General features: G+C 70.3%; 103 protein-coding genes, 1 pseudogene and 1 riboswitch (1 of these 105 running past the window's edge). Of the genes and pseudogenes, 56 read left to right on the forward strand and 48 right to left on the reverse strand.

Annotated elements, in window-relative coordinates; genetic code table 11:
- On the reverse strand, positions 1-791 hold a 791-nt coding region (locus AB4078_RS11210; protein WP_441977206.1), incomplete at its 3' end, for a DUF222 domain-containing protein.
- Between the two features lie 171 nt (positions 792-962).
- Between AB4078_RS11210 and AB4078_RS11215 the strand changes: the two genes are divergently transcribed.
- Positions 963-1,910, forward strand: a complete 948-nt coding sequence (locus tag AB4078_RS11215) for a pseudouridine synthase (RefSeq protein ID WP_441977207.1) — start codon at positions 963-965, stop codon at positions 1,908-1,910.
- A 51-nt stretch (positions 1,911-1,961) separates the two neighbouring features.
- On the opposite strand, the gene AB4078_RS11220 is transcribed toward AB4078_RS11215, so the two are convergent.
- From AB4078_RS11220 to AB4078_RS11240, 5 genes are all read right to left on the reverse strand, one after another.
- Complete coding sequence (locus AB4078_RS11220; protein WP_441977208.1) at positions 1,962-2,717, reverse strand: amino acid ABC transporter ATP-binding protein; 756 nt, start codon at positions 2,715-2,717, stop codon at positions 1,962-1,964.
- The gene (locus AB4078_RS11225; protein WP_441977209.1) at positions 2,714-3,523 is read right to left on the reverse strand and encodes an amino acid ABC transporter permease; all 810 of its coding nucleotides are present in this window, start codon (positions 3,521-3,523) and stop codon (positions 2,714-2,716) included. The genes AB4078_RS11220 and AB4078_RS11225 overlap by 4 nt, the downstream gene beginning before the upstream one ends.
- 42 nt (positions 3,524-3,565) lie before the next feature.
- Positions 3,566-4,393, reverse strand: coding sequence for an ABC transporter substrate-binding protein (locus AB4078_RS11230; protein WP_441977210.1), 828 nt, complete (start codon positions 4,391-4,393; stop codon positions 3,566-3,568).
- A 134-nt stretch (positions 4,394-4,527) separates the two neighbouring features.
- On the reverse strand, positions 4,528-6,363 hold the full coding sequence (locus tag AB4078_RS11235) for a Na+/H+ antiporter (protein WP_441977211.1): 1,836 nt from the start codon (positions 6,361-6,363) through the stop codon (positions 4,528-4,530).
- Between the two features lie 117 nt (positions 6,364-6,480).
- Complete coding sequence (locus AB4078_RS11240) at positions 6,481-8,298, reverse strand: ABC-F family ATP-binding cassette domain-containing protein (RefSeq protein WP_441977212.1); 1,818 nt, start codon at positions 8,296-8,298, stop codon at positions 6,481-6,483.
- A gap of 46 nt (positions 8,299-8,344) precedes the next feature.
- Between AB4078_RS11240 and zapE the strand changes: the two genes are divergently transcribed.
- Positions 8,345-9,343 (forward strand): cell division protein ZapE, encoded by a 999-nt coding sequence (gene zapE / locus AB4078_RS11245; RefSeq protein WP_441977213.1) that lies wholly within the window; start codon positions 8,345-8,347, stop codon positions 9,341-9,343.
- A 39-nt stretch (positions 9,344-9,382) separates the two neighbouring features.
- On the opposite strand, the gene AB4078_RS11250 is transcribed toward zapE, so the two are convergent.
- On the reverse strand, positions 9,383-10,150 hold the full coding sequence (locus AB4078_RS11250) for a biotin--[acetyl-CoA-carboxylase] ligase (RefSeq protein ID WP_441977214.1): 768 nt from the start codon (positions 10,148-10,150) through the stop codon (positions 9,383-9,385).
- 127 nt (positions 10,151-10,277) lie between these two features.
- On the opposite strand from AB4078_RS11250, the gene AB4078_RS11255 reads away from it, so the two are divergent.
- Together AB4078_RS11255 and AB4078_RS11260 are read left to right on the forward strand one after the other, a co-directional pair.
- Complete coding sequence (locus AB4078_RS11255) at positions 10,278-11,876, forward strand: acyl-CoA carboxylase subunit beta (RefSeq protein WP_440733310.1); 1,599 nt, start codon at positions 10,278-10,280, stop codon at positions 11,874-11,876.
- Positions 11,873-12,097 (forward strand): acyl-CoA carboxylase subunit epsilon, encoded by a 225-nt coding sequence (locus AB4078_RS11260; RefSeq protein WP_233310488.1) that lies wholly within the window; start codon positions 11,873-11,875, stop codon positions 12,095-12,097. The genes AB4078_RS11255 and AB4078_RS11260 overlap by 4 nt, the downstream gene beginning before the upstream one ends.
- Positions 12,098-12,372: 275 nt before the next feature.
- Here AB4078_RS11260 and AB4078_RS11265 read toward each other — a convergent pair whose 3' ends face one another.
- From AB4078_RS11265 to AB4078_RS11280, 4 genes are all read right to left on the reverse strand, one after another.
- Positions 12,373-13,380: a hypothetical protein gene (locus AB4078_RS11265; protein WP_441977215.1), complete on the reverse strand. Its 1,008-nt coding sequence runs from the start codon at positions 13,378-13,380 to the stop codon at positions 12,373-12,375.
- Positions 13,377-14,603 (reverse strand): sensor histidine kinase, encoded by a 1,227-nt coding sequence (locus tag AB4078_RS11270; RefSeq protein ID WP_440733313.1) that lies wholly within the window; start codon positions 14,601-14,603, stop codon positions 13,377-13,379. The genes AB4078_RS11265 and AB4078_RS11270 overlap by 4 nt, the downstream gene beginning before the upstream one ends.
- A gap of 65 nt (positions 14,604-14,668) precedes the next feature.
- Positions 14,669-15,334 (reverse strand): response regulator, encoded by a 666-nt coding sequence (locus AB4078_RS11275; protein ID WP_440733314.1) that lies wholly within the window; start codon positions 15,332-15,334, stop codon positions 14,669-14,671.
- Between the two features lie 72 nt (positions 15,335-15,406).
- Complete coding sequence (locus AB4078_RS11280) at positions 15,407-16,693, reverse strand: class I SAM-dependent RNA methyltransferase (RefSeq protein ID WP_441977216.1); 1,287 nt, start codon at positions 16,691-16,693, stop codon at positions 15,407-15,409.
- Between the two features lie 73 nt (positions 16,694-16,766).
- On the opposite strand from AB4078_RS11280, the gene AB4078_RS11285 reads away from it, so the two are divergent.
- Positions 16,767-17,426, forward strand: coding sequence for a Maf family protein (locus tag AB4078_RS11285; protein ID WP_441977217.1), 660 nt, complete (start codon positions 16,767-16,769; stop codon positions 17,424-17,426).
- Between the two features lie 151 nt (positions 17,427-17,577).
- Positions 17,578-19,347 carry an acetyl/propionyl/methylcrotonyl-CoA carboxylase subunit alpha gene (locus AB4078_RS11290; protein WP_440733317.1) on the forward strand — a complete coding sequence of 590 codons (1,770 nt, stop codon included), beginning with the start codon at positions 17,578-17,580 and terminating at the stop codon, positions 19,345-19,347.
- Positions 19,348-19,410: 63 nt separating this feature from the next.
- Here the strand turns inward: AB4078_RS11290 and AB4078_RS11295 are convergent, their stop codons facing one another.
- On the reverse strand, positions 19,411-20,850 hold the full coding sequence (locus tag AB4078_RS11295; protein ID WP_441977218.1) for an NAD(P)H-quinone dehydrogenase: 1,440 nt from the start codon (positions 20,848-20,850) through the stop codon (positions 19,411-19,413).
- A gap of 182 nt (positions 20,851-21,032) precedes the next feature.
- On the opposite strand from AB4078_RS11295, the gene AB4078_RS11300 reads away from it, so the two are divergent.
- The gene (locus AB4078_RS11300) at positions 21,033-21,863 is read left to right on the forward strand and encodes a purine-nucleoside phosphorylase (protein ID WP_441977219.1); all 831 of its coding nucleotides are present in this window, start codon (positions 21,033-21,035) and stop codon (positions 21,861-21,863) included.
- Complete coding sequence (locus AB4078_RS11305; protein WP_440733320.1) at positions 21,860-23,551, forward strand: phospho-sugar mutase; 1,692 nt, start codon at positions 21,860-21,862, stop codon at positions 23,549-23,551. The genes AB4078_RS11300 and AB4078_RS11305 overlap by 4 nt, the downstream gene beginning before the upstream one ends.
- 38 nt (positions 23,552-23,589) lie before the next feature.
- On the opposite strand, the gene AB4078_RS11310 is transcribed toward AB4078_RS11305, so the two are convergent.
- Complete coding sequence (locus AB4078_RS11310) at positions 23,590-25,518, reverse strand: BglG family transcription antiterminator (protein WP_441977220.1); 1,929 nt, start codon at positions 25,516-25,518, stop codon at positions 23,590-23,592.
- 161 nt (positions 25,519-25,679) lie between these two features.
- Between AB4078_RS11310 and AB4078_RS11315 the strand changes: the two genes are divergently transcribed.
- The 9 genes from AB4078_RS11315 to AB4078_RS11355 all read left to right on the forward strand — a co-directional run bounded on the left by AB4078_RS11315 (position 25,680) and on the right by AB4078_RS11355 (position 34,239).
- Positions 25,680-25,985, forward strand: a complete 306-nt coding sequence (locus tag AB4078_RS11315; protein ID WP_440733321.1) for a PTS sugar transporter subunit IIB — start codon at positions 25,680-25,682, stop codon at positions 25,983-25,985.
- Positions 25,982-26,263: an HPr family phosphocarrier protein gene (locus tag AB4078_RS11320; protein WP_441977221.1), complete on the forward strand. Its 282-nt coding sequence runs from the start codon at positions 25,982-25,984 to the stop codon at positions 26,261-26,263. Before AB4078_RS11315 ends, AB4078_RS11320 begins: the two co-directional genes overlap by 4 nt.
- Entirely contained in the window at positions 26,263-27,912 is a 1,650-nt protein-coding gene (gene ptsP / locus AB4078_RS11325; protein WP_441977222.1) for a phosphoenolpyruvate--protein phosphotransferase, read from the forward strand. Before AB4078_RS11320 ends, ptsP begins: the two co-directional genes overlap by 1 nt.
- A 44-nt stretch (positions 27,913-27,956) precedes the next feature.
- Complete coding sequence (locus tag AB4078_RS11330; RefSeq protein WP_440733324.1) at positions 27,957-29,552, forward strand: PTS mannitol transporter subunit IICB; 1,596 nt, start codon at positions 27,957-27,959, stop codon at positions 29,550-29,552.
- A 36-nt stretch (positions 29,553-29,588) separates the two neighbouring features.
- On the forward strand, positions 29,589-30,020 hold the full coding sequence (locus AB4078_RS11335; protein ID WP_441977223.1) for a PTS sugar transporter subunit IIA: 432 nt from the start codon (positions 29,589-29,591) through the stop codon (positions 30,018-30,020).
- On the forward strand, positions 30,020-31,168 hold the full coding sequence (locus tag AB4078_RS11340; protein WP_441977224.1) for a mannitol-1-phosphate 5-dehydrogenase: 1,149 nt from the start codon (positions 30,020-30,022) through the stop codon (positions 31,166-31,168). Before AB4078_RS11335 ends, AB4078_RS11340 begins: the two co-directional genes overlap by 1 nt.
- A gap of 52 nt (positions 31,169-31,220) precedes the next feature.
- Complete coding sequence (locus AB4078_RS11345) at positions 31,221-31,808, forward strand: GNAT family N-acetyltransferase (RefSeq protein WP_441977225.1); 588 nt, start codon at positions 31,221-31,223, stop codon at positions 31,806-31,808.
- A 33-nt stretch (positions 31,809-31,841) separates the two neighbouring features.
- Positions 31,842-33,185 carry a flavin-containing monooxygenase gene (locus tag AB4078_RS11350; protein ID WP_441977226.1) on the forward strand — a complete coding sequence of 448 codons (1,344 nt, stop codon included), beginning with the start codon at positions 31,842-31,844 and terminating at the stop codon, positions 33,183-33,185.
- A 100-nt stretch (positions 33,186-33,285) separates the two neighbouring features.
- Entirely contained in the window at positions 33,286-34,239 is a 954-nt protein-coding gene (locus AB4078_RS11355; RefSeq protein ID WP_441977227.1) for an NAD-dependent epimerase/dehydratase family protein, read from the forward strand.
- 21 nt (positions 34,240-34,260) lie between these two features.
- Here the strand turns inward: AB4078_RS11355 and AB4078_RS11360 are convergent, their stop codons facing one another.
- From AB4078_RS11360 to AB4078_RS11425, 14 genes are all read right to left on the reverse strand, one after another.
- Entirely contained in the window at positions 34,261-35,928 is a 1,668-nt protein-coding gene (locus tag AB4078_RS11360) for a serine hydrolase (protein WP_441977228.1), read from the reverse strand.
- A gap of 112 nt (positions 35,929-36,040) precedes the next feature.
- Complete coding sequence (locus AB4078_RS11365; RefSeq protein WP_441977229.1) at positions 36,041-36,478, reverse strand: VOC family protein; 438 nt, start codon at positions 36,476-36,478, stop codon at positions 36,041-36,043.
- A 39-nt stretch (positions 36,479-36,517) separates the two neighbouring features.
- On the reverse strand, positions 36,518-36,838 hold the full coding sequence (locus tag AB4078_RS11370) for a DMT family transporter (protein ID WP_440733332.1): 321 nt from the start codon (positions 36,836-36,838) through the stop codon (positions 36,518-36,520).
- Positions 36,835-37,248: a DMT family transporter gene (locus AB4078_RS11375; protein WP_440733333.1), complete on the reverse strand. Its 414-nt coding sequence runs from the start codon at positions 37,246-37,248 to the stop codon at positions 36,835-36,837. Before AB4078_RS11375 ends, AB4078_RS11370 begins: the two co-directional genes overlap by 4 nt.
- Positions 37,235-38,113 (reverse strand): carbohydrate kinase family protein, encoded by an 879-nt coding sequence (locus AB4078_RS11380; protein WP_441977230.1) that lies wholly within the window; start codon positions 38,111-38,113, stop codon positions 37,235-37,237. The genes AB4078_RS11375 and AB4078_RS11380 overlap by 14 nt, the downstream gene beginning before the upstream one ends.
- Entirely contained in the window at positions 38,106-39,221 is a 1,116-nt protein-coding gene (locus AB4078_RS11385; protein ID WP_440733335.1) for an adenosine deaminase, read from the reverse strand. The genes AB4078_RS11380 and AB4078_RS11385 overlap by 8 nt, the downstream gene beginning before the upstream one ends.
- 98 nt (positions 39,222-39,319) lie before the next feature.
- Complete coding sequence (locus tag AB4078_RS11390; protein ID WP_440733336.1) at positions 39,320-40,615, reverse strand: thymidine phosphorylase; 1,296 nt, start codon at positions 40,613-40,615, stop codon at positions 39,320-39,322.
- The gene (locus tag AB4078_RS11395; protein ID WP_440733337.1) at positions 40,612-41,007 is read right to left on the reverse strand and encodes a cytidine deaminase; all 396 of its coding nucleotides are present in this window, start codon (positions 41,005-41,007) and stop codon (positions 40,612-40,614) included. Before AB4078_RS11395 ends, AB4078_RS11390 begins: the two co-directional genes overlap by 4 nt.
- A gap of 11 nt (positions 41,008-41,018) precedes the next feature.
- Complete coding sequence (locus tag AB4078_RS11400; RefSeq protein WP_440733338.1) at positions 41,019-42,305, reverse strand: ABC transporter permease; 1,287 nt, start codon at positions 42,303-42,305, stop codon at positions 41,019-41,021.
- On the reverse strand, positions 42,302-43,660 hold the full coding sequence (locus AB4078_RS11405) for an ABC transporter permease (protein WP_441977231.1): 1,359 nt from the start codon (positions 43,658-43,660) through the stop codon (positions 42,302-42,304). The genes AB4078_RS11400 and AB4078_RS11405 overlap by 4 nt, the downstream gene beginning before the upstream one ends.
- Positions 43,657-45,171 (reverse strand): ABC transporter ATP-binding protein, encoded by a 1,515-nt coding sequence (locus tag AB4078_RS11410; RefSeq protein ID WP_441977232.1) that lies wholly within the window; start codon positions 45,169-45,171, stop codon positions 43,657-43,659. The genes AB4078_RS11405 and AB4078_RS11410 overlap by 4 nt, the downstream gene beginning before the upstream one ends.
- A gap of 113 nt (positions 45,172-45,284) precedes the next feature.
- Complete coding sequence (locus AB4078_RS11415) at positions 45,285-46,397, reverse strand: BMP family lipoprotein (protein WP_440733341.1); 1,113 nt, start codon at positions 46,395-46,397, stop codon at positions 45,285-45,287.
- Between the two features lie 211 nt (positions 46,398-46,608).
- Positions 46,609-47,724: a mannose-1-phosphate guanylyltransferase gene (locus AB4078_RS11420; RefSeq protein WP_441977233.1), complete on the reverse strand. Its 1,116-nt coding sequence runs from the start codon at positions 47,722-47,724 to the stop codon at positions 46,609-46,611.
- A 36-nt stretch (positions 47,725-47,760) separates the two neighbouring features.
- Complete coding sequence (locus tag AB4078_RS11425; RefSeq protein WP_441977234.1) at positions 47,761-48,576, reverse strand: aldo/keto reductase; 816 nt, start codon at positions 48,574-48,576, stop codon at positions 47,761-47,763.
- A gap of 181 nt (positions 48,577-48,757) precedes the next feature.
- Here AB4078_RS11425 and sdhC point away from each other — a divergent pair, with 181 nt between their 5' ends.
- From sdhC to trpS, 7 genes are all read left to right on the forward strand, one after another.
- A complete protein-coding gene (sdhC, locus tag AB4078_RS11430) occupies positions 48,758-49,192 on the forward strand; it encodes a succinate dehydrogenase, cytochrome b556 subunit (RefSeq protein WP_440733344.1) in 435 nt (144 codons plus the stop codon).
- Entirely contained in the window at positions 49,192-49,647 is a 456-nt protein-coding gene (locus AB4078_RS11435; RefSeq protein WP_440733345.1) for a succinate dehydrogenase hydrophobic membrane anchor subunit, read from the forward strand. The genes sdhC and AB4078_RS11435 overlap by 1 nt, the downstream gene beginning before the upstream one ends.
- 69 nt (positions 49,648-49,716) lie before the next feature.
- A complete protein-coding gene (gene sdhA / locus AB4078_RS11440) occupies positions 49,717-51,543 on the forward strand; it encodes a succinate dehydrogenase flavoprotein subunit (RefSeq protein ID WP_440733346.1) in 1,827 nt (608 codons plus the stop codon).
- Positions 51,543-52,313: a succinate dehydrogenase iron-sulfur subunit gene (locus tag AB4078_RS11445; RefSeq protein WP_440733347.1), complete on the forward strand. Its 771-nt coding sequence runs from the start codon at positions 51,543-51,545 to the stop codon at positions 52,311-52,313. Before sdhA ends, AB4078_RS11445 begins: the two co-directional genes overlap by 1 nt.
- 222 nt (positions 52,314-52,535) lie before the next feature.
- On the forward strand, positions 52,536-53,753 hold the full coding sequence (locus AB4078_RS11450) for a YihY/virulence factor BrkB family protein (protein ID WP_441977235.1): 1,218 nt from the start codon (positions 52,536-52,538) through the stop codon (positions 53,751-53,753).
- A gap of 10 nt (positions 53,754-53,763) precedes the next feature.
- Entirely contained in the window at positions 53,764-54,657 is an 894-nt protein-coding gene (locus tag AB4078_RS11455; RefSeq protein WP_441977236.1) for an exodeoxyribonuclease III, read from the forward strand.
- 85 nt (positions 54,658-54,742) lie between these two features.
- A complete protein-coding gene (gene trpS / locus AB4078_RS11460; RefSeq protein ID WP_441977237.1) occupies positions 54,743-55,747 on the forward strand; it encodes a tryptophan--tRNA ligase in 1,005 nt (334 codons plus the stop codon).
- A 216-nt stretch (positions 55,748-55,963) separates the two neighbouring features.
- On the opposite strand, the pseudogene AB4078_RS11465 reads toward trpS, so the two are convergent.
- Positions 55,964-56,293 (reverse strand): annotated as a pseudogene (locus AB4078_RS11465) (hypothetical protein); the annotation flags it as partial.
- 633 nt (positions 56,294-56,926) lie between these two features.
- Here AB4078_RS11465 and AB4078_RS11470 point away from each other — a divergent pair.
- The 13 genes from AB4078_RS11470 (at position 56,927) to AB4078_RS11530 (ending at position 71,003) form a co-directional block, all read left to right on the forward strand.
- Complete coding sequence (locus tag AB4078_RS11470) at positions 56,927-57,496, forward strand: GNAT family N-acetyltransferase (protein ID WP_441977238.1); 570 nt, start codon at positions 56,927-56,929, stop codon at positions 57,494-57,496.
- Positions 57,497-57,574: 78 nt separating this feature from the next.
- The gene (locus AB4078_RS11475) at positions 57,575-58,450 is read left to right on the forward strand and encodes an Fpg/Nei family DNA glycosylase (protein ID WP_441977239.1); all 876 of its coding nucleotides are present in this window, start codon (positions 57,575-57,577) and stop codon (positions 58,448-58,450) included.
- Between the two features lie 81 nt (positions 58,451-58,531).
- Positions 58,532-58,681, forward strand: a riboswitch (FMN riboswitch).
- Between the two features lie 53 nt (positions 58,682-58,734).
- Positions 58,735-59,844: a bifunctional diaminohydroxyphosphoribosylaminopyrimidine deaminase/5-amino-6-(5-phosphoribosylamino)uracil reductase RibD gene (ribD, locus tag AB4078_RS11480; protein WP_441977240.1), complete on the forward strand. Its 1,110-nt coding sequence runs from the start codon at positions 58,735-58,737 to the stop codon at positions 59,842-59,844.
- A complete protein-coding gene (locus AB4078_RS11485) occupies positions 59,844-60,524 on the forward strand; it encodes a riboflavin synthase (RefSeq protein ID WP_441977241.1) in 681 nt (226 codons plus the stop codon). The genes ribD and AB4078_RS11485 overlap by 1 nt, the downstream gene beginning before the upstream one ends.
- A complete protein-coding gene (gene ribA / locus AB4078_RS11490) occupies positions 60,521-61,810 on the forward strand; it encodes a GTP cyclohydrolase II (protein WP_440733356.1) in 1,290 nt (429 codons plus the stop codon). The genes AB4078_RS11485 and ribA overlap by 4 nt, the downstream gene beginning before the upstream one ends.
- A complete protein-coding gene (gene ribH / locus AB4078_RS11495) occupies positions 61,807-62,280 on the forward strand; it encodes a 6,7-dimethyl-8-ribityllumazine synthase (RefSeq protein WP_440733357.1) in 474 nt (157 codons plus the stop codon). Before ribA ends, ribH begins: the two co-directional genes overlap by 4 nt.
- A 113-nt stretch (positions 62,281-62,393) precedes the next feature.
- On the forward strand, positions 62,394-62,750 hold the full coding sequence (locus AB4078_RS11500; RefSeq protein ID WP_441977242.1) for a Fe-S protein: 357 nt from the start codon (positions 62,394-62,396) through the stop codon (positions 62,748-62,750).
- 161 nt (positions 62,751-62,911) lie between these two features.
- Entirely contained in the window at positions 62,912-63,949 is a 1,038-nt protein-coding gene (locus tag AB4078_RS11505) for a hypothetical protein (RefSeq protein ID WP_441977243.1), read from the forward strand.
- Between the two features lie 26 nt (positions 63,950-63,975).
- Positions 63,976-64,587 carry an RNA polymerase sigma factor gene (locus tag AB4078_RS11510; protein ID WP_441977244.1) on the forward strand — a complete coding sequence of 204 codons (612 nt, stop codon included), beginning with the start codon at positions 63,976-63,978 and terminating at the stop codon, positions 64,585-64,587.
- Positions 64,574-65,626, forward strand: a complete 1,053-nt coding sequence (locus tag AB4078_RS11515) for a hypothetical protein (protein ID WP_441977245.1) — start codon at positions 64,574-64,576, stop codon at positions 65,624-65,626. Before AB4078_RS11510 ends, AB4078_RS11515 begins: the two co-directional genes overlap by 14 nt.
- Positions 65,627-65,808: 182 nt before the next feature.
- Positions 65,809-67,266, forward strand: a complete 1,458-nt coding sequence (locus tag AB4078_RS11520) for an MFS transporter (RefSeq protein ID WP_440733359.1) — start codon at positions 65,809-65,811, stop codon at positions 67,264-67,266.
- A 179-nt stretch (positions 67,267-67,445) separates the two neighbouring features.
- Positions 67,446-68,978, forward strand: coding sequence for an APC family permease (locus AB4078_RS11525; RefSeq protein ID WP_441977246.1), 1,533 nt, complete (start codon positions 67,446-67,448; stop codon positions 68,976-68,978).
- Positions 68,979-69,059: 81 nt separating this feature from the next.
- Entirely contained in the window at positions 69,060-71,003 is a 1,944-nt protein-coding gene (locus AB4078_RS11530; RefSeq protein WP_441977247.1) for a primary-amine oxidase, read from the forward strand.
- A 24-nt stretch (positions 71,004-71,027) separates the two neighbouring features.
- On the opposite strand, the gene AB4078_RS11535 is transcribed toward AB4078_RS11530, so the two are convergent.
- The gene (locus AB4078_RS11535) at positions 71,028-71,945 is read right to left on the reverse strand and encodes a LysR substrate-binding domain-containing protein (protein WP_441977248.1); all 918 of its coding nucleotides are present in this window, start codon (positions 71,943-71,945) and stop codon (positions 71,028-71,030) included.
- Between the two features lie 129 nt (positions 71,946-72,074).
- On the opposite strand from AB4078_RS11535, the gene AB4078_RS11540 reads away from it, so the two are divergent.
- The 7 genes from AB4078_RS11540 to AB4078_RS11570 all read left to right on the forward strand — a co-directional run bounded on the left by AB4078_RS11540 (position 72,075) and on the right by AB4078_RS11570 (position 77,940).
- The gene (locus AB4078_RS11540) at positions 72,075-73,391 is read left to right on the forward strand and encodes a flavin-containing monooxygenase (protein ID WP_441977249.1); all 1,317 of its coding nucleotides are present in this window, start codon (positions 72,075-72,077) and stop codon (positions 73,389-73,391) included.
- Complete coding sequence (locus tag AB4078_RS11545) at positions 73,391-73,864, forward strand: RidA family protein (RefSeq protein WP_441977250.1); 474 nt, start codon at positions 73,391-73,393, stop codon at positions 73,862-73,864. Before AB4078_RS11540 ends, AB4078_RS11545 begins: the two co-directional genes overlap by 1 nt.
- Positions 73,861-74,532, forward strand: a complete 672-nt coding sequence (locus AB4078_RS11550; protein WP_441977251.1) for a DUF1028 domain-containing protein — start codon at positions 73,861-73,863, stop codon at positions 74,530-74,532. The genes AB4078_RS11545 and AB4078_RS11550 overlap by 4 nt, the downstream gene beginning before the upstream one ends.
- Complete coding sequence (locus AB4078_RS11555) at positions 74,525-75,727, forward strand: M20 family metallopeptidase (RefSeq protein WP_441977252.1); 1,203 nt, start codon at positions 74,525-74,527, stop codon at positions 75,725-75,727. Before AB4078_RS11550 ends, AB4078_RS11555 begins: the two co-directional genes overlap by 8 nt.
- Positions 75,724-77,205 (forward strand): aldehyde dehydrogenase family protein, encoded by a 1,482-nt coding sequence (locus AB4078_RS11560; protein WP_441977253.1) that lies wholly within the window; start codon positions 75,724-75,726, stop codon positions 77,203-77,205. Before AB4078_RS11555 ends, AB4078_RS11560 begins: the two co-directional genes overlap by 4 nt.
- Positions 77,206-77,216: 11 nt before the next feature.
- Positions 77,217-77,651 (forward strand): hypothetical protein, encoded by a 435-nt coding sequence (locus tag AB4078_RS11565; RefSeq protein WP_441977254.1) that lies wholly within the window; start codon positions 77,217-77,219, stop codon positions 77,649-77,651.
- Between the two features lie 88 nt (positions 77,652-77,739).
- Complete coding sequence (locus AB4078_RS11570; RefSeq protein ID WP_441977255.1) at positions 77,740-77,940, forward strand: AsnC family protein; 201 nt, start codon at positions 77,740-77,742, stop codon at positions 77,938-77,940.
- A gap of 15 nt (positions 77,941-77,955) precedes the next feature.
- Here the strand turns inward: AB4078_RS11570 and AB4078_RS11575 are convergent, their stop codons facing one another.
- From AB4078_RS11575 to AB4078_RS11585, 3 genes are all read right to left on the reverse strand, one after another.
- Entirely contained in the window at positions 77,956-78,990 is a 1,035-nt protein-coding gene (locus AB4078_RS11575) for a S66 family peptidase (RefSeq protein WP_441977256.1), read from the reverse strand.
- Between the two features lie 9 nt (positions 78,991-78,999).
- A complete protein-coding gene (locus tag AB4078_RS11580; protein WP_441977257.1) occupies positions 79,000-79,968 on the reverse strand; it encodes a hypothetical protein in 969 nt (322 codons plus the stop codon).
- Between the two features lie 191 nt (positions 79,969-80,159).
- Complete coding sequence (locus AB4078_RS11585; protein ID WP_441977258.1) at positions 80,160-82,028, reverse strand: phosphoenolpyruvate carboxykinase (GTP); 1,869 nt, start codon at positions 82,026-82,028, stop codon at positions 80,160-80,162.
- 110 nt (positions 82,029-82,138) lie between these two features.
- On the opposite strand from AB4078_RS11585, the gene AB4078_RS11590 reads away from it, so the two are divergent.
- Positions 82,139-83,578: a helix-turn-helix domain-containing protein gene (locus AB4078_RS11590; RefSeq protein WP_440733383.1), complete on the forward strand. Its 1,440-nt coding sequence runs from the start codon at positions 82,139-82,141 to the stop codon at positions 83,576-83,578.
- Positions 83,579-83,663: 85 nt separating this feature from the next.
- Positions 83,664-84,329, forward strand: a complete 666-nt coding sequence (locus AB4078_RS11595) for an SDR family oxidoreductase (protein WP_441977259.1) — start codon at positions 83,664-83,666, stop codon at positions 84,327-84,329.
- A 30-nt stretch (positions 84,330-84,359) separates the two neighbouring features.
- Here the strand turns inward: AB4078_RS11595 and AB4078_RS11600 are convergent, their stop codons facing one another.
- Positions 84,360-85,430, reverse strand: a complete 1,071-nt coding sequence (locus AB4078_RS11600; RefSeq protein WP_441977260.1) for a winged helix DNA-binding domain-containing protein — start codon at positions 85,428-85,430, stop codon at positions 84,360-84,362.
- Positions 85,431-85,608: 178 nt separating this feature from the next.
- On the opposite strand from AB4078_RS11600, the gene AB4078_RS11605 reads away from it, so the two are divergent.
- Genes AB4078_RS11605 through AB4078_RS11615 form a run of 3 tightly spaced genes read left to right on the forward strand, consistent with a single transcriptional unit; the run spans position 85,609 to position 88,466 of the window.
- Complete coding sequence (locus tag AB4078_RS11605; protein ID WP_441977261.1) at positions 85,609-87,021, forward strand: ferredoxin reductase family protein; 1,413 nt, start codon at positions 85,609-85,611, stop codon at positions 87,019-87,021.
- A gap of 33 nt (positions 87,022-87,054) precedes the next feature.
- Positions 87,055-87,594, forward strand: a complete 540-nt coding sequence (locus AB4078_RS11610) for an FMN-binding protein (RefSeq protein WP_441977262.1) — start codon at positions 87,055-87,057, stop codon at positions 87,592-87,594.
- The gene (locus AB4078_RS11615; protein ID WP_441977263.1) at positions 87,591-88,466 is read left to right on the forward strand and encodes an FAD:protein FMN transferase; all 876 of its coding nucleotides are present in this window, start codon (positions 87,591-87,593) and stop codon (positions 88,464-88,466) included. The genes AB4078_RS11610 and AB4078_RS11615 overlap by 4 nt, the downstream gene beginning before the upstream one ends.
- Here AB4078_RS11615 and AB4078_RS11620 read toward each other — a convergent pair.
- From AB4078_RS11620 to AB4078_RS11630, 3 genes are all read right to left on the reverse strand, one after another.
- Complete coding sequence (locus tag AB4078_RS11620) at positions 88,459-89,469, reverse strand: sensor histidine kinase (RefSeq protein WP_441977264.1); 1,011 nt, start codon at positions 89,467-89,469, stop codon at positions 88,459-88,461. The genes AB4078_RS11615 and AB4078_RS11620 overlap by 8 nt on opposite strands.
- A gap of 31 nt (positions 89,470-89,500) precedes the next feature.
- A complete protein-coding gene (locus AB4078_RS11625) occupies positions 89,501-90,169 on the reverse strand; it encodes a response regulator transcription factor (protein WP_441977265.1) in 669 nt (222 codons plus the stop codon).
- A gap of 141 nt (positions 90,170-90,310) precedes the next feature.
- Entirely contained in the window at positions 90,311-91,762 is a 1,452-nt protein-coding gene (locus AB4078_RS11630) for a glyceraldehyde-3-phosphate dehydrogenase (RefSeq protein WP_441977266.1), read from the reverse strand.
- A 270-nt stretch (positions 91,763-92,032) separates the two neighbouring features.
- Here AB4078_RS11630 and AB4078_RS11635 point away from each other — a divergent pair, with 270 nt between their 5' ends.
- A complete protein-coding gene (locus AB4078_RS11635; protein WP_441977267.1) occupies positions 92,033-93,358 on the forward strand; it encodes an amidohydrolase in 1,326 nt (441 codons plus the stop codon).
- Positions 93,359-93,540: 182 nt separating this feature from the next.
- On the opposite strand, the gene AB4078_RS11640 is transcribed toward AB4078_RS11635, so the two are convergent.
- The 9 genes from AB4078_RS11640 to AB4078_RS11680 form a co-directional block, all read right to left on the reverse strand.
- Positions 93,541-94,524 (reverse strand): methyltransferase family protein, encoded by a 984-nt coding sequence (locus tag AB4078_RS11640; protein ID WP_441977268.1) that lies wholly within the window; start codon positions 94,522-94,524, stop codon positions 93,541-93,543.
- 81 nt (positions 94,525-94,605) lie between these two features.
- The gene (locus AB4078_RS11645; protein WP_441977269.1) at positions 94,606-95,331 is read right to left on the reverse strand and encodes an alpha/beta fold hydrolase; all 726 of its coding nucleotides are present in this window, start codon (positions 95,329-95,331) and stop codon (positions 94,606-94,608) included.
- Between the two features lie 46 nt (positions 95,332-95,377).
- The gene (locus AB4078_RS11650) at positions 95,378-95,965 is read right to left on the reverse strand and encodes a TetR/AcrR family transcriptional regulator (RefSeq protein WP_440733394.1); all 588 of its coding nucleotides are present in this window, start codon (positions 95,963-95,965) and stop codon (positions 95,378-95,380) included.
- Positions 95,966-96,033: 68 nt separating this feature from the next.
- On the reverse strand, positions 96,034-96,867 hold the full coding sequence (locus AB4078_RS11655; RefSeq protein ID WP_441977270.1) for an ATP-binding cassette domain-containing protein: 834 nt from the start codon (positions 96,865-96,867) through the stop codon (positions 96,034-96,036).
- Positions 96,864-98,726 (reverse strand): dipeptide/oligopeptide/nickel ABC transporter permease/ATP-binding protein, encoded by a 1,863-nt coding sequence (locus AB4078_RS11660; RefSeq protein WP_441977271.1) that lies wholly within the window; start codon positions 98,724-98,726, stop codon positions 96,864-96,866. Before AB4078_RS11660 ends, AB4078_RS11655 begins: the two co-directional genes overlap by 4 nt.
- Positions 98,723-99,664, reverse strand: coding sequence for an ABC transporter permease (locus AB4078_RS11665; protein ID WP_441977272.1), 942 nt, complete (start codon positions 99,662-99,664; stop codon positions 98,723-98,725). Before AB4078_RS11665 ends, AB4078_RS11660 begins: the two co-directional genes overlap by 4 nt.
- A 66-nt stretch (positions 99,665-99,730) precedes the next feature.
- A complete protein-coding gene (locus AB4078_RS11670; RefSeq protein WP_441977273.1) occupies positions 99,731-101,269 on the reverse strand; it encodes an ABC transporter substrate-binding protein in 1,539 nt (512 codons plus the stop codon).
- A 237-nt stretch (positions 101,270-101,506) separates the two neighbouring features.
- Positions 101,507-103,834: an arylsulfatase gene (locus tag AB4078_RS11675; RefSeq protein WP_441977274.1), complete on the reverse strand. Its 2,328-nt coding sequence runs from the start codon at positions 103,832-103,834 to the stop codon at positions 101,507-101,509.
- A 65-nt stretch (positions 103,835-103,899) separates the two neighbouring features.
- Complete coding sequence (locus tag AB4078_RS11680; protein ID WP_441977275.1) at positions 103,900-104,856, reverse strand: aldo/keto reductase; 957 nt, start codon at positions 104,854-104,856, stop codon at positions 103,900-103,902.
- A gap of 134 nt (positions 104,857-104,990) precedes the next feature.
- Between AB4078_RS11680 and AB4078_RS11685 the strand changes: the two genes are divergently transcribed.
- From AB4078_RS11685 to AB4078_RS11710, 6 genes are read left to right on the forward strand one after another with little or no spacing between them, the layout of a single operon-like run.
- The gene (locus tag AB4078_RS11685) at positions 104,991-105,710 is read left to right on the forward strand and encodes an SDR family NAD(P)-dependent oxidoreductase (RefSeq protein WP_441977276.1); all 720 of its coding nucleotides are present in this window, start codon (positions 104,991-104,993) and stop codon (positions 105,708-105,710) included.
- 48 nt (positions 105,711-105,758) lie between these two features.
- Complete coding sequence (locus tag AB4078_RS11690) at positions 105,759-106,859, forward strand: zinc-binding dehydrogenase (RefSeq protein ID WP_441977277.1); 1,101 nt, start codon at positions 105,759-105,761, stop codon at positions 106,857-106,859.
- A gap of 8 nt (positions 106,860-106,867) precedes the next feature.
- Entirely contained in the window at positions 106,868-107,827 is a 960-nt protein-coding gene (locus AB4078_RS11695; RefSeq protein ID WP_441977278.1) for an aldo/keto reductase, read from the forward strand.
- Between the two features lie 31 nt (positions 107,828-107,858).
- Positions 107,859-108,851 (forward strand): alpha/beta hydrolase, encoded by a 993-nt coding sequence (locus AB4078_RS11700; RefSeq protein WP_441977279.1) that lies wholly within the window; start codon positions 107,859-107,861, stop codon positions 108,849-108,851.
- A complete protein-coding gene (locus tag AB4078_RS11705) occupies positions 108,848-109,864 on the forward strand; it encodes an alpha/beta hydrolase (RefSeq protein ID WP_441977280.1) in 1,017 nt (338 codons plus the stop codon). Before AB4078_RS11700 ends, AB4078_RS11705 begins: the two co-directional genes overlap by 4 nt.
- Entirely contained in the window at positions 109,861-111,072 is a 1,212-nt protein-coding gene (locus AB4078_RS11710; protein WP_441977281.1) for a multidrug effflux MFS transporter, read from the forward strand. The genes AB4078_RS11705 and AB4078_RS11710 overlap by 4 nt, the downstream gene beginning before the upstream one ends.
- A gap of 129 nt (positions 111,073-111,201) precedes the next feature.
- On the opposite strand, the gene murQ is transcribed toward AB4078_RS11710, so the two are convergent.
- The 3 genes from murQ to AB4078_RS11725 all read right to left on the reverse strand — a co-directional run.
- Positions 111,202-112,182 carry an N-acetylmuramic acid 6-phosphate etherase gene (gene murQ, locus AB4078_RS11715; RefSeq protein WP_441977282.1) on the reverse strand — a complete coding sequence of 327 codons (981 nt, stop codon included), beginning with the start codon at positions 112,180-112,182 and terminating at the stop codon, positions 111,202-111,204.
- The gene (locus AB4078_RS11720; protein WP_441977283.1) at positions 112,172-113,065 is read right to left on the reverse strand and encodes an N-acetylglucosamine kinase; all 894 of its coding nucleotides are present in this window, start codon (positions 113,063-113,065) and stop codon (positions 112,172-112,174) included. Before AB4078_RS11720 ends, murQ begins: the two co-directional genes overlap by 11 nt.
- A gap of 64 nt (positions 113,066-113,129) precedes the next feature.
- Positions 113,130-113,246 carry the end of a hypothetical protein gene (locus AB4078_RS11725; RefSeq protein WP_441977284.1) on the reverse strand. The gene runs 570 nt beyond the window's last position, so the window shows 117 of its 687 coding nt (coding positions 571-687); the start codon falls outside the window, past its right edge; its stop codon occupies positions 113,130-113,132.

Genomic DNA, 113,246 nt, shown 5'->3' on the forward strand with positions numbered 1-113,246 from the left:
AGCAGCCAATCGCACAGCAAGTCCGCACGAACCTGATCCCTCGTGCGGCCCTCCCGGCGGTCCTTCTGGAGGTGTTTCGCGGTCGAGGTGAGGCGTCGTTTGATCGCCGTGGTCTTCACCGTCGGGATCAGCGCCGTCAGCCAGGACATGCCGTCGCCGGCGTCTTCCACGACCACCCGCCGATCCACCATCCCGCGGGCGTGTTTGCGCTCCGCCGGGGTGGGGTCGAGCCGGTCGACGAGGACCGTCACCCGGCGCCGGAAGGTGCTGATGGGCAGGTGCAACGCCCACCTCGCCGCGGTCTCATCGATCAACGCGATCGCATCCGCCGCGTACTGCCGGACAGTCGGGTCGGCCCCGATCGGAGCCTGCAACCGCAACACCGCCGAGACGGCGGCCTCCACGAACCGCAACGACACGAACCCGTCCCGGGCGTGCTCCCACAACAACGGCAGATGCTCGGCCGCGGTCGACGCGGTGCATTCCAGTGAGCGGGCCTCGTTCTCCGAGATCTGCAACCGCACCGCCACATCGAAGAACACCGACCGGCGGGCATGATCCGCATCCTGAGCGCCGTCGCCGACCGTATAGATCTCAGGGTGCCGGCGAGCAAGGTCCACAACCTCCACGACCCGCTCCGCACGCCGCGCGGCCCGCTGGTTGATCGCGACGTCATCCTCTTGCAGACCATCCAGGATCCGCGCCGCGACGAACGTCTCATCCACCACGACCACCGCAGGAGCATCGGCAACAGCCAGCTCCTCGAACAGTGCAGCGGTGGGGTCTCCCATTCCCAAAGTCTAGCACTTATGTTCGAATATGGGAAGAGGCGGGATCCAGAGAAGTCCCGAGAGAATCACGGCGATTACCGCCTGCCATCCGACGACCGCACTCGTCGGTGACGCCCGCCCGCGCGAGGCGCCGGACGGACTCACTACCCATCTAGGCTGGACGGAATGGGCATGGCATCTCCTCTCCCCGTCCGCGACGGCGTGGGCGCGACCCGGCTTCGCGTGCCGTCGGAAGGGCCGTGGCCCACCGTCGGCGCCTTCATGGCTGAGCGCTTCTTCCACCTCGACCCGGAGCGTCTGCTCAGCCGCTTCGACCGCGGCGAGATCGTCGCCATCGACGGCTCGCCACTCACCCGCGACACCGCGCTCGGCGTGCACGACTTCGTCTGGTACTACCGGGAACCGGCGATCGAGAAGCACATCCCGTTCGATGTCGAGATCCTGCATCAGGACGAGGATCTGGTCGTCGTGGACAAGCCGCATTTCCTGCCGACCACTCCGGGCGGGAAGTATCTGCAGAACTCCGCCCTGGTGCGCCTGCGCAATGCACTCGGCATCCCCGAGCTCACGCCGATCCACCGTCTCGACCGGGCGACGGCGGGCGTGCTGATGTTCTCTGCGCGGCCGGTCACCCGCGGCGCATACCAGCTACTGTTCGAGAACCGCCGCGTCGAGAAGGTCTACGAGGCCGTCTCCCTGCTGCCCGAAGGGTGGGATCCGCAGGCTCCGGCTCTCGGTGGATCCGCATTCCCGCTCGTGCATCGCAATCACATCGAGAAGCTGCGCGGACACGTCTGCGTGCAGGTGGATCCGGATCGCGAACCGAACGCGGAGACGCTCGTCGAACTGCTCGGCTTCGACGACCGCGTGCTGCACACCGTGCTGCGCCCGCACTCCGGACGCATGCACCAGCTGCGCGTGCACCTCGCCGAACTCGGCGCCGGAATCCTCCACGACACGTTCTACCCCGAACTCCTGCCCGAACAGCCCGACGACTTCGACCGACCGCTGCAGCTGCTCGCGCGGGAGCTGCGCTTCACGGATCCGCTGACCGGAGACGCGCGCGAGTTCCGCACCCGACGGACTCTGCAGGAGGCGCCGGCGGTAGCGGAAGAATAGCGATCGCCACCCCGCAACGATCGCGATCCCCTCACAAGTGCTTGTCCGCTGTCACAGCACCTGCGACAGGAACCGCTGCAATCTGCCGCTCTCCGGAGCGTCGAAGATCCGATCCGGCGCACCAGCCTCGACGACACTGCCGCGGTCCATGAACAGCACCTGCTGCGACACCGAGCGGGCGAAGCCCATCTCGTGTGTGACGACGAGCATCGTCATGCCCTCGGCCGCGAGCTCGGCCATGGTCGCGAGCACGCCCTTGACGAGCTCAGGGTCGAGCGCCGAGGTGGACTCGTCGAACAGCATGACCTCGGGATCCATCGCGAGAGCGCGGGCGATCGCGACCCGCTGCTGCTGCCCGCCGCTCAGGTGCGAGGGACGCACATCGGCCTTGTGCGCGAGGCCGACCCGGTCGAGTTCCTGCAGGGCTCTCTGGGCCGCTTCGTCCTTCGAAAGGCCCTTGAGCTTGATCAGGCCTAGCGTGATGTTCTCGCGCACCGTCTTGTGCGGGAACAAGTTGAAGTGCTGGAAGACCATTCCGACCCGTTGACGCAGCCGGTCGGGATTGTCGCTGAGCACCGAGCGTCCGTCGAGCAGCACATCACCGGAGTCGGGCTCGACCAGCCGGTTCACCGCGCGCAGCAGCGTCGACTTGCCGGATCCGGAAGGCCCGATGACGCAGGCTACCGTTCCGGCCGGCACATCGAGGTCGACGCCGCGAAGCACCTGGTTGCTGCCGAAGGCGAGGCGGACGTCACGTGTTGCGACGCTCACGCCGTTGTTGTGCACGGGAGCGGTCTCGGAGCTCATCGTGCCTCCCCTTCGGTGTCCGTGGCCGTGGCGATCGGGGTGCCGGCGGCGAGCGCGATCTCGGCGTCGAAGTCGTCCGCGTCGGGGTCGACGGCGTCCACCCGGCGCCCCTCGCGCAGGCGCTTGTCGATCGCGTTCACCACGTGGGTCAGCGGGATGGTGATGACGAGGTAGAACAGGCCCGCAAGCACGAGTGCGGACTGGTTGCCGGTGTTGGCGGCGGCGTCCTGCCCGATCCGGAACAGCTCCCGCTGATTCGCCATGAGGCCGAGGAAGTAGATGAGCGAGGAGTCCTTGATGAGCGCGATGAACTGGTTCACGAGCGCCGGCAGCACTCGGCGCACGCCCTGCGGGATGATGACCAGGCGCATCGCTGCGCCGCCGGAGAACCCGATCGCACGCGCCGCCTCGGTCTGCCCCTTGTCGACGCTCTGGATCCCCGAGCGGAAGATCTCGCCGATGTAGGCGCTCGCGATGAGACCGAGAGCGACGATTCCCAGCGGGTAGGGGTTGGGCCCCCAGATCTGGATGCCGAGGGGCGCGAATCCGACGCCGATCAGCAGGATGGTGACCACGGCGGGCAGTCCGCGCAACACGTCGGTATAGACGCGCGCGGGCCAGCGCAGCCAGCGGTGGCGGGACAGGCCCGCCACCGCCAGCAGCATGCCGAGGACCGTGCCGAGCACGCCCGAGGACACCGCCAGGATCAGCGTGTTCGGCAATCCGACCGTGAGCAGCTCAGGCAGTGCTTTGAGCATGGCGTCGAAGTCGAAGAACGTCGACCAGATCGTGTTCAGCGCATCCACGCCGACCCCGCTTCCGTGTCCAGAATCAGTTCGCCCCGTGTTTCAGCCCTTGCCGCTGCCGGGGACGAAGCCGTCGGGGATCTCGCGACCCGGGTAGTACTGGTCCACGAGCTTCTTCCAGGTGCCGTCGGCGATGACCTCGTCGAGGCCCTTGTTCAGCGCCTCGCGGAGCTTGTCATTGCCCGGCGCGACCGCATAAGCCATGCCGTTCTCGCTGAGCTTCTTGGCGACTGAGACGACCTTGCCGCCCGACTCGGAAGCGGTCTTCTCCCCGATCTCCGCGGGCGAGATCCATGCCTCGGCGGTGCCGGTCTTCAGCTGGTTGAGCGCGCCGTTGTAGTCGGGCACGCGCACCGGATCGAGGCCCTCGTGCGTCGCGTAGTCGTCCTGCACGGTGCCCTGCACCACGGCGACGCGCTTGCCCTTGAGCTGGTCGAACGAGGTGATGGACGATCCGGCGGGAACCTCCAGACCGAGGTAGCCGAAGTCGTACTTGTTGGTGAAGTCGACCGTCTTCTTGCGGGCATCGGTGATCGTGATCGACGAGGATCCGACGTCGAACTTCTTCGTCTTGACCTGGGCGAGCAGCGCGCTGAACTCGGTGCCGACGAACTCGACCTTGAGGTCGAGCTTCTTCGCGACCGCGGTGAGCAGATCGTTGTCGAACCCGGTGAACTTTCCATCCTTGAGGTAGACGTTCGGCGGCGCGTCGGTCAGGGTTCCGGTGCGCAGCACGCCCGGCTGAGCGAGTCCGTACGGGTTATCGTTCTTGGCTGAGTCGCTCGCACCCGCTCCGCCGCTGCAGGCGGTGAGGGCGAGCGCCACGGCGGCTGCGGAGAGTGTTGCGAGAACGCGGGTGCGCAAGGTCATCTGTTCGAGTCCTTCATGTCGGTGGGGCGGATCCGCGCGGCGAATACTCATTCCAACCTAGGAGAGCCCGCCACCGGTTCCGGATGTACGCGAAACACAAGGACACGCGGCGCCCGAACGACGCCCAGATCGGGTCAGTCGAAGTCCTCGAGCCCCTGCAGGCGCAGCTGCTCGAGGTCGAGGCGCGCGGAGATCCGTCGCACCACGAGATCGTCGACCGTCCCCGAACGACGCAGCCCCAGCAGCACCTCGCGCTTGCGGTCCAGCAGCGCCAGCTTGAGGCGTGTGAACTCCTCGTGGCGCACCAGCGGCGAGCGCTGCATGAGGTCGACGTCCTCGGACGTCGCGATCATCTGCAGCGTCGCGCCCTCGATGAGCGTGCGGCGCGGGGCGGATCCGCTCGTGGCACCCGGATCGCCGGCGTCGACCGGCTCGCCGCCGATGCCATCGGATCCGATGCCGTCGGACGAGGTGACCTCGCTCCCGCCGGCCTCGGCTTCCGGCTCGGTCCCCGCGGCGAGCGGGTCGGGCTGCCCGAGCATCTCGTCGAGCGCCTTGACCTCGGCGTCCACGAGCGCCTGCTCCCGCGCGAGCGTGCGCGCGTTCGTGTACTCGAGCATCTGGTAGCCCTCGAACCGGATCCGATCGCGCACCTCGTCGCTGACCTCGTGCCGCACGGCGAGGTCGTCCAGAGCCGAGAGCGCCGCGCCCGAGATCGTGCGTTCGGCGAGCTCGTACTCCTCGACCTCGCCCTGATCGGCCGGAATCCGCGCCCAGCGCACGATCGCCGGCAGCAGCGTGCCCTGCACGAGAAGACTCAGCAGGATGACGCCGGCTGTCACGAACACGATCTCGTCGCGGCCGTCCAGCTCTCCGCCGGCCACGGCGCCCGCGGGCACCGAGAGCGCGATCGCGAGCGAGACCGCCCCACGCATGCCTGCGAACGTGCTCAGCACGCGCGAGCGCGCCCTGACGCCACGAGGCGGACGGGGACCGGTGCGCTGATAGAACGGCACACTGAGCAGCTGGAACAGATAGCGCACCACCAGCAGCGCGACCCAGACCACGAGCGTGACGAGCACCAGGCGCCCGATCGCGCCCGCCGAGATCTGGTGCACGACGTACTGCACCTCGAGACCGATCAGCACGAACAGCGCGCCGTTGAGCAGGAACACGCCGAACGGCCAGGCGGACTCCGCCTGCCGCCGCGACTGCGCCGTGGTCACGGTCGGCGACACGTAGGCGATGATCACCCCTGCGACCACCACGGCGAGCACCCCGGAGGCGCCGATCAGCTCCGCCATGAGGAACGCGACGAACGGGATCAGCAGCAGCGTGGTGTTGATCACGATCGTGGATGCGATCGCGCGCAGCAGGAAGTATCCGAGTGCGGCGACCGCCATGCCGGCCGCGATGCCGCCGGCGTAGGAGACGACGACCGACCACGTCACGCTGAGCGGGTCGATGTGCCCGCCGACCGCGAGCGAGATCCCGATCGCGTAGAGCACGAGGGCCGTGCCGTCGTTGGTGAGGCTCTCGGCCTTGAGCTTCATGAACATGCGCCGCGGCAGCAGCCGGCCGAGTGCCGCGACCGCCGTGGCGTCGGGCGGCGCGACCGCCGCGCCCAGGATCAGTGCGGTCTCCCAGGGCAACCCGAACAGCAGTCCGATCCCCGCGACGGCGAAGGCGGAGGCCACCACGAGCAGCGTGCTCATCGGAAGGATGTAGCGGAAGTCGCGACGGATCGCCCGGAGCGACGTGGTCAGGCTCTCCCAGAACAGCATCACCGGCAGGAACAGCAGCAGCACGGTCTCCGGCGGCAGCTGGATCTCACGCAGCGCCGGGATGAAGCCCAGCGCGAGGCCGAGGATGACGAGAACGAGCGGCAGCGCGAGTCGCAGACGCGGCGCGAGCAGGGCGCCGCTCAGGATCGTGAGCCCCAGCAGGACCGTGACTTCGAGACCTTCCATGCGCCGTCTCCTTCACCAGGCCGTGGACCGCGGGCGCCATCCGTTCAGAGCACAGCGCCGCATGCCTCCACGGTATTCCCGGTGCACGCGCGCAGGACAGTCCCGGAGCGGATCCGATCAGTCCAGCTGCTCGGTGAGCTCGAACCAGCGCAACTCCAGCTCTTCGACCTCAGCCTCCTGAGCGGAGATCTCCTTCATCTTCTCGCCGAGGCCGGCGTAGTCGGACTGGTCGTGGTCGGCGAGGGCATGCTTGGCCTTGTCGATCTGCGCGGCGAGCTTCTGCATACGTCGTTCGAGCGCCGTCACCTCCTTCTCCGCAGCACGGCGATCGGCACCGCTCAGCGCCGGCTCTGCGACCGACGCGGGCTCGGATCCTGTCCCCGGCGCCTTCGGATGGCTCTGCTCGAGCGCCCGCAGCCGCAGGTACTCGTCCACCCCGCCCGGCAGGTGGCGCAGGCGCCGGTCCAGGATCGCGTACTGCTGATCGGTCACGCGCTCCAGGAAGTAGCGGTCGTGGCTCACGACGAGCAGCGTGCCGGGCCAGGAGTCGAGGAGGTCCTCGATGGCGGCCAGCATGTCGGTGTCCATGTCATTGGTGGGCTCATCGAGGATCATCACGTTGGGCTGATCCAGCAGCACGAGCAGCAGCTGCAGCCGGCGCTGCTGACCGCCCGAAAGATCCTTCACGGGCGTGGACAGCTGCGCCGACGAGAAGCCGAGCCTCTCCAGCAGCTGGCCCGGCGTCAGCTCGGCGGCCTTGGATCCGGTCCCGAACGTGTAGGTCGTGCGCAGTCGGCCGATCACGACCCGCACCGGCTCGTCCCACACGTCCTGCAGCTCGTCGAGGCGCTGGGTGAGCGTGCGCACCTGCACGGTCTTGCCATGCTTGACCCGGCCGCTCGTGGGCGCCACGGTGCCCGCGACGAGTCCGAGCAGAGTCGACTTCCCCGCGCCGTTGACGCCGAGGATCCCGGTGCGCTCCCCCGGCGCGACCCGCCACTCGACGTCGCGCAGCACCTCGCGCTCCGGTGTGGAACCGGAGGCCGGGAACGTCACGCCGGCGTCGATGAGGTCCACGACGTCCTTCCCGAGCCGCGAGACGGCGAGCGACTGCAGGCCGATCCGGTCACGGATCTCGGGCACATCGGAGATGAGCTCGTTCGCCGCATCGATGCGGAACTTCGGCTTGGACGTGCGCGCAGGGGCGCCGCGGCGCAGCCAGGCGAGCTCCTTGCGAGCGAGGTTCTGCCGCTTCGCCTCGCTCGCCGCCGCCATCCGGTCGCGCTCGACGCGCTGCAGGATGTAGGCCGCATACCCGCCTTCGAAGGGCTCGACGATCCGGTCGTGCACCTCCCAGGTCTCGGTGCACACCTCGTCCAGGAACCAGCGGTCGTGCGTGACCACCATGAGCGCGCCCTGGTTCGCCGGCCAGCGCCGCTTCAGGTGCCCCGCGAGCCAGCCGATCGCCTCCACGTCGAGGTGGTTGGTGGGCTCGTCGAGCGCGACGATGTCCCAGTCCCCGACGAGCAGCTTCGCCAGCGACACGCGGCGGCGCTGGCCACCGGAGAGGTCGGCGACGGAGGCGTTCCAGTCCAGATCGCTCACGAGGCCGTCGATGACGTCGCGGACCTTCGGATCCCCTGCCCACTCGTGCTCCGGGGTGTCGCCCACGATCGCTCCGCCGACCGTCAGGCTGTCGTCCAGCACGTCGGCCTGATCGAGCACCCCGATCGTGGTGCCGCCGCGTACGGTCACCCGGCCGCCGTCGGGATCCAGACGTCCCGCGAGCATGGCCAGCAGGCTGGACTTGCCGTCGCCGTTGCGGCCGACGATGCCGATCCGATCCCCTTCTTCGATGCCGAGGGTGACGGAGTCGAAGACGATCCGGGTGGGGAACTCGAGATGGAGGCCTTCGGCCCCGAGGAGATGTGCCATGTCGGCTTCCAGGGTAGTCTGGCCCACCGCTCGCTACGCTCGGAGGATGACCGCCGTCCCGCTCGCCATGCCGGACGAGGCCGTCGCTCATCCCCTGACGACGCGCGTTGGGCAGATCACAGGGCACCTGCCCGAGGAGACGCTGCTCGATGCGGCGCAGCAGGAAGCCGCCTCGGCGCTCGCCGCCCCGCATCGCCACGGCGCCTATCTCTGGGGCCCGGTCGGACGCGGGAAGTCGCTGCTCGCCGAGGCCTACTTCGCGGCGCTGCCCACTCGGCGCAAGCGCCGTGTGCACTTCCACGACTTCTTCCTCGAGCTGCAGAGCGCGCTCGGAGCGCGGCGCGTGCCTCTCGATCGGGCGTTGAACCGCCTCATCGGCGGATCCCGCGCGATCCTGTTCGACGAGTTCCACGTGCACGACGTGGCAGACGCCGTATACCTCACGGCGACTCTGCGACACTTCATCGACCGGGATGTGCTGCTGATCGCGACCTCGAACGATCCGCCGGGCGAACTGATGCCGGGCCTGTGGCACGAGCATTTCGTGCCGGCGATCCGACTCATCGAGCAGCACCTCGACGTGATCGAGGTCGCGGACGGCACCGACTACCGAGGCGTCGGCTCGAAGATCCGCTCCGCGACCGGCTTCTCGGCCGGATCCTGGGCGCTCTCGCCCACCCGGGCGCCGTCACCGGCGATCGAGATGACGACCGAGAACGGCATCGTGCTCACCGTGCGCGAGCGGTCTGCCGAACGGATCACCGCGATCTTCGAGGACCTCTGCGGCGCGCCGCTCGGCACTCCGCAGTATCTCTGGCTCGCGGATCGGACCACCGCGCTCACGCTCCTGGATGTCCCGGATCTCCGCACGATGCACCGCGACGCACTGCTCCGGTTCTGTCACCTGATCGATGTGCTCTACGACCGCGACATCCGGCTCGATGTGCACGCACGCGCACTGCCGGAGCGCCCGCTGGACACCGCGGTGCCGGCGCGATCGCTGGAGCGCGCCCTCAGCCGCATCTCGGCGCTGCGGCACGACTGACCGGTCGCCCAGTCCGCCGGCCGTACGGGTCCCGGAGGCTCAGGCGAGCCGCAGATGCACGATGTCACCGGCCGCGATCCGGTGTTCGACGCCCTCGGCATCGACGATCACGCAGCCGTCCTCGCCGAGTCCGATGGCCTCGCCGACCAGCTCCGCCCCGCCCGGCAGCATGACCCGCACCGTGCGGCCGAGTGTGACGCAACGCGCGGAGACCGCGTCGCGCAGGCCGCTCGCGACGGCCGAACCGTGCTCGGCGAGCGCCTCGATCCAGCCGTCCAGGCGGGCCAGGTAGCCGGCGACGAGCAGATCCAGGTCGGCCTGCGCGCCCTCCACAGCGAACGAGGTCGCCGTGGAGACCGGGAGCTGCTCGACCGTCATCGCGGTGTTCACGCCCGATCCGACGATCACCGCGTCGGGTCCGATCGCCTCGGTCAGGATGCCGCAGATCTTGCGCTCCTCCACCAGCACATCGTTCGGCCACTTCACCCCCACCTCGCGGTCGGGCAGCTGCGCCGCGATCGCATCGGCCATGGCGAGCCCCGCCGCCAGCGGGATCCAGCCCCGCTCGGCCATCGGGATCGCGGGCACGCGCAGCAGTACCGACAGCGCCAGTGCGGATCCGGCCGGCGTCGTCCACACGCGATCGAGGCGGCCCCGCCCCGCGACCTGGTTCTCGGTGAGGATCACGGACAGGTGCGGCCAGCCAGCCTCGTCGTCCGCTTGGGCCCGCAGATCGGCGTTCGTGGAGCCTGTGGAGGCGACGATCTCGAGGCGGGCGGCGGCCGCGCCGCTGTGCGGGAAGCTCATCCGGTCACCCTATCCGCGTGCCGGATGATGCACATCGACGGCCGGCCGCTCTGAGAGGGTCCGCACAGAGGATCCGGCCGCGCTGTTGTGCCTCTCATCCAACGGACGTGGAAGCCCCGGCGCTAGTGTGGAACCCGTGACGGACACGCCTGACCTCTACACGACCGCCGGCAAGATCGCCGACCTCCGCGCCCGCTACGACGAGGCCGTCGTCGCGGCCGAGGCGAAGGCGAAGGAGAAGCAGCACGCCAAGGGCAAGATGACCGCCCGCGAGCGCATCGAACTGCTGGTCGATCCGGGTAGCTTCGTCGAGTTCGACGAGTACGTGCGGCACCGCACGACCGCGTTCGGCATGGACAAGAACCGCCCTTACGGCGACTCCGTCGTCACCGGCGTCGGGACCATCAACGGTCGCACCGTGGCGGTGTACTCCCAGGACTTCACCACCTTCGGCGGCTCGCTGGGCGAGGTCTCCGGCGACAAGATCATCAAGATCATGGAGTTCGCCCTGCGCAGCGGCGTGCCGATCATCGGCATCCTCGACTCGGGCGGCGCGCGCATTCAGGAGGGCGTCCTCGCGCTCAGCAAGTACGGCGAGATCTTCCGGGCCAACACCCGCTCCTCCGGCGTGATCCCGCAGATCTCGATCATCATGGGCCCGGCCGCCGGCGGCGCCGTGTACGGCCCCGCGCTCACCGACTTCGTGATCATGGTCGACAAGACCAGCCAGATGTTCGTGACCGGCCCTGACGTCATCAAGACCGTGACCGGCGAGGACGTCGGAATGGAGGAGCTCGGCGGCGCCTACACGCACAACACCCGCTCCGGCGTGGCGCACTACCTCGCCGAGGACGAAGACGACGCGATCGACTACGCGCGTACGCTGCTCGGCTTCCTGCCCGACAACAACATGGCCGAGCTGCCGACCTATGAGAGCGGCTTCGAGTTCGAGACGACCGACGCGGACCGCACGCTCAACACGATCATCCCGGACTCGGCCAACCAGCCGTACGACATCCACACCGTCATCGAGCGGGTCGTCGACCACGGCGAGTTCCTCGAGGTGCAGCCGCTGTTCGCCCCGAACATCGTGATCGGCTTCGGCCGCGTCGAGGGCCGTTCGGTCGGCATCATCGCGAACCAGCCGTCGCAGATGGCCGGCACCCTGAACATCGAGGCCGGAGAGAAGGCCAGCCGCTTCGTGCGCTTCTGCGACGCGTTCTCGATCCCGATCGTCACCCTCGTCGATGTGCCCGGCTACCTGCCCGGCACCGACCAGGAGTGGACCGGCGTGATCCGCCGCGGCGCGAAGCTCATCTACGCCTACGCCGAGGCCACCGTGCCGCTCGTGACCGTGATCCTGCGCAAGGCCTACGGCGGTGCCTACATCGTCATGGGCTCCAAGCAGCTCGGCGCCGACGTGAACCTCGCCTGGCCTACGGCCGAGATCGCCGTCATGGGCGGCCAGGGCGCGGTGAACATCCTCTACCGCGGCGAGATCAAGCGCGCCGAGGAAGCCGGCGAGGACGTCGCTGCCGTGCGCACCCGCCTGGCCAACGAGTACACCTACAACGTCACCAGCCCGTTCCTCGCTGCCGAGCGCGGCGAGATCGACGGTGTCATCGAGCCGGCCAACACCCGCGTCTCGATCGCGAAGGCGCTGCGGGCGCTGCGCGGCAAGCGCGCCGAGCTGCCCCCGAAGAAGCACGGGAACATCCCGCTGTGAGCGCGGAGGACGCCGCAGACGCGGTCGAGATCCAGGTGCTGCGCGGCTCCGCCACCGAGGAGGAGCTCGCCGCTCTCATCGCCGTGCTGTCCGAGGCGTTCGTGGCCGAGGAGGCGGACGCCGTGGCCGCTCAGAAGCCCGTCTCGGTCTGGGGACGCAATCAGCGCGCGCTGCGCGCGCCGCTGCGACGAGACGTGCCGTGGGGGCGTTTCTCGGGCTGAGGATCGACGCCGATTCGCGGCGTCTCCCGGGGCTCCGCGACGGGATATTCACCTCCGTCTGGATTTGTCCCCCAAAATACCTACAGACATCCCCCTTGCGACCCGGAAGACTCTTTCTTGCAACGCTTCGCGTTCGACCGGATCTCTGCCACAGGGTAGGCAGACGATCTCCGGTCTTTGCGGAACGGTTTTCGGGTAACTGTTCCGCCCCTGGCGGGGGGTGGGCGGCTTCGCCGCCCCCCGCCCTTCCTTTTCTGTCGACTCGTCGAGCGTCTTCAGCTCTCGGGCGTACGCGGGATCTCATGCCACAGCTCGACCGAGTCCTCGTCGGAGGACTCCCCCGCGGCCGAGCGACCGACCACGGTGACCGCGATACGCGCATCCCTGGGGGCGCGGATGATGAGCCGCGCCGAGGAGGAGTCCGCGAGCACATCCGCCAGCTCCTCGCGGATCCGGCCCTTGGTGTGTTCGTCGAGGCCGTCCAGCCCGCCGTCGTCGAAAACTGTGACGGCGGCCCCGCGTGCGCGCGCCGTCTCGATCGCTGCGCGGGCGCGCTCGTTGAGCAGCTCACCGCCGCGGATCTCGTCCCTCAGCCGCCCCTCCGACAGGTGCGCCTCCTGCCGCTCCTCGACCGAAAGATCACCCCGAGTCGCGATCACGCGGGAGAGGATGGGCCCCGCGACCGCCAGTGCGTACTGGACGCGCTCGCGACGCTCGCGCTGACGGACGGTCTGCGTCGCCTGCCAGGCCGACGCGGCCTGCTGTATTCCGGCCAGGCGGTCGGTGTCGCGCACCGCACGCCGCCAGAACGCGATCAGCAGCTGGGCGATCACCATCCACACCGTGGATCCGACCAGGCCCAGGCCGAGGGAGTCGAGGAACCCGATCCACGCCGTCGAGGCCACGGTGAGCAGCACCAGCACCAGCCATCCGGCGAGGGGGCGACGGCGCACGATGCAGACCACGCCGATCAGTCCGACCGCGCCGATGTACCAGGTCGCGTACGGGGCGCGCAGCGTGCTCGCGTCCAGGCCGAAGTTGCTCAGCTGCGGGATCGCGGCCGCCGCGAGCAGCGCCAGGGCCGCCGCCCAGCGCGGCATGCGCACAGCCTGACCTGCGCCGACGATCGCGACGACGGCGATCGCGGCGAGGTAGATCGCCACGGCGAGCAGCACCAGCAGCGGTCGCGGCGGCATCACGGTCCACCACAACGCCCGTGCGGAGAAGTAGCAGGCGAACACGAGCGCGAGCGCGGTCGCGACGATGCGGACGGTCAGCCTCATGTCCGCGACCAGCCCAGTGTGACGATCGTGCCGTGGCGGTCGGATTCGATCGTGGCGACGCCGCCGACAGCGGCCATCCTCGCGAGGATCGACGCGCGGATCCCGAGCCGGTCCGCACCGACCTGCGCCGGATCGAATCCGCTCCCGGTGTCGCTCACCTTGACGGTGAGACCGGTGTCGCCATGTCCCTCGACGACCACGGCGAGACCTCGTGCTGAGGCGTGCGACACGGCGTTGCCGATCGCCTGCCGCGCGGCGAGGGCCATCGCACGCGCCACGCGGTCGGGCACGGCGCCATGGCCGAACTGTTCGACCCCGATCGTCAGTCCCATCTGCGTCACGGCGTGGCGCAGATCCTCTGCGAGGAGTTCGACCTGCACCGGCTCGTCGCTGCCCTCCTGCGCCGGTGCCTCCGCGTTCGCGAGCCGGGTGAGGGCCTCACGCGCCATGTCCACGGCGAGCGCGCGCTCACGTTCGGTCGTCGCGCGCTCGGCGGCGATCAGCGCGGCCAGCACGCTGTCGTGCATGAGGGCTGCCACCGCGACGCGTTCGTGCTCGACCGCCTCTGCGGAGGCGGCCTCGGTGTAGAGCGCGACCGCACGCCCTCGCGCGTCGTCGACGCCGTTCGCGACCGAGCGGAACATCCAGCCCAGAGCGACCAGCACCAGCCCGAGGATCAGCGTGAACGACACGTCGAACGCCGTGACGATCCAGAAGTCGGCTCCGAACCCGCCCTGCACGAGTCGCACCGTGCCGTAGATGAACGGGCCCACGAGTGCCCACAGCACCTGCACGCCGAGGGGGAAGGCCACGACCGCCGCCACACCGGCGACGTTGACGAGGAAGAAGATCCACGGCTGATCCGACGGAACGACGTTCTTGTGCGTCGCCACGAACGGCCACAGCAGAAGGTCGACGAGATACGCGACGAAGAAGATCCCGGCCGTGAGCCGCACCCCGCGACCCAGCGTGCAGCACACGAGCATCGCGAGCCAGGGCACGAACACCAGGGCCATCATCGCGATGTGCGGCACATCCACGACCTGCAGCTTGAGGAGCGCGTTCACGAGCGCCTGGGTGCCGAGCGCGAGCGCGCCGACCCCGACGACGATCGCGATGATGCGCTCCATCCGCCGTCCGGCGAAGCGCTCCAGCTCCTGCCCGACCTCGCCGGGCGTGGGGATCTTCTCCCATGCCTCCCGGAGGCCCTGATCCGCCGACACGCGCTCAGCCCCTCGGCTGCGACGTCGGCATCGACGCCGTGCTCACGGAAGCGAGTCCGCTCGGTTCAGGCGACACCCTGCGGATCCTCCTGCGCCGCCTCCACGATGCCGTCCTCCATCGCGCGCCGCAGCAGGTCGACCTTGGTGGGCGCCGGTCGCCCGACCTCCACGTACTTCACGCGGATGCGGGTGATGTTCTCCTTGGCCGTCGAATAGGCCACGCCGAGGCGCTCGGCGACGACCTTCAGGGGCAGTCCCGTCGCATACAGACGGAGCACCTCGCGCTCGCGCGTGGACAGCTGCGCGTCCGCGAACGCCGTGTCACCATCGACCGCGTTCGCCCACTCCACATTGTTCAGCGCCTCGCCGCGCGCGACCGTCCGGACGGCGGCGATCACGTCGTCCAGCGGGGAGGACTTGCTGATCACGCCGGCGGCTCCCGCGGCGAGCGCCTCACGCACGGAAACCGGGCGGTCGGCGACGCTGTGGATGACCACGCTGGATCCGTCGACGACGAGGCGGGTGACGTTCTCCGTCACGGTGGTGCCGTCGCCCAGGGTGAGATCGAGCACCACCACATCGGCGGGCGCGACGCCCGCACGGCTTCGCGCGTCGAGATACTCGGCGACGCCTGCACCCGCGAAGACCACGTCGAAGGACGCCCGCTCGAGCGCGGCGGCGAGTCCCAGGCGAACGGACTCGTGATCGTCGATCAGGGCTACACTGCTCACGGTCTCACCTTAGCCCGTGGTCCGGCGAGCGACGCCCCCATCGTGCGCTCGACGACATCGCGCCGAGACGGCTCACCGCGTGAGAAGCGCCACCGTCTCCAGATGGTGCGAATGCGGGAACAGGTCGAAGGCGCGCAGCGCGCGCGGCTCGAACCCGAGAGCACGGAACGTGGCGAGGTCCCTGGCGAGTGCGACCGGGTCGCAGGCGACGTAGGCGATGGCCGCCGGATCCAGCGCGGCGACATCCTCCACGACCGCGCGTCCGGCCCCCGAGCGGGGCGGATCCAGGATCACGGCGCCTCCGGCGACACCCTGCGACCCCGCGTCGCCCGCACGCAGGAATCCATCCACGCGCGCGGTGACCGCCTGCACGCCGAGGTCGCGCAGGTTCGCGGCCGCGTGCCGGGTCGCGCGAGGAGAGGATTCGACGGTGGTGATCCGGTGCGCGCCGAGTCGCGCCAGGGTGGCAGAGAACAGGCCGACGCCGCCATACAGGTCGAGGTGCGCCGAGTCGGGATCGACGTGCCCGGCGAGCAGCTCGGCGACGGCCCCGTCGAGGAGCGCCGCCGCAGCCGGATGGATCTGCCAGAAGCCGTCGGCATCGAGCGTGAAGGAGCGCTCGCCGACCCGCTCGACGATGGTCTCCGGCGCCGGGCGCCTCGGCCCGCGCCGGCCCCGCCGGCCGTGCGCGACGCGCTCGACCTCGGCGCGGAGCACGCGGCGCACTTCGCCGTCGGCGGGCTCGATGAGCTCGATCCGGCCCTCGGGGAGCCCGCGCAGCTCACGTGCCGCCGCGTCGATCGCGGGTCGGGCGAGCACGTGCTCGGCGACCGGCACCACCCGGTGGCTGCGCGCCGCGAACGGACCGACCCGTCCCTGGTCATCGACGTGCAGGGTGACCCGCGTGCGCCAGTTCTCGTCGGTTCCGGTACCCGCGACCTCGGGCGCTTCGATCCCTCCACCGGCGAACCGATCCAGCGCCTCCTGCAGCACCTGGCGCTTCAGCACGCGCTGGTGCGCGATCGCGATGTGCCCGAGGTCGGCGCCGCCCGGGCGCTGCTCGGGGGCGCGCGACACGTCGGCCTCCGCCCACACGTGCGGGCGCCGGTGCTGGGACGGCTCGAGCACCTCGATCGTCTCGGCGCGCCAGAACGAGCGCGAGTCGGCGGTCCCTGAACCGCTCGAAGGGTCGGTCAGACGCGCGCGCACCCGTTCTCCGGGGATCGCGTCCGAGACGAACACCACGCGCCCCTCATGCCGGGCGATGAAGACGCCGCCGTGGGCGATGGCGGTCACGTCGAGATCGAGAAGGGCGCCCTCGGACGCTGCGGTCCCTGAGCCTGTCGAAGGGTCGGTCACCTCTCGATCATCCCAGACCTCCGCGACCGGCCCGCCGTCGGATCCCGATCCGGCGCACCGCTAGCGTGGTCTCATGCGCGTGTGCCTCGCCTCCACCTCGCCCGCTCGGCTCGCTCTTCTCCGGCAGAGCGGCATCGAGCCGTTGAGCATGAGCCCCGATGTCGACGAGGATGCGGTCGCCGCCGCGGAAGCGGAGCGGCTCGGCCGGCGCCTGTCCCCCGAGGAGGTCGTGCTGCTGCTGGGACGTGCGAAGGCGGCCGAGGTGGCCGCACGCATCCACGATGAGCATCCCGATTTCGAGGGCATCGTGATCGGCGGCGACTCCATGTTCGAGCTCGACGGCGATGTGCACGGCAAGCCGCACACGCCGGAGCGCGCGATCGCGCGCTGGCACGCGATGCGCGGCCGCACCGGCGTGCTGCACTCGGGGCACAGCGTCTTCCTGGTGCGCCCGGGCGAGCGCGCCGAAGAGGCCTACGGGGTCGCGGAGGCCGCCGTCACGTTCGCCGCCGACGTCGACGACGCGGAGATCGAGCGGTACGTCGCCACCGGGGAGCCGCTGCTGGTCGCGGGCGCCTTCACGGTCGACAGCCTCGGTGGCGCCTTCATCGAGCGGGTGGACGGCGACCCGTCCACGGTCGTCGGCATGTCGCTGTCGACGCTGCGCCACCTCATCGGACGGCTCGGGATCCGCTGGACCGATCTGTGGAACGCGGTGCCGCCCTCCGCGTGACTCCGTCCGCGCCTCCGCGTGACTCCGTCCGCGGCGGATCCGAGGCTCCGTCTCGGACGGATCCGGTTCGTAGGATCCGAGACGCGTTCCGCGCCGATTCTTGTGGAGAGTCGTCAAAAATATCGGCGGCCGTGTCGATAGGCTGGCAATCATGCCTGCCATCGCCAAGGTGCTCGTCGCCAACCGCGGCGAGATCGCCGTCCGCATCATCCGCGCCGCGCGCGACTCCGGTCTCTCCTCCGTCGCCGTCTACGCGGACCAGGACCGGGACGCCATGCACACCCGGCTCGCCGACGAGGCCTACGCCCTCGACGGCTCCACGAGCGCCGACACCTACCTGCAGATCGACAAGATCCTCTCGGTGGCCCGCCGCGCCGGCGCCGACGCGGTGCACCCCGGCTACGGCTTCCTCGCCGAGAACGCCGAGTTCGCCCGTGCCGTGATCGGCGCAGGCATGGTCTGGATCGGTCCCTCGCCGGAGGCGATCGAGGCGCTGGGCGACAAGGTCACCGCGCGCCACGTCGCGGAGAAGGTCGGCGCCCCCCTCGCCCCCGGCACCCCCGGTCCGGTCGAGACGGCCGCCGAGGTCGTCGCGTTCGCCGAGCAGGTGGGTCTGCCCATCGCGATCAAGGCGGCGTACGGCGGCGGCGGACGCGGCCTCAAGGTCGCGCGCGAGCTCGACGAGGTCGCGGAACTGTTCGAATCCGCGACCCGCGAAGCCGTCGCCGCCTTCGGGCGCGGCGAGTGCTTCGTGGAGAAGTACCTCGACAAGCCCCGGCACGTCGAGACCCAGTGCCTCGCCGACGCCGAAGGCAACGTCGTCGTCATCTCGACCCGCGACTGCTCCCTGCAGCGCCGGCACCAGAAGCTCGTCGAGGAGGCGCCCGCGCCCTTCCTCACGGACGAGCAGAACGCGCTGCTGTACTCCGCGTCCAAGGCGATCCTCAAGGAGGTCGGCTACGTCGGCGCCGGCACGTGCGAGTTCCTCATCGGCGCCGACGGCACGGTCTCGTTCCTCGAGGTGAACACCCGCCTGCAGGTGGAGCACCCGGTCTCCGAGGAGGTCACCGGGATCGACCTCGTCCGTGAGCAGTTCCGCATCGCGGCCGGCGGCACCATCGACTACGACGACCCGACCCCTCAGGGCCACTCGATCGAGTTCCGGATCAACGGCGAGGACCCCGGCCGGGGCTTCCTGCCGCAGCCGGGGCCCGTGCACGTGTTCAAGACGTTCGGCGGTCCCGGCATCCGCCTCGACTCCGGCGTGACCGCGGGCGACGTCGTCTCCGGCGCGTTCGACTCGCTGCTCGCGAAGATCATCGTGACCGGCAAGGACCGCGCTGAAGCACTGGAGCGCTCACGTCGTGCGCTCGACGAGTTCGAGGTCTCGGGCCTGCCGACCGTGCTGCCCTTCCACCGCAAGGTCGTGAACGACCCTGCCTTCACCGCCGAGGACGGCCGCTTCGGCGTCTACACGCGCTGGATCGAGACCGAGTTCGTCAACGACATCCCGGCGTGGGATGGCGAGCTCGAGGCCGCCGCCGAGCCGAAGGGCCGCCACACGGTCGTCGTCGAGGTCGCCGGCAAGCGCCTCGAGGTGAGCCTGCCCGACCGCGTCGCCGCCTCCGTCGTGGGCACGGGCGGACGCCCGGCCGCGGTGCCGCCGTCGCGGCGCAGCCACGCCAAGACCGTGAACGCCGGCGCCTCGGGTGATGCGGTGAAGTCGCCCATGCAGGCCACGGTCGTCAAGGTCGCCGTCGAGGAGGGCCAGCAGGTCGTCAAGGGCGACCTCGTGGTCGTGCTCGAGGCGATGAAGATGGAGCAGCCGCTGCAGGCGCACAAGGACGGCGTCATCGGCAACATCAACGCCGACGCCGGTGCGACCGTGTCGGCCGGACACCAGCTCCTCACGATCAGCTGATCAGATCCGCAGAACGAAGAAGCGGCGCTCCCCGGAAGGGGGCGCCGCTTCTTCGCGTCGGGATCACTTCGCGATGTAGACCTGGTGCATCGCGCGGGTGGCGTCGGTGATGCTGCTCGTGATGGACGGGTACGCCGCGAACACGCGGGAAACCTGGTCGACGTTGAGACGGCGCTCGACGGCGATCGCGAGCGGGTAGATCAGCTCGGAGGCGCGCGGCGCGACGATCACGGCGCCGATCACGGTGCCGGATCCCTTGCGCGCGATGATCTTCACGAAGCCGTCGCGGATCCCCTGCATCTTGGCGCGCGGGTTCGCGGCGAGCGGCAGCTTGTAGGCGATGCCGTCGGCCACGCCGTCCTCGATGTCCTTCTCGGAGAAGCCGATCGTGGCGATCTCCGGCGCGGTGAAGATGTTCGCGGTGATCTTGAGCTTCTCCAGCGGGATCACGATGTCGCCGAGTGCGTGGAACACCGCGGTGCGGCCCTGCATCGAGGCGACCGAGGCGAGCGGGAAGAAGTTGGTGCAGTCGCCCACGGCGTAGATGTTGGAGACCGAGGTGCGCGCCACCCGGTTGACCCGGATATGACCCGATTCGGTGAGCTCGACCCCCACGTCCTCCAGGCCGATGCCCGCGGTGTTCGGAACGGATCCGACAGCCATCAGGCAGTGGCTGCCGTCGACGGTGCGACCGTCCGACAGCGTCACGGTGACACCGTTCGCGGTGCGCTCGACCTTGTCGGCACGGGACTTGGACAGCACCTGCATGCCGCCGCGCTTGAAGACCTTCTCGAGCACGTGCGCCGCGTCCTGGTCCTCGCCCGGCAGCACCTGGTCGCGGCTGGAGATCAGGGTGACCTTGGCGCCCAGGTTCATGTACGCCGATGCGAACTCGGCACCCGTGACGCCCGATCCGACCACGATGAGGTGCTCGGGCAGCGTCTTCATGTCGTACAGCTGCGTCCAGGTGAGGATCCGCTCGCCGTCGGGCTTGGCGGAATCGAGCTCGCGCGGCGCAGCGCCCACGGCGACGATGAGGGTGTCGGCCTCGATGCGGTCGAACTCCGTGCCGTCGACCGAGGTGGAGACGACGATCGCGTTCGGGCCGTCCAGGCGGCCGTGGCCCGACAGGATCGTCACGCCGGCGTCGAGCAGCGTCGTGCGCATGTCCTCGGACTGCTGCCCGGCGAGCGCCATCAGCCGCTTGTTCACGGCGGCGAGGTTGATCGCGACCTGCGGCTTGAGCGGCTTGCCCTCCGCGCCCTTCGCGTAGAACTGCACCCCGAGGTCGCTGGCCTCGCTGATCGCGACGGCCGCGTCAGCGGTGGCGATCAGGCTCTTGGAGGGGACCACGTCGGTGAGCACCGCGGATCCGCCCACGCCGACCCGCTCCACGAGCGTCACTTCCGCACCGAGCTGTGCTGCGGCGAGCGCCGCCTCGTAACCGCCGGGACCGCCGCCGAGGACGGCCACACGCTGAGAGCGCTCGAACATCAAGGTCATGGGTTCCATTCTTCCGCATCCGCCGCGCCGCCGGGATCAGCCTGTCCCGCACGGGGTGAGCGTTCCGACGCCGTTCGCCACTCGTTCCGCGCCGTCGGAGACCCTGAGCACCCGAGAGCGCGGCTCCCGCTCTTCCGCGCTCACCTCGCTCGGGCAGCGCACGTGGCCGTATCCTCGTTCTCATGGCTGACTGGAACCACCCCCTCGACGACCCGAGTGCCGACCCCTTCGCGATCGCTGCAGAGGCCGCCTCCGACATCCACCGGCTTACGGGAGTCGAACGCCACGACATCGCCGTCACGCTCGGATCCGGCTGGGGCAAGGCCGCCGAGCTGATCGGCGAGACGATCGCCACCATCCCCGCCACCGAGGTCACGGGCTTCTCCAAGCCCGCGCTCGAGGGGCACGTCGGGACCCTCCGCAGCATCGTCACCCCGGGCGGCAAGAACGTGCTCGTGATCGGCGCACGCACGCATTACTACGAAGGCCATGGCGTGCGCCGGGTCGTGCACAGCGTGCGCACCGCCGCCGCCACCGGGGCGAAGACCATGGTGCTCACCAACGGCGCCGGCGGCATCCGCGAGACCTGGAAGCCGGGGCAGCCGGTGCTGATCAGCGACCACCTCAACCTCACCGCCGACTCGCCGCTCGAGGGCGCGACCTTCATCGACCTCACGGATCTGTACAGCGCGCGGCTGCGCGACCTCGCCCGCACGATCGATCCGAGCCTGGACGAGGGCGTCTACACGCAGTTCCGCGGCCCGCACTACGAGACCCCGGCCGAGGTGCAGATGGCGAAGACCATCGGTGGCCACATCGTCGGCATGTCCACCGCGCTCGAGGCGATCGCCGCGCGGCAGGCCGGCATGGAGATCCTCGGCTTCTCGCTCATCACCAACCTCGCCGCCGGCATCCAGAAGACCCCGCTCAGCCATGCCGAGGTGATCGAGGCGGGCCGCGAGGCCGAGCCCGTCATCTCGGATCTGCTGGCCCGCGTGATCGGGGCGCTGTGAGCGGGCAGGAGGCGGCGCTGCTCACGCAGGCGCGCGCCTGGCTGCGCCAGGATCCGGATCCGGAGACCCGCGACGAGCTGGCCGGCCTGATCACGCGTGCCGGATCCGGTGACGAGGCGGCGCTCGGCGACCTCGCCGACCGCTTCTCGGCGCGTCTCGCATTCGGCACCGCGGGCCTGCGCGGCGAGCTCGCCGCGGGCTCCAACCGGATGAACCGCGTGCTCGTGGCGCAGGCCGCCGCCGGCTTCGCCGCGTATCTGCAGGAAAAGGCGCCCGGCACGGCACCCACCGTCGTGATCGGGTACGACGGACGCAAGAACTCGCGCGTCTTCGCGAAGGACTCGGCCGAGATCTTCGCCGGCGCAGGGCTGCGCGCGATCCTGCTGCCACGCTTGCTGCCGACCCCGGTGCTCGCGTTCGCCGTGCGCCACCTCGGCGCCGACGCCGGTGTCATGGTGACCGCGAGCCACAATCCCCCCAATGACAACGGCTACAAGGTCTACCTCGGCGGCGCGGACCAGGGCTCGCAGATCGTCTCGCCGGCCGACGCCGAGATCGCCGCGCACATCCAGCAGGTGGCGGATCGAGGCGATGCCCTGAGCATCCCGCGCTCCACGGCATACGAGACCGCCGGTGAGGGGATCCTCGACGCGTACGTCGCCGCGACCGCCGCGGTGGCCCCTGCTCCGGTCGGCACCGCGGGACTGCGCTGGGTCTACACCGCGATGCACGGGGTGGGCTGGGAGACGTTCTCCCGCATCATCGGCGAAGCGGGCTACCCGGCGCCGTGGACCGTGAGCGAACAGCGCGATCCTGATCCGACGTTCCGCACGGTCTCCTTCCCCAACCCGGAGGAGCCCGGCGCCATGGACCTCGCGTTCGCGAAGGCGCGCACGCTGGGCGCCGAGCTCGTGATCGCGAACGACCCCGATGCGGACCGGCTGGCCGTCGGCATCCCGGACCCGGCTGCCGAGGGCGGCTGGCGCCGCCTCACCGGCAACGAAGTCGGTCTGCTGCTGGGCTGGCGTGCCGCTCGCGCCGCCACGGCGGAGGGTCCGGCCGCCCCGGGGACATCACTGGCGTGCTCGCTCGTGTCCTCCCCCGCACTCGGCGCGGTCGCGGCGCACTACGGACTGGACTTCCACGAGACGCTCACCGGTTTCAAGTGGATCTCGCGCGCCCCGGGCATCGCGTTCGGCTACGAGGAGGCCCTGGGCTACCTCGTGAACCCCGAGACGGTGCGCGACAAGGACGGCATCTCCGCCGCGGTGGCTCTGCTCGGCCTCGCCGCGGAGGCGCGCGGACGCGAGGCGACACTCGCCGACCTGCTGGAGGAGGTGGCGGCCGAGGTGGGTCATTACGCCAGCGGTCAGGTCTCGATCCGCGTCGATGACGTCGCCGTGATCGGCCGGATCATGGCCGCGCTGCGGCAGGATCCGCCCACCGCCTTCGGCGAGACCGCGATCTCGTCGGTCGAGGACCTCCTCACGGCCGCCGAGGGCGCTCCCGCCGGCGATGTGCTGCGCTACCGCCTTGCCGACGGCTCCCGCGTGATCGTGCGCCCGAGCGGCACCGAGCCCAAGCTCAAGGTCTACATCGACGCTCGGGCGGACTCCGCCGATGCCGCCCGCGACGCGGTGGCGGGTCTCGATGCCGCGATCCGCGACCTGCTGGCCCGGCTCAGCTGACCGCGCTCGGTGGTCGACGGCTGAACGCCGATATCGGTTCAGCCGTCGATCACCGCGACGAGCTCATCCAGGAAGCCCGCGAAAGACCCTCCCCTTCGGACGATCCGCTGCACGCTGTCGCCCTCGCCGAACACCTCGACGAGTTGCTCGAACACGGTCTGGAACGCGTCGCGGTCCTGCTCGCTGAACGCGGCGAGCGCGACGACCTGCACGCGCCCGCTCCCCCATGCGACCGAGCCCGCGGCGACGCCGACCGCGATCGCGGTGCGCTGCGCGGTCATCTGCAGGGCGTGGGGAACCGCGAGCGCATCGCTGAACGCGGTCGATGAGAGCCTCTCCCGCTGGATCGTGTTCTCGATGTAGTCCTCGCCGATCAGGCCCGCATCGACCAGCCGGCCGCCCAACAGCCGGATGATCGCCTCCTCTCCGGTGTCCGGCAGAGGATGCACATATGCATCCTCGGAGAAGTAGCGGGACAGCTCTTCGCGGAGGCGCGCCAGCCGACGCGCGCGCCGCAGCCGCGCGGCCGCCTGCTGCACGCGCTCCACATCGGTCTCCGTGAGGAACGGCTGGATCAGCACCACCCGATCGGCCGCCGCCGGGAGCGGGACGGTGCTGAGCACCAGATCGCTGTCGATCTCGGATTCACGCGGATCCACCGCCGTGATCACCCGCACCACCTCGATCCCCTGACCGAGCGAGTGGTCGACGCGGGAGCGCAGCACCTCGTGCAGCTCGTAGTAGCCGGGACAGACGATCGTTGCCGTCAGGAGGGTCTCCGCCCGGCGACTGCGCTCCAGCCGGCCGCCGATGTGCATCGCCACGTATGCGATCTCGTCGTCGTCGGCACGGAGTCCGAGTCGTTCCTGCAGCCCGCTGACCACCGAGACGGCGACGTCGAAGATCATCGGGTACGCCGCCTTCAACGACCGGGTCAGGGGGTTGCGCGCACGCGACTCCTCCTGCGCGCGCCGGAGCAGGTTCTGCACGTGCAGGGCGAGGCGCAGGATGAACGCGTCGTCCACCAGGTCCACCTGATAGTCCGACGACGCCTGCACGACCTCGGCGCGCACCGCCGCCTCGACCTCCGCGTCGAGCCCTGCGCGCGCGAGATTCGCCAGATCCGCGCCGCCCGGCGTGACGATCCTGGTGAGCACGAGGCGGGCGAGGTGCGTGAGATCCCCCGCGCCCAGCGCGATCCCGAGCTGTTCACGCGACAGCCTCTGGATCGCGTCCGAGACGGTCCCCATCGCGGAATCGGCGGCGTCCGCGCGGTCCGCCCCCTCCAGCTCACGACCCGAGGCGACGCGATCCGCGGCGATGGCGATGTGCAGCAGCACATCCGCGATCGCGAGCTCGTTGACGTAGTAGCCGAGTCCGCCCAGCGCCGCGACCAGCGCGTCCTTGAAGGGGGCCACCGACTCCGGCGGGATGGCGCCCCCGGCGAGCGCGAGGCGGAACGGGTCCACCGGGAAGTCCGCCGCGTCCATCTCGTCGTGCGCGAGCCTGCTCAGCAGCCGGCGCTGGTCGCGCTCCGCACCCCGCAGCCGCACGACGTCCCTGTCGCGCTCCAGGGTCAGGCGCGTCCCCTCCAGCAGCGAGCGGACCCGGACCAGGTCGGCCTCGAGCGTCGCCTCGCTGACGTGCAGACGATCGGCGGTGTCGAAGACGTCGATCCCGGCCTCGTCGTCGAGCAGCGCGCGGACCAGTCCATGCAACCGCGCCCGCGGCGTCGAGTCCGCCCCCGCCTTGGCGGCGAGTGCGGCCCGCGCCGAGGCGCCGGCACGGTAGCCCGCCGCACCCGAGATGACGGCATCGCCGTCCGGCACACGCGCATTGAGGGCGGTCACGTACGCGCGGATGCTGCGGGGCGTGACGCCGAGCAGATCGGCCAGTCTCGGACCGGTCATCCACGAGTCCTCGCGCAGCAGCACACTCAGCAGCCGGTCCTGCCGTCGAGTAGACACCCGTTGTCCCTTCACCGTCCCCCGCGCACCGCACGGTCATCCTCATGATGCCAGCATCGGGACCGTCGGGCTCGGGTGCCCTCGTTCCGCCCGGGCGGAAGAGATCCTGGTGGCGGCGGTTCTAGCCCGCGTCGAACAATGACGGCAGGAGGAACGAATCGATGAGGATCCAGGTCATCTGCGGCGCGGGTGCATCCAGTACCTTCGTGGCCGCACGACTCCGCCGCGCGGCACTCGCCGCGGGCTCCGGTTGGGAGGTCGCCGCGGCGCCCGTCGACGGCGCGGATCCGTTCGCCGACCTCATCCTGTTGGGACCTCACATCGCCGCGCTCGCGGAGGAGATCGGCCGGAGGGCGCCCCGCGCCCGGGTCGTCGTGCTTCCCGAGGACGCCTTCACCGACCTCGACGGCAGCCGCATCCACGCGTTCGTGGTCGCCGCCGACTCCGCACCGAAAGGAACGCCATGACCGCTCTGTCCCGCACCGTCCGCATCGGCTCCTCACACGGGCTGCACGCCCGTCCCGCGAAGATCTTCGCGCAGGCCGCGAAGGAGACCGGCGTTCCGGTGACGATCGCGAAAGACGCCGGCAAAGCGGTCAACGCCGCCAGCATCCTCGGCGTCATCGCACTCGGCCTCGAGCAGGGCGACTATGCCACCCTCTCCGCCGAAGGCGATGGCGCGGAGGCCGCCCTCGACAGGCTCGCCGAGCTGCTCGTCACCGACCACGACGAGGGCACGATCTGATGGCCGCCCTCCGCGGGGTCGGGATCGGCCAGGGCGTCGCGACGGGCCCCGTCCGACGGATGGCCGAGCCCCTGCCCGCCCCGGAGAACACGCCGAGCGGCGTCGGCGCCGAGGTCGAGCGCGCCAGGGTCGCAGAGGCGATCTCGTACGTCGCCGCCGATCTGAACCGGCGCGCCGAGGCCGTCGACGGCACCGCGCGCGAGGTTCTCGAGGCGCAGGCGATGATCGCCGAGGATCCGACGCTCGCCGACGAGGTCGAGGAGCGGGTCGCTGCAGGAGCCACTGCCGAGTGGGCCGTGCACGATGCGTTCGCGGGCTTCCGCGCCTCGCTCGAGGCTGTCGGCGGCTACCTCGGCGAACGCGCCGCCGACCTCGACGACATCGCCCAGCGCGTTCTGGCGCGCCTGCGCGGGGTCCCGGCCCCCGGCGTCCCGGAACCCGGTCACCCCTTCGTCCTCGTCGCGCGCGACCTCGCCCCTGCCGATACGGCGCTGCTCGACCTGGACCAGGTGCTCGCGCTCATCACGACGGATGGCGGCCCGACCTCGCACACCGCGATCCTGGCCCGCGAGAAGGGCATCGTCGCCCTCGTCGGTGCGGTCGACGCGGTCTCCCTCGCCGACGACGAGACGGTGATCGTGGATGCCGCGGCGGGCACGGTGGTCACCGGCCCGAGTGCCGAGGAGCTCGCGCGCGCCGCCGAGCGCGCGGCCGAGCGGAAGGCCGTGGATGCTGCACCGGCCTCGCCCGGCGCACTCGCCGACGGCACCCCGATCGCACTGCTCGCGAACCTCGGAAAGCCCGGCGACGCCGTGGACGCTGCGGCCAGGGGCGCGGAGGGGGTCGGCCTGTTCCGCACCGAGTTCCTGTTCCTCTCGGCGACGCATGCGCCCACCGTATCGGTGCAGCGAGAGGCCTACCGCGAGCTCCTCGCGGCCTTCCCGGGTCGGAAGGTCGTCGTGCGCGTGCTCGATGCAGGTGCGGACAAGCCTCTGCCCTTCCTCAACGACGCGCACGAGGAGAACCCGGCCCTCGGCCTCAGGGGGCTTCGCGCACTCCGCGCCAGCGAGGACATCCTGCGCGAGCAGCTGACCGCCCTCGCGGAGGCGGACGCCGAGACCGAGGCGGATCTCTGGGTCATGGCCCCGATGGTCGCGACTGTCGAGGAGACCGCGTACTTCACGGCGCTCGCCCGCGAGTACGGCCTTCGCACCGCTGGCATCATGGTCGAGGTCCCCTCCTCCGCGCTCCTCGCCGACCGTCTGCTCGCCCACGCGGACTTCGCCTCCATCGGGACGAACGACCTGACGCAGTACACGATGGCCGCCGATCGCCTGCTCGGCTCCGTGGCCTCGTTCCAGGATCCCTGGCACCCTGCCGTACTGCGCCTCGTCGCCGAGGTCGGCCGCGCCGGCCGCGAGCTCGGAAAGCCCGTCGGGGTCTGCGGCGAGGCCGCCGCCGACCCCCTGCTCGCCGTGGTGCTCGTCGGCCTCGGCGTCGGATCCCTGTCGATGGCGCCCTCGGCACTCGCCGATGTCCGCCGCGCCCTGGCAGAGCGGACGCTCGACGACGCCGGGCGCATCGCCGCAGCCGCCCTGGCCGCGGACGACGCGACATCCGCTCGTGCGGCCGCTCACGCCGCAGGCTGAACCCCTCCCGCAGCAATCCCCCCACACACACAGAAAGTCACATCATGACGACGACGTCAACAACTGCCAAGCAGCCGGGATCCGCGCGCGTCGCGGTCCAGCGCTTCGGCACCTTCCTCTCCGGCATGATCATGCCGAACATCCCCGCGTTCATCGCGTGGGGCTTCATCACCTCGTTCTTCATCGCCGTGGGCTGGCTGGGCAACTGGCATCCCGTCGCCGACATGCTCGGTGGATTCGGAGACGTCAGCAAGGTCGGCTGGCAGCATGCGATGACCACCCTCGCGCAGGATCCCGACGGCAAGACGTTCAGCCAGTACGTGGGTCTGGTGGGGCCGATGATCACCTACCTGCTGCCGCTGCTGATCGCCAACACCGGCGGACGGATGGTCTACCGCGAGCGCGGCGGCGTGGTCGCCACGATCGCGACCATGGGCGTGATCGTGGGCACCACGATCCCGATGTTCCTCGGCGCGATGATCATGGGGCCGCTGGCCGGCTGGATCACCAAGCAGATGGACCGGCTCTGGGACGGCAAAATCCGGCCCGGATTCGAGATGCTCGTGAACAACTTCTCGGCGGGCATCCTCGGCATGATCCTCGCAATCGCCGGCTTCTTCGGATTCGGTCCCGTGATCTCCGCGGTCAGCGCGTTCCTCGGAACGATCGTGGCCTGGCTGGTCGCGAACGGCCTGCTCCCCCTGCTCTCGATCATCGTCGAGCCCGCCAAGGTGCTGTTCCTGAACAACGCGATCAACCACGGTGTGTTCACGCCGCTGGGGATCCAGCAGGCGAGCCAGGCCGGGAAGTCGATCCTGTTCCTCATCGAGGCGAACCCCGGCCCGGGACTCGGCATCCTGCTGGCCTTCACCTTCTTCGGCATCGGCGAGGCGAAGGCGACCGCGCCGGGCGCGATCATCATCCAGTTCTTCGGCGGCATCCACGAGATCTACTTCCCGTACGTGCTCATGAAGCCGATCCTGCTCGTGGCCGCGATCGCCGGAGGCATGACCGGCGTGGCGACGAACGCGATCTTCGGCGGCGGTCTGAAGTTCCCCGCCGCACCGGGATCGATCATCGCCGTCACGCTCGCCGCCGCTCCGGCCGGGGTCGGGAATCTGCTCGTCGTGTATCTGTCCGTCGTGCTCGCGGCCACGGTCTCGTTCCTGGTCTCGGCCGTGTTCCTGCTGCGCACCCGTCGTCGTGATCTCGCCACCGAGGGCGCCGGCGATCTCGCCGCGGCGATCGCGCAGACCGAGGCGAACAAGGGCAAGGAGTCGGCAGCGCTCGCGGGACTGCGCCAGCAGACCGCGTCCGCGCCGTCCGCCGTCGCCACGAATCGCCGGATCTCCACCATCGTCTTCGCGTGCGACGCCGGCATGGGCTCCTCCGCGATGGGCGCGAGCGTGCTGCGCAACAAGTTCAAGAAGGCCGGCATCGCCGACGTCGATGTCACGAACAAGGCCATCGCGAACCTCGACGGCACGGAGGACCTCATCGTCACCCAGCAGCAGCTGACCGACCGCGCCAGGGCGCGCAACGGCGAGGCGACGCACGTCTCCGTCGACAACTTCATGAACTCGCCGAAGTACGACGAGGTCGTCGAGCTCGTCCGCAAGCAGCACGACGGCGACGCCTGATCCCGACCGCGAGAACCGAACGAGAGGAATCCCGAGATGAGCATCCTGACCCCCGATCGCGTCCGTATCCACACCGGTTCCGCCACCCAGGAGGAGGCGCTGCAGGAGGCGGCGGGCCTCCTGGTCGCGGCCGGCGCGGTGACGCCCGCCTACCTCGACGCCATGCGGCAGCGCGAGCAGACCGTGTCGACGTACATGGGCAACGGACTCGCCATCCCGCACGGCACGAACGAGGCCAAGAACGAGATCCTCGCCTCCGCGCTCTGCGTCGTGCGCTACGACGGCGGCGTGGACTGGGCAGGAGACCCCGCGACGTTCGTGATCGGCATCGCCGGGCGCGGCGACGAGCACCTGGAGATCCTGTCGCAGATCGCGATCCTGTTCTCCGACGAGGATGACGTCGCCCGCCTCACCGCCGCAGGGTCCGCAGAAGAGCTGTACGGCATGCTCGCGGAGGTGAACGGCTGATGCCCGTCGCGGTGCACTTCGGCGCGGGCAACATCGGCCGCGGCTTCGTCGGCCTGCTGCTGCACGAGGGCGGGTACGACCTGGTGTTCTCGGACGTGGCCGCCGATCTCGTGAACGCGATCAACGCGGCGCCGGAGTACACCGTGCACGAGGCGGGTCCCGGGGGCGTCGACCACTTCGTCACGGGCTACCGTGCGGTCGACAGCCGCACCGATCCCGAGGCGGCGGCCTCCGCCGTCGCGACCGCCGACGTCGTCACGACCGCGGTCGGGGTGACCGTACTGCGGTTCGTAGCGCCGACGATCGTGGCGGGGCTGCGACTGCGCGATGCGGGCCGGGCTCCGCTGCAGATCATGGCGTGCGAGAACGCGATCGGCGCCACCGATCTGCTGCGCACGGAGATCGCCACCGCGGCGGGCGAGGACGCACCCGCCCTCCTCGCCCGCGCGGTCTTCGCGAACACCGCCGTCGACAGGATCGTCCCGGCGCAGGCGCCCGGTCAGGGCGTGGACGTGACGGTCGAGCCCTACTTCGAGTGGGCCATCGAGAGCGGGCCGTTCGGCGACGACCCGCCGCACATCCCGGGCGCCCATCTCGTGGCCGATCTCGCCCCGTACATCGAGCGCAAACTGTTCACCGTCAACACGGGTCACGCCGCGACCGCGTACTTCGGCGAGCGCGCCGGCGCGATCACGATCGCCGAGGCACTCGAGGATCCCGCGACCGCAGCGGCCGTCGAGGCGGCGCTGCAGGAGACGTCGAGCGTGCTGTCCACGGTGCACGGGCTGGATCCGGCCGAGCTCGCCGAGTACCGCGCGAAGATCCTGGACCGGTTCCGCAACCCCCTCCTCCCCGATACGGTGCGCCGGGTCGGCCGGCAGCCGCTGCGCAAGCTCTCCCGGCACGAGCGGTTCATCGGCCCGGCGGCACAGGCCGCCGAGCGTGGCCTCGGCACGGCGGCGCTCGTCGCCGCGGTCGGCGCCGCGCTCTCCTTCGACGCGCCCGAGGACGAGGAGGCCGTTCGGCTGCAGGAGCTGCTGCGCACCCTGGACGCCGACGCTTTCAGCGTCGAGGTGACCGGTCTCGACGCCGGGCATCCGTTGTTCGCAGCCGTGCGCGACGAGGTCGCCCGTCACCAGGACCGGTAGCAACAGCGCCCTGCAGTCCGGGACAGATCTCGCCGCCGGATACGCTCGAGCCATGGACTTCCTCGCCCCCGTCACCCTCGAGAACGACTTCGTCCGACTGGAGCCGCTCGCCCCCGAGCACGCCGACGATCTCGCCGCCGCGACCGCAGGGCTCGAGGACCGCTGGTATACCTCCGTTCCGTCCGCCGAAGGCGTGCCCACGGAGATCGCCCGTCGCCGTGCGCTGGCCGCCGAGGGCGCCATGAACCCGTTCGCGATCGTGCGGCTGGACACCGGGCGCGCGGTCGGCATGACGACGTTCTGCGACATCGACCAGCCGAACCGCACCGTCGAGATCGGCTACACGTGGCTGTCGCCCGAGGTGCACGGCACGGCCGTGAACCCCTCCGCCAAGCGCCTGCTGCTGGGGCACGCCTTCGAGCACTGCGACGCGATCCGCGTGCAGTTCTGCACGCACTTCCACAACCGGCAGTCCCGCGCGGCGATCGAGCGGCTCGGGGCGAAGCTGGACGGGATCCTGCGCAACCACCGCATGGGGGCCGACGGCGCCTTCCGCGACACGGTGGTGTACTCGATCCTCCCCCACGAGTGGCCCGCGGTCCGCAACAGCCTCGACGCGCGGCTCGATCGTCGGCGCTGAGCACCCGGCACGCCGCGCGCGAATGAGGAGAGCATGACGACGAAGTCATATGCCGTGATCGGCGCCGGCCCCTCCGGACTCGCCGTCATGCGCGCGCTGCAGAAGACCGGCATCGACGCCACAGGATACGAGGCCTCACATGGCGTCGGCGGGCTCTGGGACATCACGAACCCTCGCAGCACGGTGTACTCCTCGGCGCACCTGATCTCGTCACGCACCACGACGGAGTTCACCGAATTCCCGATGGACAGTGACGTCGACTACCCCGGCCATCGCGTGCTCAAACGGTACTTCGACGAGTACGCCGACGCCTTCGGGTTGCGTGAGCGGTTCCGGTTCGGCATCAGGGTGGACCGACTAGAGCGCGACGGCGACGGCTGGATCCTGCACGCCACGGCACGGGGCGACGACGGCGGGACCGAGTCCGTCGTCCGGCGCCACGACGGCGTCATCCTCGCGAACGGCACGCTCGCCGCACCGAACGTCCCGGCCTTCCCCGGAGAGTTCACGGGCGAGATCATGCACACCAGCGCCTACAAGGATCCGGCGCAACTCGCCGGCAGGCGGGTGCTCATCATCGGCGCCGGCAACTCCGGCTGCGACATCGCGGTGGACGCCGTGCACCACGCGGCCGGCGTCGACATGAGCGTGCGTCGCGGCTACTACTTCGTGCCGCGCTACCTCTTCGGCCGCCCCAGCGACACCCTCAACCAGGGCAGGCCGCTGCCGGCACGCCTCAAGCAGGCGATCGACTCCCGGGTGCTGCGGGCGTTCACCGGCGACCCCGTGCGCTTCGGCTTCCCCAAGCCCGACTACCGCATCTACGAGTCGCACCCCATCGTGAACACCCTCGTGCTGAACCATCTCGGTCAGGGCGATCTGCGGATCCGCGCAGACGTCGATCGCTTCGACGGCCGCACCGTGCGCTTTCGCGACGGCACGGCAGGCGACTACGACCTCGTCCTGCTCGCGACCGGCTACGCCCTGGACTACCCGTTCGTCGACCGGGAGCACCTGAACTGGACGGGTGCCTCGCCCCGGCTGTTCCTGAACGTGTTCCCGCCGTCGTTCAACGGCCTGTACATGATGGGCATGATCGAGGCCAGCGGCATCGGCTGGCAGGGCCGCTACGAGCAGGCCGAGCTGATCGCCGCGTACCTCGCCGCGGAGAGCGCGGATCCGGCCCGCGCTGCGGCGTTCCGGGAGCGGGTCGCGACCGGCTCCTGGCCCGACCTCACCGGCGGATACCGCTACCTCGGACTCGCGCGCATGTCGTATTACGTCAACAAGGACGCCTACCGGCGCGCCGTGCGCACCGAGAAGGCCGCCCTGGCCGACGGCCCGGCGCCGACGGCATCGGGGAGAGCAAGGCGATGACCTTCGAATGTGTCGCTACGCTCTGGGGCATGCACACCACGCGCCGCACGGGATCGCGCACCGGCGATGCCTCCCGCCGAGCCGTCCGGGCAGGAGAGTGATGAGACGCGTCATGGTCACCGGCGGCGCCGGCTTCCTCGGCACCAGGGTCACCAGCCTCCTCACCGACCACCCGGATGTCGACGTCGTGATCTGCGGCGACCTCCGCGAATCCGAGGTGCCGGGTGTCGTCTCGGTCTCCGTGGACGTCACGGATCCGCTCGGGCTGCCCGAACTGCTGCGCCGGCATCGCGTCGACACGGTCGTGCACCTGGCCGCGATCGTCAACCCCGGCCGCGACGTGCAGGGCGAGTTCCGCGTCGACGTCCAGGGCTCCTCCAATGTGCTGGCCGCATGCGTGGAGTCCGGTGTGCGCCGCCTCGTGGTCTCGAGCTCGGGCGCCGCGTACGGGTACCATCCCGACAATCCGGACTGGATCGACGAGACCGACGCGCTGCGCGGCAACGACGAGTTCCCCTATTCGCGGCACAAGCGCATGGTCGAGGAGATGCTCGCGGCTGCACGCACCACGCATCCGGCGCTGGAGCAGGTCGTCTTCCGGATCGGCACGATCCTGGGACCCACCGTGCGCAACCAGATCACCGCACTGTGGGATGCGAAGCGGATCCTGCACATCGCCGGATCCGACTCCCCCTTCGTGTTCGTCTGGGTCGACGACGTGGCCGCGGCGATGGTGCGTGCGGCGCTGGGCGACGGGCCCGCCGGCATCTACAACGTGGCGGGCGACGGGGCTCTGACCGTGCCGCAGATCGCTCGTCGGCTGCGCAAGCCGCTGCTGACGATCCCGGCGCCGCTTCTGGCGATAGCCCTCGCGGTCGGCGGCGCCCTGCGTCTGACGCAGCACGGTCCGGAGAAGATCCGCTTCCTGCGATACCGGCCGGTGCTGCGCAACGATCGCCTGAAGCACGAGTTCGGCTACACGCCGCGACTCACCTCGGCCGAGGCGTTCGAGGAGTACCTGCGAACGCACCCGGACGTCGTGCACACCAGCTGACCGTCACCACGCGGCGGCCCTTCAGCCGGTCTTCGTGAACACCCCGAGGCCCGACGGCTGCGGCACCTGCGCGAACTTGTCGAAGTACGCCAGCGTCACGCCGTGCACGGCCCCGCCCGCACGCGTGAACACGGCCGAGGAGAGGGATCCCGGAGGCGCGCCCTCCCCTGTCGGCGCGAACGACAGGGTGTCTCCGTCCCACGGGTCGATGTCGAACGTGTAACCGCCCGTGGGCCCCATCGCCCCGTGCAGCTTTCCGCCGGAGGACGTGATCGTGAGGGTGCCGAGGTACGGGCTCGTGTAGGTGCCGACATAGTCGGCGTCCGGTGCCTGCAGCGCAGCGCCGGCCGGCGGCTTCTCGCCGGCCAGGTCGCCGACAGGAGCGTTGTAATGCGCGAAGACGCCACCGTACGCCTTCACCCAGTCGCGCGTCTGCGCGCCGTAGAGCACATCGTCGAGGAACTGCTGGTTCACCGCCTCCGGCACGCCGATGGGCGCCCCGTTCGTGAGCACGACGATGCCCAGGTCGAGATCCGGGACCATCGCCTCGGCGGTCGCGGTACCGAGCTCGAACCCGCCGGAGTGGCTCAGCACGACCCGTCCGCCGGCGCCCGACCCGACGTTGCTGCCGAATCCGTAGTGCCCGGGCCGCTGGTCGAGCGCGCTGTTCCGGGAGTTCACGATCTGCGCCGAGAACGCCTGGGTGAGCGGCGCGGGATCGATGAAGTCCTTTCCGGCGAGTTTGCCGTCGTCCAGGACCACCGCCATCCACTTGGCCACGTCCCCCGCCGTCGACGCCACGCCGCCGGCCGGCGCCTCCGCATCGGGGTCGCGGTCGAACAGCGGTTCGAAGTCGCCCGCCCCGATCCGCGCGTGCTGCACGGCCCGGTCGCGCGTGGCGAGGAACTCGGCATGCGAGGAGGTGGTGGAGGTCATCCCGAGCGGGTCGAACAGCAGCTCCTTCGCCGTCTGCTCCCAGGTCTCGTGCCGGGAGGCGGCGACGGCCACCGCGCCGGTGGTGAGCCCGAAGTTCGAGTACTGGTACGTCGTGCGGAAGGGCGCGAGCGGGATCTGGTTCAGGTGCGCCAGGATGTAGTCGCGGTCGAAGCCGAGATCTTCGAGCTCGTCGCCGCCGCCGGTCGGGATGCCGGTGCGGTGCGCGAAGGCGTCGCCGATCGTCGCGTTCGCCGTGACGTACGGATCGTTGAACGTCATAGACGGCATCAGATCCTTGATCGGGGTGCTCCAGGTGATGCTCGGATCCTCGGTCATCGCCCGCGCGACGATCGTGGCCGAGATCGGCTTCGACATCGACGCGATCATGAACAGTGTGTTGACGTCGACCGGGGCTCCGGTGCGCTTGTCACGCACTCCGAACGCCCCCTCATACACGGTCTTCCCCTTCGAGACCACGGCGACCGTGGCGCCGGGGACACCGGTGCGCTTGAGCGCGTCGGCGACGTGCGCCGGGAGCTTCTTCAGTGCGGCGGCGACGGCGGTCGCGCGATCGGTGTACAGCGGCATCACGTCCTGGTTCGGCGCCGCCCCGGTCTGCACGTGCACCGGCTGTCCGCCCTGCGGCGGCGCCGAGCATCCCGCCACGGCACCGACCATCAGCAGTGTCACCGAGGCGGCGATCAACGGCGATCCCCGGCGCGCAGCACCGGTCCTGTTCCTTGCGGGCGCCATGCCGCTCCTCTTCTCGCGACCCCCCTCGGTGAGGCTAGCGAGCGCGGAACACACGGGGCAAGATGTCACCGCGTGCTGAGACCGATTCGTTCCCGTCGACTTCCGCCACTTGTCAGGATGCCCGCAGGTCCTGGGCGAACATCACCAGGATGCCGCTGGGTCCGCGGAGGTAGGTCAGCTTGTACACGTCCTGATAGTTCGCCACGCCCCGCAGCGGGAAGCAGCCGTGCCGGGCGGCGATCGCGAGCGCCTCGTCGATGTCGTCGACGGCGAACGCGATGCGGTGCATGCCGATCTCGTTCGGGAGCGTCGGCTCGGTATCGATCGCGTCGGGGCGGATGTACTCGAACAGCTCCACGCGCCCGTTCCCGTCCGGCGTCTGCAGCACCGCGATCCTCGCGCGATTGCCGTCGAGCCCGACGGCGATGTCTGCCCAATCGCCCGACACGGTGTCGCGTCCCAGCACGGTGAGGCCGAGGTCGGTGAAGAAGAAGATGGTCGCTTCGAGGTCCCGGACGGCGATGCCGACGTTGTCCATGCGGATGGCCATGCCTCGCACTCTACGCCGCCCGGTCCGTGGGCCCCGGCGTCAGTGCGCGCCGGCTTCGACCAGGATCACGCCGCCGACGATCACGGCGAGACCGATCGCGGTCATGACCGAGATGTGATCGCGGAACAGGACGCGCCCGAGGACGGCGGTGGCGGCGACGCCGAGCGCCGCCCAGACCGCGTACGCGATGCCGACCGGCATGCCCAGCGCCAGCACCGCACCCAGCAGCACGTAAGAGGCCAGGTAGCCCAGGACGATGGCCGGGATGTGGCGACGGCGGCGGAAGCCCTCGGAGGCGCGCAGGCTCAGGGTGGCGGTCACTTCGGAGGCGATCGCGCCGAGCAGCAGCAGCCAGGTCATGAGGCGCTCCCGGTATCTCCGCGGGCGTGCCTGGTGCCCAACTCGGCGAGCAGCACGCCGGCGATGATCACCCCGAGCCCGACGAGGGAGAGCGGGCTCAGCGCCTCGGCGAACAGCGCCGCCGCAGCGAGCGCGGTGAGCGCCACGCCGATCGCGGACCAGATGCCGTAGGCCACGCCCACGGGCATGCCGCGGGTGAGCACGATCCCGAGCAGCCAGAACGACCCGCCGTACCCGAGCACGACCACGCACAGCCACCACCAGGATCCGCCCGTCGACACCGCTCGCAGGCTGAGCGTCGCACTGACCTCCAACACGATCGCGAGCAGCAGGGGCGGCCAGGCGCTGGGCAGGTGACGACCACCGGCCCCGGCATCAGGGGCCTGGCCCGCCGGCTCAGGCGAGGACATCGTCGAGCAGCGGGTGCAGATGCCGGGAGCGCAGCGTCCGCGCGGCGTTCGCGGCGCCGGCCGCCAGCGCGTCGTCCACCGCATGGCCCGCCAGCGTCGCATCGAGCACGCCGGCGAAGAAGGCATCGCCGGCGCCATTGGTGTCGACGACGTCGACCGGCACCGCCGCCACGCGATGCAGCGCGCCTTCGCCGTCGACGGCGATCGCGCCGTCGGCCCCGAGCGTGCAGACGGCGAGGGAGGCCCCCGCGTCGATGCAGTCGCGCAGGAAGCCCTCGGGATCCGAAAGCCGGTCGGCGTTGCAGAAGATCACGTCCGCAGCGGCGACGAATGGCCGGTGGAACGTCGCGGTTCCGTCGTAGTCGTGCAGATCGACCCAGATCGGGGCCCCGGCCGTGCGCGCCTCGTCGATCGCGGCGAGCCCCTCGGCGGAGAGGTCGAGCACGATCGCGGCGGCGCCGGCGAGCGCGGGCTCATCGCCGGCGAGGTCCTCCCACCCCGGGGCGAGCTCGGGCGATGACAGGAACACCGAGACCCGCTCGCCGGCATCCGTCATGAGGTTCAGATGGCGTTCGGAGACGGTGGCCTCACGGAGGCCCAGCAGGGGCACCCCGGCTCTTCCGAGCGCATCGCGGATCCGCAGTCCCGCCGCGTCGCGGCCGACCCGCGCGCGCAGGGACACGGCGCGCCCGAGTCCGTGCAGACTCAGCGCCTTGCCGGCGCTCGTTCCGCCGACCGTCTGCCAGTCCGCCTCCGCGAACTGCATGTGCGGCGTCGGCTCCGGCAGCCGGTCCAGCAGCACGATCGTGTTCCACGACACCGCCCCGACGACGGCGACCCGCCCCGCATCGGGGGCTTCACTCATCGAAGCCCTCGGCGATCAGCTCGACCAGCTCCTCCCGCTCCTCGACGGGGAGGAACGCGCCGGCGGCGGCGTTGAACTGGAAGGACTCGAGGTCCTCGAGGTCGTAGCCGAACGCATCGACGAGCAGCGCCATCTCCCGCGTCAGCGAGGTCGCGCTCATCGTGCGGTTGTCGACGTTCACGGTCACCGCGAAGCCCAGCTGGTAGAGCAGGTCGAACGGGTGGTCGGCGAACTCGGTCCCCCAGGCGGCGATCGCGCCGGTCTGCAGGTTGGACGACGGCGAGAGCTCGAGCGGAATCTCCCGGTCGCGCACCCAGCGCGCCAGATCGCCGAAGCGGACCTGCACCTCCTCGCCGTCGCGGTTGACGATCTCCAGATCCTCGGCGATCCGCACGCCGTGACCGAGGCGCAGCGCGCGGCCGTCGACCAGCGCGGAGCGGATCGAGTCCGGTCCCGCAGCCTCGCCCGCGTGCACGGTCGTGGGGAACATCTGCCCGGCCAGGTACTCGAAGGTCTCCCGGTAGCGCGAGGACGGGTACCCCGCCTCGGGGCCCGCGGTGTCGAAGCCGACCACGCCGCGATCCCTGTTGGCGACGGCGAGTTCGGCGATCTCGCGCACACGCTCGGTCTGACGCATCGCGGAGAGCAGTTGCCCCACCCGGATGCTCTTGCCGCGGCTCTCCGCGGCGTCCTCCGCCTCGTCGATGCCGTCCTGCACGGCGTCGACCGCCTGCTGCAGGCTGAGTCCGTTCGCGAGGTGCAGCTCGGGCGCCCAGCGCACCTCGCCGTACACGACGCCGTCGCGCACCAGGTCCTCGACGAACTCGCGCGAGATGCGGCGCAGGTTCTCGGCGCTCTGCATCACGGAGAGGGAGACGTCGAACGTCTTCAGGTAATCGACCAGGGATCCGGCCGACGCCTGGGTGCGGAACCACATCGCGAGCCCGGTCGGGTCGGTGTGCGGCAGTTCGATCCCCGCCGCGTCGGCGAGCTCGATGATCGTGGCGGGGCGCACTCCGCCGTCGAGGTGATCGTGCAGCGAGACCTTGGGGAGGCTCCGAAGGGACAGACCCTCGACCTCCAGGTCGCCGTTCGCGTCGATGGGCATGACAGATCCTTCCTCAGCGGTCGATCGATGGGAATCGTCAGGGATGTTCCGAGAGGAACCGGACAGGGCGCCGCGCAGACGCCGCGCCCGGAATCAGCCTAGGCCGTGATGCGCTCGCGCACGAGGGGCGCGCGCTCGATGTGCTCTGCGCCGATCTCCCACGCGCCGTCCACCGCCTCCAGCGCACGGTCGAACCGCGCCGCGTCGTCGGCGGACAGCGTGAACACCGGGTCGCCGGCGCGCACGGCATCGCCGGGCTTCACGTGCAGGTCGATGCCCGCGGCGAACACCACCGCGTCCTCCGCGCGGGCGCGGCCCGCTCCCAGGCGCCAGGCGCCGATGCCGAACGGCAGCGCGTCCATGCGGGTCACGAATCCGTCCGATGCGGCGGTCACGGTGTGCGTCTCGCGTGCGGTCGGCAGAGCCGCATCGGGGTCGCCGTCCTGCGCCCGGATCATGGCCTTCCACGAGTCCATCGCGCGGCCGTCGTCCAGCGCCTTCTCCACGTCGGCGTCGGGCTGTCCGCTGAGCGCCAGCATCTCCCGGGCGAGCGCGATCGTGAGCTCGCGGATGTCCGCGGGGCCGCCTCCGGCGAGCACCTCGACCGATTCGCGGACCTCGTTCGCATTGCCGATCGCGAGGCCCAGCGGCACGTTCATGTCCGTGAGGAGCGCGGTGGTCTGCACACCGGAGTCGGTGCCGAGCGCCACCATGGTGCGGGCGAGTTCGCGAGCGCGATCGATGTCCTGCATGAAGGCGCCGGATCCGAACTTCACGTCCAGCACCAGCGCGTCGGTGCCCTCGGCGATCTTCTTGGACATGATGCTCGAGGCGATCAGCGGGATCGCCTCGACCGTGCCGGTGACGTCGCGCAGCGCGTAGAGCTTCTTGTCGGCGGGAGCGAGACCGGATCCGGCCGCGCAGATCACCGCGCCCACGTCACCCTGCAGCTGCGCGAACATCTCCTCGTTGCTGAGTGCGGCACGCCAGCCGGGGATCGATTCGAGCTTGTCCAGGGTGCCGCCGGTGTGGCCGAGCCCACGGCCGCTCAGCTGCGGCACCGCCACGCCGAAGCAGGCCACGAGCGGGGCCAGCGGGAGCGTGATCTTGTCTCCCACGCCGCCCGTGGAGTGCTTGTCGACGGTCTTCTTGCCGAGGGCGGCGAAGCTCATCCGCTCCCCGGACGCGATCATGGCGTCGGTGAGCACGCGGATCTCGTCGCGCTCCATGCCGCGCTGGAAGACCGCCATCGCGAACGAGGCCATCTGCGGATCCGTGACGTAGCCGCGCGTGTAGGCGTCGACCATCCAGCGCAGCGCCGGCTCGGGCACGGTCCCGCCGTCGCGCTTGGCACGGATGACATCCACCGCGTCGAAAGGCTCGACCGCACTCATCGGACGTTCTCCAGATCTCTCGGCCCGAACGCGTCGGGCAGCACTTCGTCGATGGTCCTGATCCCGGACACCGTCTCCAGCAGCATCCCCGGCGCGGAGTGCTCGTACAGCAGCTGCCGGCAGCGGCCGCACGGCATGATCGTGTCGCCCTCGCCGTTCACGCAGAGGAACGCGACGAGGCGTCCTCCGCCCGACATGAACAGATCGCCCACCATCGCGCACTCGGCGCACAGGGTGACGCCGTAGGAGGCGTTCTCGACGTTGCAGCCGGAGACGATCCGTCCGTCGTCGACGAGCGCGGCAGCGCCCACGCGGTAGTGCGAGTACGGCGCGTAAGCCTTGTGCTGTGCTTCGTCGGCGACGCGGCGCAGCTCATCCCAGTCGATGTCCATGAAACGCCCTCCTAGGACTTGATGTACGGCTTGCCGTCGGCCGCGGGGGCCTTGATCTGCCCCACGAACCCGACGACCGCGAGGATCGTCACCACGTACGGCAGCATCAGCATGAACTCGCCGGGGATGGGCGTGCGCAGCACCGCGAGCAGGTTCTGCAGGTTCGTCGCGAAACCGAACAGCAGCGCAGCGAGCGCCGCGCGCACCGGATCCCAGCGCCCGAAGATCACCGCGGCGAGCGCGATGAAACCGAGCCCCGCCGTCATGTCCTTGGTGAACTGCGGCACCGAGACCAGGGTGAAGTAGGCGCCGCCGATGCCGGCGATCGCTCCGGCGAGCTGCAGGTTCCAGAACCGCGTCGGGTTCACCTTGATACCGACGGTGTCCGCCGCGTGCGGGTGCTCGCCGACGGCGCGCACGCGCAGGCCCCAGCGGGTGCGGTACATGCCCCAGGCCACCAGCGCGACCACGACGTACATCAGGTAGACGAGGAAGGTCTGGTTGAACAGAGCAGGGCCGATCACGGGGATATCGCCCAGGACCGGGATCTTGATCAGCGAGAACCGGGTAGGGCTGTTCAGCGTCTGCGCGTTCGGCGCGAGCACGCCCTGATACAGGAAGCCGGTCAGGCCCGAGGCGAAGACGTTGAGGACCACGCCGACGATGACCTGGTCGACGAGGTACTTGATCGCGAACGCGCCCAGCACGAGCGAGATCAGGATGCCGCCCAGCATCGCACCGATGAGACCCACGAACGGGTTGTGCGTGAGAGAGCCGAGGATCGTCGCCGTGAATGCGCCGAGCAGGAACTGTCCCTCGATCGCGACGTTGACGACACCGGCGCGCTCGCCGATCACCCCGGCGAGGGCACCGAAGACGAGCGGCACCGCGAGCGAGATGGATCCTCCGAGCAGGCCGGTGAGCGTGATCGCGCCCGCTGCACCCGCACCCGCCCAGGTGAGGAACGCGGTCATCGCGAGCACCGCGTACACGATCGGCACCCACAGGGGGATCTTCCGGTACTGCAGCGCGGCGATCAGTGCCAGCACGCCGAGTCCTACTGCGATCACCCACGTGGTCCAGAGCACCGGTCCCGCGGGGACGGCGACGTCGCCGAGGCGGATCACTGCGCTCGCCTCGGACAGGCGGAACGTCGTGGTCCCGTAGCGGGGCACGAACAGGAACAGCAACCCGAGCAGGGCGACGATCGCCAGCAGCGTGATCGGGACCTTCAGCGAGCGGACCTTGACGACGGTGGGCGCGTCGAGCACGGGTGCCGAGGTGAGGGAGGTGCTCATGCTGCCGCCGCCTTCGTGTCGGAGGAATCGGAGTTCTTGGCCGCCCGGCGCGCGATCCGCGCCTTGGAACGCTGCGAGCGCTCCGAGTCGTCCTTGGGCAGGAAGAAGATGGTGCGGATCAGCGGCGGCGCCGCGATGAACAGCACGATCAGCGACTGCACCACGAGCACGATGTCGACGGGGATCGACTGGAGCGCCTGCATCGGGAACGAACCCGCCTTCAGCGCGCCGAACAGCAGTCCGGCCCAGAACGTGCCCCACGCACGGCTGCGCCCGAGCAGCGCCACCGTGATGGCGGTGAAGCCGATACCGGCGTCGATGCCGCCGTCGAAGCCGCTCGTGATCGTGCTCTGGATCTGGAACATGCCGGCCAGGCCGGCAAGTCCCCCGGAGAACAGCATCGCGTAGATGTAGACGCGCGGGACGCTGATCCCCGCGGCCCGTGCCGCATTGGGGTTCTCCCCCACGGCGCGCATCCGGAAGCCGAGACCGGACCGCTCGACCAACCACCACACGAACAGCGTCGCGACGATCACGATCGGGAAGCCCCAGTCGATCAGGTCGAGTCCGGGGAGCTTGGGCAGAATCGCGCTCGGAGGGGTGGGTCGGGAGATCGGCTGAATCTGACCAGGCCGCTGCAGCAGCTGCGGCACCTGCACCATCCACGTCACGAAGTAGAACGCGACGTAATTGAGCATGATCGTGAGGATGACCTCGTGCGCACCGGTGCGTGCCTTCAGCAGGCCCACGAGCCCGCCCCAGAGCGCCCCAGCGGCGATGCCGACGATCAGGGTGAGCGGGATCTGGATGATCGCAGGCAGGTTCAGCTGGAACGTCACGAGCGCCGCCGCCGCGCAGGCGATGAGCATCTGGCCGCGGGCGCCGATGTTGAACAGGCCGACGCGGAACGCCACCGCGATGCCGAGGCCGGCGGCGATGAGCGGCGCGGCGAAGGAGATCGTGTTGCCGAGCGGCCTCACGGCGGACCAGAAGTCGCTGGCTCCGAAGTCGATGATCGATCCGTTGAACAGCGCGGAATAGGCGCCGATCACTGCGCTCCAGGCGGCGCCCAGCGTGTCGGTGGGACGCGCGAAGAAGTACCCGGCCGCCGCCTGCACATCGGGGTTGGTGACGGCGATCAGCACCCCGCCGACGATGAGCGCCAGGAGGATCGCCAGCACCGTGGTGACCGCGCTCCCGCGCAGGATCTCCCGGAGCACACGGTTCGAGACCGGGATCTCCTGGATGTTGCGGGTCATCGGCGGTTGAGGTGCGGGCGCGACCGGACCGCCGTCCGCGCTGGGCGCGGGCTCGGGTACCGGCGTGCCGGAGGTGGGCGCGGATTCGTTGCTCATGCGGCTGCCTCCGTGGGGTTCTCGCCGGCCATCATCAGGCCGAGCACGTCGCGCGGGGTGTCCCCCGGGACGATGCCGACGATGCGGCCGCGGTACATGACCGCGATGCGGTCGGCGAGGGCGGTGACCTCGTCCAGTTCGGTCGACACCACGATCACCGGGATGCCGGAGTCGCGGGTCTCGACGATGCGCTTGTGGATGAACTCGATGGATCCGACGTCCACGCCGCGCGTGGGCTGCGAGGCGAGCAGCAGCTTGAGGTCGCGGTTGAGCTCGCGCGCGATGACGACCTTCTGCTGGTTGCCGCCCGACAGGGATCCAGCCGCCTGGCCCGGTCCCTGCGTGCGGATGTCGAACTCCACGATGCGCTCCTTCGCGAACGTGTCGAGCACGCCGCGCATGATGGTCCCGAAGCGGGTGAAAGCGGGGTCATCGGAGCGGTCGAGGATGAGGTTCTCCGCGACGGAGAATGCGCCCACGAGACCATCCTCGTTGCGGTCCTCCGGGACGAACCCGACGCCGGCCTCGAGCACCTGGTGCACGTTGCGGCCGATCAGCTCCATGCCGTCGAGCGAGATGGATCCGGTAGAGCGCGCACCCAGTCCCATGATCGCCTCGGCCAGCTCGGTCTGCCCGTTGCCCTGCACGCCGGCGACGGCCAGCACCTCGCCCGGGCGCACATCGAAGCTGATGTCGTCGACCACGACGACGCCGTCCGGCGCGATCACACGCAGGCCCTTGACGTGCAGCCCGCCTTCGCCGATCTTGGGCGGATCCTTGTGCACCGTCAACTCGACCGCGCGCCCCACCATCATCGAGGCGAGCTCGGTGTTCGAGGACTTCGGGTCGGCCTCGCCGACCACCCGGCCCAGACGGATCACGGTGATCTTGTCGGCGATCGCGCGAACCTCGCGAAGCTTGTGCGTGATGAACACGATCGCTGTGCCCTCGTCGCGCAGCTGCTTCATGATCTCCATGAGCTCGTCGGTCTCTTGAGGGGTGAGCACCGCGGTCGGCTCGTCGAACACGAGCACCTTCGCGTCACGGCTCAGAGCCTTGATGATCTCCACGCGCTGCTGCACGCCGACCGGCAGGTCCCCCACGATCGCGTCCGGATCGACCTCGAACCCGAACCGCGAGGCGACCTCGCGCACGTGATCGCGCGCCGTCGCGATGTCCAGCACGCCGAGCGCCTTGGACTGCTCGTGCCCGAGCATGACGTTCTCTGCGACGGTGAACACCGGGATGAGCATGAAGTGCTGGTGCACCATGCCGATGCCGGCCGCCATCGCATCGCCGGGGCCGCGGAAGTGCTGCGGCACGCCGTCGAGCAGGATCTCGCCCTCGTCGGCCTGATACAGGCCGTAGAGGACGTTCATCAGGGTCGACTTGCCGGCCCCGTTCTCGCCCAGCAGGGCGTGGATCTCGCCAGGTTCGACGACCACGTCGATGTGGTCGTTGGCGACCAGGGATCCGAAGCGCTTGGTGATGCCGCGGAGCTCGAGCTTCATAACTGTGACCCTATCCGGGAAGGGGGGACTCAAGAAGAGCGCGGGGCGCCGGATCCCGCCATCGCGCCGGTCGGCGACGATGGCGGGATCGGAGCGCCCCGCGTCAGAGGGGGTTACTTCGGGGACGCGGCCGATTCGACCTTGATGTCGCCCTTGATGATCTTGTCCTGCAGCGCCTTCAGCTCGTCGGTCAGGCCCTTCGGGAGCTTGCTCTCGAAGTCGTGGAACGAGGACAGGCCCACGCCGTTGTTCTGGAGCGTGCCGACGTACGGGGTCGGGTCGAAGCTGCCCTTGGCAGCGTCGAGGACCGTGGTGTTGACCGCGTCGTCGATGCGCTTCATGACCGAGACCAGGATCTGGTCGGCGACGGACGGGTCAGCCGCGGCGAGGTCGGAGTCGACGCCGAGCATGACCGTCTTCTTGCCGCTGTCCTTGATCGCAGCGCTGGCCGAGAGGTAGATCGGACCGCCGACCGGGAAGATCACGTCGACGCCCTGACCCAGGATCGAGTTCGCGGTCTGCTTGGCGGTGTCGTTCGCGGCGAAGGCGCCGGTGAACGAACCGTCCTGCGCGGCCTTGTCCCAGCCGACCGAGGCGACGTTTCCGCCCTTGTCCTCGTCGTACTTCTTGACGCCGTCGACGAAGCCATCCATGAAGATCGTCACCGGCGGGATCTTCATTCCGCCGAAGGTGCCGACCTTGTTGGCGCCCTCCTGCGCCGACCATGCCGCTGCGGCGTAGCCGCCGAGGTACGCGGCCTGGGCGGTGTCGAAGAGGATCGGCTTGATGTTCGGCGCGTCCGGCTTGCCGTCGTTGTTGGTGTCGGCCAGCGAGTCGATGATGCCGAAGTTGATCTTCGGGTTCGCCTGCGCGGCGGTAGAGATCGCGGCGTCGAGCTTGAAGCCGACGCCGATGATCATGGTGCACTTGCCGGAGATCAGCGAGTCGATGTTGCTCTTGTAGTCGTTGTCCGACTTCGACTCGACCTCGAGGGCCTTCACGCCGAGGGTCTTGGCCGCCTTGTCCATGCCGATCTTGGCCGACTCGTTGAAGGACTTGTCGTTGAAGCCGCCGCTGTCGGAGACGAGGCAGGGCTTGAAGTTCGCGTCGGCCGGCTTGGCACCGCCGCTCGAGCTCGCCGGAGCAGGAGCGGATCCGCAACCTGCGAGGGCGACGATGACACCGGCGGCGATGGTCGCGCCGATCAGCTTCTTGGTGATGGTCACACGGGCCTCCAGAAAACGAGCCCGCGGCCATCGCGGGTCACTTGAAAGTTACCGACTATGACGAAGATCGGGCATCCTCGTCCGTGTCGCTGGAGTCAATGGTTACAAACATGAGATCACATGCGCTCGTCCATGCTCATATGAGCAGAGCACCCGGGTCATCCCCGCTTTCGTGCAGGCCCGTGCGCATCTGCGGATGATCGCGGGGGCCTCAGAGCACGTCGCCGCGCCCGGTGAGCTTGAGCGACTCCACCACGCCCTTCACCCGCTGCGCGTGCTCGATGGTCGTCACGAGCAGCGCGTCCGGGGTGTCCACCACCACGATGTCCTGAACGCCGACCAGGCTGATCACCCGCGACGTCTGGCTGACCAGGATCCCGCTCGCCGCGTCCGACAGTACTCGGGCGGAAGCGCCGAGCACGGCGAGGTCGTTCTTGCGTCCGTTCAGGATGAGCTTGGCGAGCGAGGCGAAGTCCCCCACATCGTCCCAGTCGAAGTGGCCCGGCACCACCGCCAGCCGGCCGCGCTCGGCCGCGGGCTCCGCCACCGCGTAGTCGATCGCGATCTTCGGCAGCGCAGGCCACACGCGATCCACCGCGGGTCCGCGCCGCTCCCGGTCGTCCCATGCCTCGGCGAGCTCCATGAGACCGGCGTACAGGGCGGGCTGGTGCAGTTCGATCTCCGCCAGAAGCACGTCGGCCCTTGCGATGAACATGCCCGCGTTCCAGAGGTAGCTGCGGTCGGCGACGTACTTCCTTGCCGTGGCGAGGTCGGGCTTCTCCACGAACCGCTCCACCAGGGCGGCCTCTCGCGCACCCTCGATCTCGAGCTCCGTCCCCTGCTTGATGTAACCGAAGCCGACCGCCGGCTCTGTCGGCGTGATGCCGATCGTGACGATGTACCCCTCTCGCGCGACCTCGACGGCGTCACGTACGGCGAACTCGAACACGCGGGTGCCGCGGATGACATGATCCGCGCTGAAGGATCCGATGATCACTTCTGGGTCGCGTCGGTGCAGGATCGCTGCCGCGAGCCCGATCGCCGCCGCCGACTCGCGCGGCTCAGACTCCAGGAACACGTTCTTGTCGGCGATGCCCGGCAGTTGCGCCTCCACCGCAGCGCGGTGCGCGCGCCCGGTCACCACCGCGATCCGGTCGGGGCCGGTCAGCGGCTCCAGCCGGTCCCAGGTGTCGCGCAGCAGCGACTGTCCAGATCCGGTCAGATCGTGAAGGAACTTCGGCGCATCGGCCCGGGACAGTGGCCACAGCCGGCTCCCGATGCCTCCGGCGGGGATGACGGCGTAGAAGTCAGGGATCGGCTCGCGCATGGGATCCAGCGTAGCGAGGGCCCCGTCGCCACCTGCTCAGAGCATCTCCAGCGGCACCGGACGGGCAGGGGCGGGGAAGCGTGCATCGATCGCCGAGAGCACCTCCGCAGGCAGCTCGACATCGATTGCCGCGGCGTTGTCCCGCGCGTGCGCGACGTCGCCCGCCTTGGGGATCGCCAGCACGTCTCCGGAGCGGATCACCCAGGCGAGCACCAGTTGCGCCACCGTCAGCCCGATCGATGAAGCCAGCTCCGCGAGCACGGGATCGCCGAGCACACGCGCCTGCTCGAGCGGCGAGTACGCCATCGCCGGAATCCCGCGGCGGCGCAGCAACGGGAGCAGATCGAGCTCGGGCCCGCGGCGGGACGGGTTGTAGAGGATCTGATCGGTCGCGGCTCCCGCGGGAAGCTCGGCGAGGTCGTCCGGATCCAGGTTGCTCACGCCCCAGTCCAGGATGTCGCCGGCGTCGCGCAGGTCCTCGAACGCGGCGACGGTCTCCTCGAGCGGCACCGGCCCGCGCCAGTGCAGCAGGTACAGGTCGAGCCGGTCGGTGCCGAGCCGGGCGAGGCTGTCGTGCGCCGCTCGACGGATCCCGGCCGCGTCGGCGTGATGCGGGAGCACCTTGCTCACCAGGAACGCGTCGTCGCGCCGCCCGCGGATCGCCTCCCCCACCCGTCGTTCGGAGCGGCCGGATCCATACATCTCCGCCGTGTCGACGACGCGCAGACCGGCGTCGAGCCCCACCTGGATCGCCGCGATCTCCTCGTCCCGTCGCGCCGGATCGTCGCCCACGTTCCAGGTGCCGATGCCGATGCTCGGGACGATGGCGCCGTTCGGGAAGCGAATGCTCATGCCCTCACGGTAGGACGTCGGTCGCCGTGCCCACGATCGCATCCATGCATGGTTCCGATCGCAGAACCGCATGATCGCTAAGGGTCGCCTTCGTCGCTCCCAGCCATCTGACAGGAATAGGATGAGGGGGATCGGACGCCTGCGCGCCGCGATCCTTCGCTATCGATCAGGGAGGACGACTGTGTCCGCAAGCACGCGCTTGACACCTTCGATTGCGGAAACCACGTCCAAGACGCCGCGCGGCACCCTCTACCGGGGTCGCGAGGGCATGTGGTCCTGGGTTCTGCATCGCATCACCGGAATCTCCATCTTCTTCTTCCTCCTGGTGCACGTGCTCGACACGTCGCTCATCCGGGTCTCGCCGGAGGCGTACGACGCGGTCCTCGGCACGTACAAGAACCCGATCATGGGGCTCGGCGAGACTGTGCTCGTCGCCGCGATCGTTTTCCACGCGCTGAACGGGCTGCGGATCATCCTCATCGACGTGTGGTCGAAGGGCGCCCAGTACCAGAAGCAGATGTTCTGGGTCGTGATCGGCCTCTGGCTGGTGCTGCTGGCCGGCTTCGTGCCGCGCCACCTGATCAACGTGTTCTCTCACGTGGGAGGTGCGAGCTGATGGCTGCGGACGTCTTCACCACCCAGCACATGGCGGCCCCGCGCCGCAGCAAGGGCGTCAACCTCGAGAAGTGGGGCTGGATCTACATGCGCGTCTCGGGCGTCGTGCTCGTCGTGCTGATCTTCGGCCACCTCTTCGTCAACCTCATGCTCGGCGAGGGCATCCACGCGCTGGACTTCGCCTTCGTCGCCGGCAAGTACGCCACGCCGTTCTGGCAGTGGTGGGACGTGCTGATGCTGTGGCTGGCCCTCATCCACGGCGCCAACGGCATGCGCACCGTCGTGAACGACTACGTCGGCCACACGGGCATCCGCAAGACCCTGCTGGTCGTGCTCGGCCTGGCCACCGCCCTCCTCGTCCTGCTCGGCACCCTCGTCGTGTTCACCTTCGACCCCTGCAACGGCGTGTTCGAGAGCGGCGCCATGTGGGACACCTGCAAGGCGCTGGGCAAATAGCCCGGCGACCACGGCGAGACCAGCTCCCCCGCGGCAGCGGCGACCAAGCTCAGAGAATAGGCAGAACCAGTGACCACTGAGACCCAGGATTCCGTCGTCAAGAACGGCGTGCACCACCATCAGTTCGACATCGTGATCGTCGGCGCCGGCGGCGCCGGCATGCGGGCGGCGATCGAGGCCGGCCCCGGCGCGAAGACCGCGGTGATCTCGAAGCTCTACCCGACCCGCTCCCACACGGGAGCGGCGCAGGGCGGCATGGCCGCGGCGCTCGCGAACGTCGAGGAGGACAGCTGGGAGTGGCACACCTTCGACACCGTCAAGGGCGGCGACTACCTCGTCGACCAGGACGCGGCGGAGATCCTCGCCAAGGAGGCCATCGACGCAGTCATCGACCTCGAGAACATGGGCCTGCCGTTCAACCGGACGCCCGAGGGCAAGATCGACCAGCGCCGCTTCGGCGGACACACGGCCGAGCACGGCAAGACGCCCGTGCGCCGGGCCTGCTACGCCGCCGACCGCACCGGCCACATGATCCTGCAGACGCTGTTCCAGAACTGCGTGAAGCTCGGCATCAACTTCTTCAACGAGTTCTACGTGCTCGACCTCATCACGGTGAAGGACGAGGCGGGCAAGACCGGCATCGCCGGCGTCGTCGCCTACGACCTGTCCACGGGCGAGCTGCACGTCTTCCACGCCAAGGCCGTGATCTTCGCGACCGGCGGCTTCGGCAAGATCTTCAAGACCACCTCGAACGCGCACACCCTGACCGGCGACGGCGTCGGGATCGTGTGGCGCAAGGGCCTGCCGCTCGAGGACCTGGAGTTCTTCCAGTTCCACCCGACCGGCCTGGCCGGCCTCGGCATCCTGCTCACCGAGGGCGCGCGAGGTGAAGGCGCGATCCTGCGCAATGCCTCGGGCGAGCGCTTCATGGAGCGCTACGCCCCCACGATCAAGGACCTCGCGCCGCGCGACATCGTCGCCCGCTGCATGGTGCAGGAGGTCGCGGAGGGCCGCGGCGCCGGCCCGCACAAGGACTACGTGCTGCTGGACTGCACGCACCTCGGTGCCGAGGTCCTGGAGACGAAGCTCCCCGACATCACGGAGTTCGCGCGCACCTACCTCGGCGTCGACCCGGTCGTCGAGCCGGTCCCCGTGATGCCGACGGCGCACTACGCCATGGGCGGCATCCCGACCAACAACAACGGCGAGGTGCTCGCCGACAACGACACGATCGTCCCGGGCCTGTACGCGGCCGGCGAGTGCGCGTGCGTGTCGGTGCACGGCGCGAACCGCCTCGGCACGAACTCCCTGCTCGACATCAACGTGTTCGGCAAGCGCAGCGGACGCAACGCCGTCGAGTACGTCAAGACCGCCGACTTCCTGCCCCTCCCCGAGGCCCCGGAGACCGCGGTCAAGGAGATGCTCGAGGGCCTGCGCAACAACGCCGGCACCGAGCGCATCGCAGTCCTGCGCAAGAAGCTCCAGGAGGAGATGGACAAGGGCGCGCAGGTGTTCCGCACGCACGAGTCCCTCGAGCACGTGCTCGGCGTGATCGCCGAGCTCCGCGAGCGCTACAAGAACGTGCACGTCGACGACAAGGGCAGCCGGTTCAACACCGACCTGCTGGAGGCCGTCGAGCTGGGCTTCCTCCTCGACATCGCCGAGGTCGTCGTCTACGCCGCGCAGAACCGCGAGGAGAGCCGCGGCGGTCACATGCGCGACGACTTCCCGAAGCGCGATGACGAGAACTACATGCAGCACACGATGGCGTACCTGACCGGCGACCCGCACTCGTCGACGCCGAGCGACCACATCAAGCTCGACTGGAAGCCGGTCGTGTTCACCAAGAACGAGCAGGGCGAGTTGAACTACCCGCCGATGGAGAGGAAGTACTGATGTCCGCCGTCGCCACGGAAACCGCCGCAGAGGCCGTCGTCGAAGACACGGGCGTGCAGTCCTTCCTCGTCACGTTCAACATCCGCCGCTTCGACCCCGAGGTCGACAGCGAGCCGCACTGGGTCGACTACGACGTGGAGCTGTACTCCACCGACCGCGTGCTCGACGCGCTGCACAAGATCAAGTGGGAGGTCGACGGATCCCTCACGTTCCGCCGCTCCTGTGCGCACGGCATCTGCGGATCCGACGCGATGCGCATCAACGGCCGCAACCGCCTCGCCTGCAAGACGCTGATCAAGGACCTGGACATCTCCAAGCCGATCTACGTCGAAGCGATCAAGGGCCTGCCGCTGGAGAAGGACCTCGTCGTCGACATGGATCCGTTCTTCGCGGCGTACCGCGAGGTGAAGCCGTTCCTGCTCGCGACCAGCGAGCCGGAGAAGGGCAAGGAGCGCGTGCAGTCGATCGCCGACCGCGCGATCTTCGACGACACCACCAAGTGCATCCTGTGCGCCGCGTGCACCTCGTCGTGCCCCGTGTTCTGGACCGACGGGCAGTACTTCGGCCCGGCCGCGATCGTGAACGCGCACCGCTTCATCTTCGACTCCCGCGACGACGCCGCCGACGTGCGCCTCGACATCCTCAACGACAAGGAGGGCGTGTGGCGCTGCCGCACAACCTTCAACTGCACCGAGGCATGCCCCCGCGGCATCGAGGTCACCAAGGCGATCGCCGAGGTCAAGCAGGCGGTCCTGCGCGGCCGTCCCTGATCCGCCGGTCCCCGAGCCTGTCGAAGAGGCGCCACCCCTTGCGGGTGGCGCCTCTTCGCGTGTCAGCCGGTCGCTAGGGTGAGTGCGTGGCGGCCCGCATCCGCGAGGCGGCCGTCGTCGTGTCGGCGGGTGCATCCATACCTTCGGGGAGCGACGTTCGTCGCCGAAACCCTCGAGCGGGAGCAGACATCGCTCCGTGAACGCAGTCGATAGGGTGAGAGCGTGGTGGATTCCGGGCCCGATCTGCGCGCGCGTCTCGAAGCGCCGATCGGCCGAGCCGCCGAGATCACCCGACGCACGATGCGCGCCTTCCCGATCCGGGTGTGGCGGCACTTCCTGCAGAACAACGGCTTCCTGCTGGCCGCCAGTCTGAGCTATCAGTCGCTGTTCACGATGTTCGCGGTGCTGTACACCGCGTTCGCGATCGTGGGACTCTGGCTCGGCGCCAGCGATGAGGCCATCGCGCGCATGATCGATCTGATCAACGGCGCGATCCCTCACCTCATCAGCGAGAACGGCCTCGCCACCCCTGACGCGGTCGCCGACATAGCCACCGAGAACGCGAGCGTGCTGCTCGCGACCGGAGGGGCAGCCCTGATCGTCGCACTGTGGACCGCGATCGGATTCGTCACCTTCGCCCGCCGGGCGGTGCGCGACATCTTCGGGCTGCCGTTCGACGGACGCAACTACGTGCTGCTGAAGGCGCGAGACCTGGTCGCGGCGCTGCTGTTCGGCCTGGCCCAGGTGCTCGCGGCCGCGCTCGGCGTGATCGGCACCGGCGCGCTGCGGCGGATCCTGCAGCTCCTCGGCGCGGGCGATGCGTCGATATGGGTGAACGTGGTCAGCCAGGCGGGTTCGCTGCTGCTGTCCTTCGGCGTGAACGCCGCGGCACTCGCGATGCTGGTGCGCTTCCTCACCGGAACCAGGCTGCCGTGGCGCACGATCTGGCCGGGCGCGATTCTGGGCGGTGCGGCGCTGGCGGTGCTGCAGGCCGGCGCCGGGCTCCTCTTCCTCTACTCCCCCACGAACCCGCTGCTGGCCACATTCTCGGTCATCGTCGGCTTCCTGCTGTGGTTCCGCCTCGTCGCCATCGTGATCCTCGTCGCCGCCGCCTGGATCGCGGTGTCCGCATCGGACCGTGATCAGGCGCTGGTGCCGGAGGACGAGTTCGCGCTCCGCGTCGCGGAGCTGGCGGATGCGCAGGCCGACGCCGCGATCCGCGTGCGCGAGGCGACAGCGGTGCTGCACGCCGCTCCGTGGTACCGGCGCCGACGCGCGGCCCGCGCGCTGCAGGACGCCGAGGACGATCTGGCGCTCGCCACCCGCCGTCACGCCGAGGCCGAGGCGGAGCGCGCCGCCCGCGCGGAGACCCTGGTGGCGCGGCGCCTGCGCGCGCTCACCGCAACCGGACCGGAACCCGATGTCGGAGGCGCTCGTTAGGCTGGAGACCATGCCCCACCTGCGTATCGCCACGGTCAACGTCAACGGGATCCGCGCCGCGGTCCGCAACGGAATGCATGGCTGGCTCGACGCCGCCGACGTCGATGTCCTCACCCTGCAGGAGGTGCGCGCGCAGGACGAGCACCTGGAGCAGGCGTTCCCCGGCTGGTCGATCCTGCACGACGAAGCCACGGCGAAGGGCCGCGCCGGCGTCGCCGTGCTCAGCCGGATCCCGGCGACCGCATCGCGGACTGCGCTCGGACCCGAGGATTTCGACTCGAAGGGCCGCTGGCTCGAGGCCGACTTCGATCTCGGTGGCGTCCCGCTCACGGTCGTCAGCGCCTACGTGCACAGCGGTGAGGCGGACACCCCCAAGCAGGAAGAGAAGTGGAAGTTCCTCGACGCGATGACCACGCGCATGGGCGAGCTGGGTGCAGACGACGCCCTCTCGCTCGTCACGGGCGATCTCAACGTCGGGCATCGGCCCCTCGACATCCTGAACTGGAAGGGCAACGTCAAGAAGGCCGGCTTCCTCGCGCGCGAGCGTGCGTACTTCGACCGTTTCCTCGGCGCCGCGGGGGAACCTGCGATCGGTCAGGAGGGCATCGGCCGGGGAATGGTAGGCCAGCTCAGCGACACGCGCCCCTTCGTGGCGGAGGGCGACGGCAAGGGCCTCGGCTGGGTCGATGTGGGACGCGTCGCTGCGGGCGAGGTCGCCGGCCCGTACACCTGGTGGACGATGCGCGGCCAGGCCTTCGACAACGATTCCGGCTGGCGCATCGACTACCACCTCGCCACGGCACCTCTCGCGGCACGGGCGACGAACTACCGCGTCGCACGCGCCACCACCTACGCCGAGCGCTGGAGCGACCACACTCCGGTCATCGTCGACTACACGTACTGAGCTGCCGCCCGGTGCGTCGCCGCGCTGTCGTCGAGGCTCCGAACGCACGGTCGGGCGCTCGATCCCGTCCCCATAGGATTGTTCTGTGACGAAACCCCGCCTCTACTCCGGAATGCAGCCCTCCGCCGACTCCCTCCAGGCCGGCAACTACATCGGGGCGCTGCTGCAGTGGCGGGACCTGCAGAACTCCTACGACGCGTTCTTCTCCGTGGTCGACCTGCACGCGCTGACCCAGCCGAACGACCCGGCGGAGCTGCGGGAGAAGACCCGCCGCACCGCCGCCCAGTACATCGCGGCGGGGATCGAGCCGTCGAAGTCGACGCTGTACGTGCAGTCGCATGTGCGCGCGCATGCCGAGCTCGCCTGGATCCTGTCGACCATTACCGGGTTCGGCGAGGCCGGTCGCATGACCCAGTTCAAGGACAAGTCGGCACGGTACGGCACCGACGCGACCTCGGTCGGCCTGTTCACGTACCCGGTGCTGATGGCCGCCGACATCCTGCTCTACCAGACGGATGTCGTGCCGGTGGGCGACGATCAGAAGCAGCACGTCGAGCTGACCCGCGACCTCGCGGAGCGGTTCAACGCGCGCTACGGCGAGACGTTCGTGGTGCCGATCCCGGTGATCCAGAAGGACACCGCGCGCATCTACGACCTGCAGAACCCCACCTCGAAGATGTCGAAGTCGGCCGAGTCGGACGCCGGAGTGCTGTGGCTGCTGGACGACCCGGCCAAGTCGGCGAAGAAGATCATGCGCGCCGTGACCGACAACGAAGGATCCGTCCGGTACGACCGCGAGGACAAGCCCGGCGTCTCCAACCTGCTGACGATCTACGCAGCCCTCACCGGCCGTCAGATCGCGTCCATCGAGGACGAGTACGCGGGCCGCGGCTATGGCGACTTCAAGAAGGGGCTCGCCGAGGTCGTCGTGAACGAGTTCGGCCCGGTGCGCGACCGCGCGAACGAGCTGCTCGCGGATCCCGCCGAGCTGGACCGGATCCTCGCCGCCAACGCCGCCCGCGCCGACGAGGTCGCCGACCGGACCCTCGCCCAGGTGTACGACAAGGTCGGCCTGCTCCGCCGAGTCTGAGTCGGCGCTCGGCGGTGTTCGGCGTGCTTCGGCGTGCTTCGGCGTGCCGAACTCAGTCGATCCGGTGCTGCGCCGGCGCGTTCTGCGATCGGGCCCCGAGATCGACTGAGTTCGTGACGCTGCGGCGGCCTGCCGGTCGGAAGCCGCGCATGCCCGCAGCGCCGCCACCACGCCCTCTCGGTCGTACATGATGTCCTCGGCGATCAGTCGCAGCACGCAGAGTCCCTGCGCCGCCGCCTGGCGGTCCCGCGCGTAGTCGCGGCGCCGCTGCGCCCAGTCCTCGTGATGCGCCCGGGAGTCGCACTCGACGACGAGCCAGCCGTCGAGCAGCAGATCCACCCGGCCGAAGTCGAACAGCACCTGCACGGCGACATCGAACCCCAGCGCGCGGGCGGCGATGCGCACGAGCGTCTCCGGTCCGGACTCCGCCCGCCCGTCCACGAGGCGACGGAGCACGCGCGTGCGCCGGGGGGCGAGCTCGAAGACCTCGTCGAGTCCGTCGAGGTCGATCAGCCCCTGATGCAGGGCGCTGTCCAGCGACGCCACGGCGTCCCGCGGTTCCTGGCAGGCGAGCGATTGCGCGAGTGCATCGACGGAGGGGGACGGCGAGGTCGTTCCAGGGCGCGGAGCACGCCCGCCAGTGCCGGACGATCAGTGCCGAGGGGAGAGCGTGACGCGAGGAGTGCGGCGTCATCTGCAGGTGCAGCGGATGCCGTTCGCGGACGAAGACGCCGGCGAGCGCGAGCGCACTCACGCAGTCGGCCCGCCCGCCGAACCGTCCCGCCTCGAGCGCGAACTCCGGGCAGCGCGCCGTCGTGTACTGCCCCTGTCGCAGCCGGATCAGCGTCCCATACTGCACCGCCTGCGCGATCATCCTGCCGGTATACCCCTGGGCGCGCAGTTCGAAGGTCCTGAATCGCTGGTCGATCATCCCCCGAGGGTGGCCGTTCGCGAGTTGCCATGGGCTCTCGCCGCCGGAATCTGTGAAGACTGCGGATTCTGCCGCGCCTGTGGAGGACGATGCGGACGGCGTCGCCAGTTCCGGGCTCGGGCACTCGCCGTTCCGAACTCAGTCGATCGCGCACCGGATGACCTCGTCGATCGGTTCTGCGGCGGGATCGACTGAGTTTCGCACGTACGTGGACGATCCGGGCCGGGCGGCGGGCCTAGGCTGAACCGATGGAACCGGTCGAGCTGCGCACACCTCGCCTGGTCCTGCGCGCCCCGACCTCCGCCGACGTCGAAGCGATCTCGGAGGCGTGCCAGGACCCGGAGATCCCGCGCTGGACCACTGTGCCGAGCCCCTACGGTCGCGCGGACGCCGAAGACTACGTCCGGCTCGTCGGTGAGTGGTGGGAGGACGGATCCCAGAAGGTGTGGGCGGCGTACGCCGACGGCACGCTGATCGCGTCGATCGGACTGCATCACATCGTCGAGCACCCGACGGGCGGCGACGCCGAGCTCGGCTACTGGGTGGCCGCGTCTGCGCGCGGACGCGGATACCTCACCGAGGCCGCTCGCGCCGTGATCGACTGGGGATTCGCCGAGCTGGGTCTCGCCCGAATCCGGTGGCGCGCCGTGGTCGGCAACGTGCCGTCGGCGCGGAGCGCCCGGGCGCTCGGGTTCCGCTACGAAGGCCTCCTGCGGCAGGGACTGTCGGGGCCGCGAGGCCGGGACGACGGATGGAGCGGCGCGCTGCTGCGCAGCGACGACCGCGCTCCCGTGGACTGGCCGATCGACCTCGGCTGAGCCCTCCCCTGAGCGCTTCGGCGGCCGTCATCCGGACCGCCCTGCCCGGATGTCGCACGGGGGTGGCAGGATGATCCCATGCCGGAGATGCCTGAGGTGCAGGGGCTGGTCGACTTCCTCGCGGAGCGCGCGGTCGGGCTCACCATCACCCGCGCCTCGGTGTCGGCGATCGCGGCGCTGAAGACCTTCGACCCGCCCGTGACCGCACTGGCGGGGTCACGGATCGACGGTGCAGCACGCCACGGGAAATTCGTGGATCTGACGCTGAAGAGCGACACCGAACCGCACCTGCACCTCGTCTTCCACCTCGCCAAGGCCGGATGGCTGCGCTGGTACGACGCCCTCCCCACCACGCTGATCCGCCCGGGCAAGTCGCCGATCGCGTTGCGGATCGCGTTCGACGACGGCAGCGGCTTCGACCTCACCGAGGCGGGCACGAAGAAGTCCCTCGCCGTGTACGTCGTCCGCTATCCGTTCGACGTTCCCGGCATCGCACGACTGGGGCCTGACCCGTTGGATCCGTCCTTCACCCGCGACGTGTTCGCGGCGCTGCTCGAGGGCCGGCGCACGCAGATCAAGGGCCTGCTGCGGGACCAGGCGGTGATCGGCGGCATCGGCAACGCCTACTCGGACGAGATCCTGCACGCCGCCAGGATGTCGCCCTACGCGCCCGCCGGTGGTCTAAATGAGGCAGAGGTCACCGGGCTGTACGACGCGATGCAGTCGACGTTGCGTGAGGCAGTGGCAGAGGCGAGCGGCAAGCCGCCAGCCGAACTCAAGGACGCGAAACGACGAGGGATGCAGGTGCACGCCCGCAGGGGGGAACCCTGTCCGGTGTGCGGCGACACGGTGCGCAGTGTGTTCTTCGCCGACCGATCGCTGGAGTACTGCCCCACCTGCCAGACCGGCGGCAAGGTGCTCGCGGACCGTCGGCTGTCGCGGCTGCTGAAGTGAGCCGGAACGACATGGGGAGTCACAGATGCATCCGCCGGAATGAAACCGGCATCCGCGCGTTGACTAAGCTGAGAGCAACACAACGTGCTCCGGGGTCGGTGAGAATCCGAACCGGCGGTGACAGTCCGCGAACCGAGGATCCGACACGGATCCGAGGCCGATCCGGTGCAATTCCGGGACCGACGGTGATGCGAGCGAAGGCTCGCGAGTCCGGATGAGAGGCAGCACGCACGATCGACGTGCGCCCCGACCCCGGTGATCTGGACCAGGATGAAGAAGGCGACATGACGGCGACAGCGGCGGAGCGGGCGGCGATGACGCACGCGCTCGAGATCGCGCGCCGCGGCCCGCGCGGGCTGAACCCGCAGGTCGGCGCCGTGATCCTTTCCCCCACCGGCGACGTGCTCGCCGAGGGCTGGCACCGTGGCGCGGGAACCCCGCACGCCGAGGTCGATGCGCTCTCGAAGCTCGCGCCGGCCGAGCTCCGCGGCGCGACCGCCGTGGTGACGCTCGAACCGTGCAATCACACCGGCCGCACCGGTCCGTGCGCCCAGGCACTCATCGACGCCGGCGTGGCCCGCGTCGTCTACGCGCTCGACGATCCTGGCGTGCGATCCGGCGGCGGCGCGGAGCGGATGCGCGCCGCCGGCCTCGACGTCGTCGCCGGTGAGCAGGCCGACGCCGCCGAGGCTCTGATCGGCGACTGGCTCACGGTGCAGCGCCTCGGCCGTCCGCATGTGACGGTGAAGTGGGCGCAGAGCCTGGACGGCCGCGCCGCCGCGGCGGACGGATCCAGCCAATGGATCACCGGCCCCGCGGCCCGCGCCGACGTGCACCGCCGTCGTGCCGCGGCCGACGCGATCATCGTGGGCACCGGCACGGTGCTGGCCGACGACCCTGCCCTCACCGCCCGCGACGGCGATGCCCTGCTCCCCCGCCAGCCCGTCCCCGTGGTCATCGGCGCGAGGGAGACTCCCGCCGAGGCCGCCGTGCGCCGCCATCCGCACGCGCCGCTGTTCTACACCGAGCACGACCTCACCGCGATCCTCGCGGATCTCCGCGATCGTGGGATCCAGCGCGTCTTCGTGGAAGGCGGGCCGACCCTGGCCAGTGCGTTCCTCGCCGAAGGGCTGATGGACGAGGTCCTGGCCTACCTGGCCCCCGTGCTGATCGGCGGACCGAAGCTGGCCCTCGGCGACATCGGCGTGTCCTCGATCGGTGAAGCCCGGCGCCTGGTCGTCGATGAGTGGCTGCCGCTCGGCCCGGATCTGCTGGCGATCGCCCGGCCGGCCGCCGCCGACGAAGCCGCCGAAAACGACGCGACGGTGAACGCCGTCCCCGCAGACGAGAACACCTCCCGGAACGACCCCTCCCGGAGCGAAGGAGAAGCCTGATGTTCACCGGAATCATCGAGGAGATCGGCGAGATCACTGCGATCACGCCCGCCGGCGACGGCTGGCGCCTGACCGTGCGCGCCCCGAAGGCCGCGTCCGACGCGGTGCACGGCGAGTCCATCGCCGTGAGCGGCGTGTGCCTCACCGTGGTCGGATCCACCTCCGACACCTTCGACACCGACGTCATGAAGCAGACGCTCGATGTCGCCGCGATCGGCAGCGCGACGGTGGGCACGCGGGTGAACATCGAGAAGGCGATGCCGGTCGGCGCCCGCCTCGGCGGCCACATCGTGCAGGGCCACGTCGACGGCGTCGGTGAAGTGCTCGAGGTGCGGCCCGGTGCACAGTGGAGCGTGCTGCGCATCTCGCTGCCGCACGACCTCGCCCCGCTCGTCGTGGACAAGGGATCCATCTCGGTCGACGGCACATCGCTGACCGTGAGCGCAGTCAGCGAGCCCCCTTCGACAGGCTCAGGGACCGATTCAACCCCACAGGACTGGTTCGAGGTTTCGCTCATCCCCGAGACCCTCGCGGCGACCACGCTCGGATCCCGCGCCGTCGGCGACCGGGTGAACCTGGAGACCGACATCCTCGCCCGGCACGTCGAGCGGCTGCTCGCGTTCCGTGCCGCAGACGCCGGCGCCGACCGCGCCGCCACACCGGAAGGAGGCTCGCGATGAGCCTTTCCACGATCGCCGAGGCGCTGGAGTCGCTCCGCGCCGGCCGCCCCGTGCTCGTCGCGGATGACGAGAACCGCGAGAACGAAGGCGACGTCATCCTCTCGGCCGAGCTCGCGACCCCCGAGTGGATCGCATGGACCGTGCGCTGGACCTCCGGGTACCTGTGCGCACCCATGCCCGCCGACATCGCCGACGCGCTGAACCTGCCCCCGATGGTCGAGGCCAACGAGGACGCGCGCAGCACCGCGTACACGATCAGCGTCGACGCAGCCTCCGGCGTCACCACCGGCATCAGCGCCGCCGACCGTGCCCGCACTTTGAACGTGCTGGCCGACGCGGCGTCCCTGCCGAACGACCTCATCCGTCCGGGGCACGTGCTGCCCCTGCGTGCGGTCGACGGCGGGGTGCGCCAGCGCGGCGGACACACCGAGGCGGCCGTCGAGCTGATGCGGCTGGCCGGTCTGCGCCCGGTCGGCGCGATCGCTGAGGTCGTCGCCGAGGACGGCAGCATGATGCGTCTGCCCGGACTGATGGAGCTCGGCGAGCGCGACGGGATCCCCGTGATCACGATCGAGCAGCTGATCGCGCATCTCAACGAGGTCGACCCACGGGACGAGGCCGACTGCGTCGCCAACAACACCCGTCGCCGGGTGAGCCTGCGCGCCGACGCCACCGTGCCCACGACGCACGGCGTGTTCCGTTTCCTCGCCTACAAGGACCGCATCACCGGCACCGACCACATCGCGGTCGTCTCGGGCGAGCCGACGGAGACGGCGCTGGTGCGGGTGCACTCGGAGTGCCTGACGGGCGAGGCGTTCGGATCCCTCAAGTGCGAATGCGGCCCGCAGCTGGAGGCGGCCCTCGACGCGATCGAGCAGGAGGGTGGCATCGTCATCTACATGCGAGGCCACGAGGGACGCGGCATCGGCCTGATCAACAAGCTGCGCGCGTACGCCCTGCAGGAGGAGGGCCTCGACACGGTCGATGCCAACCTCGCGCTGGGCCTCCCCGCCGACGCCCGCGACTACGCCGCGGCGGCCGGGATCCTCACCGACCTCGGTGTGAGGAAGGTGCGCCTTCTGACGAACAACACGGACAAGGTCGCGCAGCTGCGCGAACTGGGGCTCGATGTCATCGAGCAGGTGCCGCTGATCGTCGGAGTCGGCCCCAACAACCACCAGTACCTCGAGACCAAGCGCGACCGCATGGGCCACATCATCGGCGAGTCCGAGCTCGCCGCCGCCCTGGCCGCCAATGGTGCGGAGAACGGAAGGGACGACGAATGAGCGGCGCAGGAGCACCCACCACCGGCGGAATCGACGCGACCGGGCTCAATGTCGTGATCGTCGCCGGCACCTGGCACGAGACGATCACGGACGGCCTCATCGCGGGTGCCCAGCGCGTGCTCGAGGAGACAGGGGCGAACCACCGTCTGGTGCGCGTCCCCGGCTCATTCGAACTGGCCGTGGCCGCGCAGGCCGCCTTCGCGGGCGGTGCGGACGCGGTGGTCGCGCTCGGCGTGATCATCCGCGGCGGCACCCCGCACTTCGAGTACGTCTCGGCGGCCACCACCGATGGCCTCACTCGGGTCGCGCTCGACGCCGGCAAGCCCGTCGGCTTCGGCGTGCTGACGCTGGACGATGAGCAGCAGGGTCTGGAGCGTGCCGGCCTCGAGGACTCGAAGGAGGACAAGGGCGCAGAGGCGGCCGACGCCGCCTTGCGCACCGCTCAGGTCATCCGGTCGTTGCGGGGCTGATCGCCGCGACACGGAACGCCCACGGCATCCACACTCGGACGACTGCTCTGGCTGAACGCGCGATGAGGTGCGCCTTCCTGGTGCCGGAGCGATCCCAGGCCTAGCCTGAGGTCATGGAAACCCTGCGCCACATCGTGCTGTTCGTCCATCTGATCGGCTTCGCGACGCTGTTCGGCGCATGGGCCGTGCAGGCCTTCGGCGGCAAGAAGCAGATGACCGGCCTGATGAACACCGGTCTCGCGATCGCCGGCGTCGCCGGGCTCGTGCTCGCCGCCCCGTGGGGACTGCCCGAGGGCGTGAGCATGAACTACGCCAAGATCGGCACCAAGCTCGTGATCCTGCTGATCATCGGCGCGTTGATCGGCATCGGCTCGGCCCGGCAGAAGCGCGGCCAGGCCGTCCCGCCGGCGATGTTCTGGCTCGTCGGCATCCTGACCGCCGCGAACGCCGGCATCGCCGCGATCTGGTGACGCTGATCTGACCTCGCCCCTCCATGGGGCTGTGGAGCGCGGGACCCGACGACGCGGATCCCGCGCTTCTGCTTTCTCCTGCACGAAGATGTCAGGATCCGTCGCGACAACCAACCTTTAGCGGTGAGAGTCGAGAACGGCTCGGGAAGAGAGGGCCCCGCATGACCCGCACCGCGATGAAGCACCACCGCCGCACGATCACCGTCCTCGCCGTCGCCGCCCTGGTCGCGCCGATCGCGGGGTGCGCGACGCCGCCCGCGAGCGTGACCGGGCCGAAGCCCGCAGGCACGACCGCGACCGCACCGACATCGGATCTGCCTGCGAAGGACATCGCGCACTGGGGGATGCCGATGGACCCGTATTCGTCTGCGGTGCTCGTGCACCTCTCGAACTACACGGAGAACCGGCGTATGGAGACCTGCCTCAGCAAGGACGGCTTCACCTGGCCGATCCCCGTCGAGCCCACCGACGATGCTAGTTATCTCGTCTTCCCGAAGAACAAGTCGAGCTTCCCCGCGTTGACCGTGGAGATCGCGCAGCAGTTCGGCTACACCGCGAACTACATGCCGGGGATCTGGCTCGAGGACGGGCATCAGACGTTCACCAAGCTGAACCGCATCGCGGAATCATCACCCGGGTTCGAACCGGTGTTCCGTGCGTGTCTCGACGAGAGCCGCAAGACTTTCGACGTCCAGAGGATCTCCGACATCTACAACACGACGAGCATGTGGGAGTACGAGGAATCCAAGGGAGTCCCGCAGGATCCCGAAGTGAAGAAGGCCGCCGCGTCGTGGAAGCAATGCATCACGGCCGCCGGCTACGACGTCTCGCTCTCCGCACCCGTCGGCGACGAAGGGGAGCAGATGCCGACGCAGAAGCTCGGCATCGAGCTCGGATTCTTCGCACCCCCGCCGTCGGAGTTCCCCACCGGCGGCGGCACCTACGGCGACACCGAGGTCGACCCCGATAGCGACCCGGGTCCCCGCAGATCGACGCCGGCCGAGATCGAACTCGCCGTCGCCGACGCGACCTGCCGCGACTCCAGCGGCTGGACGAAGGCCTACTACGACGCCCAGTGGGACGCCGAGGTCAGGGTCGTGCAGAAGCACGCGGACCAGCTGAAGACGATGAAGGCCGACATCGAGGCTCTTACGGCCCAGGCCCGGCAGATCATCGCCGACAACCCGCCGCTGCACTGATCCGGATCCGACGGGAACTCCCGAACATGCACGCGAATCCTTCAAGCGCAGCTCCCCCGGGAACTCCGGCCGTCGCGCGTCGGGCCGCCTTCGAGGCGCTCTTCGCCGAGCACCACACAGCGGTGCTGCGCTATATCGAACGACGCGTCGACGACCGCGAACACGCCAGAGAGCTGACGATGGACTGCTTCGAGATCGCCTGGCGACGGTTCGACGAGCGTGAGCCGTACCGCCGGCCCTGGCTGCTGCAGACCGCACGAAACCTCGTCGGCGACGCGTATCGCAAGCGCGACCGCGAGCGCGAGGGCCTGCGGGATCTCGCCACCGCGGCCCGGCCGAGCGACGACCTCGCGCACCTGGAACTGCGCCACGCGCTGTCCCTGTTGCGCCGCGGCGACCGCGAGGTGCTCGAACTCCACTACTGGGACGGCCTCAGCGCCGACGAGATCGCCGAGGTCGTCGGCTGTCGCACGGCGACTGCATGGAAGCGGCTGAGCCGCGCACGGGCGGCGCTCCGCCTCCTGCTGCAGGAGCCCGCGACAGATCCCCCGCCACGATTGGAACGGGATCCCGGATCCGACCGAAGACCATCCGCACCGACGCCCGGGGAAGGGGTGATGACGTATGCCGCTGACTGACGACCTGCTCGAAACACTGATCCGCGAGGCGGATCCTGCATCGACGCCGATCGGCCTCGAGCCGACCGCCGCGGACTGGGCCCGCCTGCGTCTGATGCTCGAGGACGCCACCCAGACTTCTCCCGCGGGCTCGGCGCGGCGGGGAACCATCGGTGACCGTGTCGCGACACTGCGGCGGAGCGCCCGCGCTTCCCGCCCCCTCCGGATCGCGCTGCGCGCCGCGTGGGCGGTCCCGGCGCTCGCCGCCGTCCTCGCGATCGGGCTCGCCATCGCACCGCTGACCGCTGCGCCCGCTTACGCGATCACGCCGCCCGCGCTCGTGGCGCAGCCGATCACCCAGACCGCGGACGAGGTGCTCGCGACGTCGATCGCCGCGCTGCAAGCGGCACCGGAGCGCACCGCTACCCGCGACGCCCTGGTGGTGCGCTGGGCGATGCGCGACGATGGCAAGCCCGATCCGGTGATCGTGCCGGAGTGGCAGGAATGGGTGTGGGATGCGGACGGCACCGGCCATCTCGAGTCGCGGACCGGCGCGCCTTACTCCGTCACGAAGGACGGCACGATCGTCCCGCCCGCCGGGGAGGCTCCGAAGGAGGGTTCGCCGCTGCCGGGCACCGGGCATCACAGTTCCAACCTCTTCTTCGCCGAACCTCCCTCTGATGCGGCGGGCCTGAGGGCCTACATCGAGGATCGGGTCGGACCATCTGGGAGCGCCGACGCGCTCGCGATCTGGGGTGTCGTGAGCTCGATCCGCGACAGCTGGGCGCTGAGCCCGGCGCAGCAGGCCGCAGCGCTGCAACTGGTGCGCGACGCGGGCGGTGTCAGCGTGCTGGGTTCGGTGACGGACCGGCTCGGCCGCCCGGGAATCGCTCTGAAGATCGCCTCGACGAAGCGACCGCAGTTCACCGCGACCCTGGTGCTCGACACGTCGACGCACGAGATCATCGCCGCCGACACCATCTACGCGGGCGGGTCCACGATGAAGCTGAAGGTCGCGCCCGGATCAGTGATCGAATACAAGGCCTGGCTGTCGCACTGACGGACGCATCTCGGATCCGGTCGGAGGGGACCCGACCGGATCCGAGGCGTGTCGCCGTCACACTCCGCCGTGCTCGCGTGTCCGCCTGTGGATTCGCTGAATGCCGGGCGTAGACTCCCCCGTGCTCGCCGCACGTCTGGGGTACACGGCGAGCGCATTCGACGCACCGACCGGAGGACTGCATGAGCACCGCCACGACCGCACCCGCCAATCCCAGATCGCGGGTGATCCTCGCCAGCCTCATCGGCACGACGATCGAGTTCTACGACTTCTACGTCTACGCGACCGCTGCGGTGCTCGTCTTCCCGATCCTGTTCTTCCCGACCGGCAACGACACGACCGCGTTGCTCGCCTCGTTCGGGGTGTTCGGCGCTGCGATGATCGCACGCCCGATCGGCGCGATGGTGTTCGGTCACTTCGGCGATCGCTATGGTCGCAAGGCCACCCTCGTCGCCTCCCTGCTCACGATGGGCATCGCCACCTTCCTGATCGGCCTTCTGCCGACGTTCCAGCAGATCAACTGGTGGGCGGCGCTGCTGCTGCTGATCCTGCGCCTGGCGCAGGGCTTCGCGCTGGGCGGCGAGTGGTCGGGGGCGGCGCTGGTCGCCACCGAGAACGCCCCCGAGGGAAAGCGCGCCTGGTACGGATCCTTCCCCCAGCTCGGCGCCCCGCTCGGCTTCATCATCGCGAACGGCCTGTTCCTGACCATCAATGCGCTGCTGCCGCACGCCTCCGACCCGACGCTGAAGTCGGAGGCATTCCTCAGCTGGGGCTGGCGCGTGCCGTTCCTGTTCTCCGCCGTGATGGTGATCATCGGGCTGTGGGTGCGTCTCAAGCTCGTGGAGTCGGAGACCTTCAAGCGCGCCGAGGACAAGGGCACGATCCGCAAGCTGCCGCTCGCCACGGTGTTCCGTCATCACTGGAAGCACCTCATCCTCGGCACCTTCGTGATGCTCGCCACGTATGTGCTGTTCTACCTGATGACGAACTTCACCCTCTCGTTCGGCACCAAGCCGTGGTCGGTGGAGATCGCGTCCGCCGCGGCGCAGAAGGCCGCAGAGGCGAAGGGCGCCCCGTTCGACCCCGCCGCGTTCGCGGCGCAGTTCTACCCCGGCCAGGGCTTCGGCTACACCGACTTCGTGGTGATGCAGATCATCGGCGTCGTCTTCTTCGGAATCTTCACACTGCTCTCCGGCCCCTGGGCCGATCGGATCGGCCGCCGCAAACTGCTGATCTGGACGACGATCGCGATCATCCTGTTCGGCTTCACGTTCCCGCTGTTCCTCGGACAGCACGCCGGCGAGCCGTTCGCCGTGGTGCTGACCCAGTCGTTCCTGATCCTCGGCTTCCTGCTCATGGGCACGACATTCGGCCCGATGGGCGCCTTGCTGCCTGAGCTGTTCCCCACCAACGTGCGCTACACGGGCTCGGCGGTCGCGTACAACGTGTCGTCCATCCTCGGCGCCGCCGTGGCCCCGCTCATCGCGGTGTGGCTGTGGCAGCTCGCGGACGGCTCGCCCGTTCTGGTCGGCATCTACCTGTCGTCGATGGCGGTGCTCACCCTCATCGCGCTGATCCTGATCCCCGAGACCAAGGACCACGCCTACGAGGACGATCTGGGCGTGCCCACTCTCCCTTGATCCGGCACTCGCCCGTGCGCGGCGCTGCATCATTTCCCTTGATGCAGCGCCGCGTATCTGTGTATTGGCGTGATTCGAATCCGCGCGCTTGACTGAGACCACCACCCGAAGAAGGCTCCCGTCGCATCTCGCGATCGGGGCAGCGAGGATCAGCCATGGCTCGGACAGAGGAGTCCCCGATGAGCGTTGAGATCGCCACATCCGCGATTCGTACCCAGAACTTCCGAAAGACGCTGGGACGACTGGACATCGTCCTGCTGTCGATCAGCGCGATCATCGCGATCGACACCGTCGCGCAGATCGCGGCCGGCGGCGGCGCGGAGGCGTTCACCTGGACCCTCGTGATCGGCATCACGTTCCTGCTGCCGTACGCGCTCGTGGTCGCCGAGCTCGGCAGCGCCTTCCACGAGGAGGGCGGCCCGTTCGTGTGGGTGCGCCTCGCGTACGGCAAGCTCGCCGCGGCGATCTCGACGATGTTCTACTGGATCACCAACCCGCTGTGGATGGGCGGGTCGCTCGTGTTCATCTCCGCCGCGACCTGGAACGCCTACATCTCCCCGCTCCCGGACGGATCGCCGGTCGACCTGCTGTTCAAGGTCGCGTTCATCTGGATCGCGATCGCGACCGCGATCGTCGGCCTGCAGTACGGCAAGCACATCGTCGCCGCGGGCGGCATCGTCAAGGTCGCGCTGCTCGTGATCTTCGTCGTCACGGTGGTCGTCTACGCGGCGAAGAACGGCGTGCACGGCTACGCGGTGGGCGACTTCTCCCCCACCGTCGGCGGCTTCCTCGCCGTTACGCCGGTGATCTTGTTCGCCGTCGTCGGCTTCGAGGCCCCGAATGGCGCCGCCGAGGAGATGCGCGACCCGCAGAAGGACGTCCCCCGTGCCGTCGCCACCTCGGGCCTGGTCTCGATCCTGTGCTACCTCGTGCCGATCTTTGCGATCCTCGCGGTGCTGCCCGCCGAGAAGGTGCAGGGTGCGAGCGGCCTGCTGGACGCGTTCAAGGAGGTCTTCACCGTCTACGGCGCGGCGTCCGGACCGCTGATGTTCATCGCCGCGCTGCTGTTCGTGTTCGTCGTGCTGACCCAGGCCAGCGCCTGGATGATCGCCTCCGATCGGGTGCAGGCCGCGGCCGGCGCCGACGGCGCGTTCTTCCGCTACTTCGGGAAGTTCTCCCCGCGCCTCGGCACCCCGGTGCGGATGAATCTGCTCTCCGGCATCATCGCGACCGTCTTCTGCGTCGCCGCGACGCTGTTGCTGAAGGGCGGCAGCGCCGACGTCTTCACGGTCGTGCTGACGGTCGCGATCTCGACGCTGCTGCTGTCCTACCTGGTGATCTTCCCGACCGTCATCGCGCTGCGGAAGAAGTACCCGGACGTGCATCGTCCGTTCCGCGTCCCGGGCGGACGTGCGGGGCTGTGGGTCTGCACGGTCGTGATCTACGCCTGGGTCGGGCTCGGCTCCTGGGTCGCCGTGTTCCCCGGCACCCTCGAGGGAGTGCTCGGCGTGAAGTACGACTTCGTCGACACCTGGGGTGTGGACCGCGGCACGTTCGAGACCTTCACGATCGGCACCCTCGTCGTGATCACCGTGCTCGCCGTCGTCGGCTACCTGTCCGAGCGGCGCCGCCCCGGATACGCTCCCGAGGACCCGGCCACCGCATCCGCGGCTGATCTCGAAGCCGTCGCCGCCCAGGCCCGCGAAGCCTGACCGAAGAGGTCGGACGCGCCGACCCCCGCAGACCAGAACCGTCGCCCCGAGCCCGCCGCGGCTCGCCCCGAAGGAGAAATCGTGACCACCCCTGTGAACACCGTCGCCCCGGCGCACCCGCTGGACCCGCTCAGCGCCGCCGAGATCACCGGCGCTCGCGACCACCTGGTCGCGGAGGGCCGTCTCGGCGAGACCGTGCGGGTCGCGTACCTCTCGCTCAAGGAGCCGACCAAGGCGACCCTCCGCGCCGGCGGAGCCGTCCCGCGCGAAGCCCGGGCGATCCTGCTCGACACCGCGACGGGCGAGACCACCGACCTGCTGATCGACCTCGGCTCCGGCACCACCCTGTCGGCCGTCGATGTCGACCCGGCGCTGACCGGCCAGGCTCCCGTGCTGATCGAGGAGTTCGAGGCGATCGAGGGGATCCTGAAGGCCGATGCGGGCTGGCAGGCGGCGCTCGCCTCCCGCGGCCTCACCCCGGACGGCGTGCGCGTCGCACCGCTGAGCGCGGGCATCTTCGACTACGACGGCGAAGAGGGCAAGCGCCTGCTCCGCGGACTCGCGTTCGTGCAGCGCGACGAGCACGACTACGCCTGGGGCCACCCCGTCGACCAGCTGGTCGCGTTCGTCGACATGATCGAGCGCAAGGTCGTCCGGATCATCGACGACGGCCCGAGCGACGACCCGCTGACGAACGGCAACTTCGAGAGCCCGGAACTCACCGGCCCGCTGCGCACCGACCTCAAGCCGCTGCACATCGTGCAGCCCGAGGGGCCGAGCTTCACGCTCGAGGGCAACGTGCTGCGCTGGCAGAAGTGGGACCTGCACGTGGGCTTCGACGCCCGCGAGGGACTGATCCTCGGCCAGATCGGCTTCGACGACCACGCTGTGCGCCGCTCCATCGTCGAGCGCGCCTCGATCGCCGAGATGGTCGTTCCCTACGGAGATCCGGCTCCCTACCGCTCCTGGCAGAACTACTTCGACACCGGCGAGTACCTCGTCGGACGCGACGCGAACTCGCTCGAGCTCGGCTGCGACTGCCTCGGCGAGATCACCTACCTCTCCCCCGTCGTCGCGGACGACTTCGGCAACCCGCGGGAGATCTCCCAGGGCATCTGCATCCATGAGGAGGACTTCGGCCTGCTCTGGAAGCACACCGACGAGTGGGCGCAGCACCGCTCCTCGCGGCGGCAGCGTCGCCTCGTGGTGAGCTTCTTCACGACCGTCGGCAACTACGACTATGGCTTCTACTGGTACTTCTACCTGGACGGCACGATCCAGTTCGAGGCCAAGGCCACGGGCATCGTGTTCACCGCGCGCTACCCCGGCGAGGGCTACCCGTACGCATCTCAGATCGCGCCGGGCCTCGCCGCACCGTTCCACCAGCACCTGTTCTGCGCGCGGCTCGACATGTCGGTCGACGGCGAGAGCAACGCCGTGCACGAGCTCGACCTGAAGCGCGTTCCGCAGGGCGAGGGCAACCCGCACGGCAATGCGTTCAGCCGCTCCCGTCGCGTGATCGGGCGAGAGTCCGAGGGGCGCCTACGCGCGGACGGATCGCTCGGCCGAGTGTGGGAGATCGTCAACACCGAGAAGCACAACCACGTCGGCGAGCCCGTCGCGTACACGCTGTTCCCCGAGGGTCAGCCGACCCTGGCGGCGGCCGACGGATCCTCGATCAGCAAGCGCGCGGCCTTCGCGACCGAGCACCTCTGGGTCACCCGCTACGCGGAGGGCGAGCGCTACCCCGCCGGCGACTTCGTGAACCAGAGCGTCGGATCCCCCGGCCTCCCGGAGTACCAGAAGGCGGATCGCGGGATCGACGGCGAGGACATCGTGCTCTGGCACAGCTTCGGCCTGACGCACTTCCCGCGCACCGAGGACTGGCCGATCATGCCGGTGGACTACACCGGCTTCACGCTCAAGCCGACCGGCTTCTTCGACCAGAACCCGGCGCTCGACGTGCCGCCGTCGCCGAGCGGCCACGCCTGCGCGCACTGCGCCGAGGGCGAGTGCCACTGCTGACGGACGAACCTCAGCCCGCGAGCCTCACGCTGTGCCGAAGAGCTCGCGGGCCAGGGCTGCCACGGCGCGCGTCCTGGCCGTCGGCCGCACCCGCGCCACGCGGGCGAAGCACACCTCGAGGGCAGGCGCATCCCCCGCGATCCGGAGCGCCCGCAACTCTCCCCCGTCGTACGTGAGCGGCGCGAGCGGCACCTGGTTCAGTATCGAGTAGCCGTGCCCGCGGGCGACCAGGGAGCGCACGGTCTCGTAGCTGTGCGAGCTGTACCGCACTCGCGGAATCACGCCCGCGCCCTCCAGCATCCCCAGGAAGTACTCGCGCGACTGCGCCAGATCCAGCAGCACCAGCTCGGAGTCGGCGAGTTCGGTGAGCGCGACCTCCTCACGCGTCGCGAGAGGATGATCGGCCGCGAGGATCACGTGCGGCGGCGCGGAGAACAGCGGATCGAACGCAAGGTCGTGCACCCGGCCGAAGTCATAGACGATCCCGCCCTCGACCGCGCCGGACAGCAGCAGGTCGGTGGTGCCCTCCATGTCGGCCTCGATGATCTCGATCCGCAGCTCCGGGTGCTCCTGCTCGACGCGGGAGATCAGTCGTGGCAGCACGAACGGCGCGAGCGTGACGAAGCACGCCAGCCGCAGCGTGCCGCGCACCTGGTGGTGATGTCCGCGGACGGTGTCGGTCATCTCCTCGACCTGGGCGAGCACCGACTGCGCGTCATGCAGCAGCTGCTCCCCTGCCTCCGTCAGCGCGAGCCCCTTGCTGCGCTGCCGCACGAACAACTGCACGCCGAGCGAGCGCTCGAGCTGCGCGATCGCGGTCGACACGGCGGACTGAGCGACGTGCAGGTCGATCGATGCCTCGGTCATCGAGCGATGCGTCGCCGCCGTGACGAAGTACCTCAGCTGGACGAGGGTCATGTCGGCGCTCTGCAGTCTGGCCATGGCGAAAGAGTATCAATAGATCAGATGCAGGTCTTCGAATCTGTGAAGTGTACAGATGCCGCTCTCCTCGGGAGCATGGAGGAGCAGCAGTACCCGAGGCAGTAGAGGAACGGCGCAGTGGAGGAACGGATGTCGCACGAAGACGTGGAGGTGCTGGTCGTCGGCGCCGGCCAGGCGGGCATCGCGATGAGCGAGCACCTGAGCCGGGCGGGCGTGGAGCACCTCGTCGTGGAACGGGATCGGATCGCGGAGCGCTGGCGCTCCTGGCGGTGGGACTCGCTGGTCGCCAACGGCCCGGCCTGGCACGACTGCTTCCCCGGCCTGGAGTTCGACGTGGATCCGGACGCCTTCGCGGGCAAGGAGCAGGTCGCCGAGTATCTCGTTGCGTACGCCGAGAAGTTCCACGCACCGATCCGCACGGGTGTCGAGGTGTACAGCGTGCGCCGGCACGTGAACCGCCCCGGCTTCCGGGTGGAGACGGATGAGGGCACGATCGACGCCCGCTACGTGGTCGCCGCGACCGGGCCGTTCCAGCGTCCGATCATCCCGGCCGTCGTCCCGCAGGACGCGGGGATCCACCAGATCCACTCCAACCAGTACCGCAACCCGGCGCAGCTGCCGGAGGGCGCCGTGCTCGTGGTCGGCGCCGGATCCTCGGGCGTGCAGATCGCCGATGAGCTGCGCCGCTCCGGTCGCGAGGTCTACCTCGCGGTGGGCCCGCACGACCGGCCGCCACGGCGCTACCGCGGCCGCGACTTCTGCTGGTGGCTGGGCGTGCTCGGCAAGTGGGACATGGCCGCTCCACCCGTGGGCGCGGAGCACGTCACGATCGCCGTGAGCGGCGCGCGCGGTGGGCACACCGTCGACTTCCGCGCGCTGGCCGCGACCGGGGTCACGCTGCTCGGCCGCGCCGGCGACTACGAGGACGGCGTGCTCGCCATCGCGCCCGATCTGCGCGCCAACATCGCCGCGGGAGACGCGAATTACCTCTCGGTGCTCGACGAAGCCGACGCCTACGTGCTGCGCAACGGGCTGGACCTGCCGGAGGAGCCCGAGGCGCACGTGATCGGGCCGGATCCGGAGAGCCTCACCCACCCGATCCTCTCGCTCGACCTGAAGGCCGCCGGCATCGCCTCGATCGTGTGGGCGACCGGCTTCGCGCTGGACTACTCCTGGCTGCAGATCGACCCGGGCGCGTTCGACGAGCGCGGGCGGCCGATCCACCAGCGCGGCGTCTCCGCGGAGCCCGGGATCTACTTCCTCGGCCTGCCCTGGCAGTCCCGCCGCGGCTCCAGCTTCCTCTGGGGCGTGTGGCACGACGCGCGCTACATCGCCGATCAGATCGGCATCCAGCGCGGCTACGCGGCCTACCCCGCCGCCACCGCCACCACTCAGGCCGACGTCACCAGGTCCGTCGCCACCCTCGCACAGACAGGAGTCGCATGATGCCTACGCACACCCGCATCCGCCCGTTCAACACCAAGGTCACCTACCCCGAGCAGAACCTCGACAACGACCTCTGCCAGGCGGTCGTGGCGAACGGCGTCGTGTACCTGCGCGGTCAGATCGGTCAGGATCTGGAGACCCGCGAGTCGGTCGGCATCGGCGACGTCGAGGCGCAGGCCGAGAAGGCGATGGCGAACATCGCGATGCTGCTGGAAGAGGCCGGATCCTCGCTCGACGACATCGTCAAGGTCGTCGTCTACCTCATCGACCCGCGCTATCGGGAAACCGTCTACCGCGTGATGGGCCGCTGGCTCACCGGCGTCTTCCCGGTCTCGACCGGCCTCGTGGTGAGCGCCCTGGCGCGCCCGGAGTGGCTCGTCGAGATCGACGCGACAGCTGTGATCAGCAGCGCGGCCGATCGTGCGGCGAACGCCGATCGCGGCTCCGCCGCCGACGACGAGGCCGCGCGATGACGTTCTCGATCGTCGCGCACGACGAGACCGGCGCCTTCGGATCCGCGATCTCGTCGTCCTCCCCCGCGGTCACCGCGCGCTGCGTGCACCTGGCCGACGGCGTCGGCGCGGTGAACTCGCAGAACATCACGGATCCGCGCCTCGGCCCGATGCTGCTCGCCGCCCTGCGCGACGGCGCCTCGGCCGAAGAGGCACTCGACGCCGTGACCGCCTCGACCCCGCACATCTCGTTCCGCCAGCTGCTCGTCGTGGACGCACAGGGGCGCTCGGCCATGTACTCGGGCGAGCGCGCGCTCGGCAACGTCGGCGCGGCTCGAGGTCCCGGAGTGGCGGCGGGCGGCAACATGCTCGCGTCGACCAGCATCCCGCAGCTCATGGTCGACGCCTTCGCCGCCTCCGAAGGCGATCTCGAGCGGCGCCTGCTCGCGGCCATGCAGGCCGCGGTCGCCGCGGGCGGCGAGGAGGGTCCCGTGCACTCCGCCGGCCTCTCGGTCGTGCGCGACGCCGGCTGGCGGGTCACGGACCTGCGCGTCGACTGGACCGAGGGCGATCCCATCGCCGAGCTCGGCGCCCTGCTCGAGGTGTGGCTGCCGCAGCGCGACGACTACGTCACGCGCGGGATCGACCCGTCCGCCGCCCCGAGCTACGGAGTGCCCGGCGATGAGTGAGCTCACGGCCGTGACCGACGTCGCGGCGCTCAAGGGCGCCGCGGATGCGACGGTCGCTGCGGCCGCCGCGGACCTGATCCGGCTGTCCGAGACCCTGCACGCGAACCCGGAGACGGCCTGGCAGGAGCACCGTGCCGCCGGCTGGGTCGGCGAGGCGCTGACCGCCGCGGGCTTCCGCCTCACCCCGTCGTATCTGGGCCTGGAGACGGCCCTGCTCGCCGAGGCCGGTTCCGGACCCACGGTGATCGGGATCATGGCCGAGTACGACGCACTGCCCGGGCTCGGGCACGCGTGCGGCCACAACCTCATCGCCGCCAGTGCGGTCGGCGCCGGGCTCGCGCTCGCCCCGCTCGCTGACGAGCTCGGCCTCACCGTACGCGTCTACGGCACCCCCGCGGAGGAGGGCGGCGGCGGCAAGATCGAGCTGATCGAGGCCGGCGCGTTCCGGGACCTCGACCTCGCGATGATGGTGCACCCCGCGCCTGTCGATGTCGCCGAGGCCCGGCCGTTCGCGGTCTCGCACAGCCACATCGCCTACGACGGGGTGTCGGCGCACGCCGCCGCCTATCCGGATCAGGGCGTCAACGCGAACGACGCGTTCCTCGTCGCGCAGGTCGCGATCGGGCTGCTCCGCCAGCAGCTGCCCGCCGACACCCGCGTGCACGGCGTGCAGACGGTCGGCGGCTACGCCCCGAACGCGATCCCGGAGCGCACCGAGGGCCGCTGGTACGTGCGCGCGAACTCGCTCGCCGAGCTGGAGATCCTCGAGGAGCGTGTGAACCGCTGCTTCGAGGCCGGGGCGCTCGCCTCGGGCGCGACCCTGAGCATCATGCCCGAGAGCAAGCCGTACTCCGAATTCCGCACCGACGACCGCGCCCTCGAGTTCTATCGGGCCAACGCGATCGCCCGCGGGCGCGTGTTCGCGGATCCGGAGGTCGCCGGGCGGATGAACCGGGCGTCCACCGACATGGGCAACGTGTCACAGCTCGTCCCCGCGATCCACCCGTACATCGGGGTCGGCTCGCTGCCGTACGGCAACCACCAGAAGGAGTTCGCCGCCGCGTGCGTCGGCCCCGTCGCGGAGAAGGCGCTGCTCGACGCCGCGGTCCTCATGGCGTGGACCGTGATCGACGTCGTCGCCGCCCGCACGGGCGCTCCCATCCCCGAGAATGCTCTGAAGGAGAGTGCCTCATGACCGCCATCGACTGGACCGCGCGCAGTCGCGCGCTCGCGATCGACGGCCGCGCCGTGATCGACGGCCGCCGCGTCGACGCCTCGGACGCCGCCACGATCGCCGTGCACAGCCCTGGATCGCTCGCGCACCTCACCGATCTCGCCGCGGGCACAGCCGCCGACGTCGACCGCGCGGTCGTGATCGCCCGGCGCACCTTCGACGACGGCTCGTGGAGCCGGCGCAGCGTCGCCGACCGCGGCCGGGCGCTGATCCGTCTCGCCGACCTGATCATGGCGAACCTCGAGGAGCTCGCACTGCTCGAGACCCTCGACTCCGGCAAGCCGATCGCACAGACACTGACCGTCGACGTGCCCGGCACCGCCGAGACGTTCCGCTGGTACGGCGAGCTGGCCGACAAGCGGTTCGACGAGATCCCGGCCACCCCACCCGGCTCGACCGCGCTCGTCCAGCGCGTGCCGCTCGGCGTGGTCGGCGCGATCACGCCGTGGAACTACCCTCTCGAGATCGCCGCGTGGAAGCTCGCGCCGGCGCTCGCGAGCGGAAACAGTGTCGTTCACAAGCCCGCGACCGAGACCTCGCTGACCGCACTGCGGCTCGCGGATCTGGCGCTCGAGGCGGGGATCCCCGCGGGTGTGCTCAATGTCGTGCCGGGGCGCGGATCCGTCGTCGGGGAGCGCATCGCGCTGCACCCGGACATCGATGTGCTCGCCTTCACCGGCTCGACGGCCGTCGCCAAGCGCCTCATGGTGAGCGCCGGGACCTCGAACATGAAGCGGGTCGCACTCGAGGCCGGCGGGAAGAGCTCGAACCTCGTGTTCGCGGATGCCGACCTCGAGGCCGCGGCCGCGAAGGCCGCGTTCGGCGCGTTCTACAACCAGGGCCAGGTGTGCTCCGCGAACTCGCGAATCCTGGTGCAGCGGTCGGTGCACGACGAGTTCGTCGCCCTGCTCGCCGCCGCCGCACGGGGCTACGCTCCCAGCGACCCGCTTGCGGGCAGCGATGGGAACGGCAGTCTGATCAGCCGCGCGCACGCCGACGAGGTCTCCGCCGCGATCGCCCAGGCGGCTGCGGACGGCAACCTGGTCGCGGGTGGCGATCGCGTGACGATCACCGGATCCGACGCGTACCTCAACCCCGCGATCGTCACCGGCCTCGGCGCGGACCATGACCTGCACCACGTCGAGGTGTTCGGCCCACTCGTGGCGGTACTCGGTTTCGACGACGAGGACGAAGCGGTCCGCCTCGCGAACGACACCGAGTACGGCCTCGCGGCCTCGCTGTGGACGACCGACTTCGGCCGCGCGCACCGGGTCTCGGAGCGGCTCGTCGCCGGCACCGTCTCGGTCAACACCGTGGATGCGCTGGGCCTGACGACGCCGTTCGGCGGATTCCGCCAGTCGGGGTTCGGCCGCGACCTCTCCCGGCACGCGCTGGACAACTACACCGACTGGAAGACCACCTGGTTCCAGCACGGATGAGAAGGACGACGATGACCCACCCGCGCTGGGCCGCCCTTCAGCTCGCGACGCTGCTGACGACCGTCGCCTGCGTTGCAGTGCATGCGGCGATGCTGCTGAGCGGCCCGTCCGTGCTCGCGACGGCGATGGTGCTGCTCGCGGCGACCTGCGCACTCTGCCTGCGGCCTCGTCGCACACCCCTGCCCGACGCGGCGTGGGGTGCGGCGATGGCGATGGCGGCCGCGATGCTGCTGCTGCACATCTGGTCCGGCGGCGGCGGGTGGTCGGGCGGCGCCGGAATAGGCGTGCACGCGCATGGCCTCGCGCAGGAGACGACGCCGCTCGACGCGTTGCACAGCGCGGCGCTCGGCCTCAATGCGCTCGAACTCGCTCTGGTCATGGGCGCCGTCCTCGCGATCGGGGTGCGGAACCGCCGGCGGGCGGGCAAGCTGTCCGCTCGGGGCTGAGCGGATCCCGTCAACATCCCTTGACACGTCTCCCTCGCGTCAACCAGCATTGACGCGAGGGAGATTTCATCATGGAGGCGAAAGAATCATGAAGACCGCGCAGGCGACGGATCCGCAGGGCGAACCTCTCGCCGAGCTGCACCGGCTGGTCGAGGTGCGCCGCGACATCGTCCGCGCCGAGGACGTGCAGGTGCGCCGAGCGCGCGCCGCCGGCTACTCCTGGCAGGCGATCGCCAGCGCACTGGGCACCACCCGGCAGGCGGCGCACCGCAGGTTCGGGCGGCGCTGACATCGCCGCGCGCCTTCAGGTGTAGTCGGCCACGACCCGGTGCGCGGCGCCGTCCAGCGCGAGCGTGCCGCCGTACGGCACGATCCACTGCGGCCTGGTGTGCCCGACCGGCACGCCCACGCACACCACCGCGGCCGGGTTGTAGTGCGCCATCGCAGCGAGAACGGCATCGCGCTGAGCAGCACGGGCGGTGGCGCGCTCCTCCGCCGAGGGGACGACCTCGTGGGTGCTGACCGGAGGCCGCGCGACCACGACCCCCGAGACCCGCGCAAGCAATCCCCGTTCCCCGTAGGCGCGGAGCTGCTCCGCCACCATGGAGGCCGGGGTGAGCCGCTCGCTCGTCTCGAGGAGCAGGATCGCACCGTCGAGCTGCTCGTCCCTAGGAAAGCGTCCCGCGAGCGCGAGCTGAGCGAGCACTTCGATGCACCCGCCCCAGGTCGGTCCCGCCGCGTGAACGGCCGGCCCTGCCCATGCCCACGGCTCGGTCGGCTCGCGGTCGCCGAACCGAGTGAGTGCATCAGGGTGCTCCCAACGCCGCCCGAAGTCTTCCGACTCCCCCGGCTCGTCGAGTTCGATCGTGCCGCCGTCGAGCAGCGCCGCGCGCAGCGAGCGGGCGTGGATCGCGTCGACCATGGGGCCTGGGCCGAGATGCACCTGTGTCGAGCCGCCGTAGTAGCCCGCGACGCCCTGCCGCCACAGCCAGTTCAGGATGTTGGTGTTGTCGCTGTATCCCAGGAACGGCTTGGGGTCCGCCTGCACGACGGCGGCGTCGAGATGCGAGGTCACGAGGATCTGATCGTCTCCGCCGATCGTCGCGATCACGGCTCGGATCGAGGGATCCGCGAAGGCCGCATTCACGTCGGCCGCGCGGGCCTCGGCGGACGCGCCCAGCTGCCGCGTCGTCGGGTACTCGACCGGGATCAGCCCCGTGATCTCCTCCAGTCGGCGCATCGCCTGCCCGTGCACAGGGATCGAGACGGCCGGCGCGGCGAATGCCGGGGAGAGCACGGCGATGCGGTCGCCTGGTCTGGCCTTGGGCGGAAGGAGCATCGCTTCAGCTTAGGACGCGACTTCCCCCTCAAAGGACGTCGCCCCCGCCCAGCGCAGCACCCGTAGCGCCCTGAGGGTGACCCAGCGGCTGGGGAACCCCTCGGACTCGCCCTCCATGGCGAACGGCGTCGGCCCCTCGTGCGTGTTGCCCAGGCGCCACAGCCCATTCGCATCACGCTGGGAGCGCAGCAGCTCGAGCGCCTCGGCGCAGCGCGGATCCCCCTTGGGTCGCGCCCGACGCAGGTAGTCCAGGCCGCGCAGCACGTCGTAGTACCAGCGCACCGGATACGAGGCCATCGTGAAGCGCGGGTCGATGACCTCCCCCGTGCTGCGCCGCCGGAACAGCCGGCGCTCCAGCAGATACTCCTCCGCGGCCAGCCGCGCCGCCCGCGACTCCTCGGTGCCCCCGGTCGCCTGCTCCCAGACGAGGAGACCGTCGAGCACGCAGATCGTGGAGTGCAGCGACGACGTCGTGGCCCCGTACTCGGCCCAGCAGTTCCACCCGCCGTCCGCCAGCTGCCCGGCGAGGAGAGTGCGGACGACGGCATCACCGGACTCCCCGAAATACGCGGCGTTCGAGAGGACGACCCCGTTGACGCACGGCTCCGTCTCGCCGCAGAAGTAGGGCGGGGCGTTCTCCTGGTCCCACCGCACGCCCTCGCGCACCCGCGTGACCGCCCGCCGCACCCGGTCGTCCGCCGGGTCGACACCGAAGTCGACCAGCTGCTGCAGGCTGAAGTGCGTGGCGGTCCACGCGTCGTACATCGGACGGCTCTCATCGACCCAGCCGGGCCGGTACACCCCGCCGTCCCACAGCCCGTCCTCCGCCTGCAGCGCCAGTAGCCGTGCACCCCAGCCCTCGGCGGCCACGCGGGCGCGCTCTTCCGCGACGTCTTCCGGAGATGCATCCGTCAGGTCGCGGAGAACCTGCCAGCGGATCGCGGGGTCGGAGTCCATCAGGTAATCGATGACGTCCATGCCGCGACGCTACCCGATCGCCCCGACATCGAGCACGGCACGAGTGCGGAATCCATCGTCGCCCATCAGAACGTGCCGGCAGGATGCCGGAGACCACTCAGCCATGGGTCTGTCTCCGGCATCCCGCCGCCGCGGGTCCTGGTGGATCCGGTCCCCGTCCGTTCACACGGGCGGAGGAACCGGATCACGTCTTATGCGCTCGCGAGGCGGTAGCGCAGCGAGGCGAGCTCGGTGGTGAGCGCCGCCGGGAGGCGGTCGCCGAACGTCGCGAAGAACTCCTCGGTCGAGTCGGCCTCGCGGGTCCACGACGCGGTGTCGACGCTGAACAGCTCGGCGAGATCCTCGTCGGCGACATCCGCACCCTCGAGGTTGAGGTCCTCGATCCTGGGCAGGCGTCCGATCGGGCTGTCGACGGCGTCGACCTCGCCCTCGATGCGACGGATGATCCAGTCGAGCACGCGGGCGTTGTCGCCGAAGCCGGGCCACAGGAACCGGCCGTCGGAGCCGCGGCGGAACCAGTTCACCTGGAAGATGCGCGGAGCCTTGTCGAAGCGGACGGCACGGCCCATCTTCAGCCAGTGCGCGAAGTAGTCGCCCATGTTGTAACCGCAGAACGGCAGCATCGCGAACGGGTCGCGGCGCAGCTCGCCGAGCGTGCCCTCCGCCGCCGCCGTGCGCTCGGACGAGATGGTCGCGCCCAGGAACACGCCGTGGCTCCAGTCCGTCGCCTCGACGACGAGCGGGACGTTGGTGGCGCGGCGTCCGCCGAACAGGATCACGTCGAGCGGCACGCCCTCCGGATCCTCCCAGTCCTCCGCGATCTGCGGGCACTGCGCCGCCGACACGGTGAAGCGCGAGTTCGGGTGCGCGGCGGGACGGCCGGATTCCGGAGTCCACGCGTTGCCCTCCCAGTCGATGAGGTTCGCGGGAGCCTCATCGGTCAGGCCCTCCCACCACACGTCGCCGTCGGGGCGCAGCGCCACGTTCGTGAAGATCGTGTTGCCCCAGAGCGTCTCGACCGCGGTGACGTTGGTCGACTCGCCGGTGCCCGGCGCGACGCCGAAGAAGCCGGCCTCGGGATTGATCGCCCGCATGCGGCCGTCAGCACCCGGGCGGATCCAGGTGATGTCGTCACCGAGCGTCTCGACCTTCCAGCCCGGGATCGTGGGGCGGAGCATCGCGAGGTTGGTCTTGCCGCACGCCGACGGGAACGCTGCGGCCACATGGTAGGCCTTGCCCTGGGGCGAGATGACGCGGATGAGCAGCATGTGCTCGGCCATCCAGCCCTCGTCGCGGGCGAGCACCGAGGCGATGCGCAGCGCGAAGCACTTCTTGGCGAGGATCGCGTTGCCGCCGTAGCCGGACCCGAAGGAGTACACCTCGAGCGTGTCGGGGAAGTGCACGATCCACTTCTCGTCGTTGCAGGGCCAGGTGGTATCGGCTTCACCGGCGGCCAGCGGGGCCCCGACGGAGTGCACGGTGCGCACCCACTGGGCGCCGTTCGCGATCTCCCGGACCACGGCCTCGCCGACGCGGGTCATGATGCCGATCGAGGCGACGGCGTAGGCGCTGTCGGTGACCTGCACGCCGATCTGCGAGATCGGTCCGCCGACCGGGCCCATCGAGAACGGCACGACGTACATCGTGCGACCGCGCATCGAGCCCTCGAAGATCTCGTTCATCTTCGCGTGCATCTCGGCGGGATCCGCCCAGTTGTTCGTGGGGCCGGCGTCGATCTCCTTCGCCGAGGCGATGAAGGTGCGTCCTTCCGTGCGGGCGACGTCACTGGGGTGCGAACGCGCCAGGTAGGAGCCGGGACGCCACTCCGGGTTCAGCTTGATGAGCTTGCCCTCGTCGACGAGTTCGTGCAGCAGGGCGTCGTTCTCCGCGGCGGATCCGTCGATCCAGTGCACGCGGTCGGGCTGGGTCAGGGCGCTGATCTCGTCGACCCACGCGCTGAGCGCGGCGAAGGCCGGGGTGTCGTACTCGGGAGCCGCACCGTACTCGCGCACAGCAGCGAGGGGGGAGGTCCGCGGGGTGAACGTCTCGGCGATAGCCATTGTCTGCTCCTTAAAGCCTGGGGCGATGTGACCATTCTGCGCCAGTATTGGGCACTCTTCGGGGCGTTGTTGGCTTCAAGAACATTGATTCTTTCGCTAGGATCAATTCCATGGCCTCCGGACTCGAGCTCACCACCCTCGGACATCGCATCCGACACCACCGCACGCGCAGCGGCATGACCCTGGACGAGCTCGGCGCCGCCGTCGGTGTCGCAGGCTCCCAGCTCAGCCTCATCGAGAACGGCAAGCGGGAGCCGAAGCTCTCGCTGCTGCAGGCCATCGCCGACGCGACCGGCACCGAGGTGAGCGACCTCATCTCCGGCGAGCCGCCGAACCGGCGCGCCGCGCTGGAGATCGAACTCGACCGCGCGCAGTCCAGCTCGGTGTTCCGTCAGCTCGGGATCGCCCCGGTGCGGGTGAGCAAGGGCATGCCCGACGAGACGATCGAGTCGATCCTGGGCCTGCACCGCGAGCTGCATCGCCGTGAGCGCGAGGCGATCGCCACGCCGGAGGAGGCGCGGCGGGCCAACACCGAGCTGCGTCTGAAGATGCGTGCGCTGGACAACCATCTGCCCGAGATCGAGGCGCTCGCCGAGAAGCAGCTGAAGGCGGCAGGGCACTCCTCGGGAGCTCTCACGCACCGCACCGTGAGCATCATGGCCGAGCAGCTCGGGTTCGAGCTGCTGTACGTCGACGACCTGCCGCACTCCACGCGCTCGGTCACGGATCTTGAGCATGGGCGGATCTACCTCCCGCCGGCATCGATCCCCGGCGGCCACGGCCTGCGCTCGATGGCGCTGCAGGCGATGGCGCACCGCCTGCTCGGCCACACTCCCCCGACCGACTACGCCGACTTCCTGCAGCAGCGGGTGGAGATCAACTACTTCGCCGCGTGCTGCCTCATCCCCGAGACCGCGGGCGTCGCCTTCCTGCAGCAGGCGAAGAAGGACCGCAACCTCGCCGTCGAGGACTTCCGCGACGCGTTCGGCGTGACCCACGAGGCCGCCGGCATGCGGATGACCAACCTCATGACGAAGCACCTCGACATGCGACTGCACTTCCTGCGCGTGGACGAGTCGGGCGCGCTCACCCGTGTGTACGAGAACGACGACCTGCCGCTGCCGATGGACGTCACCGGATCCGTCGAGGGTCTCACCGTGTGCCGCAAGTTCTCGGCGCGCGCCGCCTTCAGCCAGCGCAATCGCACCACGGAGCACTACCAGTACACGGACACCCCGTCCGGAACGTTCTGGTGCTCGACGCAGACCGGATCCACCGACGGCGGCGGCTTCTCGATCACGGTCGGTGTGCCGTTCGACGACGCCCGCTGGTGGCGCGGGCGGGAGACCACCGATCGTGCGCAGTCGACCTGCCCCGACGAGGCGTGCTGCCGCCGCCCTCCGGCCGGGATCGCGGAGCGCTGGAACAACAAGGCCTGGCCGAGCGCCCGCGTGCACACGCACATGTTCTCGCCGCTCCCCCGCGGCGCGTTCCCCGGCGTCGACGACAACGAGGTGTACTCCTTCCTGGACCGCCACGCCGCCCAGTAACGGCGGCTCGGTCGGTGCGCCGCGTGCGCCGCGTACGTCGCCTGCAGGATCGCACCGGCGCGGGATCCTCGACTAGCGTCGGAGCATGCCCCTCGCCCTCGTCACCGGCGCCGCTCGCGCCGACAGCATCGCCGCCGGGATCGTGCCGCGCCTGGAACGCAGCGGGTGGACCGTCGTCACCAGCGACCTCGACGACGCCCGCTTCCCGGCCGACCTGTCGACCGCGGACGGCCCTGACGCCCTCATCGCCGCGGTGATGCGCGAGCACGGGACGATCTCGGCCCTGGTGCTGAGCCATGCCCACGACGTGGAGTCGGGGATCCTCGACACGACCGCGGACAGCTTCGATCGGCACGTCGCGGTCAACGCGCGTGCGACGCTCCTGCTGATCGCGGCGTTCGCGCGGCAGGCCGCTCCTGAGGGCGGGGCCATCGTCGCGCTCACGAGCGACCACGTGACCGGGAACCTGCCCTATGGCGCGTCCAAGGGCGCGCTCGACCGCATCGTCATCTCCGCGGCGCGCGAGCTCGGACCTCGCGGGATCTCCGCGAACGTGCTGAACCCGGGTCCGATCGACACCGGATGGATGGATGACGCGACCCGCGCGCACCTGGCGGCCCTCACCCCGCAAGGGCGCCTCGGCCGACCGGCCGATGTCGCGGCCCTCGTCGACTTCCTCGTTTCGCCGGAGGGGCGCTGGGTGTCCGGCCAGCTGCTCAAGTCCGACGGCGCCTTCTCCGCCGAGTTCTGAATCGGCGGGCGCTCTCTTCAGCGCTCCGTCTCAGTGCGCCGAGACGAAGTCGGCGTAGCGGCGCAAGGCTGCGGTGACGGCGGCCGGATCCGGCGCCGGCTCCCCCTCGAAGAGCTCTGCGATCGGATGGTCGCGGTGCCGGCCGACGGCGGCGGAATGCGACCAGGCACCGGCGATGCGTCCGCCGGCGAGCAGGCTCGCGCGCACCATGCCGTTCTTGCCGGGGCCGATCGACGCCATGCTCCGCGCCGATGCCACGGGCGAGCGATCGGCGTACGAGATGTAGTACTCGTCGAACATCGGCAGAGCGAGCGCCCCGGCATCGTCCGCCCCCGCGGCGCGACGCGGGCGGGCCACACCGAGGAACACGCCCTCCGCCTGCTCCGTCACGCGGGGGCGCCCCCGCTCCGCCGCCTCGCGCGCCACGGTGACCGGCAGTCCCGACCACCATGCGAAGTCATCGACCGTCGCAGGACCGTGTCCTTCGACGTAGCGCACGAAAAGCTCCGCGAGCGGATCGGCGGGCGGCGTCGTCTCTGGGATCCATTCCTCCGCCAGCATGAACAGCTGCTCACGGGAGACCGCGTCGTCGCGGTGCACCACGGGCCCCTGCACCAGGATGCCGCGCACGTTGAGCGCGTAGATGAGGTGCACGCCGCGCTGACCCGCCGGATCGATGCCGATCTCCGCGAGGTCGTCGAACAGCTGCGCCCTGGTGCGCCCGCCGTCGGTCAGGCGCTCGCGGAACGCCGCCTCGACGCGGGCGATGAGGGCGTCGTCGATGCCGAGCTGGCGCTGGCGGGTCGCGTCCTGGCGGAGCTGGCGATCGCCGGTCACCGACAGCACCCAGCGCAGGTCTTCGGCGGGGATCACGTGCAGTGTGCCCCGCATGGTGTGGGTGCGCACGAGCTCGCCACGGTCGAACGCGGCGTCGACGGCGGCGAGCGTCGGCGCACCGGACGATCGGATGCCGAGCGCCCAGCGGCCGGCGATGAATTCCTGGCCCTGCACGGCGAGCATGTGCCGGGCGGCGGCGACCGGGGTGCGCGCAGGGGCGGTGAGCCGGTGCGAACGGAGCCGTTCGCTCAGAAGAGCCGTCATGGACCCATCATGCCGCGCGGTCCCGACAACGGCCGGATGCCGCGGACAACGCCGCGCACGCGGTGCGGACACCGCTGCGGGGGCGCGGATCCGTTCGGATCCGATGAGTTCCCTATGACGATGCTCAAGACGACCGATTCTTGGGCTTCTCTGTCAAACCCGCGCCGACGATGGTGCCATGGCAACGCTCACCACCCTCAGCCCGGTCCCGCGACGTGTCGCCGCGCCGGCCCGCCGGCTGCGCCCGGCGCTCTGGCGGATGGCCGCGGTGACGCTGATCTGGGCGACGAGCCTGTTCGTGCTCGCGCTCTGGGTGAGTGGCGCCGGGGCCCAGTCCCTGCTGGCTGTCGACGGCGACACGCTCACGACACTGGGCCGCCTGACCGGCCTCGTGTCGGCGAACCTGCTGCTGTACCAGGTGCTGCTGATGGCCCGCGTACCCGTGTTCGAGCGCGGCTTCGGCCGGGACGGCATCACCCGGCTGCACCGTCTCGTCGGGTTCTGGTCGTTCTGGCTGCTGCTGGCGCACCTGGTGCTCATCACCGTCGGGTACGCGATCACGTCGCACACCGACGTGCTCGTGCAGGCCTGGGACTTCGTCTGGGACTACCCCGGCATGCTGCTCGCGACGGCCGGCACGGGACTGCTGATCCTCGTCGTGGTCACATCGATCCGCCGGGTGCGACGCCGGCTGCGCTACGAGTCCTGGCATCTGCTGCACCTCTACGGCTACCTCGGCGTCGGCCTCGCGATCCCGCACATGCTGTGGACCGGCGCGGACTTCACCGCGTCGGCCGGCGCGACCTTCTACTGGTGGACGCTCTGGGCCTGCACCGCCGCGTGCGTGCTGTGGTTCCGGGTCGCGGTGCCGCTGATCCGCAGCGCCCGGCACGGACTGCGCGTGGTCGCCGTGTCGCCCGACAGCCAGGACGGGGTGTCGGTCCGCGTGGCCGGTCGCGACGTGCATCGACTCGGAGCGCGCGCCGGCCAGTTCTTCATCTGGCGCTTCGTGGACGGACCGGGCTGGACCCGCGGTCACCCGTTCTCCCTCGCGGCGGATCCGGCCGGCGACGAGCTGGTCATCTCGGCCCGCCGCGTCGGCGACGGCACCGACCGGCTGGCCGAGCTGCGTCCAGGCACTCGCGTCATGGTCGAGGGCCCGTACGGTCACATGACCGGCGAGCGCCGGAGCGGATCACGCCTGCTCATGCTCGGCGCCGGAGCGGGCGTCGCGCCCCTCGTCGCCCTGCTCGAGTCCGAGCCGTACGCGCCTGGCGAGGCGATCCTCGTCACCCGCGACCACTCCGCCTCCCACGGACTGCGCCGCGCGGAGATCGACCGTCTCGCCGTCTCCCGCGGGCTCGTGCACTACACGCTGCACGGGCGCCGTGCCGAGACGGGCACGAGCTGGGTGCCCTCCACGCACGCCGAGTGGGACGGTGCGCAGCTGCTGCAGCGCATCGCCGGAGACCTGTCCCCGTACGACGTGTACCTGTGCGGACCCGTCCCGTGGATGCAGAGCATCCGCCGCGACCTGCGCTCCGCCGGCGTCCCCGCCGAACGCATCCACAGCGAGGCTTTCGCCGTCTGAGCGGCGGATGACGGATCCGAGAGCGAGAGAATCATGAAGAAGATCGTCTACGCCGTCCTCGCCACGCTGACCGGGCTGGTCCTGCTGTTCAGCTACCGCACCTCGCTCGAGGTGGTCACGCCGGCCGCGAACGGCACCACGGGCACGACCAAGAGCACGACCGGATCCGCCGCCGGGACGAGTCCGAGCAGCACGGCGTCCGGGACGGCCTCTGGCGCGTCATCCGACACCGCCTCCGGATCGTCCTCCTCCACGACCTCGGGATCCGGATCCGCCACGACCCCGACCGGTCTCAAGGACGGCACGTTCACCGGCCAGGCCGCCGATACCCGTTACGGCGCCGTGCAGGTCGCGATCACGGTGTCCGGAGGGCAGATCACCGACGTGTCGGTGCCGCAGTACCCGAACACCGAGCGCCGTGACGAGGAGATCAACGCGCAGGCGATCCCGATCCTCGTCTCGGAGACCAAGAGCGCCCAGTCAGCGCAGATCGACATGGTCTCGGGCGCCACGTTCACCTCGGACGGCTACACCCAGTCGCTGCAGAGCGCGATCGACCAGGCGAAGGCATGAGCGCCGTGGCACGGCCCATGCAGCCGCCGTCTTCCGAGCACGCGCGCGCGGCCGGACCTCGGCGCCACGTCGTCACCGCGGAGCTCATGGGTACCGTCGCGAGCGCGCATGTGCTCACCGCCTCCTCTTCCCCCGCCCCGGACGTCGCCGCACGGATCGCCGCCGCGCAGTCGGCGGCGATGGACGAGCTGCACGAGATCGACGCGCTGTTCTCCCCGTTCCGCGCCGACTCGCAGATCTCGCTGCTGCGCGCGGGCTCGTTGCGTCCCGAGGATGCGGATCCGCGGATCCTCGAGGTGTCGGAGGCCTGCGTCCGCCTCGCGTCGGCCAGCGGAGGGCGGTTCGACGCGAACCGGCACGGCTGGTTAGACCCGACCGGGTACGTCAAGGGCTGGGCCGTCGAGCGAGCGGCCTTCCGGCACCTCGCCCCGCTGCTGGCCGAGGACGGCATCCTCGCGGCGGGGCTCTCCGCGGGCGGCGACATGCAGCTGGTCACGGCGCCCGGTGCGGACTGGGTCTGGACCGTCGGCATCGCGGATCCGCTCCGCCCCGGCGCCGTGCGGGCACAGGTGCCGTTGCGGGAGGGCGCCGTCGCGACCTCCGGGCCGGCCGAGCGCGGGGCGCACATCGTCGATCCCCGCACAGGATACGCCGTGCGCGATGCCCCCACGGCGACCGTGATCGCCGAGCACCTGAGCGACGCCGACGCCTGGGCGACGGTCGCAGTGGTCGCGGGCTTCGACGACCTCACCTGGCTGCGCGCCGCCCCCGACTGCTCCGGGATGCTGATCGCGGCGGACGGTCGGATCCGCCGCTGGGCGCACGGGGTGGAGGTCGCCGTGGTCCCCGCGGAGACGGCGCTCCTCAGCTGAGCGCGAGGGGCAGTCGCAGCAGGAATGTGGTGCCCGCGTCCGAGGTCTCCTCGATCTCGACAGACCCGCCGTAACGCGTCGCCATGTCGCGGACCAGCGCGAGGCCGAGCCCGAATCCGCGCCGCCTTCCGGTCTCGGGACCACGGGCGAACCGCGTGAAGATCCGCTCCCGGTCCTCGGCCCTGATGCCGGGACCGCGGTCGGCGACTCGGAACTCCGCGAAACCTCGGCCCGCGCTGCTGCCGGCTCCCGCCGAGAGCGCCACTGACGAACCCGACGGCGCGTGCTGCACGGCATTGTCGAGCAGAGCCGTGCACAGACGGGTCAGGGTGACCTCGGGCACGGCGACGGACAGCCCCGCCGGGACCGCCGCCTGCAACGTCACGTCCGCGCTCTCCGCGATCGGCCGGATCAGGTCGACGGCGCCGTGCACCGCCGCGGCGGCATCCGACACCGCCGCCAAGACAGGCCCCTGGTCGGATTGCGCTGCCAGAAGGAGCTCGGTGAGGATGTCGTCCATCGCCGCCGTGTCACCGCGCAGCCGGTCGAGGGCATCGCCGATGTCTTCACCGCGGGCCACACGGCGCTGCAGGATCTGGACGCGGCTGGACAGCGCCGTGAGCGGGGTGCGCAGTTCATGGCTGGCGTCGGCCACGAAGTCGCGCTGCGCCTGCAGCGCCACCTCCAGCGGGGCGACCGCCCGCCGGGCCGTGAACCACGCGATGAGCCCGAGCAGCGCCACTCCCGCGATGCCCAGCACGACCACCCATGGCAGCACCCGGTCGACATCCACGACGACGTGATCGGGGTTTCCGATGTCGAAGTCGCCAGGCCGGGGCCCCGCCGTGACGCGGTCGTCTCCCTGCGGCCGCGAGGTCGCGAGGATCACCGCGATGAGTAGTCCGACCCCGGCGGCGATCACGATCGCCGAGGCGAGGCCCGTCCACACCCCGATCTGCCGGGCTGAGCGGCGCACCCGATCGCGATCGGCGGATCCGCTCACGACGTCGTCCCCCGTCGCCGGGCGCACAGGATCATCCCGGATCCCCCGCCCGGTAGCCGCGCCCGCGCACGGTGTCGATCATCTCCGGCGTGGACTTGCGCCGGATGTAGTGCACGTAGGTGTCGACGGTCCCGACGCCGTCCGCCGAGGAGAACACCCCGCGCAGGATCTCCTCGCGACTGAACACCCGCTCCGGACTCGCAGAGAGGAACTCGAGCAGCGCAGTCTCCGTGGCGGTCAGCGACACGCGCGCGCCGGTGGGCGAATGCAGCACCCAGGAGTCGGGGATGAACGTCCACGCGCCGATCGCCCGCCGACGGCCCTCCGCCTGGAAGCCGCGGCGCAGCGCGCGCAGCCGCGCCAGCAGCTCCTCGAAGTCGAAGGGCTTGGTGAGGTAGTCGTTGGCGCCCGCGTCCAGCCCCTCCACGCGATCCGGAACGGTGCCGAGCGCGGTCAGCATGAGCACGGGCGTGGTGATCCGCGCGGTGCGGACCGCCTCCACCAGGCGCGCCCCATCCATGCCGGGAAGGCGGCGATCGACGAGCATGACGTCGTAGCGCTCGTCGAGCGCCCGGCGCAGCGCGACGGCGCCGTCGGTCACGTGGTCGACGGCGTAGGTCTCGCCGAGCACCTCGAGTGTCATCTCGGCGATGTCCGCGTCATCCTCCACATAGAGGAGACGCGGCCGGGCATCGATCATGCGGGCCTCCTGTCCTCAGGATTGCACCACACCCGTTCCAAGACGAGACCGAGGAAGCGCTGCACAGGAGCGGTCGTACACGATTCGGGGCGCGCTCCGGGGACTGGATCCCGCGGAACGCGCCCCGAACTTCGAACACGCTCAGCCCTGCAGCGTGACCTCGCGGCGCACCGGCAACACGATCGGGTGCGAACCGGCCATGACCTCGAGCACACGGATGACCTGGCTCGAGTAGCCGAACTCGTTGTCGTACCAGACGTAAAGGATCACGTCGGTGCCGTTCGCGATGGTCGCGAGGCCGTCGACGATGCCCGCCCGGTGCGAGCCGACGAAGTCGGTCGAGACGACCTCGGGCGACTCGACGTAGTCGATCTGCTGGCGCAGCTTCGAGTGCAGCGACACGCGGCGCAGGTAGTCGTTGATCTCCGCCTTCTCGGCCGGACGCTCCAGGGTGAGGTGCAGCACCGCGAGCGACACATCGGGCGTGGGCACGCGGATCGCGGATCCGGTCAGCTTGCCCGCGAGTTCCGGCAGAGCCCGGGCGACGGCCTTCGCGGCTCCGGTCTCGGTGATGACCATGTTCAGCACGGCGGAGCGGCCGCGGCGGTCTCCGGAGTGGAAGTTGTCGATGAGGTTCTGGTCGTTCGTGAACGAGTGCACCGTCTCGACGTGGCCGCGGACGATGCCGTACGCCTCGTCGACCGCCTTCAGCACCGGCGTGATCGCATTCGTGGTGCAGGATGCGGCGGACAGGATCCGGTCGTCGTCGGCGATGGTGTCGTGGTTGATGCCGTGCACGATGTTCTTCAGATCGCCCTTGCCCGGGGCGGTGAGCAGCACCCGGGCGACGCCGGTGGACTCGAGGTGACGGCTGAGGCCGGCCTCATCGCGCCAGCGGCCGGTGTTGTCAACGACGATCGCGTCGCGGATGCCGTACGCGGTGTAGTCGATCGTCGCGGGGTCGTTCGAGTAGATCACCTGGATCCGGGTGCCGTTGGCGATGAGCTGTGAGTTCTCCTCGTCGACGTCGACGGAGCCCTCGAAGCGGCCGTGCACGGAGTCGCGCAGCAGCAGCGACGCGCGCTTGACCAGGTCGTTCTCGGCGCCCTTGCGCACGACGATGGCCCGCAGGCGCAGCCCGCTGCCGCCGCCGGTGTGCGCGATGAGGATGCGGGCGAGCAGACGCCCGATGCGGCCGAAGCCGTACAGCACCACGTCGGTGGGCTCGGCGGGCGAGGCCTCGCCGAGGGCCGGCGCGAGCTCGACGCGGAGGCGCTCGGTCAGCCCTGCGACGTCGCCCTGCACGCTCTCGCTGAGGCGGCCGAGGTCGAGCGATGCGGCGGAGGGCGAGATTTCGCGCAGCGCCTCGAGCACGGCGAGGGTGTCCTCGAGTGCGAGCTCGTCATGACCGAGCGCGGCGACGCGCTCGTGCACCTCGAGAATCTCCGTGGTGGACAGGCCGAGCAGGCGATGTCCGTGCAGCGACGTCACCACGTCGCGATCGCGGTTCAGCCCGCCGATCAGCGGGATCATCCGCTCTGCGAGTTCTTCTCTGGCCTTCCAGTCGTCGCGGCGCGCGGCGAAGTCGTTCATCAGCGTCCTTGCAAGCAGATGCGCCAGGGGTCAGTGGCGCGGGATCGGGAAGGGCGGATCCGCCCTTATCCAGGGTAGGCGGACGCAGGACGCGCGCCCGGCCGATCCGGGGTGCAAGAATCGCGGTTCTTTCCCTGCCGCTCAAGGCGAGCGCCGACATGTCCGCGCACGGGAACGCAAAGAGCCCGGAACCCGCGCCTGGACACGGAGCCCACCTTGGTCCATCCAACGCCGCACGCCCTCCCACCTTTCGTCTACACTGGTGGAATAATGAACGCGAATCACCTCGGCGATGAGGCCGACCTCCTCCTGCGCGGCGGACGGATCCGCACGCTCGATCCGGGCGGGTCGACGACCGACGCCCTCGCGGTTCGAGCGGGCCGCATCATCGCCCTGGGTGCGGAGGCGCTCGGGCTCCACGCGACCGAAACCGTCGATCTCGACGGCCGCACCGCCATCCCCGGCGTGAACGACGCGCACCTGCATGCCGCCTGGCTCGGCGCGCGCTGGCCGCACCTGTTCTTCTCCGACGCCTCACCGCACGAGCAGCCCTCTGGCACGCTCATACGCACCGCCGTCGAGCGCCGAGCCGCGCTGCGCAACGCCTGGCGTCTGCTCGCCGAACTCGGCATCACGAGTTACACCGAACCCGGGATCGGCCCAGGTGAGGACGCCGGCGAGACCGGGTGCTTCGGCACCGCGATGATGGACACCTACCTCGAGCTTCATCGCGCCGGCGTCCAGACCGCCCGTGTCACGCTGCTGCGTCTGTTCGGGGAACTGGACGGCTCGGCCGACCTCGCGGCCTTCGAGCAGGGGATCCGCGCGCCGAAACCCGAGACGGATCCGCACTGGCTCGCCGTCACCGGGGTCAAGATCTTCGCCGACGGGATCCCTCCGATGACGACCGCCTGGGTCAGCGAGCCCTACCCCGACGGCACGTCGGGCGGACTGCTGCCCCAGGGCGCCGAGGGAGCGCTGCACGCGTACCGGCGCATGATCGGCCTCGCCGTCGAACGGGGCGAGCAGGTCGCGGTGCACGCGACGGGCGACCGGTCGATCGAGGAGTTCCTGCGGGTGCTCGAGGCGCACCCCAGGGCCGCCGCCGCACCGCACTACGTCGTGCACGCCGACCTCGCGACCCCTGCTCAGATCGAGCGCATGGGCGCCGTCGGCGCCGGCTTCGCCGTGCAGCCGCTCATCGCGGAGCACACCCGGGACTGGGCGGGCGCACAGCTCGGCGCGGCCCGTATCGCCGCCGCCTGGCCGCTGAGCCACATGATCGCCTCGGGGGCGCTGACCACGATCACGAGCGACGCACCGATCGCGACGCCGGACTGGCGCATCGGCCTGGACGCCTCGCTCGCGCTGCTCGGCCGCGACGACGCGGGCATCCGCGAGCAGCTGCTCCGGTGCGTGACCATCGATCCGGCGCGCCAGGACGGCGCCGCAGCCTGGAAGGGATCGCTCGAGGTCGGCAAGGTCGCGGACATCACGGTCCTGGACGAGGACCCCGCCGCGCCAGGTCGTCCGTTCGGCGATGTCGGCATCGCGCGGACCATCGTCGACGGCAGGACGGTGTTCGCACAGGCGTAGTGCGGGCGCGCGAGCGACCACCACACCGCTCGCCGCCTCACGCTCGCCACGGAGCCGTGTGGATGAACGGGGCGGGCGACGCGTCCGCTCGTCGCCCGCCCTGGATCCGGTCCCGTCCGCGAGAGCCGGATCCTGACGCGCGGCCTCGCCCGGAACAGGAGCCGCGCGAGGCCGCGCCGCTCTCACACCGCCGTGGCGATGAGCACCCGCGGGCTTGCGGGGAGGGCGATCTTCTCGCGCACCTCCCAGCCCGCGTCGGCCAGCCAGCCGCGGACCTGCGCCTCGGGGTAGACGACCGTGCCGTCGATCACGAGGTACTCCCCCGCATGCAGCGCGTCGATGCCGCGCTGCTGCGCGTCGTCGTCGAGGAAGAAGTCGAGCACGGTGAGGGTGGCGCCGGGCACCGCTGCGGCCCTGAGGTTGCGGAAGATCTGCGCGTTCTCCTCGGCCGAGAACCGGTGAATCACGTGGTTCGCGAGCACCGCATCGTAGGCGCCCTGCGGCTGCGCGCCCGCCGTGTCGCCGACCTCGACCGTGGCGCGGTCCGCCACGCCCGCCGCCTCGACGGCCTCGGCGATGCCGCCCTCGAACCCGGGCGCGTAGAGGAAGGTGGTGCGCAGGCCCGGGTTGCGCCGCATCGCCTCGAGCGCGAAGCCCGCCGACAGGCCGCCGAAGTCCAGCGCGTTCGTCGCGGCGGAGAGGTCGACGAGACGGCCGAACTCCTGCGCGTGCAGGGCGTTGTAGGTCATGACGCCGGCCATGAAGGTCCCCCAGCGGGCGTCGTCCATCTGCAGGTCGCCGGGCTCGGTCGTGTCGACGGTGTGCGCGAACTGCAGCCAGTGCGGGTAGCTGATCTCGCCGAGGAAGGTGAGGAACGGCGCGAGGTCCACGACCGAGGCGTCTCCGGCCAGGTAGGCGGCCGCGTCCGGCTCGAGCGCATAGCGGCCTTCGGTACGCGTCAGCAGCCCCTTGCCCGTCATCGCGTCGGCGAGGATGCGCACGATGCGCTCACTCGCGCCGGTGCGCTCGGCGATGGCGGGGACCGTGTCGGCGCCATTCGAGATCGCCGGGAACAGGCCGATCCGGCTGGCCTCGAAGAGCTGCTTCGAGGCCATGTAGCCCGTCGCGATGTCCAGGATCCGCGCGGCGTCGGGAGTGGTGGTCATGTACATGCCTTTCATGTTTCTACAATTGTAGGAAATAATGGACAGGGGGTGTCCAGGGGAGCTTCGGGGACCGCGCCGGGCTCAGTCCTCGGCGAGGAACTCCACGACGGCGGTGCGGAACTCGGGAGCGTGCAGCGCCGCAAGGTGGTCGCCCGGCACCCGCACGACGCGGGAGCCCGCCACGGCGGCGGCGAGCATGTCGATGCCCTCCGACATCGGGTCCTCGGTCCCGCCGAGCAGCAGCACGGGCTGCGTCGGCGCGGCGACGGCCGGGTCGAACGGCTCCGACGCGAGCCCCTCGATGAGATCGAGCAGCTCCTCGGGGCGGTTCCCGGGGAGCGCAGCCATACCCAGGATCATGCCGGTGATCGGATCCGCCGGCGCCGGCCCTCCGGCGAGCGCGGTGCGCGCCGCGGGCAGGTCGACCATCGCGAACGGCTCCATCGGGCTGAGCCCGCCGAGCACGAGACGGCGCACCGCGACGGCGGGGTGCCCGGCGAGCGCCCAGGCCAGACGCGCGCCCAGCGAGTAGCCGACGACGTCGATCTCCTCCCCCGAGGCGATCGACGCGACAGTCTGCGCGAGCAGGTCGACCACGCGTGACGTGGAGAGCACGCCGGCCGCAGGACTGTCGCCGTGCGCCGGCAGGTCCACGAGCAGAGCCGGTCGATCCGCGAGGGCAGGCTCCCATGCGGCGCAGGGCCAGTCGAGCCGGGCGCGCGAGGCGAGGCCGTGCAGGAACAGGGCCGGTCGGCCGGCACCCTCCGAGCGGACGACGGACAGGGCGATCCTGGGTGCGCCGGTCATCGGGCGCCCTCCTCTCGATGACGCGTGGAGGCCGCCCGGAGCAGGGTCAGCGCAGCCGCGCGAGGAACTGGTCGATGTAGGCCTGATAGTCGGCGATGCGATCGCCGTCGGGGTACATGAGGTTGATCACGGTCGCTCCCACGGCGGAAGAGATGTATTCGTTCGCCAGGGGCGCGAAGTCCTGGTCGCGGATCGCGCCCTCGTCGCGGGCCGCCTCCATCCGCTCCACGAGCGATGCGCGCCAGGAGCGCAGATGGCTCCGGTACAGCTCTGCGAGCTGCTCGTTCGACATCGCGTACTCCCAGAGCGCGAGCAGCACCCGTCCGGCGGCGATCTGCTCGGGATCTCGCGGGATCGTCGCCTCCAGGAAGCTGCGCAGCGCCGCCTCCGCACCGTCCGGGGCGGATCCGGCCTCCTGCACACCCTCGGAGATCTGCGCGAGGATCGTCTCGAACGTCGCCGCGACGATGCTCTCCTTGCCAGGGAAGTAGTGCTTCAGGGCACCGTTCGCGAAGCCCGCCTCGGCGGCGATGCTGCGCATGGTCGCCGCCTCGAACCCGCCCTTGAGGATGATTCCCTTGGCGACCTCGACGATCTCCCGACGACGCTGATCGTGATCGATGATCTTCGGCATGGGTTCCTTCCGACATGGCGTCCGCCGGCGACGCGCACCGGGGCGCGGACGTGCGGAATCGCTGCCTGCTACCGTACCGGGGCATCCGTGGCCTCGCGCAGCGCCAGCCATTCGGCACGGCGCGTCCTCTGCTTGACGGGGTCGGCGACCGGCGACGCCAGGCGCAGTCGCTCGGCATAGGGATGCCGCGGCGAGCGCGTGACCTGCTCCCCCGCTCCGGTCTCGACGATCTCGCCGTGGTACATCACCGCGACACGGTGGCACACCCGCCGGACCACGCCCAGGTCGTGCGAGACGAACAGGTAGGAGACACCGGTGTCGCGCTGCAGCTCGATGAACAGGTCGAGGATGGTCGCCTGCGTGGTGAGGTCGAGCGCGCTGACCGGCTCGTCGCACACGATCAGTCGCGGCCGGCGCACGAGAGCCCGGGCGATGGCGATGCGCTGACGCTGACCGCCGGAGAACTCGCTCGGATAGCGGTCCATCGCGGTCTCGGGCAGGCGCACCCGGTCGAGCATCTCCCGTACGCGCGCCCGCGCCTCGGATCCGCCCAGTCCGCTGGTCAGCAGCGGCTCGGACAGGATGTCGCCGATGGTCATCGCCGGGTTCAGGGATCCGTACGGATCCTGGAACACGACCTGCACGTCGGCGGCGAGCGCGCGTCGCTCCGCGCGGCCGAGGGACGTGATGTCCCTGCCGTCGAAGCGGATGCTCCCGCCGGTCACGGGTGCGAGGCCGAGGATCGCCTTGCCGAGCGTGGACTTGCCGGATCCGGATTCGCCGACGAGACCCATGCACTCCCCGGGCGCGACGTCGATCGAGACGCCGTGCAGCGCGCGGAACGCCGACCGGCCACGGCCGTACTCGACGACCAGATCCTGCACCTCGAGCAGCGCGGTCATGCGCGCACCTCCGTCGTGTCCGTCGTGGCGCCGGCCGCGGGGTCCGACGCGTCGAGCGCGCTGCGCCGGCCGGCGTCGGGCTCGGCCCGCCCGGCCGCGTCGAGCTCCGCTCGTCCCAGGGCGTCGTCGAGCGATGCCGCGATGAGCTCCCGCGTGTAGGGCTGCTGCGGGTGCGCGAACAGCGGATCCACATCGCCCTGCTCGACGATCTCGCCGCCGCGCATCACGATCACGCGGTCGCAGATGTCGGCGACGACGCCGAAGTTGTGCGTGACGATCAGCAGCGCCATGCCGTACTCCTGCTGAAGCTCGCGCAGCAGTTCGAGCACCTCGGCCTGCACGGTGACATCGAGCGCGGTGGTGGGCTCGTCGGCGATGAGGATCGACGGCCGGCCCGAGATCGCGCCGGCGATGAGCACGCGCTGCGCCATGCCGCCCGAGACCTGGTGCGGATAGCTGCGCAGGACCCGGTCCGGATCCGCCAGCCCCACCCGCAGCAGCACCTCGCGCGCCCTGGCCTTCGCATCAGCGGCGCTCATGCCGTGCACGCGGCGCAGCGGCTCCACGAGCTGGTGGCCGATCGTGTACGACGGGTCGAGGTTGCTCATCGGCTCCTGCGGCACATAGCCGAGCTCGCGGCCGAGCAGGGCCTGGCGCTGCTTCGGCGTCGCCGTCGTGACGTCCTCACCGGCGATGCGGATCGCGTCGGCCGTGCTCGCGCCGCTCGCGGGCAGCAGGTCGAGCACCGAGAACACCGTCTGCGACTTGCCGGATCCGGACTCGCCGACGATGCCGACGACCTCCCCGGGGGCTACGTCGAGCGTGACACCGTGCACCACCTCGACGACGCCGTTCGGGGTGGCATGGCTCACCCGCAGGTTCTCCACGCGCAGTGCGGATCCCTCCACCGCGTGCCGCACGGTACCCGTCGCGGGAGTGGCGGCGGCCGCGGCGTCCATCGCCGTAGCGCGGCGGCGGCGCAGCCGCGGGGTGCGCACCTGGGCCAGTTCGGCGAGGGTGGAACCCATGATCGCGAGCACCGCGATCGTCAGGCCGAGCGCGACCGAGGGCCACAGCAGCATGAGCGGATAGGTGAGCATGAGGCGGAAGCCCTCGAGCATCATCGCGCCCCAGCTGGGCACGTTCGAGTCTCCGATGCCGAGGAACTGCAACCCGGCCTGCATGCCCATCGCCATGCCGGCGGTGAGCGCCGTCTGGATGATGACGGGCGGGTAGACGGCGGTGACGACGTGCCGGGAGATGATGCGGGCATCGGACAGACCGGACACGCGCGCCGCGTCGATGTACGGCTCCTCGCGCACGCTGAGGGTCTGCGATCGCGCGATGCGGAAGTATCCCGGCACCATGAACACGCCGACCGTGACCATGAGCAGCTCGAAGTTGTTGCGGCTGCCCGCGGCGACGACGAGCAGGATGATCATGCCGGGGATGGACTGCAGCGCGTCACTCACCCACATCGCGACCCGGTCGAACGGACCGCGGAAGTAGCCGGCGGCGACGCCGGTCGGCACTCCGATCACGACGGCGGTGACGATCGTGATGAGCGCACCCCAGATCGTGATCCGGGTGCCGTAGATGAGCCGGCTGAGGATGTCACGGCCGGTCGAGTCGGCGCCCAGCGAGTGCGTGGCAGACGGCGGGGCCTTGGCGGCGGCGAGGTCGACGAAGTTCGGATCCATCGGCGCGAGCAGCGGGGCGAAGACGCCCACGAGCACGATGAGGACGAAGATCGCGAGCGGGATGTACCCGCCGGGGTGACGGAGGAACCGGCGGAACAGGCTCGAGCGACGCCGCTGCCTGGCGCGATCGAACGCGACGCGGATGTCGGTGGTGGTCATGCGACGCGCACCTTCGGGTTGATCCAGCCGAGCACGAGGTCGAGCAGGAGGTTGATGATCACGACGAAGACGATCGACACCACGGTGATGCCGAGGAGCATCGGGATGTCGCCGTTCTGCGAGGACTGATTGGTCAGCTGCCCGATGCCGGGGAGGCTGAAGATCTGCTCCACCACGATGGCGCCGCTGAGCAGGCCGACGAACATGAGGGCGATGACGGTGAGCGCAGCCGGTGAGGCGTTGCGGAGGATGTGCAGGTTCACCCTGGCCGGCGACAGACCGCGACTGCGCAGGGTGCGCACCCAGTCCTGACGGCTCTGCGCGATCACGGCGTTGCGCAGCTGCTCCGAGACGGCGACCACGCCGCCGAGCGCGAGCGAGATCGCGGGGAGCGTGAGCGAGCGGATCCATCCGTCGACGGACTGCGACGGCTGCACGTAGCCGACCGCAGGGAACCACTTCAGCTGCACCGCGAACCACAGGACGAGGACCAGGCTGACCCAGAAGCCGGGCAGCGCGAACAGCACGACCGAGATGCCCTTGAGGATCCGGTCGAACCAGGTCCCGGGGCGCAGACCCGTGATCATCCCGAAGGCGATGCCGAGCACCGCCGTGATGAGCGTCGCGAAGGTGACGACGGAGAGGGTCACCGGGACCTTGATGGCGAGTTGGGCGCCCACGGGCTGGAAGTTGCGCCAGGAGGATCCGAAGTCGCCGGTGACGAGGTGCGAGAACCAGTCCCAGAACTGCACCAGCAGCGGACGGTCGATGCCGATCTTCGTCGCCAGCGCGGCCTGCTGCGCGGGGCTCGCGGTGGTGCCCAAAAGCGCAGCGGTCGGATCCTTGATCGCCAGGTGCGCGAGGAAGAACGTCGCGACGGAGACGACCACGAGCAGCACGATGCCGGACAGCAGCCGCTTCGCGGTGAACAGGAGCATGAGGACCTCTCGGGGGGGTGAGGAGGAACGGGGGCCCGACCTACGACGGGTCGGGCCCCCGGGGCGTCAGCCCTTGGTGATGTAGCGCAGCGTCGGGAACATCATGCCGATGACGGGCTGGACCTTGATGCCGGACACCGAGTAGTAGGTGTTGTCCGCCTGGTACCAGACCGACCACCAGGCCTGGTCGACCAGGGCCTTGTTCAGGTCCTTGATCGCCGCCGTCTGGTCGGCGCCCTTCGTCTCCTGGACCTTCTTCACGAGCGGCGCGAGGACCGCGTTGCTCGCGTAGTCGGGTGCCGGGTTGAACCACTGCTTGGAGGTGACCTGCCGGGCCACCGTCGCCACCTCGTTGCCGTCCATCGCGAGGAAGGAGATGAACATCGGGTAGTTCGGCGCGTTCAGCTGGTAGTCGGGCATCTGCATGTTGTCCCAGGTGACCTTGACGCCGATCGCGGTCAGCGCCTGGTCCGCGGCGGGCTTCCACTGCTCGAACACCGGCGACATCGGCATCGAGATGTCGAACCCGTTCGGGTAGCCGGCCTCGGTGAGGAGCTGCTTCGCCTTGTCCACGTTGTACGCGTACTGCTTGTTGAGCGAAGGGTCGTTGATCGAGCCGCCCTCCGGGAACACCTGGTTCGTCGCGGCGCCGGCGCCGCTGCCGACGGCCTTGAGGATCGCGGCGCCGTCGAAGGCGTAGTTCAGCGCCTGACGGACCTTGAGGTCGCCGAGCGCCTTGTTCTTCGCGCCGGTGTGATCGGTGATGACGAGACCGGCCCAGCCGGAGACCCGCGAGACCGTGTTCCAGCCCTGCTGCTGGGCCGCGTCCTTGTTCGTGATGTCGCCGTACTGCACGTTGATCTGGCCGCTGAGCATGGCGTTCTGGCGCGCCGTGGCGTCCATGATCGGGAAGATCGCGAGGTTCTTGAAGGAGTACGCCTTCGCGTCCCAGTAGCCGGGGACCTTCGTGAAGTGGTACTCGGATCCGGCGACGCTCTTCGCGCCGTCCAGCGTGTAGGGGCCGGAGCCGACCGGCTGCTTGCCGAGCGTGCCCGCGGCGATGGCCTTGGGCGACATCACGTAGCTGCGGCCGAGCCCCATGAAGTACAGGATCGTGTCGTCGCGCTGCGTGAGGTTGATCTTGACCGTGTGGTCGTCCACCGCCTCGAAGGACGACACGTTCGTGTAGGCCTCGCCGGAACGGGCGCCCGCCTTGAGGTAGTCGAGGCTCTTCACGACCGCGTCGGCGTCGACCGGGGTGCCGTCGCTGAAGGTCCCGCCCTTGTGCAGGGTCAGGGTGATGCTGAGGTCGTCGGAGGCCACCTCCCACTTCTCCGCGAGGGCGGGAACCGGCTTGCCGTCCTTGTCGAGGGCGACCAGGGCGTCGTAGACCGCGGACAGGTACGGCCCGTCGAAGCCGATGTCGGCCAGGGCCGGATCCCAGGACGTGACGTCCAGGAAGTTGCCGATGTTGAGGTCGTCGGGGGCGTTCGCGGCAGCGGCGGCGTCGCTCGTCTGCGTCGTGGTGCCTCCGCCGCCGGAGCAGCTGGTGAGGGCGAGGGCCGCGGCCACGGCCGCGGCGATCGCGAGGGGCACTCGTTTCATGGTTCCTTCTCTCGGTGCGGGTTGAGGTGAAGAAGGGTTCGAAGGGCCTTCGGCCGCGCTCCGGGGAGCCATACCGACGTCACTCCGATGTGTCGTTGCGTTTAGTCTACATGTGTGGAAAAAGAACGCAAGCGGTTCTTCTCACAGGACGGACCGGATCCATGACCCTGCGCGAATCACCCTTGTCCGAGCGCGCAGAGCTGTCGCCCGTGCGGCTCGGACGAAGGCGATTCGCGCTCAGTCCGCGACCCGCGCGACCTCGCGGTCGATCTCGCGCAGCTCCGTGACGTCGTGGGCCGAACGCGCGCCGGGCAGGTAGTGGACGGCGAGCTCGGGCCCGTCGAACCGGTAGCTGCGATGCCTCTCGTACAGCTCCCAATCGACGGGACCGCCGTAGTCGTATCCCACGCTGATCCCCGTGAAGGGTGCCATTCCGAGCAGCATCGGCACCGACGGGATCCGCAGGCCGGCCGCGCCGTCGACCTCGAGCTCGACGCTCCAGCGCAGATCGTCCTGCTCCGCCATCCTCAGCACCAGGCGGTGCGCGCCCGGCGCGAGCGCCGCGCCGCGGGCGCGATGCATGCGCCCGTAGGCGTTGTAGGACACGAGCGGCGCGCCGTCGTCGATCGCGACGAGGTATCCGCCGCCCTGGTCGCCGTGCGCGAGGAGCACGCCGGCGGAGTCGCCCGTGGTGCGCACGTCGATGCGCACGTCGAACGACCTCAGCACCGTCAGCGCGGCCGACCGGTAGCGCTCGAGCGGAGGCCGGTAGGGCGAGAGCGTGACGGGATCACCCAGCGGGCGCTCGGTCGCGGGTCGGATCCGGTGCAGGGATCCGTCGTCGTCGAGCGGGAAGACCGCGTTCGCCCATGCCTCCTCGCGCCAGCGCTCGGCGAGCAGTGCAGCGCGCTCCCCGTGCTCCGCCGTGAGGTCGCGCGTCTCGGTCGGGTCCTCCGCGAGGCGGTAGAGCTCCCAGGCCCCGCCGGCCGCGCCCTGCTCCCGAGTCGGCGGCGTCGTGGAGATCGCCTTCCAGCCGTCGTCGATCAGCGCGCGACTGCCGAAGCACTCGAAGTACTGGGCCGGTCTCCCCGGCGCCCTCGGGTCGCTCAGTAGGTCGACGACGCTGCGGCCGTCGCTCGGCACGGACTCCTTCCCGTGCCGGCGGTCCAGCCGCGGAGTCCCGGTCAGGTCGAGGATCGTCGGGGCGAGGTCCGACACGAAGACGAACTGGTCGCGCAGCCCCGCCGCCATCCGCGCCGGCGCGGCGGGCCAGGACAGGATGAGCGGGGCGTGCACCCCGCCCTCGTAGAGCGATCCCTTGAACGAGCGGAACGGCGTGTTCGAGACACGCGCCCAGCCGGCGGGATAGTGCGCGAACAGCCGCGGACCGCCGATCAGGTCGACCTCGCGCGGCTCGTCGGGCACCCAACCCTCCGGATCCGGCCCCATCCTCCCGAACTGGGCGAAGTAGCTGCGGGTCCCGCGCGGACCGCCCTCCGCGGTGCCGCCGTTGTCGCTCGCGACCACGACGATGGTGTTCTCGCGCTCACCGCGCTCCTCGAGGTGCGCGAGCAGCCGGCCCAGGCTCTGGTCGACCTCGTCCACGGCCGCGGCGTAGACCTCCATGTACCGCGCGAACAGCTCCCGCTCCGCGTCGTCGAGATCGTCCCAGCGCGGGATGCGCGCCTCGTCCGCGAGTGCACCCTGCGGCAGCGCCGCGTCGCCCGCGACGATGCCGCGTTCGCGCTGCCGGGCAAACCGCTCGTCGCGCAGCGCGTTCCACCCGGCCTCGTAGCGGCCGCGGTACTTCGCGATGTCGGCCTCCTTGGCCTGGATCGGCCCGTGCACGGCCGTATGCGCGAAGTAGAGGAAGAACGGTTTGGCCGCGTCGTTCGCGCGCAGGTCGTCGATCATCCCGATGGCGCGGTCGGTGAGGTCGTCGGTGAGGAAGTACCCGTCGGGGAACTCCGGCACGTCCAGGACGGAGTTGTCCTGCACGAGTCGATGCGGGTGGTGCAGCGAGGTGAACCCGTCCATCGATCCGAAGTAGCGGTCGAAGCCGCGCTGCAGCGGCCACGACGACCGGTCCGCCCCGTCGTGCAGCCGGGAGTCGACGGTGAGATGCCACTTGCCGACCATGAACGTCGCGTACCCGCCGGCCCGCAGCGACTCGGCGAGGGTGGGGGCGTCCCCGGGCAGCGTGCACGAGAACCCCGGATAGCCCGGGTCCGTGTGGGCGACGAGGCCGAAGCCCGCCCGGTGCGGGTTCAGCCCGGTCAGCAGGGCGGCGCGTGCGGGTGAGCACAGCGGCGCGGTGCGGTAGTTCGTGAAGGTCCATCCTTCCTCGGCCAGCCGATCGATGTGCGGGGTGTCGATCTCGCCGCCGAACGGTCCCAGGTCGCTGAAGCCGAGATCGTCGATGAGGACCACGATCACATTCGGCGCCCCCGGTGCCGCGCTCGGCTGCGGCGGCCACCACGGCTCCGACTCCGACGTGAACTCCCCCACGCGTCCCCCGAACCCGCGGTAGGCGGAGGACGACGCCGTCTCATCCTGAACATCCATGCTGCGTGCTCCTCGCCCCTCGGTCCCGTTCTCGTCCCGGTGGTGGGCGGAGCCCGCCACCGGGTTCACCATGCTCCGTCGTCGCGCACGTCGACGTCGGCCTGCAGCCCGGCAAGCGCCTCGCGCACCTCGGCCCCGCGCTCGGCGACCAGGGCGAGGGCGGCGTGGTTCTGCTCGAGCTGCCCGATCCGTGAGGCGCCGAACAGCACGTTCGCCGCCGCCGGATGGGTGAGGCAGAACGCGATGCCGAGTGCCGCGGGCGTCACCCCGAAGTCGTCGGCGATGCGGGCGACCTCCGGGTACAGGGCGAGGATACGCTCGCGGATGCCGCCGACGTCGGCGCCGATCTTGCGCTGGGGCGCGCGGCCGGTCGCGAGGATCCCGCCCTCGAACACGTCCGAGGCCTGCAACGCGAGCGTCCCGTCCGCGAAGAGGGGGCCGTACGCGGCGCCCTCCGCCATGGCGCGCCGGGCGATTCCGTACTTGAGCTGGGCGAACGAGGGCCCGACGAGACCCGTGTCGGCCGCCGCGGCCAGCGCGGTCCGCGTGTGCCCGATCCGCCAGTTGTTGATCCCCCAGCCGCCCACGAGCCTCTCGGCGATGAGCTCGTTCACGTCGGTCACAATCCGCGCTACATCGGGCTCGTCGAGGTAGTCGCCGACGACGAGCGTGTCGAAGCGGTCGAGTCCCGCGCGCTCCAGACTCTCGACGAGCTGGGCGCGGAAGGACTGGTTCGGCCAGTCCCAGAGCCACAGCTTGCCGCACAGCACGATCTCGTCCCGCGCGACGCCGCTCGCCCGCAGGGCCTCCCCGAAGAGGATGTCGGTGCGCGAGTTCTCGGCGTGCGGCCCCATGTTGTAGTACGCGACGTCGAAGAAGCCGGCATCGAGCTCGACGGCACGGCGAATCATCGTGACGGCAGCGTCGGGATCCATCCGATCCCAGGTGTTCCAGGATCCCAGCGCGAGCGGTGGGACGGTGAGCCCGCCGAGGGCGCGGTGCGGAAGTGTCGACGCTGACATGAGTACTCCTTGCTCTGAGGGCGTTTCGTCTCGGGCGGCTTCGCCGTCCTCGCTCAACGACCAGGGGGATCCCGGGTTGCGTTTTTCTATGCTTGTAGAATATAACGGAGATGCCCCGTCAGAGAGGACGTGAGATGACCATCTCCCCCCGCCGCATTCTCGTCACCGGAGGAGCCTCCGGGCTCGGCCGCGGCATCGCCGCCGCCTTCCGCGAGGCCGGAGACGAGGTGATCATCGGCGATGTGAACGCCGACGCCGCGGCCGCGGTGGCTGCGGAGCTCGACGCCACCGCACTCGCGCTCGACATCTCCGATCCCGCCTCGGTCGCCGCGGCGGGAGAGTCACTCGGCACCATCGACGTGCTCGTCAACAACGCCGGCGTCGTGCTCGGCGGCGGCACCCAGCAGCAGGTCCCGCTCGAGGTCTTCGACGCCGCCGTGGCCGTGAACATCCGCGGCACGTTCCTCATGCTCCGCGAGTTCGCCCCGCGCCTGCCCGACGGCGGCGCGATCGTGAACACCTCGTCGATCGGCGGGCGCCAGCCCACGCCCGGCATGGGGCACTACGAGATGACCAAGGCCGCCGTCGACGCTATGACCCGCACCGCCGCGATCGAGCTCGCCGGGCGCCGGATCCGCGTGAACGCGGTCGCGCCCGGCCCGATCCTCACCCCGCTCACCGCCGGCTTCGCCACCGACCCCGAGGCGCGCGCCGCCTGGGAGGCGCGGATCCCGCTCGGCACGATCGCCGAGGTCGAGCAGGTCGCGCCGCTCGTCGTCTTCCTCGCGGGCGACGCCGCGAGTCACATCACCGGCGTCTCCGTCCCCGTCGACGGCGGCCAGCTGCTCGTCTGAAACATGGTCGCTGAGCCTGTCGAAGCGCCTGATCCCGGAAGGATCCGCATGACCATCCCCACCACCACCCGCGCGGCCGTGCTCACGGAGCACGGTCAGCCCCTCACCCTGCAGGATCTGCCGCTCCCGGCCGAGGTCGCGCCCGGCGCCGCGCTGGTGCGGATCGCGGTGTCGACCCTGTGCGGCACCGACATCGAGATCTGGGAGGGCAGGATGACCTTCCCCGGCATGCTGCCGATGGTACTCGGCCACGAGATGGTCGGCGAGATCGTCGCCCTCGGCAACGGCACCGTCGACGCGCTCGGCCGGTCGCTGCACATCGGCGACCGGATCGGGTGGTCCGAGTCGACCTGCGGCGAGTGCTACGGCTGCGTCGTGCTGCGCGAGCCCGTGCACTGCTCCCGGCGCGGCTACGGTTTCCTGCAGCGCTCCGACGTGCCGCCGTTCGCCACCGCCGGCCTGTCCGAGTACGCCTACGTCACGCCGGGGGCGGCGAAGCTGCTGCTGCCGGACGCGGTCAAGGACACCTGGGCCTCGATGGCCGGCTGCGCGGCGAAGACCGTGCTGCGCGCGTTCGAACGCGGTGGGAGGATCCGGCCCGGCTCCACGGTCGTCGTGCAGGGCGCCGGCGCACTCGGCATCTTCGCGACCGCCGTGGCGAAGATCTCGGGCGCCGGGCGTGTCATCACCGTCGGCGCACCGGCTGCGCGGCTCGAACTCGCGGCGCGGTTCGGCGCGGATGGGGTCGTGGACTTCCGCGACGGCCCCGTCGTCGCCCAGGTCATGGAGCTCACCGACGGACGCGGCGCAGACCACGTGTTCGACTTCGCCGGCGCCCCGAGTGTGGGGCCGGACGCCGTCGGCATGGCCGCGCAGCGCGGCACCGTCGTGATCGTCGGATCCACCGGCCCCGTCGGGGACGCCTTCCCGGTCAGCACGCTCATGGGCAAGGAACTGACCATGGTCGGCTCGCTCAACGGCGACATCGCCGACTACGCCCGCTCGATCGACTTCTTCCAGGCCTTCGCCGACCGCTACCCGTGGGACGAGCTGTTCAGTGCCCCCGTCGGACTCGCCCAGGCCTCCGAGAAGATCGCGAACATGCACCACCTCGATGAGGTCAAGGCCGTCATCGACCCCCGGCTGTGAGGACCACAATGACCACGACACTTCCCCGCCGCGAGATCGGCACCAGCGGCATCCACGCCTCGCTGTTCTCGCTGGGGTCCTGGCACACCTATGACCGCATGGACTTCGGCGACGCCACAGCCATGCTCCGCGAGGCCGTCGACCGCGGCGTGAACCTCTTCGACGTCGGCGTCTACACCGGGCCCGGTATGCCGCCCGCCTTCACCGACGTCATCTTCAGCGCGATGGTCCGCGCGGCGGGCCTCCGCCGCGACGAGTGGCTGCTGTCGTCGAAGCTGTGGCTCGAGGCGTTCGGCGCGGACGGCTTCCGCCCGCAGCTCGAGAACGCCCTGTTCCGCGTCGGCGCGGAGCACGCGGATCTGGTGATCCTCGGCGACCTGCGCCGGGAGGACCTGGAACTGCGCGACCTCGTGCTCGATCTCGCCGGCCTCGCGGATCGCGGGCTGATCCGCGCCTGGGGCGTGAACAACTGGTCGGCCGGATCCATCCACGCGCTGATCGACATCGCCGCCGCGGAGGGAGTCGCAGGTCCGCAGATCGCTCAGCTGAAGTACAGCGTCTCGCGCCGGTCCATTCCCGATGGCGAGCCGTTCGCGCGGCTCTGGGAGCAGGGGCTGACCCTGCAGGCCTCGGATTGCCTGGAGGGCGGAGTGCTCGCCGGCAAGGTGAACGGCGAGCGGCAGATCGGCCGGGATCCGGGCGGCATCCGGCAGCGCATCGTCGACGACGTCCCGGCGTTCACGACGCTCGCGGAGTCGCTCGAGGTGACGCCGGCGCAGCTCGGCATCGCCTTCACGCTCACGCACCCTGCGCTCACCACGACCTTGTTCGGGGCCTCGAGCATCGCGCAGCTGCGCGCGAACCTCGATGCGGCGGCGCTCGTCGACCGAGTCGGATCGGCCGAGCTGCGCCGCCTCGTCGAACCCTTCTGGGCCGACCGCGACGTCGTCGATCCCGAAGGTCCCTGAACTTCCCGTATCCACCGAAAGGCAGCACCGCATGACCGTCACCGCCGCCGGCTATCCGACCGTGCCCCCGGTCCCGTTCGACCCTGAGGTGCAGATCGTGCTCGACGCGATCGCGCTGAACCCGCCGCCCGCCCTCACCCGCGAGACCCTGCCCCGCGAGGGCACAGACGCGATGTTCCCCGACAACGACACGGTGATCGCCGGGCGTCCGATCGACTGGGAGGACCGCGTGATCCCGGGTCCGGCCGGGGCGCCCGACATCGAGATCACGATCTTCCGGCCTCGTGGCGCGGCCGGATCGCTCCGCCCCGGGTTCGTCAACATCCACGGCGGCGGCCAGATCGTCGGACACCGCAGCTGGGAGAGCGGCCGCGTGGTCGACATCGTGGCGGAGCACGGCGCGGTCGCGGTCAACGTCGAGTACAGGCTCGCACCGGAGCACCCCTCCCCGGCCGGGCTCGAGGACTGCTACGCCGCGCTGCTCTGGCTGCACGCCCACGCCGCGGAGCTCGGCGTCGACGCCGACCGGATCATCGTCGGCGGCGGCAGCGCGGGCGGCTGCCTCGCCGCCGGCGTCGCCCTGCTCGCCCGCGACCGGCAGGGACCCGCACTGGCCGGGCAGCTCCTGTTGTGCCCGATGCTCGACAACACGAACACGACCGTGTCGAGCCTGCAGTACGACGGCATCGGCACCTGGCAGCGCGAGGCGAACTTGCTCGCCTGGTCGTGCCTGCTCGGCGAGGACCTGGCGTTCAGTCCCGAGGCCTCCGGCTACGCGGCGCCGACCCACGCCGCCGACGTCTCGCACCTCGCCCCGGCGTTCATCGAGGTCGGCGAAGCGGAGATGTTCCGCGACGAGGACACCCAGTACGCACTGCGGATCTGGGCCACGGGCGGACAGGCCGAGCTGCACGTCTGGGGCGGCGGCGCGCACGGCTTCGACATGTACATGCCCGATGCCGAGATCTCCCGGGCGGCGCTGGCCGCGCGGGCCAGCTGGCTGCGCCGGATCTGGGGCGCATGATGGCCGCGAGCGAGACCGCGATCGGATCCGTCGCCCCCGTGCCCTACGACCCCGAGCTCGTCGACGGGCTCGCGGCGTTCCTCGACCTCGTCGAGATCATCCCGCTGCGCGCCGACACGATCCTCGCCAACCGCGCGCACTTCGCGACGATCATCCCGCCGATCGCGGTGCAGGCCGAGGGCAGGGCCGTGACCTTCGAGGACCGGTCGATCCCCGGGCCTGCGGGCGCCCCCGACGTCGAGATCACGATCGTGCGCCCCGCGGCCCCCGCGGCCCCCGCGGCGGACCCGGCCCCCGCCGTGCTGTCCATCCACGGCGGCGGCATGGTGCTCGGCACTCGGTTCTTCGGCACGCCCGAGCTCATCGACCTCGCCGAGCGGCACGGCGTCGTGGGCGTTGCGGTCGAGTACCGCCTCGCCCCGGAGCATCCCGGTCCGGCACAGGCGGAGGACTGCTACGCGGCGCTGGAGTGGATGGCCGCGCACGCCGGCGAGCTCGGGATCGACTCGGCGCGCATCATCGCGTCCGGGCAGAGCGCCGGCGGGGGCCTCTCCGCCGCGGTGGCCCTTCTCGCCCGCGACCACAACGGCCCGCGGCTCGCCGGCCAGCTGCTGGGCTGCCCCATGCTCGACGACCGCAACGAGACCGTGTCCGCTCGGCAGTACGACGGCATCGGCGCCTGGGACCGCAACAACAACGACACCGCCTGGACCGCGATCGCCGGCGAGGACCGGTTCACCGACCTGGTGTCGCCGTACACGGCGCCGGCCCGCGCGACCGATCTCGCAAGCCTCCCCCCGGCGTACATCGAGGTCGGGGCGGCCGAGACGTTCCGCGATGAGGCCGTCGACTACGCCTCCCGGATCTGGGCCACCGGCGGGCAGGCCGAACTGCACGTCTGGGCCGGCGGCTATCACGGGTTCCACGGCTTCTCCCCCGACGCCGTGGTGTCGGTCGCCGCGAACGCGGCACGCGAGAGCTGGCTGCGCCGCGTGCTGCGGCTCGACGGATGAGCGGGGTGCTCGCCCGCCCCCGCATGAGCACGCTGCGCGCGATGCTCGTGCTCGGCCTGCTGGAGGCGTTCGGCCCGCTGTCGATGGACCTGTACCTGCCGCAGCTGCCGCAGCTCGCCACAGCACTCGGCACGAGCGACGCGCTGGCGCAGGCCACGATGTCGGCGTGCATGGTGGGTCTCGGACTCGGCCAGCTCGCTGCAGGGCCGCTCAGCGACCGCTTCGGCCGGCGCCGTCCGCTCCTGGTGGGCGTCTCGGCCTTCGCGGTGCTGTCGCTCGTGTGCGCGGTCGCTCCGGGGATCGAAGTGCTCCTGATCGCTCGCTTCCTGCAGGGACTCGCCGGATCCGCCGGCATCGTGATCTGCCTCGCCATCGCCCGCGACCAATTCGCGGGCGCAGAGCTCAGCCGCATGCTGTCGCTGCTGTTCCTCGTCTCCGGGGCCGCCCCGGTGGTCGCGCCCGTCGTCGGCGGCCAGCTGGCACGGATCATGGACTGGCGCGGGATCTTCGGCGTGCTCGCAGGGATCGGCGTCGCCCTCCTGCTGGTCGTGCTCCTCGCGCTGCCCGAGACGCTCGAACCCTCCGATCGTCACGCGGGCGGTGTTCGAGAGCTCGGCGCGCACACCGGCGCCGTCCTGCGGGATCGCCTGTTCCTCGCGGTGCTGTGCGCGGGGGCCGGCGGCGGTGTGGCGTTCTTCACCTACCTGTCGATGACCTCGTTCGTGCTGCAGGATGAGTTCGGGCTGGATCCGCAAGGGTTCAGCCTCGCCTTCGCACTCGGCGCACTCGCGAACATCGCGGGCAGCCAGGCGAGCCGGCTGATCGTGCGCCGCACCGGCCCGCTGCGCGTCTACCTGCTGGGCGTCACCGCGACGGCGATCGCCACCGTCGTCCTCGCGACGCTCGCCCTGCTCGGTGCAGGTGTCTGGGGATTCGCCGCGGCGCTCGTCGGATTCATGCTCTGTGCGGGTCTGGGAGGTCCGAACTCGTCGGCCCTCGCGCTCGCGCATCACGGAGCCCGCGCCGGCACGGCCTCCGCCCTGCTCGGCATGTCGACGTTCCTGGTCGGGCCGCTGCTGTCACCGCTCGCCGTCGGCATCGGCGGTGCGAACGCGATGACGATGGGCGTCACGATGGCTGCCGCTGCATTCGTGGCGGCGTTGATCGCGTGGTTCGCCGTGCGCCCGGCGGCACGACGGTCGAGCTGAGATCGCTTGCTCTCGCGACCGTTGCGCGTCCCCAGCGTCCCGTCGAGGGTGTTCAGGTCGCACTTTTGGTCCTTTGGACGCCCGTTTTGGCGCAGAAACTGCGACCTGAATGCCGAAGCTCAGCTCAGCTCAGCTCAGCGCGGCGATCGCATCGCGCAGCACGCCGCCCGACGCGGCGAGCGCAGGGGCGGCGACCTCTGCGGACGTGCCGGTGAAGAGCATCAGCAGGGCGAGCTTGACGGATCCGCCCGCCTCCGAAAGTGCGCGCACTGCATCGTCCTGCGCCGCGCCGCTGAGCTGGATGAGGGTTCGCACCGACCGGGCCCGCAGCTTCTCGTTCGTGGCCTGCAGATCGACCATGACGCCGCGATAGGTCTTGCCGAGGCGGATCATCGACAGCGTAGTGAGCATGTTCACCACGAGCTTCTGCGACGTACCGGCCTTGAGACGGGTCGACCCCGTCACGAACTCGGGGCCGACGACGACTTCGATCGGCACGTCGGCGGCAGCGCCGATGGCGGATCCGGCGTTCGCAGCGATCGCGACGGTGAAGGCGCCCACCTCGCGCGCATAGCTGAGTCCGCCGAGCACGTAGGGCGTGCGCCCCGAGGCCGAGATCCCGACGACGGTGTCGTTCTCGCCCAGTCCGAGGGCGCGCAACGACTCCGCGGCAGCGGCGTCATCGTCCTCCGCGTTCTCCACGGCGTTGCGGATCGCCGTCTCGCCGCCGGCGATGATGCCGACGACCATGTTCGGATCCGTGCCGAACGTGGGCGGGCATTCGGAGGCGTCGAGCACCCCGACGCGCCCCGCAGTCCCCGCCCCGATGTAGATCAGCCGTCCGCCGCGCCGGAAGCGCTCCGTGATGCCGTCGACGGCCTCGACGATCCGATCGGCCTGGGCGGCGATCGCCTCCGGCACCCGCCGGTCCTCGGCGTTCATCGCCCGCACGAGGTCGAGCGTCGACAGCAGATCGAGATCGCCGCGAGAGGTGTCGGCCTGCTCGGTGGACAGGTGCGACAGCTCCCCGATCAGCGCCGCGAGTCGGGCATCGTCGGTCGCCGCGGCATCGGTCGGCAGGGCTTCGTCGGGCAGGCTCTCATTCGGCACGGTGCACGAACCTTTCGTGGAGAGGGGCGCGCCCCTCGGCGATCATGGCGGCGCCGTCGAGGGCATCGCCGCGGGCGGGGGCGGCTTCGAGCCCGCGGGTCTCGAGTGCGGATGAGACTGCAGCGCGGAATCCGTCGTGCGAGGTCAGGCCACCGTGCAGGGCCACCAGGGAGGATCCACCGGACGCGGCGAGCGCGGTCTCGGCGAGCAACCGGGCGGCCTCGTCGCGGATCGTGCGCGCGGCTGCGTCGCCCTGGTCGGCGGCGTCGAGCACGGCGGGTGCGAAGGTCGCCAGCAACCGGGCCGGCGCCGCGGCGCCTCCCAGCCACGCGACGGGCGACGTCTCCTCGCCCATGAGCAGGGTCAGCACGTCTGTCAGCACCGTCTCCGGCCCCAGCCCGTCCCTGGCGCGGAGCACCGCTCGCACGCCCTCGCGTCCGAGCCAGGACCCGCTGCCGAAGTCGCCCAGGTCCGGCCCCCAGCCATCCACGCTGCGATACGCGTCGGCGGTGACGCCCAGCGCGACCGCGCCGGTGCCGGCGATGAGCAGCACGCCCGCTTCGCCGCCGAGAGCGCCGACGTGCGCCGTGACCACGTCAGAGGTGACGGCGACGGGCACACCACGGTCGTCGGCGATCGCGCGGGCGAGCGCGCCGGCCTCCGTCGGTGCGTATAGCGCTCCCGCCGCACCCACGCCGATCCGCTGCGGGCAGAGGTCGGCCAGCAGCGGCAGGATCGAGGCCAGAGCCAGCGCCACACCGTCGCGGGCCGCCAGTCCCGGCGCGCCCCCGCCCTCGCGGCGCATCCCGTCCCCGTCGTTCGTCAGCCGAGCGCGGCACAGCGATTTACCCAGGTCGATCGCAGCCGTGCCGGAGAAGGTCATGCATCAGAATGTACGGGATCCGAACGATATGCGGGAAGCCGGGCTGCGAGGCGCCGCATGCACCTCAGATCACGAGCACCATCGCGCCCATCACGACCATGGACACCGCCATCGCCGCGCCCTCCGCCTCGAGCAGGATCCGCCCGTTGAGCACCCCGCTCCCCCGCGTCACCCCGCGACC

Source organism: Microbacterium sp. 2MCAF23 (assembly GCF_052115565.1).
Taxonomy (GTDB): domain Bacteria; phylum Actinomycetota; class Actinomycetes; order Actinomycetales; family Microbacteriaceae; genus Microbacterium.

Excerpts from the sequence above, each read along its gene's own strand:
- AB4078_RS11215 (WP_441977207.1), top strand. The coding sequence starts at position 963 with ATGGCATCTCCTCTCCCCGTCCGCGACGGCGTGGGCGCGACCCGGCTT.
- AB4078_RS11220 (WP_441977208.1), bottom strand. The coding sequence starts at position 2,717 with ATGAGCTCCGAGACCGCTCCCGTGCACAACAACGGCGTGAGCGTCGCA.
- AB4078_RS11230 (WP_441977210.1), bottom strand. The coding sequence starts at position 4,393 with ATGACCTTGCGCACCCGCGTTCTCGCAACACTCTCCGCAGCCGCCGTG.
- AB4078_RS11235 (WP_441977211.1), bottom strand. The coding sequence starts at position 6,363 with ATGGAAGGTCTCGAAGTCACGGTCCTGCTGGGGCTCACGATCCTGAGC.
- AB4078_RS11240 (WP_441977212.1), bottom strand. The coding sequence starts at position 8,298 with ATGGCACATCTCCTCGGGGCCGAAGGCCTCCATCTCGAGTTCCCCACC.
- zapE (WP_441977213.1), top strand. The coding sequence starts at position 8,345 with ATGACCGCCGTCCCGCTCGCCATGCCGGACGAGGCCGTCGCTCATCCC.
- AB4078_RS11250 (WP_441977214.1), bottom strand. The coding sequence starts at position 10,150 with ATGAGCTTCCCGCACAGCGGCGCGGCCGCCGCCCGCCTCGAGATCGTC.
- AB4078_RS11265 (WP_441977215.1), bottom strand. The coding sequence starts at position 13,380 with ATGAGGCTGACCGTCCGCATCGTCGCGACCGCGCTCGCGCTCGTGTTC.
- AB4078_RS11285 (WP_441977217.1), top strand. The coding sequence starts at position 16,767 with ATGCGCGTGTGCCTCGCCTCCACCTCGCCCGCTCGGCTCGCTCTTCTC.
- AB4078_RS11290 (WP_440733317.1), top strand. The coding sequence starts at position 17,578 with ATGCCTGCCATCGCCAAGGTGCTCGTCGCCAACCGCGGCGAGATCGCC.
- AB4078_RS11295 (WP_441977218.1), bottom strand. The coding sequence starts at position 20,850 with ATGACCTTGATGTTCGAGCGCTCTCAGCGTGTGGCCGTCCTCGGCGGC.
- AB4078_RS11300 (WP_441977219.1), top strand. The coding sequence starts at position 21,033 with ATGGCTGACTGGAACCACCCCCTCGACGACCCGAGTGCCGACCCCTTC.
- AB4078_RS11315 (WP_440733321.1), top strand. The coding sequence starts at position 25,680 with ATGAGGATCCAGGTCATCTGCGGCGCGGGTGCATCCAGTACCTTCGTG.
- AB4078_RS11320 (WP_441977221.1), top strand. The coding sequence starts at position 25,982 with ATGACCGCTCTGTCCCGCACCGTCCGCATCGGCTCCTCACACGGGCTG.
- ptsP (WP_441977222.1), top strand. The coding sequence starts at position 26,263 with ATGGCCGCCCTCCGCGGGGTCGGGATCGGCCAGGGCGTCGCGACGGGC.
- AB4078_RS11330 (WP_440733324.1), top strand. The coding sequence starts at position 27,957 with ATGACGACGACGTCAACAACTGCCAAGCAGCCGGGATCCGCGCGCGTC.
- AB4078_RS11335 (WP_441977223.1), top strand. The coding sequence starts at position 29,589 with ATGAGCATCCTGACCCCCGATCGCGTCCGTATCCACACCGGTTCCGCC.
- AB4078_RS11340 (WP_441977224.1), top strand. The coding sequence starts at position 30,020 with ATGCCCGTCGCGGTGCACTTCGGCGCGGGCAACATCGGCCGCGGCTTC.
- AB4078_RS11345 (WP_441977225.1), top strand. The coding sequence starts at position 31,221 with ATGGACTTCCTCGCCCCCGTCACCCTCGAGAACGACTTCGTCCGACTG.
- AB4078_RS11350 (WP_441977226.1), top strand. The coding sequence starts at position 31,842 with ATGACGACGAAGTCATATGCCGTGATCGGCGCCGGCCCCTCCGGACTC.
- AB4078_RS11355 (WP_441977227.1), top strand. The coding sequence starts at position 33,286 with ATGAGACGCGTCATGGTCACCGGCGGCGCCGGCTTCCTCGGCACCAGG.
- AB4078_RS11360 (WP_441977228.1), bottom strand. The coding sequence starts at position 35,928 with ATGGCGCCCGCAAGGAACAGGACCGGTGCTGCGCGCCGGGGATCGCCG.
- AB4078_RS11365 (WP_441977229.1), bottom strand. The coding sequence starts at position 36,478 with ATGGCCATCCGCATGGACAACGTCGGCATCGCCGTCCGGGACCTCGAA.
- AB4078_RS11370 (WP_440733332.1), bottom strand. The coding sequence starts at position 36,838 with ATGACCTGGCTGCTGCTGCTCGGCGCGATCGCCTCCGAAGTGACCGCC.
- AB4078_RS11375 (WP_440733333.1), bottom strand. The coding sequence starts at position 37,248 with ATGTCCTCGCCTGAGCCGGCGGGCCAGGCCCCTGATGCCGGGGCCGGT.
- AB4078_RS11380 (WP_441977230.1), bottom strand. The coding sequence starts at position 38,113 with ATGAGTGAAGCCCCCGATGCGGGGCGGGTCGCCGTCGTCGGGGCGGTG.
- AB4078_RS11385 (WP_440733335.1), bottom strand. The coding sequence starts at position 39,221 with ATGCCCATCGACGCGAACGGCGACCTGGAGGTCGAGGGTCTGTCCCTT.
- AB4078_RS11390 (WP_440733336.1), bottom strand. The coding sequence starts at position 40,615 with ATGAGTGCGGTCGAGCCTTTCGACGCGGTGGATGTCATCCGTGCCAAG.
- AB4078_RS11395 (WP_440733337.1), bottom strand. The coding sequence starts at position 41,007 with ATGGACATCGACTGGGATGAGCTGCGCCGCGTCGCCGACGAAGCACAG.
- AB4078_RS11400 (WP_440733338.1), bottom strand. The coding sequence starts at position 42,305 with ATGAGCACCTCCCTCACCTCGGCACCCGTGCTCGACGCGCCCACCGTC.
- AB4078_RS11405 (WP_441977231.1), bottom strand. The coding sequence starts at position 43,660 with ATGAGCAACGAATCCGCGCCCACCTCCGGCACGCCGGTACCCGAGCCC.
- AB4078_RS11410 (WP_441977232.1), bottom strand. The coding sequence starts at position 45,171 with ATGAAGCTCGAGCTCCGCGGCATCACCAAGCGCTTCGGATCCCTGGTC.
- AB4078_RS11420 (WP_441977233.1), bottom strand. The coding sequence starts at position 47,724 with ATGCGCGAGCCGATCCCTGACTTCTACGCCGTCATCCCCGCCGGAGGC.
- AB4078_RS11425 (WP_441977234.1), bottom strand. The coding sequence starts at position 48,576 with ATGAGCATTCGCTTCCCGAACGGCGCCATCGTCCCGAGCATCGGCATC.
- AB4078_RS11435 (WP_440733345.1), top strand. The coding sequence starts at position 49,192 with ATGGCTGCGGACGTCTTCACCACCCAGCACATGGCGGCCCCGCGCCGC.
- AB4078_RS11445 (WP_440733347.1), top strand. The coding sequence starts at position 51,543 with ATGTCCGCCGTCGCCACGGAAACCGCCGCAGAGGCCGTCGTCGAAGAC.
- AB4078_RS11455 (WP_441977236.1), top strand. The coding sequence starts at position 53,764 with ATGCCCCACCTGCGTATCGCCACGGTCAACGTCAACGGGATCCGCGCC.
- AB4078_RS11470 (WP_441977238.1), top strand. The coding sequence starts at position 56,927 with ATGGAACCGGTCGAGCTGCGCACACCTCGCCTGGTCCTGCGCGCCCCG.
- AB4078_RS11475 (WP_441977239.1), top strand. The coding sequence starts at position 57,575 with ATGCCGGAGATGCCTGAGGTGCAGGGGCTGGTCGACTTCCTCGCGGAG.
- ribD (WP_441977240.1), top strand. The coding sequence starts at position 58,735 with ATGACGGCGACAGCGGCGGAGCGGGCGGCGATGACGCACGCGCTCGAG.
- AB4078_RS11485 (WP_441977241.1), top strand. The coding sequence starts at position 59,844 with ATGTTCACCGGAATCATCGAGGAGATCGGCGAGATCACTGCGATCACG.
- ribA (WP_440733356.1), top strand. The coding sequence starts at position 60,521 with ATGAGCCTTTCCACGATCGCCGAGGCGCTGGAGTCGCTCCGCGCCGGC.
- ribH (WP_440733357.1), top strand. The coding sequence starts at position 61,807 with ATGAGCGGCGCAGGAGCACCCACCACCGGCGGAATCGACGCGACCGGG.
- AB4078_RS11500 (WP_441977242.1), top strand. The coding sequence starts at position 62,394 with ATGGAAACCCTGCGCCACATCGTGCTGTTCGTCCATCTGATCGGCTTC.
- AB4078_RS11505 (WP_441977243.1), top strand. The coding sequence starts at position 62,912 with ATGACCCGCACCGCGATGAAGCACCACCGCCGCACGATCACCGTCCTC.
- AB4078_RS11510 (WP_441977244.1), top strand. The coding sequence starts at position 63,976 with ATGCACGCGAATCCTTCAAGCGCAGCTCCCCCGGGAACTCCGGCCGTC.
- AB4078_RS11515 (WP_441977245.1), top strand. The coding sequence starts at position 64,574 with ATGCCGCTGACTGACGACCTGCTCGAAACACTGATCCGCGAGGCGGAT.
- AB4078_RS11520 (WP_440733359.1), top strand. The coding sequence starts at position 65,809 with ATGAGCACCGCCACGACCGCACCCGCCAATCCCAGATCGCGGGTGATC.
- AB4078_RS11525 (WP_441977246.1), top strand. The coding sequence starts at position 67,446 with ATGAGCGTTGAGATCGCCACATCCGCGATTCGTACCCAGAACTTCCGA.
- AB4078_RS11535 (WP_441977248.1), bottom strand. The coding sequence starts at position 71,945 with ATGGCCAGACTGCAGAGCGCCGACATGACCCTCGTCCAGCTGAGGTAC.
- AB4078_RS11540 (WP_441977249.1), top strand. The coding sequence starts at position 72,075 with ATGTCGCACGAAGACGTGGAGGTGCTGGTCGTCGGCGCCGGCCAGGCG.
- AB4078_RS11545 (WP_441977250.1), top strand. The coding sequence starts at position 73,391 with ATGCCTACGCACACCCGCATCCGCCCGTTCAACACCAAGGTCACCTAC.
- AB4078_RS11550 (WP_441977251.1), top strand. The coding sequence starts at position 73,861 with ATGACGTTCTCGATCGTCGCGCACGACGAGACCGGCGCCTTCGGATCC.
- AB4078_RS11555 (WP_441977252.1), top strand. The coding sequence starts at position 74,525 with ATGAGTGAGCTCACGGCCGTGACCGACGTCGCGGCGCTCAAGGGCGCC.
- AB4078_RS11560 (WP_441977253.1), top strand. The coding sequence starts at position 75,724 with ATGACCGCCATCGACTGGACCGCGCGCAGTCGCGCGCTCGCGATCGAC.
- AB4078_RS11565 (WP_441977254.1), top strand. The coding sequence starts at position 77,217 with ATGACCCACCCGCGCTGGGCCGCCCTTCAGCTCGCGACGCTGCTGACG.
- AB4078_RS11570 (WP_441977255.1), top strand. The coding sequence starts at position 77,740 with ATGAAGACCGCGCAGGCGACGGATCCGCAGGGCGAACCTCTCGCCGAG.
- AB4078_RS11575 (WP_441977256.1), bottom strand. The coding sequence starts at position 78,990 with ATGCTCCTTCCGCCCAAGGCCAGACCAGGCGACCGCATCGCCGTGCTC.
- AB4078_RS11580 (WP_441977257.1), bottom strand. The coding sequence starts at position 79,968 with ATGGACGTCATCGATTACCTGATGGACTCCGACCCCGCGATCCGCTGG.
- AB4078_RS11585 (WP_441977258.1), bottom strand. The coding sequence starts at position 82,028 with ATGGCTATCGCCGAGACGTTCACCCCGCGGACCTCCCCCCTCGCTGCT.
- AB4078_RS11590 (WP_440733383.1), top strand. The coding sequence starts at position 82,139 with ATGGCCTCCGGACTCGAGCTCACCACCCTCGGACATCGCATCCGACAC.
- AB4078_RS11595 (WP_441977259.1), top strand. The coding sequence starts at position 83,664 with ATGCCCCTCGCCCTCGTCACCGGCGCCGCTCGCGCCGACAGCATCGCC.
- AB4078_RS11600 (WP_441977260.1), bottom strand. The coding sequence starts at position 85,430 with ATGACGGCTCTTCTGAGCGAACGGCTCCGTTCGCACCGGCTCACCGCC.
- AB4078_RS11605 (WP_441977261.1), top strand. The coding sequence starts at position 85,609 with ATGGCAACGCTCACCACCCTCAGCCCGGTCCCGCGACGTGTCGCCGCG.
- AB4078_RS11610 (WP_441977262.1), top strand. The coding sequence starts at position 87,055 with ATGAAGAAGATCGTCTACGCCGTCCTCGCCACGCTGACCGGGCTGGTC.
- AB4078_RS11615 (WP_441977263.1), top strand. The coding sequence starts at position 87,591 with ATGAGCGCCGTGGCACGGCCCATGCAGCCGCCGTCTTCCGAGCACGCG.
- AB4078_RS11625 (WP_441977265.1), bottom strand. The coding sequence starts at position 90,169 with ATGATCGATGCCCGGCCGCGTCTCCTCTATGTGGAGGATGACGCGGAC.
- AB4078_RS11630 (WP_441977266.1), bottom strand. The coding sequence starts at position 91,762 with ATGAACGACTTCGCCGCGCGCCGCGACGACTGGAAGGCCAGAGAAGAA.
- AB4078_RS11635 (WP_441977267.1), top strand. The coding sequence starts at position 92,033 with ATGAACGCGAATCACCTCGGCGATGAGGCCGACCTCCTCCTGCGCGGC.
- AB4078_RS11640 (WP_441977268.1), bottom strand. The coding sequence starts at position 94,524 with ATGACCACCACTCCCGACGCCGCGCGGATCCTGGACATCGCGACGGGC.
- AB4078_RS11645 (WP_441977269.1), bottom strand. The coding sequence starts at position 95,331 with ATGACCGGCGCACCCAGGATCGCCCTGTCCGTCGTCCGCTCGGAGGGT.
- AB4078_RS11650 (WP_440733394.1), bottom strand. The coding sequence starts at position 95,965 with ATGCCGAAGATCATCGATCACGATCAGCGTCGTCGGGAGATCGTCGAG.
- AB4078_RS11655 (WP_441977270.1), bottom strand. The coding sequence starts at position 96,867 with ATGACCGCGCTGCTCGAGGTGCAGGATCTGGTCGTCGAGTACGGCCGT.
- AB4078_RS11660 (WP_441977271.1), bottom strand. The coding sequence starts at position 98,726 with ATGACCACCACCGACATCCGCGTCGCGTTCGATCGCGCCAGGCAGCGG.
- AB4078_RS11665 (WP_441977272.1), bottom strand. The coding sequence starts at position 99,664 with ATGCTCCTGTTCACCGCGAAGCGGCTGCTGTCCGGCATCGTGCTGCTC.
- AB4078_RS11670 (WP_441977273.1), bottom strand. The coding sequence starts at position 101,269 with ATGAAACGAGTGCCCCTCGCGATCGCCGCGGCCGTGGCCGCGGCCCTC.
- AB4078_RS11675 (WP_441977274.1), bottom strand. The coding sequence starts at position 103,834 with ATGGATGTTCAGGATGAGACGGCGTCGTCCTCCGCCTACCGCGGGTTC.
- AB4078_RS11680 (WP_441977275.1), bottom strand. The coding sequence starts at position 104,856 with ATGTCAGCGTCGACACTTCCGCACCGCGCCCTCGGCGGGCTCACCGTC.
- AB4078_RS11685 (WP_441977276.1), top strand. The coding sequence starts at position 104,991 with ATGACCATCTCCCCCCGCCGCATTCTCGTCACCGGAGGAGCCTCCGGG.
- AB4078_RS11690 (WP_441977277.1), top strand. The coding sequence starts at position 105,759 with ATGACCATCCCCACCACCACCCGCGCGGCCGTGCTCACGGAGCACGGT.
- AB4078_RS11695 (WP_441977278.1), top strand. The coding sequence starts at position 106,868 with ATGACCACGACACTTCCCCGCCGCGAGATCGGCACCAGCGGCATCCAC.
- AB4078_RS11700 (WP_441977279.1), top strand. The coding sequence starts at position 107,859 with ATGACCGTCACCGCCGCCGGCTATCCGACCGTGCCCCCGGTCCCGTTC.
- AB4078_RS11705 (WP_441977280.1), top strand. The coding sequence starts at position 108,848 with ATGATGGCCGCGAGCGAGACCGCGATCGGATCCGTCGCCCCCGTGCCC.
- AB4078_RS11710 (WP_441977281.1), top strand. The coding sequence starts at position 109,861 with ATGAGCGGGGTGCTCGCCCGCCCCCGCATGAGCACGCTGCGCGCGATG.
- AB4078_RS11720 (WP_441977283.1), bottom strand. The coding sequence starts at position 113,065 with ATGACCTTCTCCGGCACGGCTGCGATCGACCTGGGTAAATCGCTGTGC.